The following is a 115,343-nucleotide window of genomic DNA, read 5'->3' as shown; positions in this document are numbered from 1 at the left end:
CCGAGCGCCTCACCCTCGCCCGCCGCGTCGCCGCCACCCAGCCCGCGGCGGTCGCCGGGCCCCTCCGCGGCTTCGCCGAACACGCCGCGCGCACCCCGCCGCAGGACCTCGCCGCCGAGTACGTCGCCACCTTCGACCACCGCCGGCGCTGCTGCCCCTACCTCACCTACTACGCCCACGGCGACACCCGGAAACGGGGGATCGCCCTGCTGCGGCTGAAGCAGACCTACGCCGCCGCCGGCTGGCGCCTGGGCGAGGACGAACTGCCCGACCACCTCGCCGTCGTCCTGGAGTTCGCCGCCGCCGAACCCACCGTCGGCGCGCGCCTGCTCACCGAGCACCGCGCGGGCCTGGAACTGCTCCGCCTGGCCCTGCGCGACGCCGGCTCGCCCTGGGCGCACGTGCTCACCTCCCTCTCCGCGACCCTGCCCGCGCTCGGCGGCGACGAACACGCGGCCATCGGCCGGCTCGCCGCCCAGGGGCCGCCCGAGGAACAGGTCGGCCTCGCTCCCTACACACCCGCCTCGTTCATGCCCGACCCCGCGGGAGGCCCCCGATGAACCCACCCGCGCACTCCCCGGCCCTGGCGGCCGAGCCCGGCACCGGGGGCATCCTGCTGTGGGTCGTCCTGCCGTACGTCAGCCTCGCGGTGTTCGTCCTCGGCCACATCTGGCGCTACCGCTACGACAAGTTCGGCTGGACCACCCGCTCCTCCCAGCTGTACGAGAGGCGGCTGCTGCGCATCGGCAGCCCGCTGTTCCACTTCGGCATCCTGATCGTGCTCCTCGGCCACATCGGGGGCCTGCTCGTCCCGAAGAGCTGGACCGGGGCTCTCGGCATCGGCGAGCACGCATACCACGTCTCCGCGGTCGTCCTCGGCACCGTCGCCGGGGTCACCACCGTGGGCGGCCTCGCGATCCTCGTCTACCGGCGCCGCACCGTCGGCCCCGTCTTCTCCGCCACCACCCGCAACGACAAGGCCATGTACGTCGCGCTGAGCGTCACCATCGCGCTCGGACTGTCCGCCACGGTGGCCGCGAACCTCGTCGGCGGGGGCTACGACTACCGCGAGACCATCTCGCCCTGGTTCCGTTCCCTCTTCTCCTTCACACCCGACCCGGCCCTGATGGCCGGTGCCCCGCTCCTCTTCCGGCTGCACGCCCTCAGCGCCCTGCTCCTCTTCGCCTTCTGGCCCTTCACCCGGCTCGTGCACATGCTCACCGCGCCCCTCGGCTACCTGACCCGCCCGTACATCGTCTACCGCAGCCGGGACACCCGCCTCGGCGCCCGCCCCCCGCGCCGCGGCTGGGAACGCGTGGGCTCCTGACCGCCGCCCGCACCGTGGGCGGCCTCGGCGCCGGCCGGCGCGGCGCGGGTCGGCACCAGGCGAAGGGTGCCGGGCGGCGGGCCGGACATCGCCCCGCGGGAACGTCGCTAGGGTACGGACGCCGCGAACGCGTCCGGCCCGGAGACGGGCGGCCGTCCTCCGCCCGTCTCCGGGCCGGGGCGGGGCAGTTCCGCCCAGATGGTCTTGCCGTCTCCGGCGTAGCGGGTCCCCCAGCGCAGGGCGAACTGGGCCACGAGGAACAGCCCCCGGCCGCCTTCCTCGACGGCCTGGGCCCGGCGCAGGTGGGGAGAGGTGCTGCTGTGGTCGGAGACCGCGCAGATCAGCCGGTTCGGGGTGCGCATCAGGCGGAGCCCGACGGGGCCGCGGGCGTGCCGGATCGCGTTGGTGACCAGTTCGCTGACGATCAGCTCGACGGAGAACGACAGTTCCTGCAGCTCCCACTGCGCGAGGCGGGCGTCGGTCAGCTTGCGGGCCTGTCCCACCGCGGCCGGCTCGAAGGCCAGATCCCAGGAGACGACGTCCTCGCTCGGCAGCGGGCGGGGGCGGGCGACGAGGAAGGCGACGTCGTCCGGGGGGCGGTCCGGCAGCAGGGCCCGCTCCATGATGTCGCAGATCTCCTCCAGGGGACGGTCGGGGTGGGCGAGCGCGAAGGCCAGCCGTTCCAGCCCGGTGTCCGGGTCGCCGTCGGCGGCCGTGACCAGGCCGTCGGTGTAGAGGGCCAGCACGGAGCCCTCCGGGACGTCGAACTCGGCCGACTCGAACGGCAGCCCGCCGATGCCCAGCGGCGGCCCCGCCGGAATCTCGGGGAACTCCACCACCTTGTCCAGGTGGGCGAGCGCGGGCGGGGGATGACCCGCGCGGGCGAAGGTGGCGCGGCAGGTGACGGGATCGTAGATGCCGTACAGGCAGCTGGCACCGACCACGCCCTCGACTTCGCCGGGGTGCGCCGCCTCCGCCTCCTGTGCCAGCCGGCCGACCAGGTCGTCGAGGTGGGAGAGCAACTCGTCGGGGGGCAGATCCAGGTCGGCCAGCGTGTGCACCGCGGTGCGCAGCCGGCCCATCGTCGCCGTGGCGTGGATGCCGTGGCCGACGACGTCGCCGACCACCAGCCCCACCCGGGCGCAGGCCAGGGGCAGCACGTCGAACCAGTCGCCGCCCACTCCCGCCTCGGTGTCGGTGGGCAGGTAGCGGTAGGCGGCCTCCACGGCCACGTGGGCGGGCAGTTCGTGCGGCAGGAGGCTGCGCTGCAGGGTGAGCGCCGACTGGTGCTCGCGGGTGTACCGGCGTGCGTTGTCGATGCACACGGCGGCGCGGGCGGCGAGTTCCTCGACGAGCAGAAGATCCTCGGTGGCGAAGGCCTCCGGGGTGCGCCAGCGCATGAGGGTGGCCACCCCCATGGTGATCCCGCGGGCCCGGAGCGGAACCACCAGGTGGGAATGGATGCCCAGGTCGCGCGTGCGCGCGCTGCGCACGGGGTCCTGCAGCAGCCAGGGGCTGGACAGGTCCAGGACGGCGTTCAGGATGGGATGCCCGTCCGCCAGGCACTGCCACTGCGGGGACCCCTCGGGATAGACGACCGTCCGGCCCGGCGTGACGACGGCCTCGGGCAGGTCCTCGCGGACGGAGCGGTGGACAACCCGGCGCATGGTGTCCGTCCGGCCGGCGGAGCGGACATCGGGCTCCCGGCCGGACAGCACGTCGTCGAGCAGGTCGACGGCGGTGAAGTCGGCGACCCGGGGCACCAGGATCTCGGCCAGTTCCTGGACCGTGCGACCGAGGTCGAGGGTGCTGCCGATCAGCACACTGGCCTCGTTGAGCAGAGCCAGCCGCCGCTGCGCGTGGTGGAGGTCCGTGACGTCCACCGACTCCTCGCACACTCCCAGGGGCCGGCCCTCCGGGTCCTGGAGCCGGTAGTAGGACAGTGACCACACGTGTTCACGGCTGGGATCCGACGGCGGGCGGCCGCGGTACTGGAGGCCCACCACGGTCTGCCCGGAGTCGAGAACCCGGCTCATGAGCTGGGTGACCGTGGACGGGTACTGGGCGGACAGCACCTCGCTGCCCGGGTACAGCTCGTCCTCGGTGCGCCCCAGGTAGTGGGTGAACGGCCCGGGCAGTTCCAGTCGGGCCGCCGCGTTCGCCCACGCCACGCGCAGGTCGGGGCCGTAGATCGTCAGGCCCACGGGGGACTGGGTGGTGATGCCCTGCAGCATGGCCTGCCGCATCTGCCAGTCCCGGAACTCCGCGGCGTCCGCGAGGAGCAGCAGGAGCACCGGGCCCGCGGCCGTGTCGGGCAGCCGGCGGCAGACCGCCGCCACCGGCAGCAGGCGACCGGACCGGTGACGGAACGTGCCGCTGTGGTGGCACTCGGGGAGCTGCGGCTGCTGCCACCACCTCGCGGCGGCGCCCTCCTCCCCCTCCGCCTGGGCCGACAGGGTGTCGATCGAGCGCCCGAGGACCTCCTGCGCCTCGTAGCCGAGCAGTTCTTCGGCCTCCGGACTCCATCCGGTGACCCGTCCACGGCCGTCCAGCATGACGGTGGCGGCCCGTGTGATCCGGAGGGGGTCGCCGTTCTCGGCCGCCTCGAGTCCATTCGACGGTGTGATCATCGCATGTCCGTCCTCGCTCCTTTCTCAAGGATCGGCCCGCCGCAGGGGCAGCACAAACGCCCGGTCCGAGCCTCGTCCGCCCCGTTGTGCCCCGCCGTGCGCGGCCTTCGTTCCGTGGCCCGGCTGCCCTGGACGATCAGGGGCCGGATCTGCTGCCGACGGCGCGCGCGTCCGGTCGGGTGGCCTCGTCCAGCGGGCCGGCCAGTGGGGTGCCGCACGTGCGCGGTGCACTGCGGCGTGCGACCGGTCCCGCCAGCGCGGTCAGCACGGTGTCGTTGGCCTTCCGGTCGCCGACGGTGAGCCGCAGTCCCTCGCCGGGGTAGTGGCGCGTCTGGACACCGGCGTCGGTGAGTGCCGCGGCGCCCTCGTCGATCGGATCGGGCGCGGCGAGCCAGACGCAATTGGCGTGGCCGGGGCGTACGCGCCAGCCCAGGGACACCAGTTCACGCCGGAGCCGTTCGCGTTCGGCGACGACGGTGTCCACGCGGCGGCGCAGCTCGCCCTCGGCCCGCAGCGACGCCTTCACCGCCGCTGTCGCCACCGCGTTGATCCCGAACGGCAGCTGTTGCCGGCGGATCCGCGCCACGAGGTCGCAGGCGCCGAGGCCGTAGCCCACCCGCAGGGCGGCCAGGCCGTAGGCCTTGGAGAAGGTGCGCAGGACGAGCAGGTTGGGGTGTGCGTCCAGGAACGTGAGTGAGTCCGGCAGCTCGACGTCGCGGGCGAACTCCACGTACGCCTCGTCGAGGAGCACGGTGACGTGCCGGGGGACCTGACGCAGGAACGCCGACAGTGCGCCGGTGGTGACGAGGCTTCCGGTGGGGTTGTGCGGATTGCACAGCACCACGACGCGGGTGCGGTGGTCGAGCGCCGCGAGCAGGGCGTCCAGATCCTGGTGCCCGTCCGGCGACAGGGGTACGGGGACAGGCTGAGCGCCGACCATGGAGGCCAGGAGGGGGTAGGCGTCGAACGTGCGCCAGGCGTAGGCCACGGTGTCGCCGGGCCGGACCACTGCCTGGAGCAGCTGCAGGGCCACGCCGACCGAACCGCTGCCGACCGCGACGCGGTCGGGGGTCACCCGGCACCACGCGGCGATCTGCTCGGTGAGGTCGTCGGGGTGGAACTGCGGGTAGCGGTGGGCCTGCGCCACGGCCCGCCGCATCGCCTCGCGTACCGAGGGCAGCGGGGGATACGGGCTCTCGTTCAGGGCGAGTCGGTGCAGCACGGGGATGTCCATGGATCAGCCCCGTCCGCCCCGCCAGCGAACCGCGGCGGCACCGGCGAAGTCGCCCGCGTGGGCGAAACCCCCGAGCACCACCAGGTCCCCGTCCTCCACTTTCCCGGAGCCGATCGCGCGGTCCAAGGTGACCGGGATCGCCGCTCCGAACAGATTCCCGCATTCGTCAAAGGTGTTCAGGTGCCGTTCGGCAGGCAGTCGCAGCGCCTCTCGCCAGTTCCGAAGGAAGGTACGGTTTGGCTGGTTGGTGATGAGGGCGTCGATGCCGGAACTGGTCACGCCGAGCCGCCGGCACAGTTCCGTGACCACCTCGGGGACGAGGCGGTTACCGCGTGCCAGGACCTTGGCGACACTGGCGTCGGTGAACCCGATCCGCAGCTGGGACTCGCCCGGCTCCCAGTACTTGCGGCCGTCGTCGACCGCCACGGTCATGTCACCGGCGTACTCGCCCAGGTGCCGGGTCTCCACGTCGAGGACCGGCGACTGTGCCGAGGTCGTCACGTACCCCACACCGCACCCGTCGCCCGGGATCGCCGCCTGGGCGAGTTTGCGCACCTCGGACTGGGTGAACCATTGCCCCGCGGCGCTCTGCGCGTTGCAGATCAGCGCGGTCTTCGCGTCGGTGGTGGTGAGGATCTGCCGGGCCACCTTCATCATGTACACAAAGGACGCGCAGCCCGCGTTGCCCACGTCGACGAGCCACTCCGGGTTGAGGCCCAGCCGGCGCGCCACCTCGGTCCCCGCGCCCACGAACGGCAGGTCCGGCAACTGGCTGTGCACCAGCAGCACGTCCACGCCCCGGATCTCCGCCGCGCCGTGCCGTTCGATCAGGGGCTGTACGGCGCGCTCCACCATGTCCGCGTTGGTCTCGTCCCTGGCCACGTGGTGCCGTAACGGCGGGACCTTGAACATGGGGTTGTCGCGCAGCTTGTCCTCGGCTCCGGGGAAGTCCGTGTAGAACTCCGCGGGGACCGGCTCGCCGGGCAGGTAGCTCGCGACGTCGGTGAGGCTGACCGGGGTCACCGCGCCACCGTCCTCGCCGGAGCCGAACCGATCGGCAGACCGCTCCGGTGGCGGTGCTCCAGGATGGCCTTGAGGTTGTGCATCTCCACGGTGTGCCCGGCGTAGAAGAGGTCCCAGTAGTCGCCCACCCAGGGCCGGTCCGGGCGGGGGGCCAGATCGGGGTGCGGGTTGTCGTCGTAGTAGGGGTGCCGGCAGTTGGTCCAGGTGATCACCGAGCCCGGCTTGTCGAGTACCAGTCGCGCCGGGACGACACGCATCAGGTAGATCATCCACAGCTTCTCGCCCTGGTCCCAGGAGCAGTGGTAGTCCACGGTCATGGCCTCGGGGTTCGCGAGCACCTCGCAGTAGATCCTGGTGTCGTCCTCCAGGCGGTCGCGTCCCACCCACAGGCCTGGTGTGCCGGTGGGCGCGAAGTCCCGCAGGCTGCAGGTCCACTCCTCCAGGTGGTGTCCCTGGCGCAGGTAGTCGTAGGCCTGCTCCGGGGGGCAGTCGACGTACTCGTGGATGGTGCAGTACTGCCCGTAGACCTGGTGGTGGGGGTAGACCGCGTGGGTGAGCTCCACGCAGTGGGCGGTCAGTTCCGCCCTGCCGGTGTTCTCGATCCGGACCAGGCCGGGGATGTCAGCCAACGTGGACGACTTCGGGCTCATCTGAACCCTCCTTGCTCTTGGTGGCTTCGGTGAAGGACTGGAAGGGAAGGAACGGGGGGATCTCCCGCGGGTCACAGGCCACTGCGACCAGCGCCGGGCCGCTGCCCGCGTTGCCGCGCAGCAGTGCCGTGCGCAGTCGCGCGGCGTCCGTGACCTCCGTGGCCCGCAGGGACGGGAAGGCGGCCGCCACTCCGGCGGCGAGGTCGGTCCGGGCGAACAGGTCGTCGTCGCGGACCCCGCCCTGGAGGAACTCCTCCCGCAGCGCGCACATGGCGTGGGCGTTGTTGTTGAAGATCACGAACGTCACGGGTGCGTCGTACTCCACGGCGGTGTGGACCTCCATCCCGTGCATGAAGAAGGACCCGTCGCCGGCGAGAACGTAGGTGCGTCGCCCGGTGGCGAGCGCGGCACCGATGCCGGCGCCGAAGGTGTAGCCCATGCCGCCCATGCCGGCGGCCACCACGAAGCGGCCGTGGCGCGGTGCCGGAAGGAGATGGATCGCGCTGGCCCCCGCGTTGCCGGCGTCCACGAACACGTGTGCGTCCGGGGGGAGTGCCGCCTGCACCGCGGCGAGCGCCTGGGCGTGGGGGACGGTTCGCTCCCGGGCCTGAACGAGCGGACCCGGCGCGGATGTGGGAAGGGGACCGGCGTGCGGTGGGCAGGGACGTGGGTGGGGCGGCAGCCGTGCGGTGACCGCGCGCAGTGCGTCCCGCAGGTTCCCACCGAGTGCGGTGCCCGCCACGAACGGTGGTTCCGGGCCGAGGCAGACGACGTCGGTGGCGGCCAGGGCCCGCTCGAGGCCGCCGCGTGCCAGGAGCGGCAGTCGGGTGCCGACCAGCAGGCACAGGTCGGCCCGTCGCAGACACTCCTCCACGTTGGCGTGGCCCATCACCCCGGCCACGCCCGCGAACCGGGGATCACGGTTGTCGAAGACGTCCTTGGCGTCCGGGGTGACCGCCACCCATGCCCCCAGGCGCCCGGCCAGTTCGGCCAGGTCCTCACGCGCGTCGTCGGCGGCGACACCCTCACCGGCGACGACGAGGACGCGACCGGCCTCGCGAAGGGCGTCCGACGCGGCGCCGACGGCAGCCGTGTCGAGCCGCGCCACGGATGCCGTAGCGGGGCCGCCCGGGGGCGGGACCGTGCCGCGGGCGGGCACCTGGATCCGCGCCTGCTGCACGTCCTTGGGCAGCAGCAGCACGGCCGGGCCGCGGGGATCGGTCCGTGCCGCCGCGACCGCCCGGGGCAGCAACTCCGTGAGCGAGTCCGCGTCCTCGACCCGGGCGCAGAACCGGGAGACGGGTGCGAAGACCTCCCGTGCGTCGAAGGAGCCCGCCTTGCCGCTGGAGTCCTGGAACGCCCCGTGCCCTTCCTGACCGCTCGGCGGCTGGCCCACCAGGGCCAGCACTGGCACCCGGGAGGCGTGGGCCTCCGCCAGACCCGGTACGAGATTCATCGCCCCACCGCCGGAGGTGGCGGCGACGACGCCGAGGCGCCCGGTGGTGCGTGCGTATCCGTCGGCCATGGTGACGGCGGAGAACTCGTGCTTGGCGACGACGCCGCGGACGGCTCCCCCGCGGTGCACGGCGTCGTACAGGTCCTCGATGTTCGCGCCGCCGACGCCGAAGACGTGGGTGACGCCGGCCCGGGCGAGCTCCCCGGCCAGAAAGTCGACCAGGCGTACCGTTTCCGCCGCGCGTGGTTCCGGGGTCCTGGTGGTCATGCGGGGCTCCCCTCCCTCTCGTGGTGCCTGTCGATGAGGCCGGACGGCGAGACGACCTGGAAGCGGTGCCGGTACTCCCTGGGGGTGAGTCCGAGGGTTCGTCCGAAGGAGCGGAAGAACGTCTCGGTGGCGGGGAAGCCGCAGCGGCCGGCTATCTGGCCGATCGTCAGGTCCGTGGTTTCCAGCAGGTCGCGTGCGCGGGCGATACGCGTCCGTTCGACGTACTGGCCGGGCGTCATGCCCACCTCGCGCCGGAAGACCCGGGCGAAGTTGCGCTGGCTCATGCTGGCCTGCCGCGCGATCTCGGCCACGGGCAGTGGGCCGGCCAGGTTGTCCTGGATCCACTCCTGTGCTGCCCGGATCGGCGGATGGTCGGCCAACTGGGCGTCGAGGACGGCGCTGTACTGTGACTGACCTCCGTGCCGCTTGAGGAACAGCACCAGAAACCGTGCCGTCTCCAGCGCGAGCGCCGCTCCGTGATCGGCCTCCACCAGGGCGAGCGCCATGTCGATGCCCGTCGACACCCCCGCGGAGGTCACGAAGGGCCCGTCCCAGACGAAGATCGGCTCGGCGTCCACCGTCACATCCGGATAGCGGCACGCCATCGCCTCGCTGTAGGCCCAGTGCGTGGTGGCGCGTCTGCCGTCGAGGAGGCCCGCCTCGGCCAGCAGGAAGGAGCCGCCGCATACGGAGGCGACTCTGCGCGACCGGGCCGCCGCCCGGCCGATCCAGGACACGAGCGCCTGGTCCCGGAGCGCCTCCTCGAGACTCCATCCGCCCGGCACGAGGAGCGTGTCGATCGGGCCCTGCCCCGACTCCAGGGGCGAGGCCTCCACCGCCACCCCCGAACTCATGCGCACCAGGGGTGCGTCGGCGGAGACGAAGTCGGTCCGGTAGGGGGTGCCCGAGGGGCCCAGAAGCCGGTTCGCCGTATCGAACACTTCAATCGGTCCGGTGATGTCCAGGGCCATCGCGCCCGCGTACACCACCACAACAACACGTCGCTCCAACACGGTCACAGCCTGTATCGAACGCCGCACTGGCTGCAATGACAGATTACTGACGCATCCGGCCACCGGGCGGCTCCGGACGGGCGCGAAGGGCGCTGGCAAGGCACTTCGTGTGCCGAGCCGGCAGCGCTGGGTGAGGCAGCTCACAGGACACCGGTGCCGTGGGGAACGGCCTGTGGCCGCCCGCCACCGCGCCGCCCGCCGCCACCGTTCCGCGTGGACGACGGTGGCCAGGGCGCCGACGGATGGGCGAGGGCGGGCGTCCCGGCTAGCCGGAGACGGCCTCGGCCCAGCCCCGGGAGACCGTCTCCCTCGCCTTCTCCAGTTGCGCGTCCGTCGGGAACTGGGGTGTTCCCTCGACCGACGGCAGTCGTGCGGCGGCGGCCTTGTCGAGGGTGCCGTCCTGCCTCATGGCGTCCATGAGCACCGGGCGGGCATAGGCGCGCAGCCGGAGGTTCTGGCCCTCCGGACTGAAGAGGTATTCCTGCCAGAGGCGGGCAGCCGCCGGGTGCGGGGCGTTCTTGTTGACCGCCAGCGCGAAGTACTGGGCGAAGCTGCCGTCGAAGGGGATCGCGACCTGCCAGTTCACGCCCTTGTCGCGGAGCCGGTCGGCGTAGTGGAGGTTGATGTAGTCCCAGTTGATGCTGATGGGGGTCCGGCCGTCCGCGACGGTTGCCGAGTTCGAATTGAGGGGGTTGAAGTTGCCGTTCCGCTCGAGCTCGGCGAAGAAGTCGAGCCCGGGCTGGATGTTCCCGAACGACCCGTTGTTCGCCAGCGCGGCCGCGTAGACCCCGGCGAAGGCGGTGGCCGACCGGGGCGGGTCGCCTTCGAGCGCGACCTTGCCCTTGTAACCGGGCTTCAGCAGATCGGTGAAGGTCTCCGGACAGGGCTCGACCCGGTTGGCGTCGCAGCCGATGGAGATGTAGCCCCCGTAGTTGTTGGACCAGCGGGCCTTCGAGTCCTTCTGACTGGCGGGGATCGAATCGTAATCGGCCACCCTGTACGGCGCGAGCAGATTCCGCGCCGCGGCCTTCCGCGCGAACGTGTCGCCCACGTCGATCACGTCGGGTGCCGTCGGACGGTTCCCCCTCTTCGCCAGGGCGTCGATCTCGTCCTCGCTGTGGCCGAGCGGATTCTCGTCCGTGACCTTGATCCCGTACTTCTTCTCGAAGCCGTCGATCAGGGCGCCGTAGTTGGCCCAGTCGGGGGGCAGCGCGATCGTTCTGAGCGCGCCCTCCCGTTTCGCCGCGGCGATCAGAGCGGGCATGCCGCCCATGCTCTCGGCGGACGTGGCCACCGACGGCTTCGCGGGTTTGGGGGGCGGTGCGTTCTCGCAGGCGCCCAGGCCCAGTGCCACGAGAGCGAAGCAGCCGAAGGCCGCCGCTGTTCCGGCACGCGCTGTAGTCAAGACTGCTCCCGGGCGTGGGGGGAACGAGCACCTCGACCGGCTGCCGGCCGCATCCCCGGGGCCGGAGAGGCAGGCCTTCCGCTGCGCCTCCCGGTTTCCTCGGGTCCACCGCGCCGACGAAGTGGTCATCGAGGCCAGGGTACCCGGCTGCCTCGACGGCGGAATGTCGCTCGGGAGCCTGCGATCAGCGTCTTTCCCCGGCTGAACGCGGTTCCCGTACGCCCGCGCACGCCCGTCTCACATCCCCGTGTCGTCCCATTGGCCCAGCAGGATGTCGCCGAGGTCTTCCGGCTCCGGCGTGGCGGCGTGGTGCAGGGACAGTTGGGCCCAGATGACTTTTCCGGTGGGCGTGTAACGGGTCCCCCAGCGTTGGGCGAAGCGGGCGACCATGAAGAGCCCGCGGCCGCCCTCGTCGGTGACCTTCGCCCGGCGCAGCCGCGGCGAGGTGCTGCTGCCGTCGGAGACCTCGAAGATCAGGGTGCCCGCGGCGGGGTCGCGCGGTGTCGTGCGGAGCAGCCGGACGGCGATGGGCTCGGCGCCGTAGCGGACGGCGTTGGTGATCAGCTCGCTGAGGACGACTTCGGCGGTGAAGGCGATCTCCTCCAGCCCCCACTCCGTCAGCCGGCGGGCGCAGGCGGCGCGCGCCGGGGCCACCGCCGCCGGGTCACGGGGCACGTCCCACTCGGCGACCTCCTCGGGGCCGAGCCGGCACGTGCGGGCCACCAGCAGCGCGATGTCGTCCTTGGGACGGTCGGACAGCATGGCCTCCATCACCGTCGAGCAGATGGCCTCCGGCGTGCGGCCGGGAGGCCCCGTCAGTGCGTCGCGCAGTGCCTCCAGACCGGCGTCCAGGTCTCGGGTGCGGTCCTCGATCAGTCCGTCGGTGTAGAGCACCAGCCGGGAATCCTCGGGCACGGTGAACTCGGCGGTCTCGACCGGTAGGCCGGCGCCGAGTCCCAGGGGCGGGGAGACGGGCAGCTGAGGGAAGTCCACGGTCCCGTCGGGCCGGACCACCGCCGGTCCCGGATGCCCGGCGGTCGCGATGGCCAGCCGCCCGGTGATGGGGTCGTAGACGGCGTACTGGCAGGTCGCGCCGCTGATCATCGCCTCGCCGTCCTTCGCGGCGGCGACCTCCTCGGCGTCGATCTGTGCCACCAGCTCGTCCAGCCGGCCCAGCAGCTCCTCCACGGGCAGGTCGAGGCCGGCGAAGTTGCGCACGGCGATGCGCAGCCGGCCCATGGTCGCCGCGGCGTGCAGACCGTGGCCCACGACGTCGCCCACGACCAGTGCCACTCGGGTGCCGGACAGCGGGATGACGTCGAACCAGTCCCCGCCCACCCCGGCCTGGGCCGGCAGGTAGCGGTGGGCCACGTCGAGGGCGGACTGCTCGGGCAGCGCGCGGGGGAGCAGGCTGTGCTGCAGGGTGACGGCCATGGCGTGTTCGCGGGTGTAGCGGCGGGCGTTGTCGACACACACCGCTGCCCGGGCGGCCAGCTCCTCGGCGAAGGACACGTCCTCGTCCTCGAACGGCGGGGAGCCCTTCGCGCGCCAGAACTCGACCACTCCCAGCACCACACCGCGGGCTCGCAGGGGAACCACGAGCAGGGAGTGGATGCCGTGGTCGAGGATCCGCCGGGCACGTTCCGGTTGCTGGGTCTGCCAGACCGGGGAGGCGCTCAGGTCCCCGACCATGACCCCCCGGCCCTCGGCCATCGCCTTGGAGACCGGGTGGGCCGGGACGAACCGGATCAGGTCGCGGACGGGGTGGAAGGGATGGTCCACGTCGAGACCGGAGACGGCGGTGCGGCGCAGCTCCGTGATCCCGGCGGCCGTACCGGAGGACTCCTCACCGCGCAGGACCGGGTCCAGGAGGTCGACGGTGACGATGTCGGCGAACCGGGTCACGGCCACCTCGGCCAGTTCCTCGGCCGTGCGCTTCACATCGAGCGTGGTGCCGATCCGCAGCCCGGCGTCGTAGAGCGACTGCAGCCGTTCGCGTGCCACCTCCGCCCGGCCGGCGAGGGCCCGCAGCTCGGTGGTGTCCCGGAGCGTCACCACGCTGCCGGCGGGTCCGTGCGGCGCGGTGAGCCGCTTGCTGACCGCGAGCAGCCGGTCGGCCGCCAGGTGCACCTCGTCCGTGGCGGGGCGGTCGGAGGCGAGCAGCCCGCGAAGGCCCTCCTCCAGTCCGAGATCGGTGATGTGTCGCCCTTCCGCGTCCGCCGGCAGGTCCAGGAGCCGCCGTGCCTCGTCGTTGGCCAGCAGCAGCCGGCCGTGACCGCCGACGATCAGCACTCCTTCCCGCACTGCGTGCAGCACCGCGTCGTGGTGCTCGTACATCCGGGTCATCTCCGTCGGGCCCAGGCCATGGGTCTGCCGCCGCAACCGCCGGCTCACCAGGCCCGACCCCCCCGCGGCGACCACCAGGGCCGCGGCGGCGCTGCCGAGGAGGACCGGCAGCTGCTGGTTCACCCTGTGCTGCACCGTCTCGACCGTGACGGGCACGGAGACGATGGCGATGACCGAACCGTCGGGCCCCCGGACGGGAACCGCCGAGATCACGGAGGGCCCCAGTGAGCCCTTGAAGGTACTCGTGAACGGCTTGCCGGTCGCCGCCGCGGCGTAAGGCCCGATGACGCGCTTCCCGATCTGCCGCGGGTCGCTGTGGGTGAGGGTGATCCCGTTCAGCCGGTACACGATGACGGCGTCGACGCCCGCCTTCTTCCGGGCCGCCTCGGCGTGCGGCTGGAGCTCCGCGGTCGGGTTCGCGCTGTTCAGTGCCGCCACGATTCCCGGGGAGTTCGCGAACGTCTCCGCCGCGGTGAGTGTCCGGTGGCGGGCGTCCGCCATGATGTCGCGTCGAGCCTGGACCACGAGCGCCACCAGGGCGGCGGCGACGAGCAGCATCACGACCACCAGCTGGAGCAGGAAGACCTGGCCGGCGAGGCTGTGCACACTCAGCAGTGAGCGCGACCGCCTCGCGTCTTCCCCGCGACGAGGCCGACCGGGCCGATGAGTCCGCATGGATGCCTCAGGCACGTCATGCCCGGATCGATCTGAAACTCCGCCCATATCCCCCTTTGTATCGTTCTGGGTGGCCGACCACGAAGCGACCGGACGGACCGGTCCGCTCGGAAGCGGCGACGAGTGCTGTCCGCACGGCGGTATGTCAGAGCCCGCACGACCGAAGGCGGAGACCGGGGGCCGGTTGTGCCAGGGCCGTCACGGGTCGGTACTGGCGCGGTCCACGGGGGACTCGTGCCGAGCGCGCCCGGTGCGGTGCCAGGTGTCGTCGGCGGAGTCGTGCCGGACGAGTCCGAGACGGGCGAAGTCCCGCAACCACCCCTCCATCGGCCAGGTGCCCCAGCGCCTCCGGTAGAGAGCGCCGTTGCGAAGTATGTCGTCCAGGTGCTCGACCGGGGGGCGGCTGACGGGGTGGTGCTGGTGGTAGGCCGGGGCACCACCGACCCACCACAGGTCCACTCCCGAGGCGGCGGCGCTCATGGCGAAGTCGGTGTCCTCACCGCCGTAGCCGGTGTAGTCCTCGCAGAATCCACCGATGCGCTGCCAGGTTCGGGCGGTCAGCGCGAAGGACAGCGACCAGAACAGCCGGTGATCACCGTTCCTGAGTACGACGCCTTCCTCGGGCGTCGGGCGACCAGGGTGCGGCGGTGCCAGCCCGTGCAGCTCGGGCAGGCGGTAGCCGCCCGGAGGTGGCGGGGGGAGGTAGGACACGGTGCCGCACAGGAGGGCGCCGTCGTGGGTGCTCGCGGCCGTCTCGGCGTAGCGGCCCACCAGGGTGCGGCCCGGCACACAGTCCACGTCCAGGAAGACCAGCACGGCTGCGCCTGCCTCCAGGGCCCGCCGAGCACCTGCGTTCCGGGCGGCCGCGAGAGGCAGCCTCCCGGCGGCGCGCTCCACGTTGATCACATCGGCTTCCGGGACTCCGGCCCGGACGACCTCGGCGGCGGACGGGTCGTCGATGCCGACCACGACGTAATGGTCCGGGCGATGCGTCCCTGCCGCCAAACCGTTCTGCTGGAAGGAGAGATGGCGGTGCCGTCCCGCTACGAGCGTGATCACTGCGAGGCGCATGCGATTCCTCCCCCGGCGTGCTGATCCGGCCCTGCCCCCTCGGTGGTGCGGCCCGATCGTGCGGACGGGGTCGGCAGCCGAGCGGCCAGTGTGTCGAGCAGGTGGGCGGCCCGGGCCGCGCCGTCGCCGGGGGCCCACAGGCTCCAGCGCTCGCCTCCGGCCCGCTGTGCCTCCGCCAGCAGGGCGGACCACTCCCGCGGTTCGGGCCAGTGGTCGCGGACGGTGGCGGTGCTGTGGGACCGCCTCGACCTCGGCCGCCGGCGGGTGCTGAGGGGTCGGCCCCTGCGGCTGGGGCCGCTGACCGTGCACAGCACCTCGTTGGCCGGAGGGGTCCTCTTCGTCGTACTGGGGGCGGTGTTCCTTGCTCTTCGACGGCACATCGGCGCTCCCCGCGTTCCTCGACGCCGACACCGAGGCGGCCTGGGAGGACGGTGCCGCCCGGCTGGGCGAGGCCGTGTCCGACCGGGTCGTCCTGCCGGCAGTGGCCCTGCTCGGGGCCGGGACGGCGGTGGCCGCCGTGATCCGGCTCCGTCGGCTCGCGGACGGGACAGGAGCAGAGGACGCCGACTCCTCGGCCTGACCGGACACGGACCGGGCCAGGGCGGCGCCGTCCCGGCCGGACGCCGTGCGCGTGGTCCGGCCGCCGTGTGGCGCGTGCGGCAGCACGGGGGATCGTCCGGGTCCGGGTCCGGGTCCGGTGACGCGGCGGGCGGAGTGCACCCGTCGCCCCGGCCAGGGCGACGGGGATGTGGCCTCCCGCGTCCGTACCGGTTTCGCCGCACTGCGGTGGCGTGTCCCTCTGTGTTCACGCCAGGGACAGGAAGAGCCTCTCCAGCCGGGTGCGGATCTGGTCGGTGTCCTCCCCGGTCCCCTCGTCGGCGTCGATGCCGGTCACGCACTGCTGCAGGCCGGTGGCGATGATGGCGAAGCCGGCGCGGTCCAGGGCGCGGGAGGCGGCGGCGAGCTGCGGTCGGCGGCGCTCTTGTTCCGTGAGCTCACGGGCGCACGGCGGGCACGACCGGGCCGGTCGGATCAGCCGCAGGCGGCCGCGGGCCGGGCCGACCAGGCGGCGTAGCCGCCGAGCAGATCGGAGACGTCCGCACGGCCCTTGTGCCGGAGCAGGCTCGCGGCGATGGAGGAGCGGTGGCCGCCCGCGCAGTGCACGACCAGGGGCCGGCCGGCGGGGATCTCGTCGATGCGGCGGGCGAGTTCGGCCAGCGGGATGTGCAGGGAGCCGTCGATGAAGCCCGCTTCGCGTTCGCCGGCGTTGCGCACGTCCAGGACCAGCGGGGGCTCGTCGCTCTCCAGCAGCCAGCGCAGTTCGTCCGCGGTCAGGCGGCTCGCCGGGAGCATGTCGTCGGCGAGGGTGAGGAAGGCGCCCTCGGGCTCGCGCAGGTAACCCCCCACCCTGTCGAAGCCGATCCGCGCCAGCCGGGTGACGATCTCCTCCTCGCGGTCCTGCGGCGCGACGACCACGACCTCCGCGTCGGGGCCGACGACCATGCCGGCCTGCTCGGCGAAGCGGCCGTCGGCGGGCACGTTGACCGAGCCGCGCAGGTGACCGGCGGCGAACTCCTGCGGGTCGCGGGCGTCGACGACGATCGCATCGGCGGCCCGCCGCTGCCCGAACTCCCCGGCCGACAGGGGCCGTACGGCGACGCCCGCGTCGAACAGGCCGTGTTCCCTGCGGTTGAGCACCGCGTCGTAGGCGAAGTAGGCGGGCGCGGAGGGCTGTCCGGCGGTCACCAGAGCGACGAACTGCTCCTCGCTCATCGGCCGGCAGGCGTAGTTGGTGGCGCGCTGCTCGCCGATGGTGGACTGCCGCTGGGTGGAGAGGTTCTTGCCGCAGGCCGATCCCGCGCCGTGCGCGGGGAAGACCCGTACCTCCTCGGGCAGGGCCATCAGCTTGTGCTGGACGCTGTCGTACAGCATCCGGCCGAGTTCGTCGGCGGTCGTGCCGAACGAGGCCAGCAGGTCGGGGCGTCCCACGTCGCCGATGAACAGCGCGTCGCCGGTGAGCACGCCGTAGGGGACGGTGTCGTCCGTGTGCTCGTACACGAGGACGCTGATCGACTCGGGGGTGTGGCCGGGCGTCTCGAGGATCTGCAAGGTGACCCCGCCCAGGCTGATCCGCTCGCCGTCGCTCAGCTTCCGGATGGGGTACTCGGCCTCGGCGCGACGCCCGTAGCCGATCCAGGCGCCGGTGCGGTTCGCCATCTCCAGGTGGCCGGCCAGGAAGTCGGCGTGGAAGTGGGTGTTGACGACGCCCTGGACGGTGAAACCGTGGGCGTCGGCATCGGCGAGGTACTCGGAGATGTCGCGGCGGGGGTCGACGACGACGGCCCTTCCCGTGGTCTCGTCGGCGATCATGTAGGACGCCTGGGAGAGGCAGTCCAGGTAGTACTGGGCGAAGAACATGGGGTGGGCCTCCAGTCGGGCAGGAAGGGCTGGTGTGTCGCGATGCGGGAGAGGGGCGCCGGCCCGCCGTCCCGTCCACGCGGGTGGGCGGAGGGCCGGCCCGGGTCGGGGGAAGCCCGGGCCGGCCGGTCAGAGGCGGCCGGTGAGCATGCCGTGCCAGTACACCGGCGGCAGCACGTACCGCTTGAACACCCACATGTCGCGGCGTGCCTTGAAGGTGTCGATCAGGGGGAAGGTGGGCGAGGGCTTGAGGTCGTAGTCGAACTCGGCGAGCAGCATCCGGCCCCGGGCGGTCACCAGCGGACAGGAGGTGTAGCCGTCGTACCGGCGCGTCGGTGTCCGGCCGTTCATCACGTCGAGCAGGTTGCCGGCCACGACCGGTGCCTGCTTGCGCACGGCCGCGCCGGTCTTGGAGGTCGGCAGGTTCGCCACGTCGCCCAGCGCGAAGACCTCTGGGTGACGCGGGTGCTGCAGCGTGTGCTTGTCCGCGGCGACGAATCCCAGAGGACCGGCCGGATCGGCGAGGGGGCTCGCCTTGACCCAGTCGGGGGCGCTCTGCGGCGGCACCGCGTGCAGCAGGTCGTAGGGCACGGTCTCCCGTGTGCCGTTCGCGTGGTCGGTGAGAACGACCTCACGGCGCTCGCCGTCCACGGCGGTCATCTCGGACCGCAGCCGCACCTCGATGCCGTACCCGTCGGCGACCCGCTCCAGGGTGCGGTTCCACTCGGGCACCTTGAACAGGGCGGTGTCGGGGATGACGAGAATGATCCGGATCCGGTCGAGGACCTTGTGCCTGCGCCAGTGGTCGGCCGCCAGGTAGGCGATCTTCTGCGGGGCGCCGCCGCACTTGAGAGGCGTGGCCGGGTGCGTGAAGATCGCGGTGCCCGAACGCATGCCCTTGATCAGCTCCCAGGTGCGCGGGGCGTACTCGGGTGCGTAGTTGCTGCTCACCCGGTCGTGTCCCACCGCCTCGGCGAGCCCGGGCACCGCTCCCCAGTCCAGTTGCAGTCCGGGGGCCATCACGAGGTGCTCGTAGACGAGCTCGTCGCCGCCGGAGAGCTGGACGGTACGGGCCTCGGGGTCGACGGCCAGGGCGTGCCGGCGTATCCAGCGCACCCCGTCGGGAATGACGGAGGCCTCGGCGCGGCGGGTGCTGCGCAGGGTGGCCTGACCGCCGCCGACCAGGGTCCACAGCGGCTGGTACCAGTGCGAGTCGGACGGTTCTACGAGGGTGATGTCGGTGACGCCGGCTCGGCGCAGGCGTGCCGAGACGCTGATCCCGGCGCTTCCGCCGCCGATCACGGCGACGCGGTGCCGTCCGGCGATCGTCTCGTTACCGGGTGGGGGGCTGGCGACCATGCTGGAAGTCCTTTCCGTCTGGCCCTGTATCCGGGGGGGGGGCCGGGTTCGGCGACCCGTTCGTTGCCTCCTCAAATACCCCGGGGGGTTTCTTGTGAAGAGAGTACGGCGGCTTCGTTAAGGGGGTCAAATACCCGGAGGGGTATTTGACTGGGAGGTGAAAAGTCTGATTTTGCCGGGCCGGGCGGGCTGAGGGAGCCGGTTCCGGTCGACCCGCGGGGATGTCACGGCGGGCCCGGGCTCCGGCTGGACAGGTGGCGCGACAGCCCGCCCGCCGGGGTGGGGCCGGCAGGTCGACGGCTGCGGACCGCAGGCAAGTGTGCGGGACGTCCAAGATCGATATCGCGAGCGCGTTGCCACGCCTTGTGTTACTGTCATGCGTTTGCGTGGTCGTCGCGGTGGCGATTCTTGCTGTTCGGTTCCGCTCGTGCGTGGGCTGTTCGATCCTGCCGGGCCTTCCTCGGTACGTTTCCCTGCGGAAGGCTGTTGATGAAGCATCCCGATGACTCCGGCATCGTTCACGAAGGTCCCGCCAAGCCCGGGGCCACGACCCGGGCGCTGCCCCCGGCCGTCTCCTTCGCCGGTCTGGATCTGCCGGTGGAGGTGCTGCGGACACTGAGCGGGCTCGGGGTGCGCGAACCCTTTCCGATCCAGGCCGCCACACTGCCCGACGCCCTGGAGGGGCGCGACGTCCTGGGGCGCGGGCGCACCGGATCGGGCAAGACGCTCGCCTTCGGCCTGCCGCTGCTGACACGTACGGCCGGGCGGCGCGCCGAACCGAAGCAGCCCCTCGCTCTGATCCTCGTGCCCACCCGGGAGCTGGCCCAGCAGGTCACCCAGGCGCTGGCGCCGTACGCCGAGGCCCTGCGGCTGCGGGTGGCCACGGTCGTCGGCGGCATGTCGATCGGCCGGCAGGTCGCCGCGCTGCGCCAGGGAGCGGAGGTGGTCGTCGCCACCCCCGGACGCCTGCACGACCTGATCGAGCGCAAGGCCTGCCGCCTGGGGCGGGTCAGGGTCACCGTGCTCGACGAGGCCGACCAGATGTGCGACTTGGGATTCCTGCCGCAGGTTGCCGACGTCCTCGACCAAGTACACCCCGAGGGTCAGCGGATGCTGTTCTCGGCCACTCTGGATCGCGACGTCGATCAGCTGGTCCGCCGCTACCTGCACGACCCGGTCGTCCACTCGGTCGACCCGTCCGCGGGCACGGTCACGACGATGGAGCACCACGTTCTGGTCGTCCACGGCCCTGACCGCTACTCCGTCACCACGGAGATCGCCGCCCGCGACGGCCGCGTACTGCTGTTCCTCGAGACCAGGCACGCCGTCGACCAGCTCACCCGGCATCTGCGGGCCAGCGGGGTGCACGCCGGGGCCCTGCACAGCGGCAAGTCCCAGCCGCAGCGCACACAAACCCTGGCGCAGTTCAAGAACGGCCGGATCACCGTTCTGGTGGCGACCAATGTCGCGGCCCGTGGCCTGCACGTCGACGACCTCGATCTCGTGGTCAACGTCGACCCGCCCACCGACCCCAAGGAATACGTGCACCGGGCGGGCCGCACCGCCCGCGCCGGTGAGTCCGGCAGCGTGGTCACGCTCGTGATGTCGGGCCAGCGCCGCGAGACGAGCCTGATGATGGCCGGGGCCGGCGTCGAGCCGACCGTCACCAAGGTGCGCTCGGGCGAGGCGGAGCTGAGCCGGATCACCGGCGCCAGGGCTCCTTCCGGCATCCCGCTCGACGGCGGGCCCGCCGCCCCCCGGCCCAAGAACACCAACGCTCCCTTCCGCGGCCTCGGCACCAGCAAGGACGCCTCCCGCGGCGCCCGCGGCAAGTCCCGACAGGCCGTGGAGGCCCGCAAGCTCGCCGAGGCCCGCAAGGCCGCCCTCGTGCGTCGCAACGGCTGAGAGGCGTCGCCCCTGGCAGTGAACGTCCTGACCACGGGATCGACGAGCCCGGCCCGAAGCCGCCCCGAGCGCCTCACCTACGAAGCGAACGTCCTTGGCCGGCAGAGGGATTACCCGCCCAAACGGAGCAGGATGATGTCCCGGGCGCCCCGCACGGCGCCCGGCATGACAAGCTGGGGCTGCCCGCCCCCGAACCCAGGAGGTCACCATGACCGCAGAGCCCGTATCCACGGAAGGTTCGGAGCCGACTGACCCCGGGACGTCCCCTCTGGCGCCGGACAGCGACGGCAACTACGACCTCAAGCGCAAGTTCCGCGAAGCCCTGGCGCGCAAGCGCGGTGCGCAGGCGGAGGCCGCCGATGTCGCCGCCAACCCCGACGCCTCGAAGGTGCGTGCGGCGCACGGCCCGGCTGCGAGCCAGCGGTCGTTCAGGCGCAAGAGCGGCGGCTGAGTCGATCAGTCCCGCGGTCCGGCCGTCTCACCGGCACGCTGCGGCCGACGTGGCACGGTGGCCAGGACGCAGGTGTCGGAGCCCGGCGCGGCGTCGGCGGTGGAGGACTGCACGCCGTGGGAGGAGCGGCGGCCAGGTCCGCGGGCGGCGCCGGTCAGCCGCCGAGCGCCCCCGGTGCCGCCTGCTCCGCCCAGATGACCTTGCCGTCCTTGGTGTAGCGCGTGCCCCAGCGCTCGGTGAGCTGGGCCACGAGGAAGAGGCCGCGTCCACCCTCGTCCGTGCTGGCCGCATAGCGCAGATGCGGTGAGGTGCTGCTGCCGTCGAAGACCTCGCAGATGAGCGCACGATCGCGGACCAACCGCGCCCTGATGGGCCCGGTGGCATGGCGCATGGCGTTGGTGATCAGTTCGCTGCAGATCAGCTCCGTGGTGTCCACGAGGTCCTCCAGCTCCCACTCCACGAGCCGGGCGGAGACCGCAGCGCGTACGCGGCGAACGGCGGCAGGGTCGCACTCCACGTCCCACTCGGCGACCTGCCCGGGGCCCAGCACCCGCGTACGGGCGACGAGCAGAGCGATGTCGTCGCTCCGGAGCGCCGGGAGCAGGGCGTCGAGGACGGCGTCACAGGTCTCCTCGGGAGACTGGTCCGCGCGCGCCAGCGTCTCGCGGAGCAGCCGGAGCCCGGTGTCGACGTCCAGGTCGCGGCGCTCGACTAGGCCGTCGGTGAACAGGACGAGTCTGCTCCCCTCGGGCAGACGCAACTCGGCACACTCGAAGGGCAGTCCGCCGATTCCGAGGGGGAGGCAGGACGGCACGTCCAGGAACTCCACCGTCCCGTCGGGGTGTACGAGCGCGGGCGCCGGGTGCCCGGCGCTGGCGATGGCACAGTCGCCCGACACGGAGTCGTAGACCGCGTACAGGCAGGTGGCGCCGGTGACGGTGGTCTTGTCGCCGGCCGCGATCGCGTCCTGGTCGATAAGGGCGACCAACTCGTCGAGGTGGCTGAGGAGTTCGTCGGGCGGCAGGTCCAGGGGGGTGGAGAAGTTGTGCACGGCGGTGCGCAGCTGCCCCATGGTGGCCGCGGCGTGCAGTCCGTGCCCGACGATGTCGCCCATGACCAGCGCCACCCTGGCGCCCGGCAGCGGGATGACGTCGAACCAGTCGCCGCCGACCGCCTTCGCCGGCAGGTAACGGGAAGCGACCTCGACGGCGTTCTGTTCGGGCAGCGCGCGGGGCAGCAGTCTCCGCTGCAGCGCCACGGCCAAGCCGTGCTCGCGGGTGTAGCGGCGTGCGTTGTCGAGGGACACGGCGGCTCGGCTGGCCAGTTCGGCCGCGAGGGAGAGATCGTCCTGATCGAAGGGCTCGGGCCTCTCGGAGCGCCAGAAGTGGACCATGCCCAGCAGCACGCCGCGGGCGGACAGCGGCGCCGTGATGAGCGAATGGATCCCGTAGTCGATGACGCGGGAGCCCCGCGCGGGGTCGAGGTCCACCTCCCGCCATTCCGTGGAGTCACGCAGATGAGGCACCAGGACCGCAAGGCCGCTCTCGACGGCGCGGGCCTGCGGCGACGACGGCGCGAAAGTCATCACGTCGCCGACGGCGAACAGGGGAGCGTCGTCGCGGATGCCGCTGAGGGCCGCGCGCTGCATCCTCCTGCTGCCGCTGCCCGTGCCGTTCATCCCCAGTTCCTCGTCGCGGAGCACCGACTCGGCCAGGTCGACGGAGACGTAGTCGGCGAAGCGCGGGACCGCGACCTGCGTCAGCTCCTCGGCTGTACGGGTCACATCGAGGGTGGTGCCGATGCCGCCGGTCGCCTCGTAGAGCAACTTCAGCCGCCACCGGACCAGCTCCACCCTCTTCGACGCCTCACCGATCATCTCCATCACTTCCTCGGTGCCGACGTCCTCCTCTCCGGCCACCGCGGCGACCGCGAGCCGCGCGGACGCGGCGCCCACCGAGCCGGCGAGCTGGGCTTCCACGTGGTGGACCAGCTTCGGCGGCGCGTCGGCCGCCAGTGAGTCGGGTCTCCTTCCGGGATAGGAGCGCAACGCCCGCCGGGCGCCCTCCTGCCCGAGGAAGCGCTCCAGCAGGGTCTGCAGTTGGCCGACCGTGGCACGGACCTGCCAGCGCCGCTCCCTGACAGGCTCTTCGAGGATCTCGACGAACTGCACCGCCTGCGCCCGCTCGGCAGCGTCCGGCCGGTCCGCGAGGGAGACCGCGACGTACCCGCCGAAGTTCAGCAGTACGCTCCAGAACATCGCATGGCTGATCGGGTCCATCCCCGCCACGCCCAACAGATGCTGTGGCCGGAGCAGCCCGATGCCGAGCGGGCCCTCGCGCAGGAACGAAGCGGACAGCAACCCGGCATCGGCGAAGGTCGGCAGCACCAGGGTGTACGCCCACACGGTGAACCCCGCCACCAGGCCGACCAGCACGCCCCGGCGGGTACCGCCCTTCCAGAACAGGCCGCCCAGGATGGCGGGCGCGAACTGTGCCACGGCCGCGAACGACACCAGGCCGATCGACACCAACGCCGTCTGCTCGCCCGCGAGCCGAAAGTACGCGTACCCGAGCAGCAGGATCAGCACGATGCTCGCCCGCCGAATGCCCAGCACCAGCCCGGCGAGGTTGTCCCGGTGCGCCAGCCGGGACCTGGTGCGCAGCAGCAGCGGCATCACGAGTGAGTTCGACACCATGGTGCTGAGCGCGGTCGTCTCGACGATGACCATGCTGGTGGCCGCGCTGAGGCCGCCGATGAAGACGAGCAGTGCGAGTGCCTCCTGCCCTCCGGCCATCGGCAGGGTCAGCACGTAGGTGTCGGCGTCGACGGCCTTTCCGAACCGCAGAAGCCCGCCGGCCGCGATCGGAAGCACGAAGAAGCTGATTGCGAGCAGATACAGCGGGAACAGCCACATCGCCCGTCTGAGGTGCCTCTCGTCGACGTTCTCGACGACGCTGATCTGCCACTGCCGGGGCAGCAGCACGATCGCCAGCATGGACAGCACCGTGAGCCAGACCCACGTGCCGTAGCCGGTCTGCTCGCGCAGTGTGAACAGCGTGGTGAGACCGGCGCCCGCGGCCCGGGAGAACAGGTCGTGGAGGCCCCCGAACATCCAGAAGGCCACGAAAACCCCGGCCGAGAGGAACGCCACGAGCTTGACCACGGACTCGAACGCGATGGCGGCGACCATGCCCTCGTGGCGTTCGGTGGCGTCCAGATGACGCGTGCCGAAGACGATGGTGAACGCGGCGAGCACCAGGGCTGCATACAAGCCGGTGTCCTGCAGCAGCGGGATGTGGCTCAGCTCCGGGGCGGAGGTGACCTCGGGGTGCCGCCGAATGATCGCGAAGGTGAGGGAGACCGCCTTGAGCTGCAGCGAGATGTAGGGAACGACCCCCACCACAGCGATGATCGTCACCAGGCAACCCAGCGCGGTGCTCTTGCCGTAGCGGGCCGAGACGAAGTCGGCCAGCGAGGTGACCCGGTGCCGGTGGCTTGTGCGGATGATTCGGCGCAGCACCAGCCAGCCCAGGGCGAGCATGAGCGTCGGCCCCAGATAGATCGGCAGGAAGCCCACGCCGGCCCTGGCGGCCCAGCCCACACTGCCGTAGTACGTCCACGAGGTGGCGTACACGCCGAAGGACAGCGCGTAGATCGTGGCATTGTTGATGATGCTCCGACCGGAATCCGCCCGCCGGTCGCCGTAGAAGGCCACAGCGAAGAGCAGGCCGAGGTACCCGGCCGACACGACGACGATGAACCAGGTCTGGAGCACGGCCTACCTCGATCTGCCGCCGATCACGGCGACCAGACCGATCACGATCGCCCAGACGAGAAACAGGTAAGCCGCGAGAACGGGGACGCCGAAGACCTGCCCCATGCGATCGAACCGCGCCAGGAACGGCGGAACGATCAGCACGAACCCCGCTGCCGCCACGGCCGTCAGGCGCAGACTGAGCTGCTCGTCGTCCCGCGACTCCGCCATGAGCCGCCTCCACATCCTCAATGTCGAGCTTTATGCCGTACGCCCGAATTCGACCGATGTCACACGGTGGCGTCGATCGGCGCCGCAGTGACGCACACTCTGCTCAGTTCAACACGGTGCCAAGAGGCCCGCTACCGCGCCGAAGCCGCCACACCCACCACCTGCCGTGCGTGAAGGACAGCGGCCTGCCCCGGCACGCCCATCGAAGATCCGCCCTCTTGAAGTCGCTGGTCAGGGGGCTGGGTACAGAGGGCTGATCGTCCTCTCCTGCTGGTCGCGGGTCAGGGGGCCATGGCCCGGATCATCTCCACCGGCGCACCGGCGCACCGGCGCACCGGCGCACCGGCCCTGGTCGCTGCCGCGCTGGGCGAGCGCGCTGATCGACGAGTACCTTCGGCTCATCCAGGGGTTCGAGATCCCGATCGGGCGCATCGACGGCGTGTGCAAGCTCGGCCAGAACGAGTCCCCGGCCGACATGGCCTCCCAGGCGCGGGCCTTCCGGGACCGCGGCAGGGACAGCATGGACCGGCTGGCCGACTGCATTGAGCGGCACGACAACCTCCCCCGGCAGGAGCCCGGCCATGGCCCGGTGGAACCGGCGGACGCGGCCGACTGATCCGGTGTACGACGGCAGAACGACGACGGTGCCGCCTCCGAAGAGGCGGCGCCGTCGTCGTTGGTGTCACTTCGGTGTCATCTCTTTTCGGCCACCCCCGCCAGGCCCTGGCGCAGCAGGGCGTAGGCGTGGTCGGCGTCGGCCACGGCCTCGGGGTAGACCTCGTCCGCGGACCGGCCGGCCATGATGCGCTGCCAGTTCACCGACGCCAGGATGCGCTCGGTGGCGGTGACCTGGCCGGCCAGCAGGGCGGCCGTGATCTCCCGGTCGGAGTCGAGTGCGTCGATCAGGGCCTGGGCGAGCGCCTCCTCGGCCTGGGCCAGGTACTGGCTGACGCGCGCCACCAGGCTCGGCGTGGAGTACACGAGGTGGTGGAAGGCGAGGACGTCCTCGTCGTCGTTGAGTCCCGTGATGGGGTCCCGGGCCGCCAGCCCGTCCAGGAAGTGCTGGTGCAGGGCGTCGATCGCGGGCACCCCGGGGGGTCGTTCCGCCACGACGGTGCTGCTCACTGTCTGGTGGTCGGCGAAGCGGTGGACGACCAGGTCTTCCTTGGTGGGGAAGTACTTGAAAAGCGTGGGTTTGGAGACCTCGGCGACGGCCGCGATGTCGACGACCGAGACCTGGTCGAACCCGTGCTCGAGGAAGAGCGTGATCGCCGTGTCGGAGATCGTCTCTCGCGTTCGCTGTTTCTTGCGCTCCCGCAAGCCCATCGGCGCATTCACCAGGCCATCCTAACACATCCCTTACCCAGGCAATCAAGTGACTGAGGTTGTGAATTAACTTGGTTAATAAATCCTCTCCAGTGTCCGCCGTCGGAAGACGGACGGACCGGACGGTCTACCGCCCGCGGTGAGGGAAGGTCATCTGGACATGGGCGGGCAGGGGCGGACCTTGACCGCCCGGAGGCGCGGGTGGGCGTCCTCGCAGTACAGCTCGGACCACGGCACCCCGGAGGTGTTCCACGTGCCGTCCGCGAGGTCGGCGTCCGGGTGGTTGACGTACGCGCCGTCGGCGGCGCCCCGGAAGTCACGCTGTACTGTTGCCGTCGGATCCCAATTCACCTGTCATGCAGAGGTTTTGGAGCGCTCCGAGACGCTGCCCGAGCGGAGGCCCGGTGGGTGGCGTCACAACGGCTTGGTCCGCGGAAGTACAGGCAGGCAGCCTGCTCGCCAGAGTGAAGCGATGTTCCTCACAACCATCGACTCCGGCGCGTGCCGGTGTACAGTGAAGAACGCCCTTGACCTGCACAAAGCAGGCAGGGAGCCGTCTTCCAGGAGTCCAAAGTGCTGCGTACTCTGTTCAAGTCCAAGATCTAGCGTTTGGGTGTTTCCGCAGGTCAGGGTCCTGATCGCCGCCTCCAGGTCAGTAAATGGTCAGCATCAGGCCGGACGGTGTCCGCGGCTTGGTGACTTGCATCCAGGGTGGGCCGGCTAGGCGGCTCGCCCACGGGGTTGGGTCGACTCTTCAGGGAGTTGGGGCCGTGCACGGTTCGGTTCAGGGACGCTCTCGCTGAACAATTGCAGCAGAGGGACTGCATGATGACATGCATAGTGGCAATCCCAATCCCTCGAAGCCGGCAGTGACATTCTCGCCTACTGTGACTACGAACGTGTCGCCTCCGTACGGTCACCGCTTGACCAGCTCGCACACCGTCGCCCTGAACCCGATCGTGGACGCGTCTGGCACCCCGAACCGGCAGCAAATCACGCCCCCTACCTTGCCGCCACGTGCCGACCCGCACTCATTGAGATGTCGAAACAGCGATGAGTGGCCATGGAGGCTGATTAGAAATCCGTCCTCCGTACAGGTCGACCGGCAGGCTTCACGGCCCACGAGGGTGCTGCTGCTGCGGGTTGGGCGCCGACGTCGGAGGCGCGCTGATGACGTCTCGCCGCAAGCCAGGTAATGTGAACTCAGTCAACGAGCTACATGAGGAGGGTGCGAAAGCAAGTGCCCTGACGTACCGTTGCCCGGCGATATTGAGACACCCATGAGACGGGAAGGACGCCATGGTCCAGCGCGAAGATCCGGTGACCGTGACGCTGGCCGGCATCGCCCGACTCGCCGGGGTGGGACGCGCCGCAGTCAGCAACTGGCGTCGGCGGTATGACGACTTCCCGCTTCCGGTGGCAGGTACGGACGCCAGCCCACAGTTCTCCCTCGACTCGGTCGAGGAGTGGCTGACCAGGCACGGAAAGGGTGACGCCGTAGTCAGTGGCTGGGAGCGTTTGTGGCCTCGCATCGAGGACCTGGGTGACCGGGATCGCATGGGACTCCTCATTGCGCGTGTGGGTATGCATTTGACCGAGGGCGGCGCGGCGCCGACGGAGTCCGCAGCAACGGACGCGGAGGCCCCGGAACGAGCGCTGGTAGAGGAAGCCCTTCGCCTGGCGCGAAAGGACACTGAGAGCGGGAAGGCCGGATTTCTCTTCCTCCTAGGGCGCTGGCTCGGTACCCACGTTCGGCAGATCGCCACGACTCCGTTTCCTCTCTCCGATCTCATGACGGAGATCGCACAGGCGGCGCGGGCGGGGAAACCAGTACGTTCTGTCGTCGACCCTGCGTGCGGCACTGGAGGGCTGCTCGTTGCAGCGGCTCACAGATGGGCGGATCAGGGCGGTCTTGAGCTGGTCGGACACGACCGTGACCGTGTCCTCGCGAGCGTGGCCGATGCCTCGTTGGCCTTGGAGGCCCCAGAAATCCGACGCGAGGTCCTGACGGCCGACACTCTGCGCGATGATCCTCTGCCTCAGGCTGACGCGGACCTGGTTCTGTGCAACCCTCCCTCCAACGAGCGGGACTGGGGGCACAGCGAACTTGCCACGGACCGCCGCTGGCAGTTCGGGCAGCCGCCCCGTACCGAGCCAGAACTGGCCTGGGTTCAGCACATTCTTTCCTTGCTGGGCCCGGAGGGCCTGGCCGTCGTACTGCTGCCACCGGCTGTCGCTTCGCGTCGCGCTGGCCGCCGCATCCGGGCCGGACTCGCCCGCGCGGGTGTGGTGCGTATGGTGGTGGCGCTGCCGGTCGGCGCGGCCCCGCCCTATGGCGTAGGACTGCATCTCTGGCTGCTCCGTTCACCGTCGGCCGAGCACTCCGCGTCCTCCGTCTCGTTCGTGGATACGGCCGATTGCCGTCACACCTCTGCAACGGGACGCGGTCAAGCCGTGGACTGGGACGCCGTGCGCGAGCGGATCCTGGCCGGACTCAAAGGTGACGCCGCTGAAGGGACGGTCGCCGTCCCCGTGCTGGACCTGCTCGGTGACGAGACCGATCTCACGCCCGCCCGGCACGTGCCTGCCACAGCGACGGCCACCGCTGTGGATCTGCGTCGGTCATGGACGGATTTCGACTCCGCGATGTTGGCGTTGCGTGACAGCAGCCAGGCACTCCGTGTGCTGACCGCAGTGCGTGAGCCGGGTGACCACCTTGATGTGAGCGTCGCTGAACTCGAGCAGACGGGTGCGGTCACGTTGGCCGCCGGAACTTCCTTGCCCGCCGGCCTAGTGCAGCGCGGCCCCCGGCCGGATGGAGCGGTACCGACCCTGACGCCGTTGCTTATGGGGGAGGGGCACGCGGGGCAGCAGTGGATGACACCCGAGGACATGGAACGTCTTCACGGGGAAGGGAAGCTCACGATCACTGCATTCGGTGACGTGGTGGTTGTGGGAGCCGTACAGGGATACGACGCCTGGGTGGAGACCAAGGCGCCGACGGTACTCGGACCCCACCTGCACCGACTTCGAGTAGACCCCGAACGGCTCGACCCGTTCTTCCTGGCGGCGTGCCTGCGGGTGCGTTCGAACGCGCGGCGCGCGGGCACGCACGCGTCGGTGTCCTCCCGCGTCGACGTACGACGTCTGCGAGCACTGCGCTTGTCGCTGGATGAGCAGCGACGCTTTGGCGAAATTCATCGCCAACTCGTCGAGTTCCAGCACGCCGCGGTGGCAATCGGTTCGGTCAGTGCGGCTCTGGGAGATGTTCTCGCCGGGCTTTTGGCGAGCGGCGGGCTGGCCAGCAGATGAGCATTTGAGGAACGACTCGGGGCATCGGTTCGAGGCCGGGTGACTCCCGGTCAGGCGTCGGGCAGCCTCTTGAGCAACGTCTCGACGACCCCCGCGTGCCCCCACTCGGCCAGCTCCTGGCCCACCTCTCGGCAGCGGCGCACGACTCGGTCGGGCACCTCCTGCGAAAGTGCGCTCGCCTCCAGAACGACCCGTTCCCAAGCGAGCAGAGCGCCGTGGGCGTCGTCCTCCTCCGGCACGGCGCACTCGGCCGCTCCTACCCGCGCCTCCAGAACCAGGACGTGCTCCGCCGTTCCCGAGGCGGCTTCCGCCAGTTCACGCGCGACCGCGCGGTAGCGGGTGCCGGCGCCGGGCCAGTCACCCGACAGGCGGGCGGCGTCGGCACAGAGCAGCAGCGCCCGCAGTACCTCCGGGTCATGTCCTCCCCACTGGTTCCGGGCGTCCGGCAGGCATCGCACGAGCCGCTGCGCGTACGTTCCAGGTCCGCGCTCGGTCAGTTCGATCTCCGTCTGCACGATCAGGGACCGCAGACCGGCCCGGGTCGGCCCGTTCGCGGACGGACGGCGCACTGTAGGCCGACGGTGGCCGATGCCGACCGCCTGACGGGCTGGGGTGTCGGCTGTTCCGGTCGTCGCGGTGGTTCCGGCCCTGAACGGTGCGGTGGGGTCCGGCACCAGAACCGGATGAGGTGCCGGGGCACCAGGCCCCGGCAGGAGCGGCTGCAGGGCTGATTGCGCCTCGGCGGCGGTCGGACGTGCGGCGGGGTCCTTGTCCAGCATGCGTGCGACAAGGTCGACGAGGTCGCTCGAGAGTCCGTCGACAAAGGTGTCCAGGCGCGGGGCGGGAGTCTCGCAGTGGTGCCGCTCGATCATGTGGTCGGGACTGCTCATCACGAACACATGCTCCCCTGTGACCAGCCGGAACAGGGTGCAGCCGACGCCGTAGACGTCGGCGGCCGGACCGGGGTTGCGCTCGCCGAGGATGATCTCCGGGGCCTTGTAGCCGATGCTGCCGGGAGTCCGGCCCTCGGTGTGCCGGGTCGCGTCGGGGTCGGTCGGAAGAGCGATGCCGAAGTCGACCAGATGCACGGCGCCGTCGTCGGCCAGGACGATGTTGTGCGGTTTGACGTCGCGGTGGATGACACCAGCGGCGTGCACACGAGTCAGGATGCGGAGTACCTGAACGATGACCGCGACGGAGGCGGTCAGTGTCGGGCGATGGACCACGAGGAAGTCACGGAGATCCTTTCCCTCGATGAACTCCGTGACGAGGTAGGGCCTTCCGCAGGCGAAGTCGTAGTCCACGAGACGGGGAACACCCTGCCCACCCAGCCTTTCGTGCATGGCGCGCTCGCGTTCGAACCGCTTCAAGTCGTTCGCACTGGGCCGTACGCCGCCATGGCCGAACGGATCTTCCCAGACTGCGCGCGCCAGGAACTTCACGGCGACGGTCCGCCCGGTCGTGGGGTCCAGAGCCCGGTACACGCTTCCCATCCCGCCGCTTCGCGGCCCGCCCGAGATCTCGAATCTCCCGGCGAACATCCGCCCGGACTCCATCGTCCTGGTCCTCCCTCTCGGTCAACCACATCCCGACACAACGATAGTGATGACACGTCAGTTCGCATCAAGTCGCTTGACTGTGTTCACAGACTAGGTCACTCTGGCGGGCGTTCTGCTCGCTGAGGCGCAAGGAGGCGCTCTCGTGACTGTTCTGGGGAAACCGCCGGGCGTGGACGGCGACGGCGCCTTGATCCGGATCGGTCCTCCGCTGCTGCGCGACGAGGCCGATGCCTGTCCCGAGGGCCGTGCGCTTCGGGCCCGCCCGCTGCTCGTTCAGCAGCCGGGGCGCTCCCTCCGCAAGCCGGTCGAGGACTTCGTGTTCAAGCCGGTGGACCGCCTGCTCGATGCCGTGGAGCACGAGGGCAGGACCTTCGGTGAGGCGTCCGCGAACCGCTGGTTCATCCGTGGTTGTTCGGCCGCACACGCGGAATGGGCGCTGGAAGCGGTCCGGATCTTCCTCGCCGCGCGCGAAAGGGAGCAGTTGGCGCGCATTGCCTCCGGACACCCGGCCACCCATGCCGTGCGACCGCGCTGGGTGGGCGGAAGGAAACTGAGCACCCTCGACGGGCGTGGCGTCGACCAGTACGAACGCACGGCTTGGGGGAGGCAGTACGAGTCCGGGGACGGAACGGTCCGAGAGCTCTGGATCCCGTCCCTCGGACGGGTGAACGCGGACCGCGCCCTTCCGGAAGTGGTCGCCGCCGCGCACGTTCTTGCCTCCGGAGTTCCGGCACGAACGCCGTACATGCAGCGCTCCGAACCGCTCACGTCTCCGCAGTCGCAACCGTGCAGGGTGCGCGTTCTCGGTGTCGGGCTGGGAGACGGTTCCACCGCCGTGCTCGGCGACTGGGACGTTGAGGAAACCCAGCGATTGTTCGACCTGTACGTGCGTGGCCTGATGTCCAAGGTGACCGATGGCCGGGGCCGGCGTCCCGGCTCGGACTGCGTCCGCTGCGAGGCACTCGTCGGCTGCCGGACCGTCCCTCGTACCCCCGGTCTGCTGGGCGTGCGGACTCCGGCCCGCCCCCGCAAGCGGCGCAGCGTCTCCGTCTCCGACCTGCGGGCGTACCAGGACTGCCCGGCCAGGTACCACCTGACCAGGGTGCTCAAGCTGCGTGACGGCCGGACGGAGAGCGAGGCGATCCGTCGTGGCCGTGCGGTGGATGCCTGGCTCAACGAGTGCCATGGTGCCAGACCGTGGGTGCCCTGCCGGGAGATCCCGTTGCCCGACACCTTGCCGGGTCTCGATGGCACCGAACTGCCCGCTGCGCGCGCCATGATCCGCGCGCACAGAGGCCTGTGCCCCCTGGACGGTCTGCCCAGTACGGAGCGGGTCGAGCCGCAGCGCCGCGTCGCCGTGTACGACGAGCAGGCGGATGCCGTCGTCATCGCCGCGTGCGATGTGGTGTACACGGACGACGGCGCCGTGGTGATCCGTGAGACGAAGACCGCCGCACACCGCTTCACAGAGCGGCGGCACCTCGTGGAGACGTTCCCCCAACTGGCACTGGCAGTACTGCTGCTGGCGTCAGGCGTACTGGGCGGCGACCCCCGCCGCTCTCGCGTCGAGCTGGAAGTGCTGCGCCCGGACGGATCACGTCTTGAGGAACTGGACCCCTTCGACGGCCTCACCCTCGACCAGTCCCGCCAGGTCGTCACCGACCTCGCCGTCGGCTGGGCGGCCGACGAGACCTACGCCGCCGAACCCGCCCCGGACTTCGACTGCTCCGCCTGTGAGGCGGTGCGCTGGTGTTCCGTGGGGCGCTCCCGTCGCGACGCGGACACCACGGGGGAGGCCCCGTGACCACCGACGAACACGGTGCCGTACCGGACGCGGACTGGGCGGCTCACGACGGTGTACCGCTGCTGCGGACGCTCGCCACGGCGTTGCTCGTCCTGGAGGCGCAGACCGGCCTGGAATCCTTCACCCTCCCCTACCCCGCCGAGGCGCAGCGAGCGCTGGACCGTACGGTGCTGGCCTGTCTTCTGCACGGCGCCCGCCCGCCCGCCGGGCTCACGGAACTCGTCGATCGCTGCCGGACGGTACCGCTCGAGGACTGGCCACTGACTCTTCCCGCCGACATGGTGGAACCCGGGGACCGTCTGCTCGACGAGATCTCGGGCAGGCCCACCGAGCTGTGCCACGAGTGGGCCGGCCGAAGCCCCGACTCGGCGGCGGTCCTCCGGGACCGCGAAGTCGTCCTCGCAGCCCTCCGCCTGTGCCGTGAGTACGGGGAGGAGGACGCATACACCGCCTTCCGCGGGCTGCTCGTGCACCGCCCCGTCCTCACCGCTGCCGAGATGTACGAGGCGACCGGCGACATGGTGCTGGAACCCGTGCACGAACTCATCCGGCGCGTCTACAAACCTGTGCCGGAGTCCTACCTGCGGGACGGCGCCTATGTTTCCTGCGGGCGGTGCCTCACCCTGCTCACGCCGCTCGGGGCGAATGAGTGGTGGTGCGAGCGGGACCGCTGCCGCCGTCAGGGGCCGCCACCCCCGGGCCGCCGGATCACCTGCGACAGCACCGGCACGGTCAGCCAACTGGAGCGGCCACTACGGCAGTTCGTCACCGGCCCAGGGCGGGCCGAGGCCGATCTGGAGCGCGAGCTGCTGGCGCTGGGGCTGCAGGTGCGGATGTGGCCCGGCTACGACGCCTACGACCTCCAAGTGGTCTTCCCCGACGGCTGGCGCTGGGCCGTCGATGTGAAGGACTGGGCTCACCCGACGTTCCTCGGCCGCTCGGCCCGCCCCGTACCGCAGGATCCGCCCTACGACGAGGCGTTCTGGTCGGTGCCGGTGCACCGAGTGGCGGCCCGTCCCGGTTATGTCGCGGCCTTCGAGCGGGCCCGGCCCGCGAGCGCCGGTGACCTGCCGTTGCTGACCGATGTCGAACTCGTGACCCGTGCGAAGCGGCGACTGCGCACAGGTAAGGGAGGCCGCCGTGCGTGACCGTGAGAGCTGGCACCGATCGGTGAGCCGCGAGCTGGCCCTGGCGTGGAATGGGCTGCCTGCCGGACTCGACGGCGTGAAACCCGCCCACGTGTGCCAGGTCGAACTGGCACTGCGCCTCCTGCAGCGCCTCGCTCCGCAGGAGTCGGCCGAGGGCGCCTACACATTGCTCGGCGGCTACCCCTTCGCCCGTGCCGCCGGCCTCGCGCGCACCCCCGAGCACGACACGATGCTCACCGCAGCCCGCCATGTGCTGTGGACACTCCGACGCGGACGCGCCTGGCACCAAGCCCTCGACGCCTACCGCCTGGTTCCCCGGCGACTGCGCGCCTACGACGTTCCGGCTCCTCGAGAGCGGAGCGCCCCCCGGCCGCTGTTGCCGACCGTTGCGACCGGTCGCATCGCCGTCTACGACCAGGCCCTGGCCGCAGTGCCCGACTTCGTCCGCAGGCCGCTTCCGCTGGCGCCGGCCGGCCGCAGCAGTTTCCGGGAGATGCGCCGGACGACTTCGGTCACGATCCCCGAGGCGCTCGTCCTGGAGCGCCCTCCTGGACACGACTTGTCCGTCGGGCGGGCAGGTGGTTCCACACCGCTCACCGTCATGCGGCATGAACTCCTCACCACGGCCCGGTGGATGGACCGTGCCGAGCGGGAGGCGGGCGTCGAGCGGCCGGGGAACTGGGAGGCGCGCATGGCGGAGGTGCGGATCGCGCCGCGGGACGAGGACGGGCGCGGCTTCACCGACGGCGACGTGCTACGGCTGGACGGCACGCTGCATCTGGCGGGCATGGTGGGAGCCGGCAAGAGCACGCTGATGACGCTGGTCGCCGTGTGGGCCGCCCGGCAGGAAACCCCTCTGCGCACCACCATCGTCGTGGGGGACGCAGCCGAACAGCTTCGCCTGTGCGAGCTGTTCACCGATCTCGGCCTGTCCGCCGCACCGCTGCTCGGGGCCAGCACACGCGAGACACATGTGCAGCGCCTCCACCGCCGGCTTGCCTCCCGCGGCCTGGACAACCTCCTCGACCACGACGCGCAGGGCTTCGACGAGCTGAGTACGGCGTGCGTCGTGGACGCGCTCCGGGGGACCGAGGCGGCCACGCCGTTGCGCTACGCCGACGCACCGTGCACGACCCTGTATCCGGGACACAAGTCTCCGGAGCTAAGTGGTGGGCAGGCCTCTCGAGAAAACGATCCCCTGCCCGCCGTCTGGCAGCCGGGGACGTCCCGCACCGATGAGAGCACGCCCGCCGACCAGGAACCGAAGGGCTCCGCCCATGGCTGCCCCATCTGGGCCGAGTGCCCGCGCCACCGATCGGCGCGCGCGCAGGTCGACGCTCTGATCTGGGTGGCCAACCCGGCGAGCCTGGTGCAGAGCGCGGTCCCTTCCCATCTCAACGACGAGCGGCTGCGCCAGCTGGAGCTGGCTTGCATCCGCAGCGACATCGTCTTCGTCGACGAGGCCGACTCCGTGCAGATGAGATTCGACGAGCTTTTCGCCCCGTCGGCCACCCTCGTCCAACCAGGTCTCGAGTCCTGGCTCGACCGTCTGCACACGCACAAGATCGAGGAACTTTCCCGTCTGGGGCGACTCCCCCTGACTGTCCGTCAGGTCGAGCAGTGGAACGCCGCGCTGGCAGTGGTCACCATCGCCGCCGACCGGCTGTACCGGCTGCTGATTTCCGACGAACCGCTGAGGGACTGGGTCGACACCGAGTACTTCAGCCCGTGGGCCCTTCAGGAGAAGCTCCTCACCAACTGGTTCGACGAAGTACCGGGACCCGACGCCTTCTGCCCCGCGGACGATCTGGAAGCGGTGGCGGACGAACAGGAGCTGTACGAGGGCTACGACGACACCGCCGGCGAGGAACCCGACAGTGCACCCACCACACCCCGCGACCCGCGCCGGGACGAACTGGCCGCGCTGCTCGACGCCTTCCGCGACGACCCGCTCGGCGGCCGCGGGCGGCGCGGCACGCTCACCGACACCATGGTCGACACCGCCCAGGACCTGTTGTACGGCCTGTCCGCCCCGCGCACCAGGGACCGGGTCCGCGGACTTCTCGGCGAGATGCTGCAACGGACACCGGTCGCGGACGGCGGCCGGGCACAGGACGGGGAGGCGCACGAGAAATGGCTGGACCTGACCTGCCGACGCCTGGAGTTCACCCTGCTCCTGTCCGCGCTGCACCAGCGCCTGGACCGCCTCACCCACCTGTGGCCGCACGTGGAGGCAGCGCTGCGCCTCGGCGCCCAGGGCAAGGAGCTGGCCCGCCGCGCCCCCCTGGACTACGCGCCGTTGATCCCGGAGGCCCCCATGGGCAACGTCCTCGGCTTCCAGTACCTCCCCGACGACCGGGAGCGTGACGAGATCGGGCGTACCAGCGGCACCCTGCGCTTCTTCCGCTGTGCCGGCGTCGGACGCGAACTGCTGCTCTCCCTCACGGAGCTGGGCGCTGACCACGAGGCCGGTCGCCCCGGGCCCCACGTCGTGCTGATGTCGGGCACCAGCTGGGCCGGCGAGTCAACCCGCGCCCATGTCCTCGCCCCGGTGGGAGCAGTTCTGAAACCGTCCGCCCGGTCACTCGAAGCGGTGGCACGCACCCGTTTCGACACCCACTTCCTCTACGACGACGAGGGCAGGCCGATGAGCCTGTCCGGGACCGCCCCCAAGGCCCGCACCACCCAGGCACGCGCGATCGCCGCCAAGTTGGGCCGCCCCGGTCCCGGCGGCTGCGACAGCCCACTCGACCTCGAACTGGCCAAAGTCGTCGACGACCACCGCAAGCGGGCGCTGCTGCTGGTGGGCAGCTACCGGGAGGCCTACGCCGTCGCCGACACCCTGGACGCCGAGGAGCGGTGGCAGGGCCGGGTGCGGGTGCTCGTACCGGACGACGCCGATCTCGACCAGGCCCTGCACGGAACGGGGTTCGCCGAGGGCGGGACCAGTTCGTCCACCCTGCGCCGCGGTGATCTCGCCCTGTTCGCCGAGGACCCGGCCGCGGAAGTGCTGGTCGCTCCACTGCTGGCCGTCGAACGCGGTCACAACATCCTCAACGTCCAGCGCACCGCTGCCTTCGGCACCGCGCTCTTCCTCGCCCGCCCGCATCCCAGGCCCGACGAGCTGTCCCTGTCGGTCTTCGCCGTCAACGACTGGATCAGCCGCTTCGTCCGCGACCGGCCGCGCGCCGACGATCTACCAGGCCCCGCCACCTTCAGCGAACTGGTCACCAAGGCCGCCACCCTGGACCAGGCCGGCCGGGATCTGAGGTTCGCGGGCCGCCAGGAGTGGCGTCGGCTGCTGTCGCGCCGCTACATCTACTCCCGGCTGTCTCCCTGGGAGAAACGCGCGTTCGCCTGGGACCAGCTGGTCACCATGTGGCAGGTCATCGGTCGCCTCGTGCGCGGTGGGGTGCCCGCCAGGGTCGTGTTCGTCGATGCGGCCTTCGCACCCCGGCTCGCGAGGTCCCTCGCCCCGGCGGCTTCGGGCGCGGCCGTCCCGGCGGCCGACGGTCTGCTGCGGGCGCTGCGGGCGGTTCTGTCGCCGTACTTCGCCGCCGACGCCGATCCGGACGCTTTTCCGGACCCGGCCGACCCGGCGCTGGCCCGGCTGCTCTACCAGCCCTTTCACGACGCCCTGCTGACCCTTGGCCATCACCGCGCTGTCCGCTGATGCGGGTTACCGAGGCCCGCCCGTCACGCCGCATCCCTCCGGAGGAAGCTCCACCATGCCCGTGAACTACCGTACTGTCCGCACCGCCGCCTGGGTCCCCGTCAACCCTTCGACCACCGTTACCGGGTGCTACCGTGCCCTGCCCTTTCCTGAACAGTGGCGGGACGCGATCCTCGCCCTGTGCAACGCCGGCCGTGACCCGCAGGCGGAGCCGTACCGGACCGTACCCACCCGCCGCCTGGAACAGGTTCTGCAGGCGTTCGCCCCGGACGTCCTCGCCATGCCCCGCCCGCCCTTCCATGAGCGAGGAGCGGAACCGGAGGGCTGGCTGTACGTCTCGGCGGACGCCCCCGACCCGCTGCCCCCGCACGTCCTTACCCCGCTGCTCAACCGCTGGCTGGGTGATCTGCGACCCGAACCGGAGCACCGGCCCCTGCTCAAGGACGTCCGTGCCCAGCTCGCCGAACACCCGCCCGAGTGGGAACCCGTCGAACGCGAACTGCTGGCCTGCGGCCGTAGCCGGGGCGGCACCGCCGCGCCCGCCTCCCACCAGTTCACGCTCACCACGGACTGGCTGGCCCGCCGTGTCCTGGCGCTGGGACCGTACCCGTACGAGGGCGGCCGACTTCATTTCCGCGCCATGCCGCGCGGCCCCAGGGACCAAGGCGCGGAGCTGGTTTCACAGCCACTGCCGTACGAGCCGTCGCCCGGCAAGGGGACCTGGTGGTTCTCCGTCGTCCTCAACATCACCCTGCACACCGTGCCGTTCGACGCCCTGCCCCGTTTCCACCTTCACTGGTCCGTCCGCCGCTGGGCGACCCGCACGTCGCCCGCGACGGGACGGGTGCGACTGCCCTACGGCAGCCGGACCACGGTGCTGCTGCGTCCCCGGGTGCCGGTACTGCCCGGTGTGCCCCTCAGTGAGCGGTACGCCGTCGCCCAGCTGGAACGCCGTTGGGACAAGGAACGCGGCGAGTTCGCCGACGGCTGGGCCTTCGGCGGCCCGGCCCGGCTGCTGCAGGACGTCTCCTTCGGCGAACCGTTCCCCGACGCCGACGCCATCCTGACGGCCCCGGAGGACTGGCTGCGCCGCGACGCACGGGCCGGGATTGTGTACCGCACCGCGATGGGAAGCCACGAGGTCAAGGCCGGCCTGATGCCGAACCAGTGCTCGGAGCTGATGGCCTGGGCGGAGGAGGCCCTGCCCGCCGAGCTGCGCAGGGCACCGGACCTCACGCACACCGCGTTCGCCGGGGCCAAACCCCTCAACGCCCCGCCCGCCAGTGTCCCCAAGGCGGAGCGGGAAGAGCAGGAGAACCGCCGCAGTGCCGAACGGCGGGCGGCGGTGGCGTTCGCCGTCCGGGAGCTCGGTGCCGCACGGACCGGTGACGGCCGGCCGGTGCTGGAGGCGCGGCTGCTGTGGCAGTCGTCCGCGATGCGGGACGCGGCCCTCGCCGCGCTCGCCACACGGCTCGGCCTCAAGGGCGACGGCGGATCCTTCACCGAGCAGGAGTACGACGCCGGCGACCCGGGCCGCCCGGTGGTGCACGAGTGGCAGGCGCAGGAACTCACCGTCCGCGTGCGGTGCCTGCGGCCCGTCGTGCGCCATGACGACGGCACCGGGCACGCGCTGACCGCGGGCCTCGACCTCCCGGAGGGCGTGCGCCGTACCCGGGACACGGTCACCGCGGCAGTGGCGGAACGCCGAGCCGAGACGGCGCAGTGGCTGGCCGGGGACCGCACCGGGGACGTCCCCGCTCTGGCCCTGGTTGAGATCGACCGTCCCGACGATTTCGCCTCCCGCGACCACGACCCCAAGTTCGCCCTGCGGCTCGGCTGCGCCGACGCCGGCTTCGTCACCCAGTTCGTTGCGCTGCCCAAGAAGACCAAGGGATACAACTCCCTGGGCAACATGGAGCACCGGGCCCTGATGGCCTGGGACGACGGACTGCGGCAGCTGGGCGCCCGGGTCCATCCCGAGCACGGCATCGAGCGCGGTATTCCGCAGGGGATGCGCTACGCCGCGGTCTGGATGGTCCGCAAGAACCACACCGCACGCAACCGCTGGACCGCCGATGCCCCGGTCGCCGTCCTGGTCACCCCGCAGGCACCTGGCAGCGGTCTGGCCCGGGTACAGGGCTGGGACCCGGATGCCGACGACGGCGCCGGGGCGTGGGTTCCGTACCCGGTCATGCTGCTCAGGCTCACCCGTCTCGCCGAGGTGCGGTCGCCTGTGCCGGCTCCGCGCGCGGAGGGCGAGGCGGTGCCCGCCGGGCGCCGCCGCGGCTGGCGAGCCGACCGCGAGGAGCAGCGGCGCGTCGCAGAGGAGTGGTTGCAGAAGGTACGTGCGTCGCTGCGCCGCCGACCCACGATGCTGCTGGTCGACGCGCAGAACGCCCGGTCGCACTGGACCTGGCTCCAGGACGGCCGTACGGAGCCGGATCGCATCCGCGACGGCCACGCCGAGGCTCGGCGGCTCGCTCCTGACCTGCGACTGGTGCGCGTGCGTACGGGCAAGGGCCGGGAGACCGCACAGTGGTGGGGCCTGAACCCCAAGGACGGGCCCAACGGCATCCCAGCACACCTGTGGATCCCGGAAGGGTACGGGACAGGTCGAATCTTCTACAGCACCACCCCCAAACCGGTTCAGTTCAGTACCTCGGCGGTGGAGGCGGACAAACTGGCACCACGTCCGATCCGGATGGGCAGGCGCAAGGGGGAGCCGACCATTGACACGGGGGTGGTGGGCTGGACGCCGGCCCTGGTCGAACTGGCCGTCCTCGGCTGCCATACCGAAGACGGCGACGAGCCGCAGGCCCTTGCCCTCGCCGCCCACCTGCTGCGCCAGCCCCCCGACTACCCCCAGGCGCTCGCTCTGCCGCTGCCCCTGCACCTGGCGGGCCTGGGGCAGCAATACGTCTTGCCCACGCGACCCGAAGAGGGAGCCGACTCGGTGGACGGAGGGGAAGCCCTGGCGGAAGGCGCACAGGTTCCTGCCGTTCCGCCGGAGGAGGAGAGCGCGGATGCCGTGGCGGATCCCGATCCGGCCACGACGGCGTCAGCGGGTCTCGCGCTCGAACCGGAGCTGCCCGACCCCGGCGACGGGGATGAGCAGTTGGTGCTGTTCGGTTTCTGATCGGACGCCGTCGGCTAGAGTGCGCGGTCCGGCCGGCCTTCGCGCACAGTCAGCGTGCCGGCCCGCGCCTTGGTCGGCCGACCGCCCGTGCCCAGGCCCGCACCGGCCGCGCGTCCGGGCCCATCGGGTGGGTGAAGGGCCGCAGCGGGTCCACCTCCGCCCACGGCACCAGCGCTTCTTCGGGCGCGCGACGCGCCGGTAACCACGCGGCGAGGCGCCGCCACACCTCGCCCGCGTGGACGGGCCGTTCGTCGGGTTCCTTGGCCAGCAACTGAAGCACGAGTCCCTCGAGCGCGGTGGGAATCCCGCCGCGCAGCTCCCGGAGCGGCACGGGCGACTTTTCCAGGATCATGCCGGGCAGCATCAGTTCCGACTCGTGGGCGAAGACGGGCTCGCCCGTCAGCATCGCGTAGAGCAGGCAGCCGAGTGCGTACAGGTCCGTACGCGCGTCGACCGGCCGTCCCCTGATCTGCTCCGGCGCCATGCACTCCAGGCTTCCGGGGCGTTCACCGGTGGTGGTGAGAGACGTCGAGTCCGGATCGAGGAAGGCGGCGACACCGAAGTCCAGGACCTTCACCACCCCGTCCGTGCGGATGACAACGTTGCTGCCCTTGAGGTCCCGGTGTACGACGTCGCGGGCATGCACGGAGCCGAGGACGGAGGCGATCTGCACGCCGATCGAGGCGGTCTCCTCGACGGAGAGCAGGCCTTCTTCGGCGATGCGGTCGTCCAGTGCCGGCCCGAGCACGTACTGCATCACGAGGAAACGGGTGCCGTTCTCCTCGCCGAGGTCGTAGACGGTCGCCAACCCGGGGTGGTCGAGCCGGGCGACGGCCTGGGCCTCGCGGAGGAACCGCTCGGCGTCCCGGGCGCGTTGCTCCTCGGTGAGGGCCGAATCGACGTTCATGGTCTTCAGCGCCACGTCGCGGCCGAGGTTCTCGTCATGCGCGAGCCAGACGACGCCCATGCCGCCCCGGCCGATGAGGTTCTTGATCCGGTATCTGCCGGCGATCAGCGATCCCGTGTTCATGCGCGGTGTGGCCCCGTCCCCTCCGTCGCCCTGAGGCCCCCTGCCCCGGGCGGTCGTCAGGGGAAGTGTGGCATGAGAGCGACTGCCCCGCATCGAGCGAGGATGACGTATGCGTTGACTGTGTTCACACTCAACTGATTCAATGGAGTTGAGGGAGGGGCGGGCCTGCTCATGCCTTCACCCGTTACGGTGACGTGTGGATCGCGTCGGGAAAAAGTGAGGAACATGTGGACGTCTTCGGGGTGCACCGCCGACTTATCCAGGACTACAAGGAGTACACGTCCGGGTCGGTAGTGATCGACGATCCGCGCATCGGGGAGAAGGTCTCCAAGTCCCTCGCCGACGGCGATCAGTGGCCCGATCCCTGGCTCTCCCTGAATCCGAGCTTCGAGCGGGGCGGCACCGTCGACCACCTCGCCGACGACCTGGGTCTCCTGCACCCCGAGTGCAAGCGCATCTTCCGCGTCGGCAAGGACAAGCCGGACGCGACCGTCCGCCCCATCACCTTCCACCGCCACCAGTACGACGCCATCGAGGCCGCCGCCTCCCGGCAGTCCTACGTCCTCACCACCGGTACCGGGTCCGGCAAGAGCCTTGGCTACATCGTGCCCATCGTCGACCGCGTCCTGCGCGACAAGGACGCCGGAGCGCCCCCCGGCATCAAGGCGATCATCGTCTATCCGATGAACGCCCTGGCCAACAGTCAGATGGGCGAGCTGAAGAAGTTCCTCACCGCCGGCTACGGCGAACGTGAGGAGCCGGTGACGTACGCCCGCTACACCGGCCAGGAGAAGCAGGCCGACAAGGACGCGGTGCTCGACAACCCGCCGGACATCCTGCTCACCAACTACGTGATGCTGGAACTGATGCTCACCCGGCCCGAGGAGCGCAAGCGCCTCATCGGCCGGGCAAAGGGCCTGCGCTTCCTCGTCCTCGATGAGTTGCACACCTACCGCGGCCGGCAGGGTGCCGATGTCGCCGTGCTGGTGCGGCGCGTGCGTGAGGCGTGCGAGTCGCCCGACCTCCAGTGCGTCGGCACGTCTGCCACCATGGCCACCGACGGCACCCCGGCCGCCCGCCGCCTTGCCGTCGCCGACGTCGCCTCCACGCTGTTCGACACGGAGATCCTCCCGGAGCGAGTGGTGGGGGAGACGCTGGTCCGGGCGACCGGCGACGCCGCTCCCAGCTCCGCCGAACTCGCCGCCCGCGTAAGGGAGAACAACCCGCCACAGGAGTACGCGGCACTCGCCGCCGACCCGCTGGCCTGCTGGATCGAAACCACGTTCGGTCTTACCAAGGTCACCGACGAAGACGGTACGGAACTGCTCGTCCGTGCCGATCCCGTCACCGTGGAACTCGCCGCCCGCGCCCTGCGCGAAAAGGCCTTCCACATCCCGAAGAAGGCGCCCGACGACGAGCCGTACACCGCCTGCATGAACGCCATCCGCGCCACCTTGCAGGCCGGTTCGCAGGCCCATGACCCGGAGACCGACCGGCCCCTGTTCGCCTTCCGGCTGCACCAGTTCCTCTCCAAGGGCGGCTCGGCGTACGTGTCCCTGGAGCCGGCCGAGAGTCGCTACATCACCCGCACCTACCAGCAGCGGGTGCCCGGGCAACCGGAGAAGCTGCTTCTCCCGCTGTCCTTCTGCCGCGAATGCGGCCAGGAATACCTGACCGTGGCCCGGGACCAACGCGACGACGGCACGGTGGCCTTCCGCACACGCGAAGACGAGGACGACGACCAGGGATACCTCTACGTCTCCGCCACCAACCCCTGGCCCGAGCATCTGGGCGACGCCGTCGAGCAGCGCCGCTTCCCCGACAGCTGGCTCACCCTCGACCCGAAGAAGGCAACGACCGTCCTCAACGCGAGCCGCAGAAAGCGCGCGCCCCAGCCGGTGTGGGTGCGGCCCGACGGCGAAACCGTGGACAAGGGCCACAAGGACGGCCTGTACGCGGCCTATCTGCCCGCCCCGTTCCTGTTCTGCCTGGAGTGCGGGGTCAGCTACGAGGAGGTGCGGGAGCGTGACTTCGCCAAGCTGATGACGCTCGACCAGGAGGGCCGCTCCACGGCCACGTCCGTCGTCAGCGCCTCCATCGTGCGTCACCTCAAGGGGCTTCCCGAGAAAGAACTCGGCAAGGATGCGCGCAAGTTGCTCACCTTCGTCGACAACCGGCAGGACGCCAGCCTGCAGTCCGGGCACTTCAATGACTTCGTGATGGTCACCCAGCTGCGTGGTGCGCTGTACCGCGCCATGCAGGAGGCGGGGAAGAAGGGGCTGCGCTGGAAGCGGCTCGGCGAGGAGGTCGTGGAGGCCATGGGACTGGCCCCGCACGAGTACGCCAACAACCCCACCGAGGTGACGGCGCTCGCCGAGGAGACCCGGGACGCGCTGGCCCAGATCGCCGAGTACCGGCTCTTCCTGGACCTGGAGCGCGGCTGGCGGGTCACCATGCCCAACCTGGAGCAGACCGGCCTCCTCGGCCTGGAGTACGCCGGTCTCGACGAAATCGCCGAGGATGAGGAGCGCTGGCAGCGGGCCGCGGGCCCGCTGCGCACCGCCACCCCCGCCACCCGCCTCGACCTCGCCGGGGTCCTCATGGACGAGCTGCGCCGCCAGCGGGCCGTCGACACGCCGTACTTCACCGAGGCCAAGTTCAACGAGCTGCGCAAGGAGTCGGCGAAGCTCAACGACGCCTGGGGAATCGCCGACACCGAGGCCGCTCCCCCCGCTCCGACCATCGCCCTGCCGCGTGCGGGGCGGCCGGGCCGCCGCCGCAGCGAGAAGAACCTCACCGGCCGGGGTGCCTTCGGCCGCTTCGTGCGCAAGCCGGGGACCTTCCCCGACTGGCGGCACGACCTCTCCCTCGCCGACGCCCAGGACGTCATCACCGACCTGCTCGACGTCCTCGCCGACGGCGGTGTCCTCACCCGCGTCACGCAGGGCCGGAACGAGGAGCCCGGTTACCGGATCAACCACACCGTGATCCGCTGGCACGCCCGCGACGACGACCACGGCACGGTGGACCGGCTCCGCCGCACCTACCGCACCGGACGGGGGCCCCGCGTCAACGCCTTCTTCAAGGGCCTCTACAAGGACGTAGCCGGTACCTTCGCCGGCCTGCACGCGGCCGAGCACACCGCCCAGGTCCATCCCGACATCCGCGAGGAGCGGGAACGCCTGTTCAGCAAGGGAGCCCCGCTGCCCGTGCTGTACTGCTCGCCGACGATGGAACTGGGCGTCGACATCGCCAGCCTCAACTCGGTCAACCTGCGCAACGTACCGCCGACCCCCGCCAACTACGCCCAGCGTTCGGGCCGTGCGGGCCGCTCCGGTCAGCCCGCGCTGGTCACCACGTACTGCGCCACCGGCAACTCCCACGACCAGTACTACTTCACCCGCTCCGAGCAGATGGTCGCCGGCACCGTCGCCCCGCCGCGCCTGGACCTGGCCAACGAGGATCTGCTCGCCTCGCACGTGCACGCCATCTGGCTCGCCGAGACCGGCCTGGAACTGGGTCGCTCCATGACGAAGATCATCGCCGCGGACGGAAAGACCCCCTCCCTGGCCCTGCTGCCCGAGGTGCGCGAGCAGATCGCCAACAAGAGGGCGCAAGCACGAGCCCTGGGCCGTGCCCGTACCGTCCTTGCCGGCTGCGCCGACACACTGAGGGACACCTCGTGGTGGCACGAGCGGTGGCTGGAGGACACCGTCAGTGGCGCTCCGGGCGCCTTCGACCGCGCCTGCGGCCGCTGGCGCACCCTGTACCAGAAGGCGCTGGAGGAGCGTGAGCTGCAGCACGACAACATCCGCAACCGTACGGCGACCGGCCGCTCCCAGCAGCAGGCCGTACGCCGCCGCGCCCAGGCGGAGAACCAGATCGCGCTCCTTGAGAACCGCCAGGGCGGCGAGCGCACGGTACTGTCCGACTTCTACCCGTACCGCTACTTCGCCTCCGAGGGCTTCCTGCCCGGCTACTCCTTCCCCAGGCTGCCGCTGGCCGCGTACATCCCCGGCACCGGGCGCACCAGCCGTGGCTACGACGGTGACTACCTCCAGCGGTCCCGTTTCATCGCGATCCGCGAATTCGGCCCCGGCGCACTGATCTACCACGAGGGCAGCCGCTTCAAGGTGAACCGGGTCCAGCTGCCCCCGGACAGCTCCGGCGAGCTGACCACCGACAGCGCCAAGGTGTGCCAGAGCTGTGGCTACCTGTCGCCTGAGGACCAGCGCGAGGACACCTGCCCCGGCTGCCGGGGCACGCTCGGGGACTCCCGCACCGGTCTGCTGCAGCTGCACACCGTCTTCACCCAGCGCCGCGACCGGATCTCCTCCGACGAGGAGGAGCGCCAGCGCACCGGCTACGCCGTGGAGATCTCCTACCGGTTCAAGAAGCACGAGGACGGCCGCGACGGCTCCCTGCGGGCCGAGGCCAAGACCGCGGCCGGCCGGCTCCTCGCCCACCTCGCCTACGGCGACAGCGCCACGGTCCGGCTCACCAACCTCGGCTACCGCCGCTCGGTCGCCAAGGGCGAGATCGGCTTCTGGATCGACCCGGTCACGGGGGAGTGGCTGGCCGGCTCCACCGGCGCCAAGGACACGGGCACAGCCGGCCGGGAGACCCCTGAGGAGCAGGAGGGCCTGGCCGACGCCGACAAGGTGCAGCGCAAGATCCCCGTCATCCCCTACGTCCAGGACACCCGAAACATCCTCGTGCTCCAGCTCGCCGCCCCTGTCGACCGGGACACCGCGATCACCCTCCAGTACGCGCTGGAGCGGGGCATCGAGGCCGAGTTCCAGCTGGAGGACTCCGAGCTGGACACCTGGGAGCTGCCGCCGCAGGACGGCCCCCGCGAGCGGCTGCTGTTCATCGAGAGCGCCGAGGGCGGCGCGGGCGTCCTGCGCCGGCTGCAGGCCGAGCCCGACGCGCTGGCCCGCGCCGCCCGCCGAGCCCTGGAGATCGCGCACTACGACCAGGAGGGCCGCGACCGGGGTGCCGAGAAGTCCAACGGTGACCCCTGCGAGAAGGGCTGCTACCACTGCCTGCTCTCCTTCGGTAACCAGCGCCACCACCGGGCGATCGACCGCCGTCTGGTCCGCGACCTGCTGATGGAACTCAAGGGCGGTTCGGTCGGCGGTGGCCACGTCGGCCGCACCCGCGACGAGCACGCCGACGCGCTCATCAAGGGCGCCGACTCCTCCCTGGAGGAGCGGTTCATCGCCTACCTGCGCACCCACGGCCACCATCTGCCGCAGCACCAGCAGACGAAGGTGAGCACGGCCCTGTCCAAGCCGGACTTCGTCTACGACACCGGCTACGGGCCGGTCGCGGTGTTCGTCGACGGTCCGCACCACGACCACGCAGAGACGACGCTGCGCGACGAGGAAGCCGCCGAGCGGCTGAAGGAGATCGGCTGGGAGGTCATCCGCATCCGGTACGACGACGACTGGGCCAAGGCCGTCGCCGAGTACCCTTCTGTGTTCGGCGAGGCTCGCCGCTGACCTGCGGTGGGGCGGATCCGTACCCGGTCCGCCCCACCGGGGTCCGCGCGGGCCTCACCTGCCGTGCATCAGGGCGGCGCAGCACGCGCCGCCCTGTCCGGCCTCCGCCTGCCCGCCTGCCCGCCTGCCCGCTCCCGTCGAACCGCCCCGCCCGTCACCTCTTCTCCCGCCGTCCGCCGGCCCGACCGCAGCCCGCCCGCCCCGACCCCGGAAGGCACCCATGACCACCGCCGCCCAGCCGACCCCGCAGCAGTACGCGGTCGGCTCCCTTGTCCACGCCCGGGGCCGTGAGTGGGTCGTACTGCCGGACTCCACGCGGGACCTCCTCGTCCTGCGCCCCCTCGGCGGCGCCGACGACGACATCGCGGGTGTCCTGCCCGGCCTGGAGCGGGTGGTCCCCGCCACCTTCGCCCCGCCCACCCCGTCCGACCTGGGCGACCAGCAGGCCGCCGGGCTGCTGCGCACCGCCCTGCGCATCGGTTTCCGCTCCGGCGCGGGCCCCTTCCGCTCGCTCGCCTCGGTCTCCGTGGACCCCCGCCCGTACCAGCTGGTGCCGCTGCTGATGGCGCTGCGCCAGGACACCGTCCGGCTGCTGATCGCCGACGACGTCGGTATCGGCAAGACGGTGGAGGCCGGGCTGGTCGCCGCAGAGCTGCTGGCCCAGGGCGACGCCCGCGGCCTGGTCGTGCTGTGCTCGCCGGCCCTGGCCGAGCAGTGGCGGGCCGAGCTGCACAGCAAGTTCGGCGTGGACGCCCGGCTCGTGCTGCCGTCCACGATCGGCAGGCTGCTGCGCGAGACGCCGTACGGACATTCGGTGTTTCGTCCCGACGGCGCCTACGTCGTCTCCACCGACTTCATCAAGTCGCCCCGCCACCGCGAGGACTTCCTGAACAACTGTCCTGACCTGGTGATCGTCGACGAGGCGCACTCCTGCGTCGCCGACACAGCGATCGGTGCCTCCGCCCGCACCTCCCAGCAGCGGTACTCCCTGCTGCGTGCCCTCGCCGACCGGCCGGACCGCCACCTGCTGCTGGTCACCGCCACCCCGCACAGCGGCAAGGAGGAGCCCTTCCGCCGCCTGCTCGGTCTGCTCGACGAGCGCCTCGCCACGGTGAGCCTGGACACGGAGGCGGGCCGCCGGCTGCTCGCGGAGTTCTTCGTGCAGCGCCGCCGCGCCGACATCCGTGAGGACTTCGGCGACGGCGCGCACTTCCCCTCCTCCCGCGACACCGCCGAGTGCCCGTACACCCTGCACCGCGACTACAAGAAGCTCCTCGACGAGGTGCTGGCGTACGCCCGCGAGACCGTCCGCGCCGCCGACGGAGCCCTCCAGCAGCGTCAGCGCTGGTGGTCCACCCTCGCCCTGCTGCGCACCCTGTCCTCCTCCCCGGCCGCCGCCGTGCAGTCCCTGAACACCCGGGCCGGTGTCGAGGAGGCCGCCTCACCGGAGGAGGCCGACCGTACCGGTGAGCGCACCGTCTCCGACCCGGCCGACAGCGAGGGCGCGGAGTCGGCCGACGCGGTGCCCGGCACCCGGCTGCCCGCCGCGGCGGAGACGGCCGAGGGTTCCGGTCCCGACGATGCCTCCGGCACCACGGAGGGCGACGAGGAGAAGGCCCGTCTGATCACCATGGCCGAGGCGGCCAGGCGTCTTGAGGGCCCCACCCGCGACACCAAGCTCAAGAAGCTGATCGCCACCGTCACCGACCTGCTCGACGAGGGCTACCGGCCCATCGTCTTCTGCCGCTACATCGCGACCGCCGACTACATCGCCAAGCACTTCGCCAAGACTCTCAACAAGAAGGGCGCCGAGCACCCGGTCGCCGTGGCGTCCGTCACCGGTGAACTCTCGCCCGACCAGCGGGTCGCCCGCATTGCCGAGCTGACCGGCGCCGACGAGGACGGCAACCCGCCGGCCGAGCGCCGTGTCCTGGTCGCCACCGACTGCCTGTCCGAGGGCGTGAACCTCCAGGAGTCCTTCGACGCCGTCGTCCACTACGACCTCGCCTGGAACCCCACCCGGCACGAGCAGCGCGAGGGCCGCGTCGACCGCTTCGGCCAGCGCACCGACGTCGTGAAGGCGCTCACCCTGTACGGCGCCGACAACCCGGTCGACGGCATCGTCCTGAACGTCCTGCTGCGCAAGCACGAACGTATCCGCCGCGTCACCGGCATCTCGGTGCCCGTGCCGCAGGAGTCCGAGAGCGCCATGCAGGCCGTCTTCGAGGGTCTGATCCTGCGCGGGGAGAAGCCGGCCTACGAGCAGGAGGGACTGTTCCCGCAGGAGGAGGCGGCCGCCGCCGAGCAGCTGGAGATCGCCTGGCAGTCCTCCGCCGAGCGTGAGAAGCGCAACCGCTCCCGCTACGCGCAGCACCGCATCAGGAAGGACGAGGTGGCGGCCGAGGTTGCCGAGATCCGTGCCGCGCTCGGCACCGGCGAGGAGGTGCGCGACTTCACGCGCCGCGCCCTGGCGGCCCTGCGCGGCATGCCCGCCCCGACGAAGCAGGGCGGCTTCACCGTCCGCACCGACGCCCTCCCGCGCGGTCTGCGCGACGCCATCTCCGCCGCGCTCGGCCCCCGCCACCCCCGCCCGATCGTCTTCCACGACGCCCCGAGCGCCCCGCGAGGCGAGGCCGCCCTCACCCGCACCGACCCGGTGGTCACCGCCACCGCCCGGTTCGTGCTCGACGCGGCCCTCGACGACGCCGACAAGGTTCCGCAGGAGCAGCGTCCGGCCCGCCGCTGCGGTGTCGTCCGCACCAAGGCGGTCGCCCGTCCCACCACCCTCCTGCTGGTCCGCCACCGCTTCCAGCTCAACCTGCCGACGCGCAAGGGCGGGACGGTCGAGCGGCTCGCCGAGGACGCCCGGGTGGTCGCCTTCCAGGGCAGCGCCACCGCCCCCGAATGGCTGCCCGAGGACGAGGCACTGGCCCTCCTGGACGCTCGTGCCGCCGGGAACACCGACCCCAAGTTCGCGGTCGGGCACATCGAGGAGATCCTCGCCGCCCTGCACACCGTCCTGATGCCCGCACTACGGCTGCGGTCGGCCGAACTGGGGAAGCGGCTTGAGGACTCCCACCACCGGGTCCGCACCGCCTCCCAGGCCCGCCGGCAGGGACTGAAGGTCCTTCCGCAGGGCGACCCCGACGTCCTCGGTGTCTACCACTACCGCCCGGTCGCGTCGATCATCCAGGGAGCGGACGCATGAGCCTCGCCAGGACCCTCGTCACCGACACCGTCGCCACCGTCGGCGGCCTGCTTCCGTACGACCTCCTGGTACGGATCAAGGAGGGCAAGGAGCAGACCGGCTCCAAGCCCGCCGACTACCGCCTCTACGCCAAGGGTGACTCGGTTCGGGACGCCGCCGAACGCTCCTGGGGCTACCTGCGCGGCGTGTGGACCGCCTACCAGGACGCCCTGGCCCGCGACGGCGCCGACGCCGACCCCGGCGTCCACGCGGTCGGTCTGACCACCGAACGCTGGCTGCTGCCACTCTTCGAGCAGCTCGGCTTCGGCGCACTCGCCCCCGTGCCCGCCCCCGGCCTGCGCTCCCGCGACGGCGAGAAGGACTTCGACGTCAGCCACCACTGGGCGCACGTGCCCGTGCACCTCACCGGCTGGAACGTCCCCCTCGATCAACGCACCCCGGAACTGGCCAAGCAGATCCCGCAGTCGATGGTCCAGGAGTACCTCAACCGCTCCGCGGACTCCACCCTGTGGGGCGTGCTCTCCAACGGCCGGCAGCTGCGCCTGCTGCGCGAGTCCGCCTCCCTCACCGGCGCCGCGTTCATCGAGTTCGACCTCCAGGCGATCTTCGAGGGCGACCGCTCCGACGACTTCGTGCTGCTGTGGCGGCTGCTGCACCGCACCCGCTTCGAGCCCCGCGCCGAGGGTGAGCCGGCCGCGACCTGCCCGTTGGAGAAGTGGCGCACCGAGGCCATCGACAGCGGCACCCGCGCCCTGAAGGAACTCCGCAAAGGCGTCGAGAAGGCCCTCGTCGCCATCGGCAACGGTCTCATCGCCCACCCCGACAACACAGCCTTGTGCGACGCCTTGCGCACCCGCGAGAAGAACGTCCGCGACCACCTCCACCCGGCGCTGCTCCGCCTCGCGTACCGTCTGCTGTTCCTCTTCGTCACCGAGGACCGCGACCTGCTGCTGCACCCCGAGGCGACGGCCACCGCCCGGGAGACCTACGAGAAGTACTTCTCCACGGCCCGCCTGCGCCGTCTCGCCCGCCGCACCGGCACCCTCCACGGCGACCAGTGGCACGCCCTGAACCTGGTCGTGAAGGGCCTCGGCACCCCCGGGGGCCGTCCCGAACTGGGTCTGCCCGCCCTCGGCGGCCTGTTCGAGCCGACGGAGACGGACGAGATCCTGGAGGGTCTCAGCCTCTCCAACCAGGCCCTGTACGAGGCCGTACGCGCCCTGTCCGTGGTCAACGACGTCAAGCTGGGCCGACCTCGCAAGGTCGACTACCGCCACCTCGGCGCGGACGAACTCGGCTCGGTCTACGAGTCGCTGCTGGAGCTGGAGCCGCGTGTGGACGACGCCGGGAAGTACGTCCTCGCCAAGCTCGACGGCAACGACCGCAAGACCTCTGGCTCCTACTACACCCCGTCCCCGCTCATCGACTGCCTCCTCAACTCCACGCTCGACCCGCTCATCGACCAGGCCGTCCGCTCCGGCACGACGCCGAAGGAGCGCGAGGACGCCCTGCTCGCCCTCACGGTCTGCGACCCCGCCTGCGGTTCGGGGCACTTCCTGGTCGCCGCCGCCCGCCGCATCGCCCGCCGCCTCGCCGAGATCCGCAAGGACGACCCCGAGCCCAGCGCCGAGGACGTACGACACGCCCTGCGCGACGTCGTCTCCCGCTGCGTCTACGGCGTCGACCTCAACCGCATGGCCGTCGAACTGGCCAAGGTCTCCCTGTGGATCGAGGCCATGGAGCCGGGCCGGCCCCTCACCTTCCTCGACGCCCACATCAAGCACGGCAACGGCTTGCTCGGCACGACCCCGAAGCTGCTGGCCGGCGGCCTGCCCGACGACGCGTTCAAGCCGCTGGAGGGCGACGACGGCAAGCATGTCCGCGACCTGAAGAAGCGGAACGCCTCGGAGCGTGCCGCCTGGCAGATGGCGCTGAAGATGGGCGCGAGGCAGGGTGAGCTGTTCTCGAAGGAAGGGCTTGTTCTCGACTCCAACACGGAGTTCGGCCAGAAGCTGTCGGCGATCACCGGCACCGAGTCGCTGGAACTGAAGGACGTCCAGGACCAGGCCCGCGAGTACCGCGCACTGACCACCTCCCGCGACTACATCCGGGCCCTGGAACTGGCGGACGCGTGGTGTGCGGCGTTCGTCTGGAAGAAGACGAAGACGGCGACGCCGCCCGCGCTGACGACCAAGTCCCTCCTCATGCTCCACTCCGAGGACGGCGGCGCGAGCCTCCCGCACGGCACGCTAAAGGAGCTGGCACGGCTGCGGGAGGAGTACCACTTCTTCCACTGGCACCTGGAGTTCCCCGAGGTCTTCCGCGTCCCGGCGGACCCGGACGCGCGGGGTGTGGACGAGCGCACGGGGTGGCAGGGCGGGTTCAGCTGCGTGCTGGGGAATCCGCCGTGGGAGACCCTTGAGTTCAAGACGGAGGAGTACTTCGCCACAAGCGCCCCTGAGATTGCTGATGCTCCGAGCCAGGCGACACGGCAGATCTTGACTGACAAACTCGCGGAGAGCGAAGAGGAGACGGACCGGGAGTTGTACGACAAGTACGTCGCCGACAAGCGGCAATCAGACGGTTACTCCCATCTCGCGCGCTGGTCAGGGCGATTCCCGCTTTCCGCACGCGGTAAACTGAATACGTATCCGCTATTTGCCGAGGCTGCTTCCCAAGGGATCGCGCCGCAAGGGCGGTATGGTTTGGTCCTGCCCACAGGGATTGCGACTGATGGTGCGACTTCTGTGTTTTTCTCCGATGTAGTTCGATCATCAAGACTTGTTTCATTCATGGAATTTGATAACGAAGCGTATCTGCTCAGCAGGGACGTGCATCACGATACTAGATTCTGTCTGATGACTGTGGTGGGGCGGGGCGGGAAGTCAACTCGTGCCGCTTTCGCTTTCCGTGTGCGCAGGATGGAGGACCTGTCTGGGTTGTTGTATGAAATGCCGGCAGATGAGATTTTGGCGGTCAACCCGAATTCTGGGACATTGCCCGTATTCAGATCTCGCCGTGATGCCGAGATCACTCTGGAGGCCTACAGGAGAACTTCGATACTGAAGTTCGGTGAAAAGTGGGAAGGCAATCCCTGGGGGCTGCGATTTCGGCAAGGTCTGTTCAACATTTCGACCGCCTCGGCCATCTTTAAGTCGCGGCAGCAATTGGTAGATGAGGGTTGGTGTGAAAGGGATGGTGTATTTTCGGATGTAGAGGGGAAGAGGTATCTGCCTCTGCGCGTTGCTAAGATGATCCATCAGTTCGATGATCGCTTTGGAACGTATGCTGGCCAGACCGAGGCCCAGGCCAGGATGGGCAACCTTCCGAGTGTCACGGATGAACAGCATGAGGATCCTGACTATGTTCCGCTTCCAGCGGTGTGGGCCCCCGAATTCGATGTCCCGACTGGCGAAGTGGATAATCGGGGAAATCCTGTCAAGGTGGCCGGTGTTAGTGCGCTGCTTCGCGACAAAGACTGGCACAGGGAATGGCTCATGGGGTGGCGAGATGTGACTAATGCGGCGAATGAGCGGACTGTCATCCTCTCGGTTCTGCCGCGTCATGCCGTGGGGCACACTCTCCCGCTGATGTTCCCTCGATCGGCATCAGATGCCGCTGTCCTGCTTGCCTGTCTTAACTCGTTCCCTTTGGACTATTTCGCCCGCCAGAAAATCTCTGGAAAGCATCTAACCTACGGTTACCTGTATCAATTGCCCGTTTTGGCACCGAATGAGGTGCCAAAACTTGGTGCTTGGGTTAGCGATCCAAGAGGCTGGATTGAGCGGCGAGTCGTGGAACTGGCGTACAATAGCCGTTTCTTGGCGCCGTTCGCAAAGGATCTTGGCTTCCAGGGGCGCCCTTTCCGGTGGAATAGGGATAGGCGGGCTGCTGTCCGGGCCGAACTGGACGCTCTTTTCTTTCATTTCTATGGTGTCAGTCGTAGAGATGTGTCCTACGTCATGGACACGTTCAACATCGTAAAAAGGGCAGAAGAGGCTGCCTTCGGTGGCGTCTACCGCACCAAGGAGCTCATCCTCGATATCTACGACCGTATGGCCGATGCCCAGGCCGCCAGCGGCGAGTACCGGACCGTACTGGACCCGCCGCCGGGGGAAGGGCCGCGCCACGAGGCCTGAGTGGCGTGATCTCAGGTGGGTCGGTCAGGTCTGGTCCTGCCCGAGGTCCACGACAAACCTGGTCCATGCACTCCGCGCGAACGCTAGCTGAGGACCGCTGGGTTCCTTGGAGTCCCGTACGTGTATGGCTGTCGTGTCGGCGGCGACTTCGACGCACTCGCCGCCCTCGTCGCCGCTGTAGCTGCTCTTGAACCAGTTGAGCCGTGCAGACTGTTCGGTGTTCATAGGTCTCCCAGCATCTTCTCGATCAGGCGCAGGGACTCGCGCGGGGTGAGCGCCTGTCCTCGGATGCTGCCATGTTTCGCGGCCAGAATGCGCACCTCTTCCTCGTCAGTGATGAGGCGGCTGATGTGCTGGACCTCCATGTAGGCAACCTGCGGCTTGCCTTTCGGAGTGAGCAATGTGAAGGGTCCGCCCATGCCTGCGTGTTCCTCACTCGCGGTCGGCATGACCTGGATCTCCACATGGCGCAAACGTCCCACCCGCAGTAGCTGTTCCAGCTGTCCACGCTGTACGTCCGGCCCGCCGAAGGGGTGTCGCAGGATGCTTTCCTGGATGGTGGCGCTCACGGTCGGTGGCGGCCATCGTGCCATCAGCCCCTGTCGATCCATCCTCGCGGCTACGCGCTGCTCGATAGTCTCCTCGTCGAAGAACGGCTGTCGGCTGGCGAAGACGGCGCTGGCGTAGTCCGGGGTCTGGAACAAGCCTGGCACCGCCTGGTTGGCGAAGTAGCGCAGCTCCACCGCCTCCGCTTCCAACCGCGCGTAGTCCCGGAACCACTCTGGATGCCGCACCCGCCTCCGCGTCTTCGCCCGCTCCACATCCGCCGCCGCCGAAGCCAACAGCCCCCCGCACTCCAGCAACCGGTCCACCGCGACCAGCAACTCAGGCTGAGGCGTCCGTCGTCCCCGCTCGACCGAGGAGATCGTCTCCTCCCCGTATCCGATCCGGTCGCCCAGTTCCTTCTGGCTCAGCCCAGCCCGCTCCCGGGCGACCTTGATCTGCCGGCCGAGGGCCCGGAACAGATCCGCTACCTCGTCCGTGCCGTCCGCCTCGCACGACCCCGCGCGGTGCGCACAGCGCACGCCATGCCGCCGAGCACTGGCTCGCCGCACAACAGGGACGGCCGGAGGCCATCGCCGCCGACGACAACGCGGCCACGGTCTCCCTCCTCATCGCGGAACTGACGGCGAACGTCGCCCGGCACGGCCGGGTACGGGGAAGGGAGGCGCGTCTGACCCTCACACCCGCCACCCTCCGGATCGAGGTCACCGACGCGCGGGGCGACCGTCTGCCCGCACCGCCTCCGGACACCGACATGGGCGGCCAGTCCGGCCGCGGCCTGCTCCTCGTCGCGGCTCTCGCGGATGCGTGGGGCTGCGAGCCCCATCACCCGGGCGGCAAGACGGTCTGGGCGGAGTGCACCCGGCGTGAACCCGCGCTCTAAGGGGGCGCGTGAACTCAACCATGCTTCCACACAAGGAACTTGAGGATTGACGGTGATTGTGAACGGCCTTCACGCTGGAGGGGTCAAACGTGAAGGCCGTTCACGGGGAGGTGTCATGGAGGGCACGCCCGAGGCGGAGGACCAACTCGTCGGACTGTTCGAAGTGGCGGAGATGGCGGGGGTCGGCCGGACGGTCGTAGCGAATTGGCGCGCCCGTGACAAGCGCTTCCCCGCTCCCGTCGCGGACCTGCGGAGCGGTCCGGTCTTCCGGGCGAGTCAAATTCAGCGCTACCTGAGACGGAGGAAGAAACACATGGCTCCCAAGGCTCATGTCATCTCGACCATCAATCTGAAGGGCGGGGTCGGGAAGACCACGACCACGGCCGGCCTCGCGGAGTTCCTCTCCGCGGAGTTCGGCAAGCGGGTCCTGGTCGTCGACCTCGACCCGCAGACCAACCTGACCACGGTCCTGATCGGGGAGAAGAGGTGGGAGGAACTCAACGACGAGGGGCACACCCTGGCGACCCTGTTCACGGATGCGCTCCGGCCCGAAGGTGAACCGGCCCAGTTCTCCTTGGAGAAGACGCTCCAGCGCAACGTCTCGTCGGTGGACGCGGTGACGCAGGTGGACCTTCTGCCTTCGTCCCTGGACCTCATCGACGTCCAGGACCGCCTGGCGTCCATGCCGAGCGGCCGCTTCTACTCCAACAACCCCACCGATCTCCTGCGCAAGGCTATCCGCAAGAGCATTGATGACTACGACTATGTGCTCGTCGACTGCCCTCCCAACCTCGGCATCGTGACGCTAAACGGTCTGCGCATCTCCGAGGGCTACATCATCCCGACCATTCCCGACGTGCTGTCCACCTACGGCATCCCGCAGATCCAGCGGCGGGTGCGGGCCTTCGCGGACAGTTTGGGGGAGAGCATCAACGAGATCGGCATCGTCATCACGAAGTACAAGGCGAATTCGACGGTCCACTGGAACACCGTCAGGGAACTTCAGAAGGACAAGAAGCTTCCTGTCGTGCTGTCGACCTTCATCCCTGAGAAGAACGACATCGCCGGTTCGGCTGAGTTCGTCGGTCGCGGTACCCTGCGGCAGAAGTACGGGTACCAGGGCGGATTCGACGCTTTCCGTGCCATGACGCAGGAGTTCATCGAACTGGTCGAGGAGAACGCGTGACCGAGCAGAGCGACGGCCGGCCCGACGACAGCAGCCCCCTGGAAGCCCAGGTACGGGAGGCCGAGGAAGCCCTGGCGAAGCTCAGCGCATCGGACCCGGACCTCGCGGCGACGCTCACCCGGCTCCTCGCGGTGGTGGCGTCCGAAGCCGCACGCACGTCACGCTTCGCCCGGGCGCTGGGCAAGGCGCTGACGCCTCCCGATCCGCAGACCGCACCCCGTCCGGCCGAACGCCCGAGGCGCAGCCGGCGGGCCCCGGGGGTGATCGACCCCTTCGCGGTGTTCGCCGAGACCGGCGAGACGGGACTCCGCTCGCGCCTGGGTGAGCTCGACCTCGAACAACTGCGGGACATCATCTCCGAACACGGCATGGACCACGACCGGCTCGCGATGAAGTGGAAGGACCCACACCGGGTCATCGACCGCATTGTGGAACGCGTCGAGTCGCGGACCGCCAAGGGAGCCGCCTTCCGGGGACGGCCGGAGCAGCCCGCGCCGCGGCACGAAGAAGCCGCCGGCCGAGCGGTTGACGAGCCGGCGGTGTAACGCGAGACGGCCCCCGGCTCACCGCCTCAGCGCTCGTCCAAGCAGGCGCACCACAGGGCATACGCGCGGTCCATCTCGTCCAGCGCGGCCCGGGTGAACCGGGTGTCGCTGAAGGAGCGGTCGACGATCTCGTCCGCGAGGGAGACGAGGTGCGCGGCGACGCGCTGCACTCGTTGCCGGAGCACCCGGTGACGGACCGGAGACAACTGCTCCTCGCGCTCCCACAGGTCGGCGAGACTGTTGCCCGGCTTCTCCCGGTCGTCGTAGACGGACGGCACCCCGGGCAGCAGATCAGCTGTGAGCACAGGAACGGGGGCGAGGCCGCCCTCGGTTCCGTCGCCGCCGTCGTTACCGAGGATGCGGTTGGCGACCGTGCGCACCGCTTCGGACCGCTCGACGCGCGCCGCCTGGGCACGCAACGCACCGAGCAGCGCCGGAATCTCCTGTCGCGCCCGGCGGTTCAAGCTGTCTTCCAGTCCGCCCACGATGTCCTCGCCGAACTCAGCCGCGTCGTCGAGTACGGTGTTGGCCCTGTCGATCTCCTCGAACGCGCGCTGGGCGGTGCGAGCGGCCATGGTCAGCAGAGCGAGGTCCCCCGCACCCAGTGCCGCTCCCGCGCGAAGCCGGGACAACGCCTCGTCCAGCGGATCGCCGGATGCAGCGAAGAGATCGGCCGACAGTTCCAGAGTCATGCTCAACCCTCATCCTCATGGTGCCCACTTGTCGTGCGGCAGCGCAGGAAGCGATCATGACGGACCTCTGTAAACTCAGTCAACGGCCGTGCCGTAGACCGGCGCCGACGAAGGTGGGGAGCATGCCGCAGATCGCGATCACCAACACGTTCTGGGAGGGCGTCGACCGGCTGGACCGGCCGGCCCGCGCCCGCGTCCACAAGGCGATGGCCAAGTTCCAGCAGCTGACGGTGCCGCAGCTGCACGCGGACAAGGGGCTGCACCTGGAGTCGGTGGTCAGTTCCCGCGACCCCCGGATGCGCACGATACGCGTCGACGACGGACTGCGGATCGTGCTGCTGGCGCCCGACGACGGCAGCGACCTCTTCGTGTTCGTGCACGTCGTCCCGCACGACAAGGCCTATTCCTGGGCCAAGCGGCGGCTCTACACGGTCAACACCGTCACCCGCTGCCTGGAGGTGCGTGACCTGACCGCCATGGAGCAGATCACCCCGCTGTTCGCGCAGGAAGCCGCGGCCGCGCCGCAACTGCTGTTCGCCCCCTGGTCGGACACCGTGTTGCGGCACCTCGGCATCGACGACGTCACCCTGCGCGCCGCCCGTACCGTCACCAGCAAGGCCCAGCTGGAGGCGTTCGGTTCGCTGATGCCGGAGGACCAGTTCGAGGCGCTGTGGCTGCTTGCCGACGGCCTCGACCCGAACGACATCTACCGGGAGCTGGTCGACGTACGGCAGAAGGGACCGGCGACCGCGGACGGCCCCGCCAAGGACGACCTGGCCGCCGTCGTCACCCGCACCAGGAGCCGGATAGCGCTCGTCACCGGAGCCGACGAACTCGCCGACATCCTGGCCAAGCCCTTTGCTGCGTGGCGGATCTTTCTCCACCCCACCCAGCGGCGCATCGCCTACCGGCCCGCCTACGCTGGCCCGGCCCAGATCACCGGCGGACCGGGCACCGGCAAGACGGTCGTCGCCCTGCACCGCGTGAAGCACTTGCTGGGCCAGGCCGCGGACACTCGCGTCCTCCTCACCACCTACACCGGCGCCCTGGCTCGCTCCCTGTACAGCAGCCTCGCGCTGCTCCTCGACCACGACGAGGCAATGCTCGCCCGCGTCGACGTCACCACCGTGGACGCCGTCGCCCACCGCGCCGTACGGCAGCTGCGGGGCAATCCCGGCAGCGCACTCGGCGACAAGGAGGAACGGACTCGCTGGCAGCGTTTGGTCCGCCGTCTCGACCTGACCTGGAATGAGGCATTCCTGTCGCAGGAGTACCGGCATGTCGTCCTCGCTCAGGACGTGCGCAACGAGGAGGAGTACCTCGCGTGCGAGCGGCGCGGACGCGGCAGCGCGCTCGGGCGGGCACAACGGAGGAGGATCTGGCAGGCCGTCACCCTGTTCGAGGAGGAGCTGGCGCGCACCCGGTCGCACACCTGGCTGCAGGTCTGCGCAGAGGCGGCCCGGCTGCTGCGGGACAAGTCCGGCGCGGGGCCGTCGTACGACCACGTCGTCGTCGACGAGGCACAGGACCTGCACCCGGCACAGTGGCGGCTGCTGCGCGCACTGGTCCCGGAGGGCCCCGACGACCTGTTCGTCACCGGCGACCCGCACCAGCGGATCTACGACGCCCGGGTCTCCCTGCGCTCTCTCGGCATCGCCGTCGCGGGCCGCAGCGGACGGCTGCGCGTCAACTACCGCTCGACCGAGGAGATCCTGCGCTGGGCCCGCTCCCTGCTCGACAGCGAACCCGTCGCCGACCTGACCGGCGACGGGTACGACACCCTCACCGGCTACCGCTCTCTTCTGCACGGCGCTCACCCGGTGTGCGAGGGGCACGCGTCGGAGAACGAGGAGGCCGACGCCGTCGTCCGGCAGGTGCGTGGCTGGACGGACGCCGGAGTCGCCCCCTCCGACATCGCGGTCTGTGCCCGCTTCAACACCCTGACGGGCAAGCTCGCCGACCGGCTCACCGCGGCCGGCGTCCCTGTGGTCCGGGTGCGCGACGGCGAACCGGACAGCGCGGTCGGGGTGCGGGTGTCGACCCTGCACAGCATGAAGGGACTGGAGTACCGGTGCGTCGCCGTCGCCGGGGTAACCGCGAGTGCTTTCCCGTTCCCTCCGGCCGTCACCCCACCCGGCGTGGACGCCATCCAGCACGCCACCGACCTCGCAGCCGAACGCTGCCTCCTCTTCGTCGCGTGCACCAGGGCCCGCGAGGCTCTGTACGTGTCGTACAGCGGGCGGGCCAGCGAGTTCCTGCCGGAGTGAAGTGCGCGGTGACTCAGCCGGCGGTGCCGTAAATCGTGCGCGACCCGGGACGGTGCCGCCGGGGAGTGGCCGCGATCGGGCGCCCCTCGAACAGCACCCGGAACCATTCGTCCTCGAGCAGTACGGTGACGGTCGCGCCGCAGTACCGCATACCGACGTCTATGGTCTGTCGGTCCACCATGATCTGCCCGCTTTTGTGGACCTTCCGGGTCACATGGAGCTCGTCGTCGAGCTCCACCGGTGGATCCACGGGGACGGTACGCGGTTCGACGATTGCGGTCGGCGGAGTGGCAACGACTGGAGGGTGGAGGTATTCCCACGTGCGCTCGCGCAGCTTCGTCATGGCCTTGGATTCGACTTGGCGTACGCGCTCCCTCGTGACTCCCAGGACCTGGCCGATGGCATCGAGGGTCAGTGCGGGTCCTCCATCGAGCCCGTGCCTGAGGGTGATCAGCTGGAGTTCCCGTGCGCTGAGGCAGTCGAGGATGCGGTGGACCTCTTCCGGGGACAGGTCCTTGTAGTAGGTGTCAGATTCACGCCAGTGCGGCCCGCGGATGCTCCGGTCGGCCTCCTCGTGCAGCGCGTCGTCACCGATCGCCTCGGCCAAGTCCTCCAGCGGGACCGTCCTGCGCACACGGGACAGCAAGGTCTGCGCCTCGGGCAGGGGGACACCCGCCTGGGCGGCCACTGCCGGAAGGGCGTCCTGCGGGACGGTGTATCCCAGGTTCCGTGCCGCCTTGCTCAACGCGGCCACCGTATCGTGGGCGTGCACCGGCAGCCGAACGGTGCGGCTCTGGTCGGCCACCGCCCGTTGGATCGCCTGGCGGATCCAGGGCACGGCGTAGGTGGAGAACTTGAAGCCCTTGCGGTGGTCGAACTTGTCGATCGCGTGCAGCAGGCCGATGTTGCCCTCCTGGATCAGATCCAAGAGGTCCAGCCCGCGCCCGGTGTACCAGGCGGCGATGTTCACGACCAGCCGCAGGTTCGCCTGGGTGAAGTCGGTGAAGGCCTGCTCCCCGATACGCACCAGTTGCTCGAACTCGCGCCGCAGCTTGGGGGCGATCTTGCGGCCGCTCTCGTCCAGTTTCTCCCGCGCCAGCAGTCCTGCCTCGATGGCCTGGGCCAGTTCCGCCTCCTGCTGCCGGGAGAGCAGCGGGAATCCGCCGATCACCTTGCGGTAGTACTTCAGCGGGTTGAACATGGGCCGGCCGGCGGGGGAGTCCTCGAAAGCCTCGTCAGAGGCACGAGAGGCACGGTCTGCCGGCGGCTTCGGTGCCGGTTCGGACGGCACGGGGTCCGGTCGCAGGGTGCGTATTGTCAGCGCGGTCAGATCGAGTCGGCTGTCCGGACCCAGCTCCACGGTGAACCGCGGCCCCGGGGCCTTCTGTGTCGGTATGGCGGGGAGCCCGGAAACGAGGGGAGCCGCGTCGGGTGTTCGTGCGGGTGCGGAGCTGTCCGACTTGGACGGCACCTGACCGCCGACCGGTATCCCGAACTGGGCTGCCACAACGGGAGGGACCGTGACCCCCTCCCGTATGACCCGGCTCAGCGCCTCGGCGAGCGTGGCCTTGTCCACGCCGACCAGCAGGCGCCGCAGGGCAACCAGCGTGAGGACACGCTCCGGACCGGCCGCCGCCAGAAGTCCGGCGTGCAGCGCGGACGGCGTTCCCGCCTCGACATCCGTGGTCACCGACGTGCCCCCCGTGTGCTGAACAGCAGTGGAACAAGCTCTCTGCCATTGGACCATTCGGCACTGACAGCGCGTGACAGGCGAAGCCGCACTGCGGACCCAGTGTGTCTAAGGCGTGAAGGAATGGTAAAAGTGTAAGCGCCAACTGGTCCGGACTGCAACGAAGTACAGTTCGGCTCGGGGAGGAAACATGCTGGTGGATCCCGCGCGGTTGCTGGACGACTGCGAACGGGCGTGGCGCGAGGCGGGGGAGCCGCCGCCCCTCGGTGGGGCGGACTCCGTCACTCGTCGAACCACTCTCGTCCTGGACGCGCTCGTGGCCTACGTACTGCTCGCGGAGCGGTCCGGTCTGGCGCGTGATGCCGTGTTCACGCGCTGGCCCGCGTGCACGGTCCACGGTGTGACGCTCGGCTCGCAGGGGAACGCCCCCGGCCTCGCGCAGCTGCTGTCCGCGGCGCGGGCACGTGTGGTCACGGCCCGGCCCGAACTCGGCCGCCGCAGCGCCGCCCGGAGCCCGTCGGCGACCCACGCGGACTGGATCACGGCGGCCCAGGAGGCGGCCCGCTCACTGGGCTGGACCTGGACTCCGCCGACCGCCGCGGACCTGGCGAGCACCTCTGCGCCCGAGTCCGCTGCCCAGGGCGCCATGAGCCCTCCGGAACTCCGTCTCGGCCCTGGCGCGGGCAGCGTACTGCTGAGCCTGTCCAGTGCTCCGGACGCAGGCACATGGCAACTGGCCGCCGACGGCGAGTCGTTCACTGCGTCACCGCCGCACTGGGTCCTCCCCGGCCCCGTGCGCCGCGTCGAGGCTACAGACCCGGCCGGCACCACCCACACCTCGGCAGTCGTGGACCCGGACACGGTCCTGCTGGCGTTCGCCGCCGACGGCCACCGGATCCCCCTGGACGAGCCGCTGCCCGCCACCCAAGTCTTCCTGCTGCACGTGGGCACTCTGGAGACGGAGTGCTCTCAGGCCGCGGTAGTCGAACTGCCTACCCCGTACGGCTGGAGCGGCTGGACTCTCAGCGAGGTGTCGCTGGCAGGCGTGACTCGGCTCCGTACCTCCGAAGCCGCCCCGGACAGGTGGCTGGAGGTGGCCGTCGGGCGGTCGTTCGGCTGGGAAGCGGGCGCGACGCTGCCCTGGCTGACCGGCGAGGACGGAGCGCCGGTATGGCACCGACCGCCTGCCCTCCGGCTCCGGCGGAACCCCGGCGAGTCGGAGGCACGACACTGGCAGGTGGAGGTGCGCCGCCCCAATCACCAGGAACCGCTGGCCTGCCTCACCGGTGCACCCGGTGCCCTCCTCGACCCCTGGAAGAACGTCCCCGGCCCGCTGCTCGGGGCGTACGAGATCCTTGTCCACCGCCCTGACCGTCGGTGGGGCCGGCGGCGTCTGACCGTCTTCCTGGCCGAGGGTGTCGACGCCACGCCCTCGGCCGAGTGGCGCCTGCTCGCCCCGCACGGCGGACTGGCGCCGGCGCGACTGAACCTGCGTACCGGCGGACCGGTCACCGCCTCCCAGAACGTGGTTCCGTTCGCTCCGTACGAGATCAGCAAGGAACTCGTGTTGTACGCCGGGGAACGGGCGTTCCCCGTCCAGGCCCTCGTCCCGCACTCCGAGGTCCGCCTTGAGCTCGACGGCAACCCCCTGCCCTGGTCGGTCCGGCCGCTCGACATCGACGCGGCCGACCTGGCCCGGGACAGTGCCCTGACCGTGCGGCTGCCCGAGCAGGCGGTGGCCGTCACGCCCAAACTCGCGCTCGTCGTCGAGGGCACGACCCTGATGAGCCTGCGGCCGGAACGCCGTACCCGGACCCGTAAGGGCGACCTGCGCTACTCCCTGGCCGCCCTGACGGACACCGTCCGCGACTGCGCCAAGGCCGAGCTGCGGCTGCTGGTCGCGGGGCAGGACGTCCACGTCGGCACCGTCCGTACCCAGTCCATCGCCGAGGACGTCGTACCGGACGGCACCGGACTGCTGCTGCGCGGACTACGCCACCCTGGTGAGCTGACCGCCCTGCTCTACAGGGTCCTCGCCCCATGGGAACAGCCGCTGAGCGTGCCGGTCGACGGCAGCGGCCGTATCCCGCTCCCCACCGCCTGGCGGTCGGCCGGTCCGCTCATCATCAGCCTGTGCACCGGGCCGCACACGGCCGAATACGCGCCCTCCTGGCCCCGCCTGCGCGACCGCGACACCCTGGTGCTGCGCCGTTCCCCCTGGACAAACTCGGTCAGCGACCGTACCCCCGCAACCCGAACCACGGAGTACCTGGGCGGACGGGGAACGCTGCCGCGCGGCACCGATGCCATCCCGTACCAGTGGATCGTGGCCGCACGCGGCAGAGACCTGCAGGCCTGCGGGGCGAAGGAGACCGCACCGGCCGAGTGTCTGCAGGCGCTCGGCGACGCCGGACCGGACGCCCTCCTGAGGGCGGTCGACGGCTCCCTGCGCTCCGGCGAACTGGCCACCGTACTGGTGGGCAGCGGCCTGGCCGCCCTGCGCATCCGGGAGGTGACGGATCCCGCCGCCGTACGTCCCGCCTGGCGGCGGGCGCCCCTGTGCGCGCTGCTACTCACGGCGCCGCTGCTGCCGTACCTGTCCGGGAAGCCTGTCTACGACACAGACGAGTTGTATCCGGCGGAAGTGGAACTTCTGGACGAGGTGGATCAGTTCCTGGGCAGTGCTGGCACGGCGATCCTGGCCGGGCACGAGGATCCCAGCCGCACGGTCGGCCGGTTCGACGCCCACGTCCGCGTTCTGGACGAACTCCCCGAAATCCAGCAGCAGGCCATGTGGCGCACGGCTGGTGTCGTGCCGCGCGGACTCCTCGATACCGACACCCGTGCCGCAGCCGCCTGGCAGGCGTTCCGTGACCGGCGCACCCTGCAGTACTACGCCATGCGCGATGAGTGCGAGGACTGGCTGGAGGCCGTGGAGAACTTCCTCGACGACGGACACGACTGTCTGGCACGGGCGTTCCGCGACCGGGCGCCTGGTCCGCTGCGTGGTCCGGGGGAGGCCTGGATGCGGGTGCCACACTTCTCGCTGGGCTGTGCGCTGATCGCCCGGCTTGCCGCGGCGGGAGATCTGCGGGCCGTCAAACTGGAGCGGGGGCTGCGGCCGTTGTGGACGTCTGTGGCCGCCCACGCGCCCGACCTCACGGCCGTCGACCTCGCACTCGCGGAATGCCTGGTCACTTCCGAGACCGTGCGGGCCACCAGCTGAGCACGGCCGGACACGGCCGATCCGTCCCGCCCGGACGAGAGCCTTCCTGGCTTTCGGCCCTCGTTCCCCGCCGAACACCGTCCCGCCCACCGCCGACCCGGAGTCAGCCCGTGCACAGCCTCGACCCGCTCGCCACGTCCACACTGATCAGCGAAACCTACCGCCGCTACCTGCGCTCCCTGCTGCCCCTGCGCGAACCACGCCTGGCCGAGGCCCTTGCCCACGTCATCGACACCAGCCCGCTGCTCACCAAAGGACCTCTGCTGGAGGCCACCCCCGCCTACGCGCCGGGCGCCACCCTCGCCGAGCTCGTCGACGAGGGCGTACTGGATCCCGCGTTCCGGCAGCTGACGGGGCCCGCTCTGCCCGCCGACCGCCCCCTGTACCGGCACCAGGAGCAAGCACTGCGCAAGGCCGTGGCCGGACGCAACCTGGTCGTCGCCACCGGCACGGGTTCCGGCAAGACCGAAAGCTTCCTGCTGCCCATCCTCAACGCGCTCGCCGCCGAACACGCCCGCGGCACTCTCGGCCCCGGTGTCCGGGCCCTGCTGCTGTACCCGATGAACGCGCTGGCCAACGACCAGATGAAGCGCCTGCGCCGACTGCTCGCCAAGACCCCCCACATCACCTTCGGCCGCTACACCGGCGACACCAAGGACGACCCCCGCCGAGCCTCCGACACCTTCGAACAGCTCAACCCCGGTGAGCCGCGCCTGCCCAACGAACTCCTCAGCCGCCGCGAAATGCGCGCCGCGCCGCCCCACATCCTGCTCACCAACTACGCCATGCTGGAGTACCTGCTGCTCCGCCCCCAGGACATGGACCTCTTCGAGGGGGAGCACGCGGGTGGCTGGAAGTTCATCGTCGTCGACGAGGCCCACGTCTACGACGGAGCACGCGGCGCCGAACTGGCCATGCTGCTGCGCCGACTGAAAGACCGGGTGGGCCAGGGCCGCGACGTCCAGGCCATCGCCACCAGCGCCACCGTCGGGGCCGAGGAGAACCCCGCCGCCGTCACCGCCTTTGCCCAAGCCCTCTTCGACGTCCCTTTCCACTGGGACGCCGACGACCCAGCCGCACAGGACCTCGTCACCGCCACCCGGGTGCCCGCGCCCCCCGGCCCTCACTGGGGGCCGCTGCCGGCCACCGAGTACCTGCGCCTCGCCGCCGCGGCCGACCCCGGCCCCGAGATCGTGTCGGCCGCACGCATGCGCGGACTGCCCGCCACCACCACCCCGGCCGCGGCCCTCGCCGCCGAAGCCGGCACCGCCGCCCTGCGCCGAGCCCTCGCTGAAGGGCCCCGGCCCGTGCGCGACATCGCCCGCACCGTCTTCCCCGACGACCCCGTTGGACCCGCCGCAGTCACCGCGCTCATCCAGCTCGCGAGTCACGTGACCGACACCGACGGAGCTCCGGTGCTCTCGGCCCGCTACCACCTCTTCGCACGCGCCACCGAAGGCGCCTTCACCTGCCTCGCCCCGGCAGGGCCCCATCTCGATCTGGCCCGCCACGAGGTCTGCCCGCACTGCGCACGACCCTCCTTCGAGCTGGGCGCCTGCCGCCGCTGCGGTGCCGTCCACCTGCACGGCACCCTCGACGGCCCCGGTGTCAGGTCCCGCCTCGTACACCGCAAGTCCCCCGAGAAACCCCACACCTGGCTGCTCCTGGACGGGGACGACTCCGGTGCCGGCGTCGACGAGGACGACGAGACCCTCGGCGAGAGCGCCACGGGCGGACTCAGCGAACGCACGCTGTGCACCCGCTGCGCCACCGTGCACCCCGCCGGGACCGTCACCTGCACAGCGGACGAATGTCAGGGAACCGAGCTGCGCCGTGTCCATCAGCTCGACACCCGCGAGGGGTCCCCGGCCTCCTGCCTCTCCTGCGGCGCCCGCGGCCACGGCATGATCCGGCTCTTCGAGGCGGGCAACGAGGCCGCCGCCTCCGTCCTGGGCACCACCCTCTACCAGGCGCTGCCCCCGGCGACCGACGGGCCCGCCGCAACACTGCCGGGACGAGGCCGCAAGCTCCTGTTCTTCAGCGACAGCCGCCAAGCCGCCGCCTATTTCGCTCCCTACCTGGAGGACTCCTACAGCCGCATCCAGCACCGGCGCCTGATGACCGAGGCCGCCCAGAAGGGCTGTATCGACCCCGACGAGCCGCTGCACATCGATGACCTCGTCGCCCACACCATCCGCGCCGCCGACCGCGCCGGGGTCTTCCGCCGCAACCACTCGCGCCAGGCCAAGCAGCGCGAGGTCGCACTGTGGGTCATGCAGGAAGTGCTCAGCATCGACGACCGCCAGTCACTCGAAGGCCTCGGGCTGCTCCGGGTCGACCTCGACCGCGAACCGTTCTGGCAGCCGCCCACCGTCCTCAGCGCCCTCGGCCTGACCGACGACGAGACGTGGTGGCTGATGCAGGAGCTCCTGCGCAGCGTACGCAACCAGGGCGCCCTGACCATGCCCGAGGATGTCGACGCCGGCGACGAGGCCTTCGCCCCGCGCCGGGGACCCGTCTGGGTCCGCTCCAAGGGATCCGACGCCAAGCGCAAGGTGATCAGCTGGCTGCCCAGCGCGGCGGGCGTCTCCAACCGGCGCGTCGACTACCTGGAACGCGTGCTCGGCGCCCTCGGGTACCAGGGCGACCGGCGCGGGGCCGCACTGGAGATTCTGGGTCGGCTGTGGACCGACTTGACCACGGGGCCCCTTGCCGACTGGCTGCCGGGGGAGAACCAGTCGGGCATCGGAGCCGTCCGCCGGCTCGACCACGCCTGGCTGCGCCTGCGGCCCGTCACCGAGGACAGCGAGCCGCTCCACGCCTGCGACCGTTGCCGCCGCGTGGTCGCCGTGTCCGTACGGGGTGTCTGCCCGACGCTGCGCTGCACCGGCCGCCTCGAAGAGTACAAGCCTGCCACCGAGACGGACGGCCACCTCCGCCACCTCTACCGCACCTTCGACCCCGTTCCACTGCGCGCCCAGGAACACACAGCACAGTGGACCGGCGAGAAGGCCGCCGAGATCCAGGGTGAGTTCGTCCGTGGACAGGTCAACGCCCTGTCATGCTCAACCACTTTCGAACTCGGCGTCGACGTGGGCGAGCTGCAGGCCGTCGTTCTGCGCAACATGCCGCCTTCCACGGCCAACTACGTCCAGCGGGCCGGCCGCGCCGGCCGTCGCGCGGACGCCGCCGCGCTCGTCCTCACCTACGCCCAGCGACGCCCCCACGACCTCGCACAGTTCGCGGAACCCCAGCGGATGATCGCTGGAGAGGTCCGGGCCCCGATCGTGCCCGTCGACAACGTCCGGATCGACCGTCGCCATGCCCACTCGATCGCCCTCGCCGCGTTCTTCCGCGCCATGAAGGAGGAGCGGGGCCGCATCTGGCGTACGGCGGGGGAGTTCTTCCTCCCGGACGACACCACCGGCGAGACCGCGGCACACCTGGTGCACGACTGGCTCACGCCTGTCCCCGAGAGCGTGGCGGCCTCGATGCGCCGGGTGTTTCCCGCGAGCGTCCAGACGGAGATCGATGTGGAGTCGGGCTCCTGGGTCGGCGAACTGGACAGATTGCTGCGGGCCGCGGCCCAGATCCTCGACCAGGACGTCACCGCGTACAGCGAACGACGTGACCAGGCGGTGAACGCCCGTAAGTACGGGCTGGCGGAGACATACCAGAAGGTCATCCGCAACCTGACGCAGCGGGAGCTTCTCGGAGTCCTGGCCAATCGCAACGTCCTGCCCAAGTACGGCTTCCCGGTGGACACCGTCGAACTGCGCATCCCACAGGACAGCGGCGGCGTGTCAGGCCAGCTCGAACTCACCCGTGACCTCAGCTCCGCCGTCCACGAGTACGCGCCGGGCGCCGAGATCGTGGCGGGCGGCCGACTGTGGGAATCCGCCGGCGTCTACCGCCTGCCCGACCGAGAACTGGTCAGCCGCCATTACACCGTGTGCGGCACCTGCGGCCGCTACCGTGAGGCAACCGAGCCCGTCGACCCCACCTGTACCGCCTGCGGCACGCTCTCCACGTCCGCGCCGCGCCGGTACGTCGAGCCGGTCTACGGCTTCGTCGCCGCACGCAGGCCCCAGCGCCGCCCCGGGCAGACACCGCCGCGCCGCTCCTGGTACGGCGACGTCCACATGTCCACCGACACCGCGGACGTCCACGAAGGGACCACCGTCTTCGACTCCGGTCACACCACGGCCTGGTCGGCGGGAGCGCGTGGCGAAATGGTCGTCGTCTCGGAGGGGCCAGGCGGCGCCGGGTATGAGATCTGCGACTGGTGTGGCTGGGGCCGTCCGCACGCACGAGCAGCGTCCCGACGGGCGGAACACCCTCATCTGCTGAAGGAAGCGCAGTGCACCGGCCCGCTCCGTGTCGTCTCCCTCGCGCACCGGTACCAGACGGACTTCCTCCAGATCCATCTCGACCTGTACACCGCCCTCAACGCCCCACCGCAAAGCCTGCGTTCCGGCCTCTACGCGCTGCTGGAAGGCGCGGCCACCCACCTGGAGATCAGCCGGGACGACATCGACGGCACGGTCCACACGGGAACCGACGGAATGCCGTCGCTGCTCCTCTTCGACACCACACCGGGCGGCGCAGGCAACGTGATTCGTATCGGCGAGCATCTCGAAGCGGTTGTCGAGGCCGCACTCGCACGGGTAGGTGCATGCGAGTGCGGCCCGGAGAGCAGCTGCTACGCATGCCTGCGGACCTTCCGCAACGAGCGCTTCCATGAGCTGTTGAGCCGCAGTGCAGCCGTCGCGCTACTCAATTCCTTGGGCGGCGGAAACACAAGCTGAGGTGAAGCAGACCTTTGCGTCCCGCCACCCACGTGCCGCCTGTGTCCCCGATGTTCCGTACCCTGAAGAGAGAGGGCCACGGCCTCCGGCGCAGTGATGTCAGTGTCCTCTCACCTCACCCTGCATCGATGATCGAAATGAGTCTTTGAGCAAGGGGTCAGGACCTGGCTCCGCGAGGTCCTGGGAGGAGAGCACGAGCGGCACTGCCGGCCGACCGTCTCCGCCCTTCGCACGGCGGTGCGCCGCGGCCTGGCGACGCCGAGGCCGCGGCGCTCGTCGCCTGATGGCGGGAGGCGAGAGGGGAACTTGCCGCGATGCGGGACCGCCGCGAGGTGGCTGTTCGATGGCAGAGCGGTTGCGAGTACGGTATCCGGAGACAGGGTTGATCGACTTCGACTACGAAGCACCCTTCAGCCCGGCCGACGACCAGTGGCTGCCGATCTTCATGGCCGCGCCCACCACGCACAGCGCCGTGGCCCTCGACCTGCTGCGCGTCGTCGGGCCGGAGACGGATACACCGCCGCCACCGATGATCAGGGCCTGAGGACCCGCCCACGGGTCTCACACATGAGGAGCAGGACGATGGCGCGGGCCACGACCGACTCCGAGAGTCAAAGCCCCCAGGGGACGTCCCCGGCCCGCCGCACGAGCCAGGTCTTCGGCAGCGAAGCGGTGTGCCGCCGACGTCGACGTAGGCATCCACAGCGCCAGGCATTCGACATCGACTCGAATGGATGGCGAGCGGAGACCCCGTGGCACGGGGCCGCAAGTGACTGGCGCGCCGTCAGGAAAGTCAGCAACCGGTCAACGTGAGTCTTCGAACACCCGGCGACAGCTGACCACGCATGCGAAACGATGTAGCCTCCGAACATGGCCCTTGACCTGCAAGAGCAGGCAGGGAGCAGATAACGGGAGTTTCCTCATGTTGCGTACCATGTTCAAGTCCAAGATTCACCGCGCCACCGTCACCCAGGCCGACCTGCACTACGTGGGATCGGTGACGATCGACGCCGATCTGCTCGACGCGGCCGATCTGCTGCCCGGTGAGCTGGTCCACATCGTCGACATCACCAACGGGGCCCGCCTGGAGACGTACGTCATCGAGGGCGAGCGCGGGTCCGGGGTCATCGGTATCAACGGCGCGGCCGCGCATCTCGTCCACCCCGGTGACCTGGTGATCCTCATCAGCTACGCCCAGGTGACGGACGCCGAGGCGCGGGCGCTGAAGCCCCGGGTCGTGCACGTGGACGGCGACAACCGGATCGTGGAGCTGGGTGCCGACCCCTCGGCGCCGGTGCCGGGCACCGACCAGGAGCGCAGCCCCCAGGCCGTGCCGGCCGGCTGACGGTGCTCGCCCTGCTGCACACGTCCCCGGCGCACGTCCCCGTCTTCGACGCCCTGCGCGACGAGGCCCATCCGGCTCTGGAACTGCGGCACTTCGTCGACGAGGACCTGCTCGCGAGGGCCCGCCGGGAGGGTCCCGAGGCGGTGGCGGGCGAGGTCCGCGAACTGATCGGCCGCGCCGCCACCGAAGGGGCACGAGCGGTGCTGTGCACCTGCTCGACTCTCGGCGGCGTCGCGGAGGCGGTCCGCGCCGGGTCCGGTGTTCCGGTGCTCCGCGTGGACCGTCCGATGGCGGCCGCGGCGGTGGCGGCGGGCCCGCGGGTCGTGGTCGTCGCCACGGTGGCGAGCACCCTGGCTCCGACCGTCGCGCTGCTCGAGGAGGAGGCCCGCCGCGCCGGGCGTCCCGTCACGGTCCGGACCCGTCTCGCCGAGCACGCCTGGGCCCGCTTCGAGGCGGGCGACGGCGACGGGTACGTCCGTGAGGTGACCGCGGCGGTGGACGCCGTCACGGGCGCGGACGCCGACGTGATCGTCCTCGCCCAGGTCTCCATGGCCGCGGCTCGGCAGGCGGCGACGACGCCGGTCCCGGTCCTCGCCGCACCCGGCCCGGGACTCGCGGCGGCGGCGCGGGCGGCGCACGGCGGAGGGGCCGGTTGCGGCCACCCGGGTCCCGGCGGTCGCGCCGCCGGGTGACTGGCGGCGCGGGTGTCGGGTAGGCGGGGGAGTAGTCCAGAGCCGACGTCGACCGACTGCCGGAGGACGACATGACGAACCCCTACCCCGACCCCGTACCGCCCGGGCCCACTCCGGGTCCCGGGCCGGGGCCCGCCCCCGGCCCGGAGCCGCAACCCCCGCATCCGGTCCCGCCCCCGGAGCCGTCTCCGGTGCCGGAACCCCCTCCCGGTCCGCCCCCGGGCCCCGTACCGACGCCACCTCCGGGTCCCCACCCCGGCCCGCCGCCGGAGCCCTCCCCGTCGCCGATCCCGCCGGGACCGGAACCGGTGCCCAATCCGGAGCCGGGACCGCCCCTCACCTGAGACCACGGGCGTGAGATCCATGGGCGGACAGCCGCACATCCCCGCGGGAGACACGAGCAATCAGGAGCCACGAACAATCAGACGTAGGCACGAAGGAATGTGGGCCCGCGGCCGCCGGGGCACGTGAACCCCCGGGCCGCCCGGACTCCCGCACATCCGGACAGGCAGACGGTGGGCACCCCCTTACGGGCGGGCGCCCACCGTCCCCTCATGCAGCACGAGTGCGACGGGCCCGGCGCGGCGTGCCTCCGCCCGCGGGCCCGCTCGCCGGCTAGGCCGTCACCTCCGTGCGGTCCCCGCCCCACAGCGTGTGGAAGGAGCCGTCGCGGTCGACGCGGCGGTAGGTGTGAGCCCCGAAGAAGTCGCGCTGGCCCTGGGTGAGGGCGGCGGGCAGACGCTCGGCGCGCAGGGCGTCGTAGTAGGCGAGGGCCGCCGCGAAACCGGGGGTGGGCACGCCCTGGCGGGTCGCGGCGATCAGCACCTCGCGCCAGTCGTCCTGAGCGTCGGCGATCTCCCGCGCGAAGGTCTCGTCGGACAGCAGGCTCGGCAGGTCCGGCCGGGCGTCGTAGGCGGCCCGGATCCGGTCCAGGAAGGCGGCGCGGATGATGCAGCCGCCGCGCCAGATCGCGGAGACGGCGCCGAGGTCGATGTCCCAGTCGTACTCCTCGCTGCCCGCGGCGATCTCGTGGAAGCCCTGGGTGTACGACACGATCTTCGAGGCGTACAGCGCCTGCTCCACCCGGTCGGCGAAGGCCCCGGCCTCCGACTCGCTCAGCGCGGACGCCTTCGGTCCGGCCAGCCCGCGCGACGCCTCACGCAGCGCCGCGTGGCCGGAGAGCGAGCGGGCGAAGACCGCCTCCGCGATGCCGGACACCGGGACGCCCAGGTCCAGCGCGATCTGCACGGTCCAGCGGCCGGTGCCCTTCTGCTCGGCCTGGTCCACCACCACGTCCACGAACGGCTTGCCCGTCGCCGCGTCCACGTGCGACAGCACCTCGGCCGTGATCTCGATCAGGTAGGAGTCGAGGCGGCCCCGGTTCCAGGTGCGGAAGATCTCGGCGATCTGCGCGGGCTCGTACCCGGCGACGTCGCGCAGCAACTGGTACGCCTCGCCGATCAGCTGCATGTCGGCGTACTCGATGCCGTTGTGCACCATCTTCACGAAGTGGCCGGCGCCGTCCGGGCCGACGTGCGTGACGCACGGCGCGCCGTCCGCCGCCTTCGCGGAGATCTTCTCCAGCATCGGGCCCAGCGAGTCGTACGACTCCTTCGGGCCGCCCGGCATGATGCTCGGCCCGTGCAGCGCGCCCTCCTCACCGCCGGAGACGCCCATGCCGACGAAGTGGATGCCCTGTTCGCGCAGCGCCTTCTCCCGGCGGCGGGTGTCCGCGAAGTGCGCGTTGCCACCGTCGATGATCATGTCGCCGGGCTCCAGCAGCGGCGCGAACTCCTCGATCACCGCGTCCGTCGGGCCGCCCGCCTTGACCATGATGACCAGGCGGCGCGGCCGCTCCAGCGCCGCCACGAAGTCCTTGGCGGTCTCCGCCGCGACGAAGTCGCCCTCGTGCCCGAACTCCTCCACCAGGGCGTGCGTCCGCGACGACGTCCGGTTGTGCACCGCGACCGTGTAGCCGTTGCGGGCGAAGTTGCGGGCGAGGTTGCGGCCCATGACCGCGAGGCCCGTGACGCCGATCTGGGCTGTAGTGCTCATACCGCCTGCTCCTCAAAGATGCTGTGGATCGCGTGGGTACTGCCGTCGGGGGTGCCGACCGTGCCCGTCAGTATCGCTGTTCCCGGCCCCGCGACCATCCTGACGTGCCGGTACGGCGACCGCACATCCGGCCCCCCGCGGGCTTGAATACGCACGGCGGGTGCCCCGCGGCTCAGTGCGGAGGCGGACGATCCGGCCAATGACGGCCTCATTACCGGCCACTTGGGGTGACGAAGCGGCTGATAGCCGTCTTGTCATGGCCTGTTGGCGGCGTTTACTTTTGCCCCTCCTGACGCATGTCGAGGGGGCTTGAGACATGGCCGCACGCGGCCGGCATCGCCGGTACCAGCCGAACAGGATCAACCGCGCCTCACTCACCGTCACGGCGGGCGGCGTCGGCATGGCGATCCCGCTGATCGGCTCCGGAGCGGCCCAGGCGGCCGACGCCTCCGTCTGGAACAAGGTCGCCGCCTGCGAGTCGAGCGGCGACTGGGGCATCAACACCGGCAACGGCTACTACGGCGGGCTCCAGTTCACCCGGTCCACGTGGGAGGCGTACGGCGGCACCCGCTACGCGCCGCGCGCGGACCTGGCGAGCCGGGACCAGCAGATCGCCGTGGCGGAGCGGGTGCTCGACGGGCAGGGGCCCGGCGCCTGGCCGGTGTGTTCCGCACGGGCCGGCCTTGCCCGGGGCGGCGGCACCCCCGACGTCCACCCGGACGGCACGGCGACCCGCACCACGAAAGCCGCCGAGTCCACCGGGGTCGCCAAGGCCGCCGGGACGGCCAGGGACGCCAAGACCTCCGTGCGCGACGTGCAGCCCCACACCACGCCCCAGTCCCGGGCCGGCACCGCCGAGATGTACACGGTGGTCCGCGGCGACTCCCTCTCCGGCATCGCGGACGAGCGCCAGGTGGCGGGCGGCTGGCGGCAGTTGTACGCGGCCAACCGCACGGTCGTCGGCGACGACCCCGACCTGATCCTGCCGGGCCAGCGGCTCACTCTCCGCCCGGCGTCCGCGCCCCACCACCCCGACGCCGGACCCTCGACCCACAGGACGCCCAAGACCCACCACACCCACACGACGCCCAAGACGCACGAGAAGCCGACGACGCACGAGTCGGGCAGGTCCTCGCAGGCCGCCTCGCACTCCACCTCGCGCTCGGCTCCGCACCCCACCTCCCGTTCCGCCTCGCACACCGTCGTCCCCCCGGTGACCGGTGCCGTCGGCACGCCGTACCACGCGGCCGGCAGCCACTGGTCGAAGGGCTACCACACCGGGGTCGACTTCGTGGTGCCCACCGGCACGTCGGTGCAGGCGGTGGAGGCGGGGCACGTGGTGAGCGCCGGCTGGGGCGGGTCGTACGGCTACCAGGTGGTGATCCGGCACGGCGACGGGCGCTACAGCCAGTACGGGCACCTGTCGGCGATCTCCGTGCACGCCGGGCAGGGCGTCGGAGCCGGACAGCGCATAGGCCGCTCGGGCGCCACCGGCAACGTCACGGGCCCGCATCTGCACTTCGAGATGCGGACGGGGCCCGGCTTCGGTTCGGACATCGACCCGGTCGCCTATCTCCGGGCCCGCGGCGTCAGGATCTGACCCGCGGACGGTACCGGCCGGGGTCCGGTACCGGGACGTACAGGCCCGCGCAGAACGGGCCGAGCACGATCAGTGACCCGGCCTGCGCCGGCACGGCCGGGTCCGGCAGCGCCGGTGGAGCCTGGACGAGGAGGTCCGCCGCCGCTGCTTCCGGCCGACGGCCGGAAACCTCCACCGCGACTGCCGCCGACGGCTGCACGGGCGCGGGGGCGGGGACGGGCACAGACGCGGGCGCGGCGGGCACGGGCGCGACGAGTGGGGGTGCGGCGGGCACGGGCGCGACGACCGGGAACTCGTACGGCTCGGAAGCCGGGACCCGGCCCGTGGCAGGCGCCGTGTGCTCCAGGCGCTCGGTCGTCAGCAGGATCAGACCGCCCGCGGCCACCACACCGCAGCCGAGCGCGAGCGCCGTGCCCGTCGGCCCGTAGCGGAAGGTTTCGCCGAACATGGTGATGCCGACCGCGGCCGCCACCACCGGGTTCGCCACCGTCAGCGTCGCCAGCGGCGCCGCGAGGCCGCCACCCCGGTAGGCCGCCTGCGACAGCAACATGCCGGCCGTGGCCAGCACGCCTATGACGGCGAGGGACGGCAGGTCCGCCGTCGAGACCCCGTCGGTCCAGTCGACCGCGACCGTCTTGGTGAACACCGAGGAGATGCCGAAGGCGAGGCCGGAGCCGGTGGCGAGCAGCACGCTGCGCACCGCCGGATGCCGGTGGGCCGCGCGGCCCGCGGCCGTCAGGGCCACCACCACGCCACCGGTGACCGCGGCCACGGCCGCGCGCTGCGCGGTGTCCAGCGACTGCGCCTGCGAGGAGCCCACCAGGGACAGCAGGCCCGCGAGGCCCACCGTCGCCATGATCGCGCCCCGCCAGGCGGCGGCACCGGCACGGCGTCCGACGAAGAGCGCCGCCATGGGCAGCGCGACCACGATGGTCAGGGCGCCGAGCGGCTGGACGAGGCTGAGCGGGCCGTAGGCCAGGGCCACCACGTGCAGCACCCCGCCGAGACCGTTCAGCGCCACCGCCGCCCACCAGGCCCACCGGCGCAGCGGCGCGTAGTGCTCGCCGGGGGAGGACACCGCGACCTGCTCCTGCACGATCGCTCCGCCCGCGTAGGCGAAGGCGGAGACGAGCGACAGCAGCACGGACAACGCGAGGGCGCTCATGAGCTGCTCCTCTGCGTGAGGCGGGGGCGGTGACCCCGGCGCGACGAACGGTCAGCGGTCATGGGCAACACCCTGCCGTGCCGATCTCTTCCCGTCGTCGTCCCTGAGCACACAATGGGTCCTACTGCCGATGGAGTACGCCCGGGGCACCCTCCTACCCCGGGTGGGCGACGGACGGCGGAGCAGCCCCGACCACACCCCTAGGGGACGCAGGAAAGCACTGCTGGTACTACTGCTCCTCGTGGACCTCGACCCCGAACTCGCCGCGCTGCGCCCGCTCGGCGGCTTCTTCCTCCTGCGCACGGGCGGCGGCACACCCCGCGAGGACCTGCCCACGCTGGCGCACGTCTACGAACGCCCGGCGGCGGACCGCCGCGGGGACGATCCGCTGGCGCTGCGGGTGCGCAGGGTGGCCGACGGCATCCGCGCCCCCGAGGCACGCGTCGCCGCCTCCGTGGCGCAGCAGGGGCTCGCGGCCCGGCTGTGGTCGGTGGCGCTCGGTTCGGCCGCCGTGTACGGGCGGGTCCCCGACCTCGGTCCGCGCCTGCTGCGCTGGGACCCGCGGGCCGGCGCCCCCGACGATCTGTGGCTCACCGAGGTGCGTCCGCGGCCCGCGGACCCCGCGACCCTCGCCGACGCCGTCCTGCACGGCCATCTGGCGCCCCTCGCGGCGGCCCTGCGCGCCCGCCACCGGATCGCTCCGGGCCTGCTGTGGGGCAACGCGGCGTCCGCGCTGGTCGGGACGGCCCGCCAACTGGACCGGTGGGCGCACGTGCACGGCCGTCCGGAGGCGGCGCGGCGTTCCTGGGCCCTGGCCGCGCGCCTCCTCGCGCACCCCCTCCTCGCCGGCACCGGCACGATCACCCCCCTCCCCGGCGCCGACGCCAACACCGGCGCGGGCCCCCTCCCCGGCACAGGCCCCCGCACCGCCGCCCCGGCCGTCTTCCGGCGGCGCAGCTGCTGCCTCTACTACCGTGTGCCGGGCGGCGGTGTGTGCGGTGACTGTTGTTTCACACGAGCCCCGCGCTCTTCCCCACGCGCCGCATCTGGGTGACCATGAAAGCGACCGGCCGCTGAGATCAGGGGGTTGCGGGTGCGAGTGGGACTGCTGACCCGGGAGTACCCCCCGGATGTGTACGGCGGTGCGGGCGTCCATGTCGAGTTCCTGGCGCGGGAGTTGCGGCGGCTCGTCGACCTGGAGGTGCACTGCTGGGGGGAGGGCCGCGCGGACGGCGTGGTGCGGCACCGCTCCTGGCGCAACCTGGACGGCGCCAACGACGCCCTGCGCACCTTCTCCGTCGACCTCGCCATGGCCGCCGCCGCGGAGGGCCGAGAACTGGTCCACTCCCACACCTGGTACGCCAACCTCGCCGGCCACTTCGCCAAGCTCCTGTACGGCGTCCCGCACGTGCTGACCGCCCACTCGCTGGAGCCGCTGCGCCCCTGGAAGGCCGAGCAGCTCGGCGGCGGGTACGCCCTGTCCAGCTGGGCCGAGCGCACCGCGATCGAGTCCGCCGACGCGGTGATCGCGGTGTCCGGCGCGATGCGCGAGGACGTCCTCGGCTGCTACCCGGCGCTGGACCCGGCCCGGGTGCACGTCGTCCACAACGGCATCGACACCACGCTGTACCGGCCCGACCCCGGCACCGAGGCGCTGTCCCGCGTCGGCCTCGACCCGGACCGCCCGTACGTGCTGTTCGTCGGCCGCATCACCCGGCAGAAGGGCGTGCCGCACCTGCTGCGCGCGGTCCGGGACATCGACCCGGCGGCCCAGGTCGTGCTGTGCGCGGGTGCGCCCGACACTCCGGAGATCGAACGCGAGTTCCGGGAGCTGTACCAGGAGCTGAGCCGGATCCGCGAAGGCGTGTTCTGGATCCCGCAGATGCTGCCCCGTCCGGACGTGATCCAGCTCCTCACCCACGCGGCCGTCTTCGTCTGCCCCTCGGTGTACGAGCCGCTCGGCATCGTGAACCTGGAGGCGATGGCCTGCGGCACCGCCGTGGTGGCCTCGCGGGTCGGCGGCATTCCGGAGGTGGTCGAGGACGGCCGCACCGGGGTACTCGTCGCCGTTGACGACGAGGAGGAGTTCGAGGCGGGCCTGGCCCGTGCTCTGGACGGGGTGCTGGGCGACCCGGAGAGCGCCCGGCGGATGGGCGAGGCCGGCCGGGAACGCGCGGTGGAGGAGTTCGGCTGGGACGCGGTCGCCCGGCGCACGGCGCGGCTGTACGAGGAGATCCTCAAACAGGCTTAGTGCTCCCTGCTCAGGGGCAGGAGTGGTGCAACCGGGTGAGGGGAGCGGCCATGCGTCGTGGTGGACCTTCGGTCCTCGGAATCGTCCTGGCGGGCGGGGAGGGCAAGCGCCTGATGCCCCTGACCGCCGACCGCGCCAAACCGGCGGTCACCTTCGGCGGCACCTACCGGCTCGTGGACTTCGTGCTCTCCAACCTCGTCAACGGCGACATTCTGCGCATCTGCGTGCTGACGCAGTACAAGTCGCACTCCCTGGACCGGCACATCACCACCACCTGGCGGATGTCCAGCCTGCTCGGCAACTACGTCACCCCGGTGCCGGCACAGCAGCGGCTCGGCCCCCGCTGGTACCTGGGCAGCGCCGACGCGATCCTCCAGTCCCTCAACCTGGTCCACGACGAGCAGCCCGACTACGTGGCGGTCTTCGGCGCCGACCACGTCTACCGCATGGACCCGCGGCAGATGCTCCGCCAGCACATCGAGAGCGGCGCGGGCGTCACCGTGGCCGGGATCCGGGTGCCGCGCGCGGAGTCCTCCTCGTTCGGGGTGATCACCCCGGGCTCCGACGGCCAGACCGTGGAGCGCTTCCTGGAGAAGCCCGCCGATCCGCCGGGTCTGCCCGACGACCCCGGGTGCGTCTTCGCCTCCATGGGCAACTACATCTTCACCACCAAGGCGCTGATCGAGGCGCTGTACCGGGACGCCGACGACGCGAACTCGGTGCACGACATGGGCGGCTCGATCCTGCCCCAGCTCACCGACCGGGGCGAGGCGCAGCTGTACGACTTCAGCGCCAACCACGTGCCGGGGGAGACCACCCGCGACCAGGGCTACTGGCGCGACGTGGGCACGCTCGACGCGTATTACGACGCCCACATGGACCTGATCGCGGAGCGCCCGGCCTTCAACCTCTACAACCGCAGCTGGCCCGTCTACACGCACTCGTACCAGCTCTCACCGGCCCGCTTCAACGCCGGCGGCATCGCCAGCGAGTCGATCATCAGCGCGGGCTGCCTGATCCGCGGGCAGGTCACCCGGTCCGTGCTCTCCCCGGGGGTCGTCGTGGACCCGGGGGCGGTCGTCCAGGGCTCGGTGCTGCACGACAACGTCCACATAGGCCGCGGCGCCATCGTGCGCGGCGCCGTCCTGGACAAGAACGTCGAGGTGCCGCCGGGCGCGACCATCGGCGTCAACCCGGAGCGCGACGCGGAGCTCTACACCGTCTCCAAGGGCGGTGTGATCGCGCTGGGGAAGGGACAGCGGGTGCCGTAGCCCCGCGTCCTGACCCACCCCCACCGCCCGTACCACACCGCGCCCCACTGCCGTGGGCCCCACAGCCACGCGTTCGATCGCCGTGCGTCCGATCGGCGTGCGTTCGACGCGGGGGCCCGTCCGCGCCGCGTCGAGGCGCCGATCCGCGACGCGTTGCACGCGACACTCGCCGGATGCCCGGCTGACCGCCCGTCAGACGTGATCATGCAGGAATCGATGTCTCCCCGCGGAGGTCTCCTGCATGAGATGGACCCGGCGCCTGCGCCTGTGCGTGGCCGGCGCGGTGGCAGCGTCCGCGCTGTCCGCCGCTCCCGGAGCGGCACGGGCCGCCGCGCCCCGAGACGGCCGGCTCACCGACCTGGTCGACCCGTTCATCGGGACCGAGGACGAGGGCAACGCCTTTCCCGGCGCGGCGGTGCCCTTCGGCATGGTGCAGCTCTCGCCGGACACCGGGCACAGCACCGGCTACGACCACGGCCAGGACCACATTCGGGGCTTCTCCCTGGTCCATCTCTCCGGCGTCGGCTGCCGCCTCGGCGGCGACCTGCCGGTGCTGCCGACCACGGGCGAGGTGACGCGGACCGACAACGCGAAGTACGCGGCGGGCTTCCGCCACGAGCACGAGGCGGCGAGCCCCGGCTACTACCGGGTCGCCCTGGACTCCGGCATCGAGGCCGAACTGACCGCGACCGCTCGCACCGGCGTGCAGCGGTACACCTTCCCGGTCACCGACAAGGCCAACGTGCTGCTCGACGCGGCGCAGGCGCTGCACAAGGGGGTCTCCTCCGAGGTGGAGATCCTCGACGACCGCACCGTGCGCACCGCCGTCACCGGCCGTGGCTTCTGCATGGACACCAAGCCGTACACGGTCTACACGGTCACCCGGTTCGACCGCCCGTTCAGCGCGTACGGCACCTGGGACGGGTCGGCGGTCACCGACGGTTCGAGGACCGGCCGGGACGGGGCCTACGTCCGCTTCGACACGACGAAGGACCGGACCGTGGAGGCGACCACGTCGCTGTCCTACGTCGACGCGCGGGGCGCGGCGGGCAACCTGAGGGCCGAGGGCGGACGGCCGTTCGACGCCGTACGCGACGCGGCCCGGCGGGCCTGGGAGGACCGGCTCGACGACGTCCGCGCGACCGGCGGCACCCCCACGCTCCGCCGCACGTTCTACTCGTCGCTCTACCGGGCGTTCCTCGCGCCCAACATCGGCAGTGACGCCGACGGCCGGTACACCGGCTGGGACCGGAGGATCCACCGGGCGCGGGGCTTCACCTATTACCAGAACTGGTCCCTGTGGGACACCTACCGCACCCAGTCCCAGCTCCTGTCGCTGCTGGCGCCGCGCGAAGCCCGCGACATGGCGATCTCCGTCATCAGGATCGACGAGGAGAGCGGCTGGCTGCCCAAGTGGGGCTACGGCACGGTCGAGACGAACATCATGACCGGCGACCCGGTGACCCCGTTCCTCACCAACGCCTACCAGCAGGGCCTGCTCACGGGCTACGAGGACCGGGCGTACGCGGCGCTGAGGAAGAACGCCGACGGTGTGCCGCCCGCCGATTCCCCCGCGGTGGGCCGGGACGCCAACCCGGACTACCTCACCAAGGGCTTCGCGCCCTACCTCAAGGGTCACTCGCCCACCAAGGCCGGCCACTCCGACTACGCCTTCGGTGCCTCGGCGACCCTGGAGTACGCACTCTCCGACGCGATGCTCGCCCGGATGGCACGCGACCTGGGTCACCGGGAGGACGCCGAGCGCTTCGCCGCTCGGGCACAGAACTACCGCAGGATCTTCGACCCCGCGACGGGCTTCTTCCGCGCCCGCGACGCCTCCGGCGCCTTCACCGGCCCGGCGGACCCGGCCAGGAGCGAGGGCTTCCACGAGGGCACGTCCTGGCAGTACCAGTGGCTGGTGCCGCAGGACCTGCCCGGCATGGTCGAACTGATCGGCGGGAAACGGGCGGCGAACGACCGGCTGGACTCCTTCTTCGCCTACGACCGGCTCGTGCGGGACCCGGCGAGGACCGCCCGCGAGGTGTGGGTGAACGGCCCCTACGACTACTACCACGCGGACAAGTACAACCCGCAGAACGAGCCCGACCTCATCGCCCCGTACACGTACCTCTCGACCGGCGAGCCGTGGAAGACCACCGACGTGGTGCACGCCGCGCTCACCCTCTTCACGGACACCCCCACCGGCATCACCGGCAACGACGACCTCGGCACCATGTCCGCCTGGAACGTGCTGTCGTCCATCGGCCTCTTCCCGGTGCAGCCCGGCTACGACACCTGGGGCCTGTCCACCCCCGTCTTCGAGCGCGTCGACCTCACCCTCGACCGGCGCTACTACCCCCGCGGCGGACTGACGATCAGGGCGCCGGGCACCTCGGACCGCGACCGGTACGTCCAGACGGTCCGCGCCAACGGGGTGACGTACGACCGGACGTATCTGACCACCGGAAAACTGCGCACGCTGGGGACGCTCGACTTCGCGGTCGGGCCGCGCCCGTCCCGGTGGGGCACCGGCCCGGAGGCCGCGCCACCGGCTCTGGAGTGACCCGTCACCGGAGCGGGTGACGCCTCGTACGCCTCTTCCACCCCGTCCGTCCCACCACTTTCTCCCCGGGTGGGACTTAATCTGCTGTTAACTGAGCGTAGCTTGATCGTACTTGACCGTAATCGGTTGGGGGCGATTGACTGCAGACTCACCCACCGCCGATGCGAGGAAAGCCTTGACCTCTGACCTGCTCGCGCCCCTCGACCTGGCGTTCTGGAACATCGAGTCCGCCGACCATCCCATGCACCTCGGCGCCCTCGGGGTGTTCTCGGCCCACTCGCCGACCGCCGGCGCGCACGCCGCCGACCTGCTCGCCGCCCGCGCGGCCGCCGTGCCCGGACTGCGCATGCGCATCCGGGACGTGTGGCGCCCACTGGGCTCGGGGCGTCCGCTGGCGGCCGGCCTCGGGCGGCCCCTGGCCTTCGGCGGCGCGGCCCGCGAGCCCGACCCCGGCTTCGACCCGCTGCACCACGTCCGGCTGCACGCCCCGACCACGGACTTCCAGGCGGTGGCCGGCCGGCTCATGCAGCGGCCGCTCCAGCGCAACCGGCCGCCGTGGGAGGCCCATGTGCTGCCGGGGGAGGACGGTGTCTCCTTCGCCGTGCTGTTCAAGTTCCACCACGCCCTGGCCGACGGGCTGCGCGCCCTCACGCTCGCCGCGGCGATCCTGGACCCGATGGACATGCCCGCACCCCGGCCCCGCCCGGCCGAGCCGCCGCGCGGCCTGCTGCCCGACGTGCGCAAGCTGCCCGCACTGCTGCCCGGACTGCTGCGCGGCGTGCTGTCCGACGTGGGCCGGGCTCTCGACATCGGCGCCGCGGTCGCCCGCTCCACCCTCGCCACCCGCTCCACACCGGCGCTCACCGCCGAGCCCACCGGCACCCGGCGCACCGCCGGGGTGGTCGTCGACATCGACGACGTGCACCTGGTGCGCAAGGCCGTCGGCGGCACCGTCAACGACGTCCTCATCGCCGTCGTCGCGGGCGCCCTGCGCCGCTGGCTGGACGAGCGCGGCGACGGCAGCGAGGGTGTCGCGCCCCGCGCGCTGATCCCGGTCTCCCGGCGTCGGCCCCGCACCGCGCACCCACAGGGCAACCGGCTCTCCGGTTACTTGATAGAGCTTCCCGTCGGCGACCCGGACCCGCTGCGCCGGCTCGGCGCCGTCCGCACCGCCATGGACCGCAACAAGGACGCCGGCCCCAACCGGGGCGCGGGCGCGGTCGCGCTGCTCGCCGACCACGTGCCCGCGCTCGGTCACCGGCTCGGCGGTCCGCTGGTCGGCCAGGCGGCCCGGCTCTGGTTCGACATCCTGGTCACCAGCGTGCCGCTGCCGAGCCTCGGCCTGAAGCTCGGCGGCCACCCGCTCACCGCCGTCTTCCCGTTCGCGCCCCTGGCCCGCGGGCAGTCCCTGGCGATCGCGATCTCCACCTACCGCGGCAGCGTCCACTACGGGCTCGTCGCCGACGCCCAGGCCGTGCCGGACCTGGGTCGGCTCGCCGCGGCCGTGTCCGAGGAGGTGGAGTCCCTGATCGCGGTCTGCGGACGGTGATCATCACGCGTTTGGTGATGCGGCCCGGCGCTGAAGTAAAATTCCGCGTTCGAAAGCGGGCGCGAGTCGGAGCGCCGCGCGGGTGACCCAGGGAACGGCAGCGCGATGACGGTGACACAGGACGGCCCGAAGGCCACCGAGGAGATGGTCTACGGCCCCGGCATCGACCCCGAGCGCCTCGCCGTCTGCCTCAGTGTGCTGGAGGAACTCGACCGGCTGGAGGTCGACCACCCCGACGCCATCGCGGTGCGCCGGGCCACGGCCGGCGTCTACCGCACGGTCAAGCAGCGCCGCCGCCAGGAGCGCCGGGCCGCCAAGACCGCCCACGACAAGGCGGTCACCGAGGCCACCGCGACCGGCTCCGCCCAGCGCATCGACGACGAGACCGAGGGCATCCTCCCGTCGTCGATGACGGAGGAGGGGCGGATCGCGGGGATACTCCAGCGCCCCCGCTCCTGCTACACCTGCAAGGCCCGGTACGTCGAGGTCGACTACTTCTACCACCAGCTCTGTCCGGACTGCGCCCGGACGAACCGGTCCAAGCGGGACGCCCGCGCCGACCTGACCGGCAAGCGCGCCCTGCTCACCGGCGGCCGCGCCAAGATCGGCATGTACATCGCTCTGCGGCTGCTGCGCGACGGCGCGCACACGACCGTCACCACGCGCTTTCCCAAGGACGCCATCCGCCGCTTCAAGGCGATGGACGACTCGGCGGACTGGATGCACCGGCTCGAGGTCGTCGGCATCGACCTGCGCGACCCGGCGCAGGCCGTGGCCCTGGCCGAGCGGGTCGCCGAGGCGGGGCCCCTCGACATCCTGATCAACAACGCGACGCAGACCGTGCGCCGGCTGCCCTCCGCCTACGCCGCCCTGGTCGACGGCGAGAGCGCCCCGCTGCCCGCCGGTGAACTCCCCGCCCACCATGTCATCGGTGCCTTCAACTCCGGCGCGGTCGACGGCATCGCCGCCCTGCCCCTCGGCACCGGCGGCCTGGACGCGCAGAAGGTCGCCGACCTCGCGCTCGTCGCGGGCAACGCCAGCGTCGCCCGGCACCTGGAGGGCACCGCCATCGACGCGGGCGGCCTCGTGCCCGACGTCGTGGAGAGCAACACATGGGTGCAGACCATCGAGCAGATCTCCCCGGTGGAGCTGCTCGAGACGCAGCTGTGCAACTACACGGCGCCGTTCATCCTCATCAGCATGCTGCGTCCGGCCATGGCCGACGCCGCCCGGAAGGCGGACCGCGGACGCTCGTACGTCGTCAACGTCTCGGCGATGGAGGGCGTCTTCGGCCGCGGCTACAAGGGCGCCGGGCACCCGAACACCAACGCCGCGAAGGCGGCCATGAACATGGTGACGCGGACCAGCGCCCAGGAGATGTTCGAGACCGACGGCATCCTCATGACCTCCGTCGACACCGGCTGGATCACCGACGAGCGTCCGCACTACGACAAACTGCGCCTGGCCGAGGCCGGTTTCCACGCCCCCCTCGACCTGGTGGACGGCGCCGCCCGCGTCTACGACCCGATCGTGCGCGGTGAGGCGGGCGAGGATCTGTACGGCGTCTTCCTGAAGGACTACGCGCCGGGCAAGTGGTGAGGGGGCGGGGCCGGTTGCGCCCGTGGGCAGCCGCGCCCCACCCCAACGGCGCCCTTTTCGCGGCCCGTCGGTCCGGCGATCCCGCACCCGTCGCTCGCTTAGCCCGGACGGGTGAATCACGCGTCGTACATGATGTGACAAATCGGCTCGTACATGGCCCAATGAACACACCGGACTTCAGATAGTTACGCGTTGTTTGCAGCCCCATCGAGCAGGGGGCCGCTCATTTGGTTAACCTGAGGTGGACGGACAGCACCAAGGGGTCCCATCCACACCCACGGTCCGTCCCGGGGCAAGCCGTTGCACCACGGCCGGCTCGGACCTCCAGTGCCGGCGCCACCGCGTCCGACCAGCCTACGACCGAAATCCGAGCGGGCGTCAGGTGCCGGACGGCAGACTGGCCACGACGCCCCGAGGGTGACCGACACATAAGGAGTGCGCGGTGACACCGGAGAAGACGAATCGCGATCAGGGCCCCACGGAACGCACGGAGCCCGCGGGCCGGCGGCCCGGAGACCTCGGCAGCCTGGACGTGTGGGCCAGGTCCGCCCCGATCCGCCTCGCGGGGTACGAGGACGACCTCGCCGAGCCGCACATCCTGCCCAGCGTGGACTGACCCGCGTAACCCGTCGCGATCGCCGGCCGCATGGGCGTGCCAGACTCACGCCCATGCTGATCAGACAAGCCGTGGCCGAGGACTGGCCGCGGATCTGGCCCTTCTGGCACCGGATCGTCGCCGCCGCCGAGACCTACGCCTGGGACCCGGACACCTCCGAGGAGGACGCCCGGGCGCTGTGGATGAACCCCGCCAAGAGCGTGTACGTCGCCGAGGACGAGACCGGCGCCGTCGTCGGCTCCGCCTATGTCACCCCCAACTACGGCGGCCCCGCCGCCCGCATCGCCAACGCGGGCTTCATGGTCGACCCCGACCAGGCCGGCCGGGGCATCGGCCGCGCCCTCGCCGAGCACGTCCTGGAGGCCGCCCGGGCCGACGGCTACCGCGGGATGGTCTTCAACGCCGTCGTCGAGACCAACCCGGCCGTCGCGTTGTGGACCTCCCTCGGCTTCCGCGTCCTCGCCACCGTGCCGGAGGCGTACGAACACCCCCGGCACGGACGGGTGGGACTGCACATCATGTACCGGGCCCTGTGACCTCCCGAGCCGTGGGGGCCGCTTTACTCCAGCCCGGCCGTCCGCTCCCACGGGCGCAGCCGCTCCAGTTGCTCCGCCAGGTCCAGCAGCGCCGCCTCCGAACCCGGGCGGCCCACCAGTTGCACCGCGCAGGGCGCGCCGGAGGGCAGCGTGCCGAACGGTACCGCCATCGCGGGCCAGCCGGTCAGGTTCCACGGGGGCGTCATGGGCGAATAGGTGGTGTTGGCCAGTACATTGCGCAACCAGCCCCGTTCGTGCCAGGGCCCGGCCTGCGGGGAGCGGCGGGCCAGAGCCGGAGTGAGCAGCACGTCGTGCTCGGTGAAGAACGGCTCCATCCGCCGGCGCAGTTGCTCGCGCGCCCCGCCCGCGCGCACCCCGTTCACGAAGCGCCGTCCGACGGCGGCGTGGACCCGGGTGCGCCGCGCCAGCAGGCGCGGGTCCAGGCCCGCCGCGTCCACGGCCGTGCCCGCCGTCCAGTACCGCAGGGCGGTGACCCCGAGCGACAGCGGATACGGCGGATCGGCGCGCCGGACCCGGTGCCCCGCCCCCGCCAGCAGCCCGGCCGCCTCCCGCGCGGCCGTGACGTACGGCTTGCTGATGGCGGTCCCGGCGAGGGGGCTGCGCACCGAGACGGCTATGGTCCGAGTTCCGGGCTCCTCCTCGCGGGCGACCTCGGTGTCCGCGAGCACCGACAGCATCAGGCGGACGTCCTCGACCGTCGTGGCCAGCGGCCCGTTCTCCGACATGCCGAACCAGTCGCCGTCGCTGATGCCCGCCGGCACCACCCCGTGGCCCGGCTTGACGGTGACCAGCCCGCAGTTGGCGGCCGGGATGCGCAGCGAGCCCATGCCGTCGTTGCCGAGCGCGATCGGCACCATCCCGGCGGCGACCGCGGCCGCGCTGCCGCCCGACGAGCCGCCCGCCGTGCGCGAGGTGTCCCACGGATTGCGGGCGGTGCCGTACACGCCCTCCGTCGTGCCGAAGACGCACAGTTCAGGCACGTTCGTCAGCCCGACGACCACCGCGCCCGCCGCCCGCAGCCGGGCCACGGTCACGTGGTCGTCGTCGGCGGGTGTGTCCGGGGTCGCCGCGGTGCCCACCCGGGTCGACTCGCCGCGCACCGCCAGGTTGTCCTTGACGGCCACCGGCACGCCGGCGAGGGGCAGTTCGGCCAGGTCCGGCCGGGCGGCCACCTCGTCGGCCTCGGCGAGCGCGGCCTCGGCGCGGACGGTCCGGAACGCGCCGACACGGCCGTCGAGCCGCTCGATCCGGGCGAGGTGCTCGGCCACGACCTCGCGGGGCGTGGCCCGCTTCTCGCGTACGGCGGCGGCGATCTCGGCGGCACTCCGGCCGGCCCAGCTGGTCACGGGCGCTCCTCGGAAAGAGAAAAAGGGGGGACGGGCATGGTCGTACTCGCGAGTACGTAGGGAGAACTGTGCCCGCACTCGGGCCTCACGTCGAGAGGCCCGCCGCGCCGCCGTCCGTGACGGAGTCCGGGGCCGGCGTCGCACCGGGCGGCCGGGCGGTGCGGTTGGAACCGCGCGCGGTGGGGGAGCTGTATACCTCGTCCGCCCCCGTGACCGTCGTCCACCCTGGTATCACCCGCCGACGTACGACCTACGGAGCATCCCTCATGCATGACGACCGCCGCCTGGTCGAGGCACGTCTCCGGCGCGTCCTCGACGAGCGCATCCGCCCCGCCGTGTACCCCGAGTCCGTCCCCCTGGACGTGGCGGTGTGGCACGCACCCGGCGAGCCCGTACCCGTCGCGGAGGGACTGGCCGCCGAGCCGGAGCCGATCGAGGTGGGCGCCCGGTGGGGTGCTCCGTGGGGCACCAGCTGGTTCCGGGTCACCGGCACCGTGCCCGAGGCGTGGGCCGGGAGGACCGTCGAGGCCCTCCTCGACCTCGGGTTCGACGAGAACATGCCCGGCTTCCAGTGCGAGGGCCTGGTCTACCGGCCCGACGGCACCCCGGTGAAGGGCCTCAACCCGCGCAACCAGTGGGTGCGCGTCGGCACCCCCGTGGCGGGCGGCGAGGAGGTGCGGCTGCACGTCGAGGCCGCCTCGAACCCGGTCGTCTTCGGGCACCACCCCTTCCGGCCCACCCCGCTCGGTGACAAGGAGACCGCCGGCAGCGAGCCGCAGTACACCCTCGCCCGCATGGACCTCGCCGTCCTCGACGAGACGGTGTGGGAGCTGGTGCTCGACCTGGAGGTGCTCGGCGAGCTGATGGCCGAACTGCCGGTGGAGTCGCCGAGGCGCTGGGAGATCCTGCGCGCGGTGGACAAGGCGCTCGACGCGGTCGACCTCCAGGACGTGAACTCCACGGCGGCGCGGGCCCGTTCCCTGCTCACCGGGGTGCTCGCCGTGCCCGCCGCCCCCTCGGCGCACCGCATCAGCGCCGTCGGGCACGCGCACATCGACTCGGCGTGGCTGTGGCCGCTGCGCGAGACCGTGCGCAAGGTGGCCCGGACGACGGCCAGTATGACCGAGCTGCTGGAGGACGAACCCGACTTCGTCTTCGCCATGTCCCAGGCGCAGCAGTGGGCGTGGGTCAAGGAACACCGGCCCGAGGTCTGGGCGCGGGTGAAGAAGGCGGTGGCGGACGGGCGGTTCGTGCCGGCCGGCGGCATGTGGGTGGAGTCCGACACCAACATGCCCGGCTCGGAGGCCATGGCCCGGCAGTTCGTGCACGGCAAGCGCTTCTTCCTGGACGAGTTCGGCATCGAGAACGACGAGGCCTGGCTGCCCGACACCTTCGGTTTCGCCGCTGGCCTGCCCCAGATCATCCGGGCGGCGGGCTCGGCCCGGCTGCTCACCCAGAAGATCAGCTGGTCGCGGACGAACAGGTTCCCGCACCACACCTTCCTGTGGGAGGGCATCGACGGCTCCCGGGTGTTCACCCACTTCCCGCCGGTCGACACCTACAACTGCGCCATGCACGGCAGCGAGATCGCGCACGCCGCCCGCAACTTCAGGGACAAGGGCGTGGCCCGGCACTCCCTGGCGCCCACCGGCTGGGGCGACGGAGGCGGCGGGACCACCCGTGAGATGGTCGCCAAGGCGGCCCGGCTGCGCGACCTCGAAGGCTCGGCGACGGTGGTGTGGGAGACGCCGCGGGCCTTCTTCGACCAGGCCGAGGCCGAGTACCCCGAGCCGCCCGTCTGGGTCGGCGAGCTCTACCTCGAACTGCACCGGGCCACCCTCACCAGCCAGGCGAAGACCAAGCAGGGCAACCGGCGCAGCGAGCACCTGCTGCGCGAGGCGGAGCTGTGGGCGGCGACGGCCGCCGTCCGCACCGGATTCGCCTACCCCTACGAGGAGCTGGACCGCATCTGGAAGACGGTGCTGCTGCACCAGTTCCACGACATCCTGCCGGGGTCGTCCATCGCCTGGGTGCACCGCGAGGCGCGCGCGACCTACGAGCGGATCGCGGCGGAGCTGGACGGGATCGTCGACGCCGCCCAGCGCGCCCTGGCCGGCGAGGGCACGATCCCGCTCGCCTTCAACGCGGCCCCGCATCCGCGCTCCGGCGTCCCCGCGGGCGGCGCCGCCACCCCGGCGGACGCGGGCGGCGGCACCGGACTCACGCCCCGCGCGGGCGGCGGACACGTGCTGGACAACGGCCTGCTGCGGGTCGAGATCGACGGGCGGGGCCTCGTGGTGTCCGCGTACGACATCGGGGCCGGCCGCGAGACCGTCGCGCCGGGCCGCGCCGCCAACCTCCTCCAGCTCCACGCCGACCTGCCGAACATGTGGGACGCGTGGGACGTGGACGAGTTCTACCGCAACACGGTCACCGACCTCACGGACGCCGAGTCGGTCACGGCGGGCGAGGACGGCGCGTCGGTGCGCGTGGTCCGGGCCTTCGGCGCGTCCCGTGTCACCCAGGTGCTCTCCCTGCCGCCGGGGGAGCGGCGGCTGGTGGTGGACACGGAGGTCGACTGGCACGAGACGGAGAAGTTCCTCAAGCTCGCCTTCCCGCTCGACGTGCACGCCGAACGGTACGCCTCGGAGACCCAGTTCGGGCACTTCCACCGGCCCACGCACACCAACACCTCCTGGGAGGCGGCCAAGTTCGAGGCGTGCAACCACCGCTTCGTGCATGTGGCCGAGCCCGGCTGGGGCGTCGCCCTCGTCAACGACTCGACGTACGGCCACGACGTGACCCGCACCGTCCGCAGCGGCGGCGACCGCGGTACGACGACCACGGTCCGCGTCTCCCTGCTGCGCGCCCCGCGCTTCCCCGACCCCGAGACCGACCAGGGCGTCCACCGCTTCCGGCACGCCCTGGTGCCGGGCGCGGACATCGGGGACGCGGTGCGGGAGGGCTGGCGGATCAACCTGCCGGAGCGGCACGTCACCGGCGCGGGGGAGGTCGCCCCGCTGGTGACGGTGGACGAGGACGCGGTCGTCGTCACGGCGGTGAAGCTGGCCGACGACGGCAGCGGTGACGTGGTGGTCCGCTTCCACGAGGCCCATGGCGGCCGAGCCCGCGCGACCCTGACGCCGGGATTCGCGGTCGCCGGCGTCACGGTCACGGACCTGCTGGAACGCCCGCTGTCCGACACTCCGGCCCCGGAACGGGAGGGCGAGCGGATCACCGTACGGCTGCGACCGTTCGAGCTGGCGACCCTGCGGCTGCGCCGGGCCTGACGCGACCGGCCGCCGGTGCCCGGCGGGCGGCCCGACGCGGCCGCCCGCCGGTCCGCGTTCACGAGCGCCGGACCGGCTCCGTCAGCCGGGTCGGGGGCAGGAACTCGCGCACGTACGTGCGCTGCCAGCAGGCGCCGGTGGCGCGCAGCTCCCGCCAGGTCGTGTAGCGGTAGCGGAACAGCCGGGCGCGGACGAAACGCGGCGGTTCGCCGGGCGGGAAGGGGGAGCGGCGCAGCAGCCGCAGCGTGTCGCGGTCGTTCTCCAGCAGCCGCTCCACCAGTGCGCCGAACCAGGCGCCGGTGTACGCCGGGGACAGCGCGGCGAACCACATCAGCCAGTCCAGGCGCAGATGGTAGGGCGCGAACTGGCGCGGCCAGCGCCGCGGATCACCGGGCTTGCCCCGGAACTCGTACTCCCGCCAGTCGGCGTCCTCGCGCGGGACGTCGTCGAGCGTGCCCTCGACGATCACCTCGTGGCGGACCCGGCTGACGGTGCCGAACGCCCCGTAGGTGTTCACCAGATGCAGCGGGTCGAAGGAGCGGTTCATGACCTGGCGGCGTGAGACCAGGTTCACCACGGGGTGGTAGCTCAGGCAGAGGATCAGCGCGGCGACGGCGAGGACGACGACCTCGTACCACAGCGGCGCGCCGGGCACGGACGGCGGGCGGGACGGGAACCGCACCGCGGGCAGCGCCAGCACGATCGTGATCCAGTTCAGCCAGGCGAAGTTGCCCGACAGCACCAGCCACAGCTGGGTGAGGATCATCAGCGAGGCGGCGGCCGTGGCGATCGGCTGCGGGGCGAACAGCAGGAAAGGCACCACGAGTTGGGTGAAGTGGTTGGCGGCGACCTCCACCCGGTGCAGCGGGCCGGGCAGATGGTGGAAGAACCAGCTCAGCGGGCCCGGCATCGGCTGGGTCTCGTGGTGGTAGTGCAGACAGGTCAGCTTCCGCCAGCACTCGTCGCCGCGCAGCTTGATCAACCCCGCGCCGAACTCCACCCGGAAGAGGATCCAGCGCAGCAGGAACAGCACGACGACTGGCGGCGCGACCTCGTCGTTGCCGAGGAAGACGGCGAGGAAGCCGGTCTCCAGCAGCAGCGACTCCCAGCCGAACGCGTACCACGTCTGGCCGACGTTGACGACGGACAGGTACAGCGCCCAGGGCACCAGCCACAGCAGCATGGCCCCCCACAGCGGCAGTGCCGCGTCCAGCCCGGCGACCAGCGCGGCGGACACGGCGCAGCCCGCCCACGCGCAGGCCGCGAAGAAGCGGTCCGAGTAGTGCAGGTGGAACAGGCTCGGCGCCCCCCGGAACGGCACCCGTGCCACGAAGCGGGGGATCGGCAGCATGCCGCGCTCACCGAGCAGCGCCCGGAACTGCAGCGCCGCCGTCAGGAACGCGACCAGGTACACCGTGGCCAGGGCCCGCTGGAAGACCAGCCGGCTCAGCCAGTAGTCGGGTGCGGTGAACCAGTCCACGGCCCTGCGCTCCTCTCTCCCCGCCGACGCCGACCCCACGCGTGGTCACTTTGTGTGCACGAATCTTCCGCTTGCGTGATCGGCGTCCGCGAGGCAGACAATGGTGCAGTGGACAACAGGGACGAACCGTCCCGGACGAAGCAGGAGAACGGGGTGCGGACACCCAGCGGAACCTTCGCCACGGCTTGCGCCCTCTCGGTCGTGCTCCTCGTCGCCGGATGCGTCGGCGGCGAGCGGACCACCAGGCTGAACGTGGAGCTCTTCCTGGAAGCGGCCGCGGAGCGGGGGCCCGATCCCTTCACGGACTCCTCGGCCATCTCCCTGGCTACCCCGCCCCCGGCCACCCGAACACCCCAGCCGGCCCAGCCGGCGCCGTCGGTCCCCAGGGTGCCGACGGTGAAACCCCCGTCGGCCCCGCGGGGAGTGCGCTCCCTGGTCGGCAGCACGCCGGGACTGTACGGCGGCACGCCCCGCGTCGCCGCCTGCGACGTACGGCGGCAGATCTCCCACCTGACCGCCGACGGCGCCAAGGCGGGCGCCTTCGCCGAGGTCCTGGGCGTGGCCCCCAAGTCCCTGCCCGGCTATCTGCGCGGCCTGACCCCGGTCCTGCTGCGCGCCGACACCCGCGTCACCGACCACGGCTTCCGCGACGGCCGCGCGACCACCCGGCAGTCCGTGCTGCAGTCCGGCACGGCCGTCCTCGTCGACGACCACGGGGTGCCGCGTCTGCGCTGCGTCTGCGGCAACCCCCTCGAACCCCCGGTGGCGATGGCGGGCGCCACGTTGACCCGGGGGCGCCCGTGGTCCGCGTACCGCTCCTCCGGGGTGGTCGTGGTCTCCCCGGCGCCGCAGGCGCTCACCAGGATCACGATCGTCGACGCCGCCCACGGCACCTGGATCGAGCGGGCGGTCGGCCAGGACGTCCGGCGCGACCGCGTCGTACCGCCGCCGCGCGGGGCGGACGAGCCGACATGGGGGGAGACACACGGCCACGGCGCCCACGACGGCGGCCACTCGGACCGTCCGGACCAGGACGGCACCCGGACGGAGACCGGGCCCCGCGTGCCTCCGGGCGACGGGGTCTCCCTGCCGCCCTCCTCACCGGCCCCGTACGCCGCGGGGCAGGCTCCCCCGGCCCGCTCCGGCCTCTCCGCTCCCTACGGCGCCTCCGGCCCCGCCGGGTCCTCCGCCGCTTCGGACCGGGCCGACGGCCTCGGCCCACCGGCCCTGCCCGACGCCCCCGGCTCCTCCGACGGCGGCGGGCCGATCCCCGGCGAGAGCACATGACCGGCGTCCTCCCCGGCACCCGCTCGGGCGCCGGCACCGGCTGAAAGCCGGCCGCGCGGCCCCCGACCGGGACCGCGCGAGGCGCCCACCCCGGCTCGAAGAATCACACAATCCCTGGCAAGGTGGCCCCATGGCTGAACGGGGAGCGAACGCCCTGTCACTCCCGGACGACTGGCCCGCGCACTCGGATCCGATCCTGGCGCTGAACCGCATGGGCAGCTTCGACTGGGACCTGGACGCGGGTCTGTTCGTCATGGACCCCCTGGCCGAGGAGATCTTCGACGTCCGCCCCGGCGAGTACGACGGCCGGCCCGAGAGCCTGGCCGACCGGATGCCGCGGGCCGAGGGCCACCGCCTCGACGCCCTGGTGGCCAAGGCGCTCAAGGACGGCAGCGACAACTACGGCACCTACTTCCGTATCCGCCGCCGCGACGGCAGCCTGCGCTGGACCCACACCCAGGGCTACATCCGGCGGGACGAGACGGGCCGCCCGCGCCGGATCATCGGCATCGTCCGGGACGCGACCGAGGAGCTCAGCGACAGCGCGGCCCGGCAGGAGCGCGCCGCCCAGGCGGCGGCCCGGCGCGACCAGACCAACGTGGTGGAGGCCGCCACCGCCGCCCTCGCTCATGCCCGCACGGTCCAGGACGTCATCGACGTGGTCAAGGACACCCGCGGCCTCGCCCTGCTCGGCTCCACCAGCCTGGTCCTCGGCCTGGTCGAGGCGGGCCGGATCCGGCTAGTCGCCGAAGGCCCGGCGGGCAGCTTCGTGCCCGGCACCCTGGTCACCCGGATCGACGAGCCCTACCCGATGAGCGAGACGGTACGGACCCTGAGCCCGTGCTTCATCGAGTCCCCGGAGGACTTCGCCGAGCGCTTCCCCGTCCTGTGGCCGCACATCACCGGGCTGAACATCACCTCGGCGGCCTATCTGCCGCTGATCGCCCAGGCCCGCCCGATCGGCTCCATGGGGCTGCTCTACAGCGACCGGCGCGGCTTCTCCCAGGAGGAGCGCAACGTGCTGGTCGCCCTCGGCAGCAGCATCGCGCAGAGCCTGCAGCGGGCCATGCTCTACGAGCAGGAGAAGGACCTGGCGCAGGGCCTGCAGCAGGCGATGCTGCCGCGCACCATCCCCAGCGTGCCCGGCGCCGACGTCGCCGTGCGCTACCGCTCCGGGTACGCCGGCGGCTCCCTGGGCCGCGACATCGGCGGCGACTGGTACGACCTGATCCCGCTGCCGGGCGGGCGGGTCGGCGCCGTCATCGGTGACGTCCAGGGCCACGACACGCACGCCGCCGCCGTCATGGGCCAGTTGCGCATCGTGCTGCGGGCCTACGCCGCCGAGGGCCACACGCCGGCCACGGTGATGGCCCGCGCCTCCGTCTTCCTGCACGAACTGGACACCGACCGCTTCGCCACCTGCCTGTACGCGGAGGCCGACCTGTCCACCGGTGTCGTCCAGGTGGTGCGGGCCGGGCACATCGACCCGCTGGTGCGGGGCGACGACGGCACCTGCCGCCGTATCGCGGTCGACGGCGGTCTGCCGCTCGGGCTGTCCGCCGAGTTCGGCAGCCTGGAGTACCCCGTCGCCGCCCTGGAGCTCGACCCCGGCCAGACCCTGGTGCTGTGCACCGACGGCCTGGTGGAACAGCCCGGGGCCGACCTGGACGACGGCATGAGGGACCTCACCGGGCTGGTCGCCGGCGGCCCGGAGGACGTACGGGACCTCGCCGACCTGCTCATCGACGCCGCCGAGGAGCGCGGCGGCGACGACGACGTGGCCCTGCTGGTGCTGCGCCGCCGGGGCCTGACCGAGCGGCAGCCCGTCAGCCGGCTCCAGCGGCACGTGGTTCCCGGCGACCCGGACGCGCTGAGCGACACCCGGCACGTGATCCGCTCCACGGTCCGTGCCTGGGGCGCCCGGGAACGCTCCGAGGAGATCGAACTCGTGGCCGACGAGCTGATCACCAACGCCCTGATGCACACCGAGGGCGCCGCGATCGTCACCCTGCGGGTGCTCACCGGCACCGACCGGCGGCTGCGGGTCGAGGTCGAGGACTCCTCCAGCGCCCTGCCGCGCCGCCGGGAGCCGGGGGAGGCGGGCGTCTCCGGCCGCGGGCTGCTGCTCGTCGACCGGCTCACCGACGTGTGGGGCGTCGAGGCCCGGGGCGGCGGCAAGTGCATGTGGTGCGAGTTCGTGGTGCCGGAACGCGCCTGACCGGCGCGGGCGGGGGCGTGCACGGAAGGCGCGGAGCGCGGGCCCGGCGCGCGCCCGGGGGCTCCCCGGTAGCGCCCGCGGGGCGTTGTCGGCGCCGGGTGGCACGATGGAGCTATGCCGGAACTGCCCGAGGTCGAAGCGCTCAGGGACTTCCTCACCGACCATCTCGTCGGCCACGAGATGGCCCGGGTGCTGCCCGTCGCCGTCAGCGTCCTCAAGACGTACGACCCGCCCGTGAGCGCCCTCCAGGGGCGGCCGGTCACGGCGGTGGGCCGGTACGGCAAGTTCCTCGCCGTCGCGACGGAGGGCGGCCCGCACCTCGTGACCCACCTCGCCCGCGCGGGCTGGCTGCAGTGGAAGGACCCGCTGCCGCAGGCCCCGCCACGCCCCGGCAAGGGGCCGCTCGCCCTGCGCGTCGCCCTGGAGACCGGGGCGGGCTTCGACCTCACCGAGGCCGGCACCCAGAAGCGGCTCGCGGTGTACGTCGTGGGGGATCCGTGGGACGTGCCGGGGGTGGCCCGGCTCGGTCCGGACCCGCTGGCCGACGACTTCGACGAGGCGCGCCTCGCGGGCCTGCTCGCGGGGGAGCGCCGCCAGATCAAGGGTGCGCTGCGCGACCAGAGCCTGATCGCGGGGGTGGGCAACGCCTACAGCGACGAGATCCTGCACGCGGCGAGGATGTCCCCGTTCAAGCTCGCCGCCTCCCTCACACCGGAGGAGACCGCGCGACTGCACGCGGCGCTGCGCACCACCCTGACGGAGGCCGTCGAGCGCTCCCGGGGCATCGCCGCCGGACGGCTCAAGGCCGAGAAGAAGAGCGGTCTGCGGGTGCACGGCCGCACCGGCGAGCACTGCCCGGTCTGCGGCGACACCATCCGTGAGGTCTCGTTCAGCGACTCGTCCCTGCAGTACTGCCCGACCTGCCAGACGGGCGGCAAGCCGCTGGCGGACCGCAGACTGTCCCGGCTGCTGAAGTAGCTCCCCGACCCGGGGCCGCGGCGCCGGTCAGTGCGAGGCCAGGGTCACCAGGGACCGCCCGTCCGCCGTGCGCACCTCGAAGCGGGCGATCTCACCCGGATGCATCGCGGTACCGCCCGCCATGGTGTTCGGCCGGGCGTCGTGCGAGGGGACCGCCCAGCTGGTCACCGTCTGCTCCGAGCCGTCGCGGCCGACGACGACGAGCCGGCAGGAGCGGGGCCCCGCCCCGTCCTTGATCCTCAGCTCGACCTGGCTGCCCCAGTCCGCGTTCTCCGCGCTGACCTGCGCCCACACACCCGTCCGGGCGTCCGTCGCCGAGACCTGCATCGGCTCCTTTCCGGTCCCGGCCCCGTCCCCGGCCACGAACGCGATCCCGGGTCCCGCCACGGCGAACACCACCGAGGCGGCCACGGCGTACAGCAGGCGACGGCGTCCGGCCCGGCGCCGCCGGGACACCTCGCCGACCAGCCGGTCGAGCAGCCGGGGGCCGGGCTGCGTCATGGGGTGCACGAAGCGCGGCGTGGCCCGCCGGTACAGCATCAGCTGCCGCGCGGTGGGACCGAACTCGGTGACGTGCGCCGCGCAGCGCGGGCACTCCATGAGGTGGTCCTCGAAGCGGAAGGTGTCCGCCTCGTCCAGCACGCCGAGCGCGTACGCGCCGACGTCGCGATGCCGTTCCAGGGACCTCATGCCGAATCCTCGTGCCGATGAGTGCGGGTGGGGTTACTCCTTGCTCCCACCCGTACGCAGCGGACAGCCGAATCACTCAAGCCACGGATCACAGAATGGCAACCAAGACGTTCGGAGCGGTGCGGTCCGCGGATTGGTGCGAATCTAAAAAAGATGGATCGCGAGGTGCCCTAGGGGCAGTCCGAGCCGCCAGGCCGGTGTCCACACCTTCGGCCCCTCGTCCTCCCCGGTCAGTCCCGCGCCGCCCGGGACCGCGTCCAGGTCGGGGGCGAGCAGTTCGGTCTCCTCCAGCCAGCGCCAGGCCGCCTCGGCCAGCGCCAGGTCCGGCGAGGGCACGCCGGAGGCGTGCGCGTCGGCCGCCAGCTCGGCCATCCGCTCGCCCACCCAGTGCTGCCACGGCTGGTCGTACGCCGTCAGCGACATCCAGGTCTCCAGCTGAGAGACCACCTGGATGCCGGAGAGCTCACCATCTGTGTCGGAGAGGAAGACGGTCAGCGCCAGCGCGTCCCGCCCGGCGCGGAACTCGAAGGACGTGGGCGGCATCAGATCGCCGGTGCGCAGCAGCTCGTCGGCGATGTACTCGGCGTACAACCACGCCATGGGGACGGCCAGTTCACCGCCACCGCTGCCGTCCGTGCTCTCGTGACCTCTGTGCAGCATCCCTTCCCTGCCTTCCTCCGGTGCGTGCGCGTCGCCCGGGACCGAACCCTGGGACCCCTGTCCGGAACACGGATGAGGACAGCCGATTACTCAACGAGGGTCCTCAGCAAGGCACTTTACGGAGGTTTGACTCACGGTCCGGTTTCACCGCAGGTCGGCCGCATATCCCGGAAGTACCCGGCGCAGGGCGCGCAGCGCGTAGTACGCGCGGGACTTCACGGTACCGGGCGGAATCCCCAGGGTTTGCGCAGCTTCCGCCACACTGGCCCCCTGGAAATACACCAGCACCAGGACTTCACGGTGTTCCGGAGTGAGTGTCTTCACAGCCTCGCGCACGTCGAGCGTCGCGACAGAGCGCTCGGCGTGGTCGGCGATCACCCGCGCGTTCTCCAGCACCGCGTCCCCGACCTCCGGCGGCCGCGCCTGCCGGGCCCGGCGCGCGTCGATGGCGAGCCGGCGCGCGACGGTCAGCAGCCAGGGCCGTACGGAGTCGAAGGCGTCGGCGCGCAGCGCCTCGGGATGCTGCCAGGCGCGCACGAGGGTCTCCTGCAGGAGGTCCTCGGCGCGCTGGCGGTCGCCGTCGCAGAGCCTGAGCAGCAGTGCGAAGAGCGGCCTGCCGTGCTCGCGCTGGAGTGCGGCGAGCTCGTGCTCGGCGGTCGTCGTCCCGTGCGGGAGCGGGAGGGTCATTCCGGCCGTCATGGCCGTATGGCACCGCGAAGGTCCCGGCGGGGACAGGGCGCGCGCACGGCTCTGCGGCGGACGGTCGATCGCGTCGACGAACGGTTCGACGAACGGTCACCGGATCACGGAAGCACGCCGGACGGGTTAACGGAGGGGGCGATGCCGTTTGCGGCGGCGGCCATTTTCGTACCCATTCATCTGACCGTACGACTTTGTCCGACGCATGATCGCAGTGGGGTGAACCGATGATCGCACGCAGACGGCAGATGGCCCTGGCCGTGACGGCCCTCCTCGCCGCGGCGGCCGCCTGCCAGGCCCACCAACGGGAGCAGCACGCCGCGCCGGGGCATCCGGCACCGCGCGCGGCGTCCGCCGCCGCCCTCCCGGCCGTCATCGGCGGCGAAGTCCGTGCTCCCGATGACTCGTTGCGACGTTGAGCCCTTCAGTCCTCCAGCCCTATCAGCCCTTCAGCCGTGGAGCCGGGCCTGAACCGGGCCCGGGTCGCGCGGCTAGCGTCGCGCCAGGGCCGACCGCTTGTACGAGTAGGCGAAGTAGATCACGCACCCGATCAGGAACCACACGGCGAACCGCACCCAGGTCTGCCACTGCAGGAACGTGATCAGCCAGATCGAGAAGACCACGCCGAGGGCCGGCACGAACGGCATCCACGGGGTGCGGAAGGCGCGCGGCAGCTCCGGCTGCCGGTAGCGCAGCACGATGACCGCCGTGCACACCACCACGAAGGCCAGCAGGATTCCGATGTTGGTCAGCTCGGCCGCCTCGGCGATCGGCAGGAACCCGGCGATGGCCGCCGAGGCCACCCCGACGATCCACGTCACCCGCGTCGGCACGTGCCGCGTGGGATGCGTCTTCGCGAACCACTTGGGCAGCAGCCCGTCCCGGGACATGGCGAACCACACGCGGGTCACGCCCAGCATGAAGGTGAACATCACGGTGAGGATGCCGATGATCGCGCCCACCGCGATCACGTCCGCCAGCCCGCCCAGGCCGACCGACTTGAACGCCGTGGAGAAGCCGCTCTCCTTGTCGATCTCCTTGTAGTTCTGCATACCGGTCAGCACCAGGCAGGCCGCCACGTACAGCACCATCGAGATCGCCAGCGAGTAGACGATCGCCTTGGGCATGTGCCGCTGCGCGTCCCGCGACTCCTCCGCCGCCGTCGACATGGCGTCGTAGCCGAACACCGCGAAGAACACCGTCGCGGCACCGGTGAACGTCCCGCCGATGCCGTACGGGAAGAACGGCCGGTAGTTGGCGGTGGTGATGTGGAAGACGCCGACCCCGATCACCAGCAGCACCACCAGGACCTTCAGCGCCACCACGAACGTCTCGAAGCGGGCCGCGCTGCGCATACCGAGGTTGAGCAGCCACGCGATGAGCAGACACAGCACGGCCGCGAACAGGTCGACCCGGTGCCCGGCACCGGTGCCCGGCGCGCCCAGCATCCAGGACGGCAGCTGCGCGCCCATGTCCTCGATGAGGAAGCCGAAGTAGCCGGAGATGCCGATCGCGACCACCGCCACGATCGCCGTGTACTCGAGCAGCAGGTCCCAGCCGATGAACCAGCCCGCGAACTCGCCGAGCACCGCGTATCCGTAGGTGTAGGCCGAGCCCGCCTTCGGGATCAGACCCGCGAACTCGGCGTACGACAGTGCCGCCGCCGCGCTGGCGAGGCCGGCGATGAGGAAGGACACGACCACCGCCGGGCCCGCCGTGCCGTTGGCCACCGTACCGGCGAGGGTGAAGATGCCCGCGCCGATGATGCCGCCCACCCCGATGGCGGTCAGCTGCCACAGGCCGAGCGAGCGCTCCAGCCGTGGGCCCTCGGCGACCTCCGTCTCTTCGATGTGCTCGATGGGTTTGCGGCGGAGAATGCCCTCGCCCATTCGGAGTCCGGCCATGCGCCTCACCTCTTCGCAGACGGCAAACGGCTGACGGCGGATCATGATGGCCCAGCACCGCCGGTCAGGGAAGACACCACGCACGACCGGGCCGGCGACGGTCGCGCGGTGGGTTACGGCACCACCGTCACCGGCCACCGCCCCGCCTTCACCAGACGCACCGCGACCGAGCCGACGATCCGGTGGCCGGCCTGCTCGGAGGCGCCCACCACCACGGCGTCCGCCTTGAGCTCGTCGGCGGCCGTGACCAGGCCGTTGTACGGGTCGCCCCGGAAGGTGTGGAACTCCCAGCGGACCTCGAATATCCCCTTGACCCGCTCGGCCGCCTCGCGGATCTGCTGGACCAGGTCCTCGGCGATCTCGTCGGTCGTCTCCGCCACCGGCGCCCCGAGCGCGGCGCCCGCCGTCATCACCGGCTGCACGTACACGACGGCCAGCAGGGCGTGCTGCCTGCGGGCCAGACCGCCCGCGTAGGCCGCGGCCCGCATCGACGAGTCGGAGCCGTCCACTCCGACGAGGATCACCTTCGGCCCGTCCGTGCCCCGCTCGAACCGCTGTGCGTGCTGTTCCGTCACGTCGAGAGGCTATCGAAGGCCGCGGGCCGCACCGGAGCACGGGCCACTTCGACGGGCGCGGCGCACGGGGTGTTCCTACAGTCGGAACATGAGCGCCACCCCGAAGCGACCATGACCGCCACCGCCGACGCCGCCCCGGCCGCGGCAGGGGCCGGAAGCCGTCCCGGGCGGCCGCCCCGCGACGGCTTCCTGCACCGGGTGCCCGGAGGCGTCGGTGCCTTCTTCGGCGCCCTCGGCCTGTTCTGCGTCCTGCTGGACCTCGTCGCCCCGCTGCGCGTGCTGCTCCGTCCGGTCGTCCGCGTCCTCGAACTCCTCCTGGTGCCGGTCAGTGCCAACCTCGCCTACGCCGCCTTCCTCTTCCTGCTGGCCGCGGCGACCGCCGCCCGCAAGAAGGTCGCCTGGTGGCTGGTCGTCGTCTACCTGGGCCTCGTGGTCCTCAGCGACGTGCTCGGCCTGGCGGCCGGGGAGTACGCCGAGTCGCTGCCGTCGCTCGTGGTCTGCTCCCTCGCGCTGCTGCTGCTCGTCGCCGCCCGGGACGAGTTCTACGCCGCCTCCCGCCGCGGCGCCCTCTGGCGGGCGCTGGCGGTGCTGGCCGCCGGGATCGCGGCGGCGATCCTGACCGGCTGGGGCCTGGTCGCGCTGTTCCCCGGCACCCTGCCCGAGGGCCAGTACCTGGCCTGGGCCGCCGACCGGGTCTGCGGCGGGCTGGTCGGCGCACGCGCCTTCGACGGCCGCCCGCCGCGCGCCGTCACCTTCCTGCTCGGCCTGTTCGGCGCGCTCGCCCTGCTCAACGCCGCCGCCACGCTGTTCCGCTCGCAGCGCCTGGAGGCGGCCCTGCACGGCGACGAGGAGGACCGTATCCGCGCCCTTCTGGCGGCCTACGGCGAACAGGACTCCCTCGGCTACTTCGCCACCCGCCGCGACAAGGCCGTGGTCTTCTCGCCGAGCGGCAAGGGCGCCGTCACCTACCGCGTCGAGGCCGGGGTCTGCCTGGCCAGCGGTGATCCCGTCGGCGACCGCGAGGCCTGGCCACACGCCATCGCCGCCTGGCTGGACGTCGCCCGCCGCCACGCCTGGGCACCCGCCGTGATGGGCGCCTCCGAGGACGGGGCCAGGGCCTACGCCCGCGCCGGACTCGGCGCCCTGCAACTGGGCGACGAGGCGATCGTGCACGTCGCCGACTTCGACCTCGCGGGCCGGGACATGCGCGTGACCCGGCAGGCCGTGCACCGTGTCCGGCGCACCGGCGCCACCTGCCGCATCCGGCGCCACGCCACCCTCGGCGACGCCGAGATGGAGGAGGTGATCGACAAGGCCGATGCCTGGCGCGACACCGAGACCGAGCGCGGCTTCTCCATGGCCCTGGACCGCCTCGGCGACCCCGCGGACGGCGACTGCCTCCTCGTGGAGGCCCTCAGCGCCGACGGGCGGCTGCTCGCCCTGCTCTCCTTCGTCCCCTGGGGCCGCGACGGCGTCTCCCTGGACCTGATGCGCCGGGACCGCGCCGCCCCCAACGGCGTCATGGAGTTCATGGTCGCCGAACTGTGCGCGGCCGCACCGAAGCGGGGTGTGCACCGTATCTCGCTGAACTTCGCCGTCTTCCGCTCGGCGTTCGAGGAGGGCGCCCGCATCGGCGCCGGACCGGTGCTGCGGCTGTGGCGCCGCCTGCTGCTGTTCCTCTCCCGCTGGTGGCAGCTGGAGGCGCTGTACCGCTCCAACGCCAAGTACCACCCCGAGTGGTACCCCCGCTTCATCTGCTACGGCGACGCCGCCCAGCTCGCCCGCATCGGCCTGGCCTCCGGCATCGCCGAGGGCTTCGTTTCCGTACCCTCGCTGCGCAAGCTCTGGGGCAAGGGCCACACCGGGCACGGATCCGGGCCCGTCACGCCCGGCGCCCCGCCCGCCCCGGCGGCCCGCGGCGCCGGCGAGGAACGGCGGGCCGCACCCGCCGACCCGCTCGCCGGTCTGCCCGAACAGGTCCGGGTCCGCCACCGCACCCTGGACCGGCTGCGCGCCGTCGGCATCGATCCCTACCCGGTCGGCGTCCCGGCCCGCACCCGCGCCCTCGCCGAGGTCCGCGACGGGGAACAGGTCACGGTCGCCGGGCGGATCATGCTGATGCGCGACTTCGGCGGCATCGTCTTCGTCGTCCTGCGCGACTGGTCCGGCGACCGCCAACTCGCCCTCACCCGCTCCGGCTCCGGGCCGGCCCTGGACCGCTTCACCGCCGACGCCGACCTCGGCGACCACATCTCCGCCACCGGCCGGGCGGGCGTCAGCGACCGGGGCGAGCCGACCGTCTTCGTCACCTCCTGGACACTGCTCGGCAAGTGCCTGCACCCGCTGCCCGACAAGCGCCGCGGCCTCACCGACCCCGAGGCGAGGATCCGCCGCCGCTACCTCGACCTGGTGACGAGCCCCGAGGCCCGCGCCGTCGTCCGCACCCGCTCCACCGCCGTCCAGGCCCTGCGCCAGGGCCTGCTGGACCGCGGCTTCCTCGAGGTCGAGACCCCGATGCTGCAACCGGTCCACGGCGGCGCCCACGCCCGCCCCTTCACCACCCACATCAACGCCTACGATCTGGACCTGTACCTGCGCATCGCCCCCGAGCTGTACCTGAAGCGGCTCTGCGTCGGCGGTCTGGAGCGGGTCTTCGAGCTGGGCCGCACCTTCCGCAACGAGGGCGTCTCCTACAAGCACAACCCCGAGTTCACGATGCTGGAGGCCTACCAGGCCTACGCCGACTACGACGTGATGCTCGACCTCACCCGCGAACTGATCCAGGCCGCCGCGACCGCCGCCCACGGCCGCGCGGTCGCCCGCCGGGACGGCACCGAGTACGACATCTCCGGGCCCTGGCCGGTCAAGACCGTGCACGGCGCGATCTCCGAGGCGCTGGGGGAGGAGATCGACGCGGGCACGGGCCTGGCGGTGCTGCACCGGCTCTGCGACCGCGCGGGCGTGCCCTACACCGCGGACGACGGCCCCGGGGACGTGGTCCTGGAGATGTACGAGCGGCTGGTGGAGGAACGGACCGGGCCGCCCACCTTCTACAAGGACTTCCCGACCGAGGTCTCCCCCCTCACCCGGCAGCACCGCACCGACCCGCGCCTCGCCGAGCGCTGGGACCTCGTCGCCTTCGGCACCGAACTCGGCACCGCCTACTCGGAACTGACCGACCCCGTCGAGCAGCGGCGCCGCCTCACCGCCCAGTCGCTGCTCGCCGCCGGCGGCGACCCGGAGGCGATGGAACTCGACGAGGACTTCCTCGACGCCCTCGCCTACGCCATGCCGCCCACCGGCGGGCTCGGTCTCGGCGTCGACCGCCTTGTCATGTTCCTCAGCGGACTGACCATCCGCGAGACGCTGCCCTTCCCGCTGGTGCGCCGCCGCTGAGCGGACCGGACCGGCCCGGCCCGGCACTGGACCAGGCGGGTGTTTTCCCGGCCCCGCTCCCGCGGTGGCGTGGTCCCGCGGTGCTCCACGGGCGACTGATGACTCATGCAGAAGGAACAGTTGCTCACACGGCGGCGGGCCCTGCTCGCCGGGGTCGCCGCTCTGGGGGCGGCGGGAGCGGCCGGCACCGCCGGTCTGCTGTCCTCGGGCTCCTCGGGCTCCTCCGGTCCTCCCGTGCGGGGCGCCGGCCCGGTCGCGGGCTCCCCGGCGCGCGGCGCCCTCGCCCCCTCCGCCTACCGTCTGCGGCCCCTGACGGGCGAGGGCACGCCACGCGCCGTTCCCGGGCCGACCCGGGTGCGCCGCGCGCCGATCCTGCGCATGTCCGGACGCGGCCGCACCATGATGCTGACGTTCGACGACGGTCCCGACCCCCGCTACACCCCGCACATCCTGGACACACTGGCCAGGTACGACGTCCGGGCCACGTTCTTCGTGTGCGGAGGGAGAGCCGACGGGAACCGGGACCTGCTGGCCCGGATGGCCGACGAGGGACACGTCGTCGGCAACCACACCTGGAGCCACCCGCTGCTCACCAAGCTGTCCCGCCGCCGCATCCGCTCCGAGATGGAACGCACCAGCGACATCATCGAACGCGCCTACGGTGAACGCCCCCTGTGGTTCCGCGCCCCCTACGGCGCCTGGAACCGGGCGACCTTCCAGCTCGGCGCCGAGATGGGCATGGAACCGCTGGCCTGGACGCTGGACAGCTTCGACTGGACCGAACCGCCCCCCGTCGCCGACGCGATCGTCGACCAGGTAGTGGGCGGCGCCGCCCCCGGCTTCCTGGTCCTCAACCACGACGCCGGCGGCGACCGTTCGCAGAGCGTCCGCGCGCTGCGCGCCTACCTGCCGGCCCTGCTGGACGAGGGCTACCACCTCACCGTGCCCCGCCGGTCGTACACCTGACCGGGCGTCGGGGCCCGCCACGCCGGCTCCGCTCAGCGGACCTCGGTCAGGCGGGCGAAGACGACGACGTTGCCGTCGTAGCCGATCCCCTGGGAGAAGCCGCCGCCGCAGGTGATCACCCGCAGCTCCGGTGCCCCCTTCGAACCGTAGACGCGCTCCCCGGGGAAGCCGTTCTTGGCGAACACCTCGACGCCGTAGATCCCGAACACGGCCGTCCTGCCGTCCTGCCGCCGGACCTCGATCCTGCTCCCCTTCCGCAGCGCGCCCAGTCCGTAGAACACGGCGGGACCGGTCCTGTTGTCGACATGGCCGACGACGACGGCGGTGCCCTTCTCGCCGGGGGCCACCGCGCCGGTGAACCAGCCCGCCAGATTCGGGTTCTCCGGCGGCGGCGCGCCGACCCAGCCGTCGGCGTCCAGACCGACCGGTGTGATGGGCGCGTCGACCCGGATCGCGGGGATCCTGACCCGCCGCGGAACCGAGTACGGCAGGGGTGCGGGCGCCGCCGAGGACGTACGGCCGCCGTCCGGGGCGACCGCTCTCGCGGGCTGCGGCGGGCCGGTGTCGAACTCACCCGAGCCGCCGCGGACGAGCGCGATCCCGGTGAGCAGGACGAGCGCCGTCACGCCCCACGGGACATGCTTCCGAGGTGCGCGCTCCTCCTCCTCGCCGGGCGCCCCGGACAGCCAGTCCACAGACATCCGCCCTCCTCTCCCGCTCCGGCCGTCGCCCCTGCACGTCCGCACACCAGAACGCTAAGGACCGCACGCGCGGCCGGCGACGGGGCGGGCGCGAACGGGTGGTCCGTCGGCCCTCGCCGCGCCGTCCCGTGGCTTCGGGCCCGATGCCGGGCCGTGGTCAGGTGCCGTTCTCGCCGCAACGGCGGCGCGCGAGGCAGTACGCCGCGCCGAGCGACCCGATGACCAGGGCGGTGCCCATGCCGAGTTCCTTGAGTCCGGGGCCGGAGAGGGTGCCGCCCTCGCCCGCGCGGACGCCGTGCCGGGCGGCGGCCGGGCCGCCGCCGTCCTGGCCGTGGCCGCCGGCGATCGTCAGGTCCGCGGCCCCACTGTGGCCGTCGCAGGTGAACGTCACCTGGTAGACGGCACCCGGCCGGGCGTCCCCGTCGCCCCGCACGGTCTGGGACGAGCGCCCTCGCGGGATGCTGACCGCGTCGAAGACACCGGACGACACGGTCGCGGGGCCCCGGCAGCCGCCCCGGCCGCGATCGATCTCCAGCGTCACCTGCCCGCCCGGCACGACGGTGGACGGCCGCACGCCGACCCGGAACGCGGTGCCGCCGGGGCGGCCGTCGCCGCCGCTCGACACGGCGGCAGGGGCGGCCAGGGCGAGAGCGGCGACGGCCGGCAGCGCGACCGAGGCGGCGCGTACGACGCGCATGACGGATCCTCCCGGTTCCCGAGGAGCGGTCGCGGACCTCCTGCGTCCGTGCCGGAAACGCGCCTCGACGATCGAAACGCTAGGAACGCCCGCGCCCGGCCGCGATCGCAGCCGGGCGAACGGAGCAACCGGGTGCGCCGCCCGGCGACCGCGCTCCCGACGCCCCGTCGGCTGACGGGCCGTCACTGTTCCGCTCAGTGGCCGAGGTGGGGGAACAGGGCCAGGAAGGGGTCCGCCGACGCCGCGATGCCCCGGCTGAAGGGCGCGTCGAAGTCCCAGATCAGGAACAGCAGGAAGGCGATCAGCGCCGAGAACAGCCCGGCGAGGATCAGCTCCCGTGGCGTCCGTCTGATCTGGAGCGCGAACACCATGCCGATGGTGATCACGGCGCCCGCGATCAACCCGAACCACACCACGCCCGGCATGGTCGCCCCCGTGGAGTCGGCCCGAGCGGTGCGGGCCTGGTCGGCCGCGGACACCTGGTCCACGAGCGGCTGGTACGCCTGCGCCTGGAAGTCCGACGTCGGGCGGTAGTCGGTGACGTCCGCGCGGACCCGGTCGAGCAGCCGGCCGCCCTGCGGCGTGACCTCGCCGTGGTCCGCCATCGCCTTCCACTCGGTGGTGACGACGTGTCCGACATAGGCGTTGACATCGGAGCGAATGCGGTCACGGACGTCGGGCGGGTAGACCCGGACCCGTTCGGAGATCTCGTGCAGCGCCTGCGCCTCAGCCTGGACGTGGTCCTGCGCGGCGACGCGGCCCTCCCAGACACCGGCGATGGCCAGGCCCAGGACGATGGCGTACACCACGCCGATCCACATCGTCATGTACTCGATGACGTCCGGGGTCTCACTGGGATCGTCGTCCTCGGCCGCCGTGCGGTGCCGCAGGAAGGTGACGATGACGACCACGGCGCAGGCGGCCAGCATCGCGAGGACGAGAACAAGCCATTCCGACAACAGGTTCCTCCGGGGATCGGTGCGAGGGATCGGTGTGGGGGATTGGGGCGGGGGACGGAGTCGGGGGCCGGGGCGAGGGTGGGGCGGGGGTCAGCGCGGACGGAGCGCGGCGACTGCGGCCAGCGCGGGCACCGCGATGAGCAGGACGTAGGTGACCGGCGCCGGGCCGTGCCGGGGCGTGCGCCGGTGCTGCCGGGGGTGGTACGGCGGGTAGCTCACCGGCGTCACCGACGGGCGGGGGCCCGGCTTGAGGGCCGGCTTGGGAGCCGGTTCCGGAGGCGGGGCGGGCGCCGGCGGGGGAAGCGGGGGCGCCGGACGCGGAGGGGGCGGCGGCGCGGGTCGAGGCGCCGGGCGGGAAGTCGGCTTGGGCGGAGGCGGCGGAGGGGGTGGTGGAGGCGGAGGGGGTGGCGGAGGCGGGGGAGGGGGAGTGGGGGTCGGTGTGGGAGTCGGTGCCGGGGTGGGTCCGCACGGCGGGAACGCCGGCCAGGAGCCGCCGGCCACCGACACCGCCACCATGCCGTCCGGGCCCGTGGAGGCGTACGCGCAGGCGTCGGCCGCGGCCGTTCCGGCCGGCACGCTCACGTACAGCCATGCCAGCGTCACGGGGACCAACACCCGGAGAACAAGGGCGAATCGGGTCGGTTCGGGTCGGTGCACGACGAAGATCATGAGCCGCGACACGCCCCCGCACTCCGCCGGAGGCGTGGATTGCCCCGAAGGAGGGACGGGTGGCGCGAAACATGTCACGGCTCTCGGAAAGAAAATCGCGCCGCCGTTGAACACAACCACCGCTCCCGTGCGTACTCAGTGTCGTGCGGCGGCGCAGCAGGGCGCCACAACACCATTGGGATCATTGGGAGTTGACGATGAAGACCTCCTGGCGGAGCGCCTCGCTCGTGGCCACGGCCGCGGCCGTGCTGGCGCTGACGACGGCGTGCGGTCAGGAAAGCACTCCGCCGGCGGGCAGTCAGAACGTGGGCGCGACGGCCCCGGTCGGCGGCTACGGCAACTCCGGCACGGGCACGGGCAGCGGCGTCGGCGCGGGCACGGGGGTCGGCAACGGCTACGGTGCCGACGGCCAGCAGTCCGCGGGCGGCTCCAAGTCCGCGGGGGAGCTCGCCGTCTCCGCCAACGCGGAACTGGGCAAGGTGCTGACCGACAGCGCCGGGATGACCCTGTACCGCTTCGACCAGGACACGGCCGAACCCCCCAAGGCCTCCTGTGACGGCGACTGTGCCAAGACCTGGCCCCCGGTCCCGGCGGACGACGCCACCGCCGGCGCCGGCATCGACAAGGCGCTGCTGGGCGAGGTCACCCGCTCCGACGGCACCAAGCAGCTGACCGTCGCCGGCTGGCCCGCGTACCGCTACGCGAAGGACGCCAAGGCCGGTCAGACCAGCGGCCAGGGCGTGGGCGGCAAGTGGTTCGCCCTCGCGCCCGACGGCAAGAAGGCCTCGCTGTCGAGCCTGCCCGGCCTGTCGGTGAAGAAGACCGACCTCGGCGACATCGTCGTCGACAAGAACGGCATGACGGTCTACCGCTTCCTGAAGGACGAGGCGTGGCCCAAGCCGGTGTCCGCCTGCACCGGGGCGTGCCTGGAGAAGTGGCCGGCCGTGGCCCCGGTCACCGCCGACGACACCAAGGGCGTCAAGAAGAAGGGCCTGATGGGCTTCACCCGGCCGGACGGGGTCAAGCAGATGACCGTGAACTGCTGGCCGATCTACACCTTCTCCGGGGACAAGGTGCCCGGGGACATCAACGGCCAGGGCGTCGGCGGCACCTGGTACGCCGTCTCCCCGGACGGAAAGCCGGTCGGCGCGCCGGCGAAGTAGGTAACCCACCGACCGGACCGCCCCCTCCGCACCGCACGGAGGGGGCGGTTCGCCGTGTCCGCATGTCCCCGCGACCGCTCCGACGCGGGCGCCGGCAGGGAGAGTGCCGCAGGCAGTGACCGGGAACGGATGGTCAATTTCCGGTTCCGCTCGCTCCTTTGGCGGGCGATCAGTAGCCTCTGCTCGAACACCGGATCGCCTCAGCCTTGGAGAGATCGATGGAGCGTCCCGCCTGGGCCCCCCGGAGCATCGACATCTCGGTGCCGAGCGTCGCTCGCCTCTACGACTACTACCTGGGCGGTTCGCACAACTTCGAGGTCGACCGGGAAGCGGCCCGCAGGGCCATGGAGTTCCTGCCGGGGCTCCCCAAGATCATGCAGGCCAACCGGGCGTTCATGCGCCGGGCCGTGCGCTTCGCCCTCGACGAGGGCGTCACCCAGTTCCTGGACATCGGCTCCGGCATCCCCACCTTCGGAAGCGCCCACGAGGTCGCCCAGGCCGCCCGCCCCGGCGCGCGCGTGGTGTACGTCGACCACGACCCGGTGGCGGTCGCCCACAGCCAGGCGGTCCTCGCGGGCAACGACGACGCGGACGTCGTCGCGGCGGACCTGCGCAAGCCCTCGGACATCCTCAACAGCCCCCAAGTGGAACGGCTGATCGACCTGAATCGGCCAGTGGCGCTGCTCCTCGTTGCCATACTGCACTTCGTGGAAGACGCGGACGACCCTTACTGTGCGGTGGAACAGTTGCGAGACGCACTCGCGCCCGGCAGCCTGCTCGTACTCACGCATGCCTCGTACGAGGGAATCCCCCTGCCGCCGGAACGGAGCGAGGGCGCGGTCGACGTGTACAAGGACATTCGCAATCCGCTGATCATGCGTTCGCGCGACGAGATCGCGCGGTTCTTCGAGGGGTACGACATGGTGGAGCCCGGACTGGTGCCGATGCCTCAGTGGCGGCCGGAGACGGCACCGGAGGACGAGGATCCATATGCGTTCTCCGGTTTCGCCGGCGTGGGGCGTACGGCGTGAGCGCGGAACCGGACGGGCCGGAGGACAGACTGCGCCGGCTGACGACGATCTGGAGCCGGGCGGTCTTCCCGGTCACCGCGACGTCGCTCACCCGGCCGGAGCTCGAGGAACGACTCCTGCCGCTGGCCCGCCGGTTGAGTCGGGCGCTGCGGGCCAGGACGTTCGACGCCGACGAGGGCGAGGCGGTCGGCGCGGCGCTGGTCGGCGCGCACTGCACCGCCCCCGAGGCGCTCAGCCGTTCCCTGGACTGCGTGGACGCCTACCTGGTGCTGTACTGCGGCGGGGACGGCGAGCAGGAGGACCTGCGCGCCCGCTCCTCCCGGCTGCAACACGCGATGGCCGCCGGATTCGCCCGGGCGCTGCGCGATCGCACCCTGGCCGAGCAGGAGGCGATCGCGCAGGCCGCGCTGCGCGCCCAGGGCGTGGTGGCGAAGGCGCTGCACGCGAGCGAGGCCCGGTTCAGAGCGGTGTTCGAGGGCGCGGCCATAGGCATCGGGATCGCCGACCTGGACGGCAACATCCTCCAGGGCAACGGCGCGTTGCTGCGCATGTTCGGCGGGGCCGAGCCGGGGATGCGCGGCCGCAACTTCAAGGAGTGGACGCACGCCGAGGACGCCCCGCAGATCTGGCGGCTGTACGAGGAACTCGTGCGCGGTGAGCGTGAGCACTACCACGTGGAGAAGGCCTTCTCCCGCCCCGACGGAACGGCCCTGTGGACCAATCTGAGCGTCTCCCTGCTGCGGGACGCCGAGGGCAGGCCCCAGTACCAGCTCGCGCTGATGGAGGACATCACCGAGCGGCGGCTGCTGAACCTCCGGCTGCGCTACGAGGCCACCCACGACGCCCTCACCGGCCTGCCCAACCGCACCCTGTTCTTCGAACGCCTGGAGAAGGCGCTGAACGCGGGCGAGGGCCAGCGCTTCGGTCTGTGCTACCTCGACCTGGACGGCTTCAAGACCATCAACGACAGCCTCGGGCACGCCGCCGGCGACCGGCTGCTCGTCGAGGTCGCCGACCGCCTCCAGTCCTGTGCGACGGCGCCCGGCGAGATGGTCGCCCGGCTCGGCGGCGACGAGTTCGTCGCGCTGACCACCGGGCCCGACACCGAGCGCGAGGTGGACGAGCTCGCCGCCCGCATCATGAACGCCCTCGTCGCGCCGGTCAGCGTCGACGGCCGGGAGCTGACCGTGCGCGGCAGCATCGGCATCGTCGAGGGGCCGGTGGGCGAGCGCAGCGCGGCGGAGGTGCTGCGCAGCGCGGACATCACCATGTACCGGGCGAAGTCGGCCGGCGGCAACCGCTTCGAGCTGGCCGACCCGGAGGCGGACGCCCGCGCCATCACCCGGCACGGGCTGACCACGGCCCTGCCGACGGCCCTGGACCGGGGCGAGTTCTTCATCGAGTACCAGCCGCTGGTGCACCTCGGCGACGGCAGTGTGCGGGGCGCCGAGGCGCTGGTGCGCTGGCTGCACCCGCAGCACGGGGTCCTCGGTCCCGACCGGTTCATCCCCCTCGCCGAGCACACGGGGCTGATCGTGCCGCTGGGCCGCTGGGTCATGGAGCAGTCGGTCCGTCAGGCCCGCGAGTGGCGCCGGCACCACGGGGACGGCTCCGCGGGGCCGCTGCGCATCAACGTCAACCTCTCGCCGTGCCAGCTCTCGCACCCCCATCTGGTGCAGGACACCGTCGAGATCCTGGAGCGGGAGGGCGTGGAGCCCGACGCACTGTGCCTGGAGGTCACCGAGTCGGCCCTCATCGGCGCCGAGGACGACCTGCTCAAACCGCTGCGCCGACTGGCCGAGATGGGCGTCGACATCGCCCTGGACGACTTCGGCACCGGCTACTCCAACCTGGCCAACCTGCGCCGGCTGCCCGTGAGCGTGCTGAAGCTGGACCGCTCCTTCACCCGGGGAATGCAGCAGTTCCCCGCGGACCCCGTGGACCTCAAGATCGTCGAGGGGATCGTCTCCCTCGCGCACAGCCTCGACCTCGCGGTCACCGTGGAGGGCGTGGAGACCGGCGCCCAGGCCGAGCAACTGCGCATTCTGGGCTGCGACACCGCCCAGGGCTGGTACTACGCCCGCCCCGGCCCCCCGGAACGCCTCCATGAACTGACCCTGGTGGACGCGACGGGCTGAGGGGGACGGTCGCGTCCGACCGACCCGCGTGCCTCGGCCCGCGCCGGGGTCGCGCGCTTCCGTCCGCGGCGGGCCATGGCGCTTGCGTCCGCGACGCGGCCGCTGCGTTTGTGTCCGCGCCGGGGCGCGTGCTTCGGTCCGTTGCCGGCCGTGGCGCTTGCGTCCGCGGCGAGGCCGCTGCGCTTGTGCCCGCGTCGGGGCGCGTGCTTCGGTCGCCGGGCGGGCCGTGGCGCTTGCGTCCGCGGCGAGGCCGCTGCGTTTGTGTCCGCGTCGGGGCGCGTGCTTCGGTCGCCGGGCGGGCCGTGGCGCTTGCGTCCG

75 protein-coding genes and 2 pseudogenes (1 of these 77 only partly in view) are annotated in these 115,343 nt (G+C 71.6%); 42 read left to right on the top strand and 35 right to left on the bottom strand.

Translation table 11 applies throughout. The annotated features are described in order from the left end of the window. Window positions 1-560, top strand: the 3' portion of a protein-coding gene (narJ, locus tag ACF1A5_RS26385; RefSeq protein WP_392195355.1) for a nitrate reductase molybdenum cofactor assembly chaperone. Its footprint begins 85 nt before the window's first position; only the last 560 of its 645 coding nucleotides appear in the window; its start codon lies beyond the left edge, outside the window; its stop codon occupies window positions 558-560. Continuing rightward, window positions 557-1,327: a respiratory nitrate reductase subunit gamma gene (gene narI, locus ACF1A5_RS26380; RefSeq protein WP_392195354.1), complete on the top strand. Its 771-nt coding sequence runs from the start codon at window positions 557-559 to the stop codon at window positions 1,325-1,327. Before narJ ends, narI begins: the two co-directional genes overlap by 4 nt. Window positions 1,328-1,434: 107 nt before the next feature. Here the strand turns inward: narI and ACF1A5_RS26375 are convergent, their stop codons facing one another. The 9 genes from ACF1A5_RS26375 to ACF1A5_RS26335 all read right to left on the bottom strand — a co-directional run bounded on the left by ACF1A5_RS26375 (window position 1,435) and on the right by ACF1A5_RS26335 (window position 15,097). Beyond that, the gene (locus ACF1A5_RS26375; protein ID WP_392195353.1) at window positions 1,435-3,957 is read right to left on the bottom strand and encodes a SpoIIE family protein phosphatase; all 2,523 of its coding nucleotides are present in this window, start codon (window positions 3,955-3,957) and stop codon (window positions 1,435-1,437) included. A 136-nt stretch (window positions 3,958-4,093) separates the two neighbouring features. Further along, window positions 4,094-5,191 carry a histidinol-phosphate transaminase gene (locus ACF1A5_RS26370; protein WP_392195352.1) on the bottom strand — a complete coding sequence of 366 codons (1,098 nt, stop codon included), beginning with the start codon at window positions 5,189-5,191 and terminating at the stop codon, window positions 4,094-4,096. A gap of 3 nt (window positions 5,192-5,194) precedes the next feature. After that, window positions 5,195-6,214 (bottom strand): 3-oxoacyl-ACP synthase III family protein, encoded by a 1,020-nt coding sequence (locus tag ACF1A5_RS26365; RefSeq protein ID WP_392195351.1) that lies wholly within the window; start codon window positions 6,212-6,214, stop codon window positions 5,195-5,197. Beyond that, on the bottom strand, window positions 6,211-6,864 hold the full coding sequence (locus tag ACF1A5_RS26360; RefSeq protein ID WP_392195350.1) for an SRPBCC family protein: 654 nt from the start codon (window positions 6,862-6,864) through the stop codon (window positions 6,211-6,213). Before ACF1A5_RS26360 ends, ACF1A5_RS26365 begins: the two co-directional genes overlap by 4 nt. Continuing rightward, window positions 6,836-8,587 (bottom strand): thiamine pyrophosphate-binding protein, encoded by a 1,752-nt coding sequence (locus ACF1A5_RS26355; protein ID WP_392195349.1) that lies wholly within the window; start codon window positions 8,585-8,587, stop codon window positions 6,836-6,838. Before ACF1A5_RS26355 ends, ACF1A5_RS26360 begins: the two co-directional genes overlap by 29 nt. Further along, window positions 8,584-9,600, bottom strand: a complete 1,017-nt coding sequence (locus ACF1A5_RS26350) for a GlxA family transcriptional regulator (RefSeq protein ID WP_392195348.1) — start codon at window positions 9,598-9,600, stop codon at window positions 8,584-8,586. Before ACF1A5_RS26350 ends, ACF1A5_RS26355 begins: the two co-directional genes overlap by 4 nt. 265 nt (window positions 9,601-9,865) lie before the next feature. Then, a complete protein-coding gene (locus tag ACF1A5_RS26345) occupies window positions 9,866-11,005 on the bottom strand; it encodes an ABC transporter substrate-binding protein (RefSeq protein ID WP_392195347.1) in 1,140 nt (379 codons plus the stop codon). Between the two features lie 237 nt (window positions 11,006-11,242). Next, complete coding sequence (locus ACF1A5_RS26340; protein ID WP_392195346.1) at window positions 11,243-14,026, bottom strand: SpoIIE family protein phosphatase; 2,784 nt, start codon at window positions 14,024-14,026, stop codon at window positions 11,243-11,245. A 198-nt stretch (window positions 14,027-14,224) separates the two neighbouring features. Further along, a complete protein-coding gene (locus ACF1A5_RS26335; protein ID WP_392195345.1) occupies window positions 14,225-15,097 on the bottom strand; it encodes a glycosyltransferase family 2 protein in 873 nt (290 codons plus the stop codon). 361 nt (window positions 15,098-15,458) lie between these two features. On the opposite strand from ACF1A5_RS26335, the gene ACF1A5_RS26330 reads away from it, so the two are divergent. After that, window positions 15,459-15,677, top strand: coding sequence for a hypothetical protein (locus tag ACF1A5_RS26330; RefSeq protein ID WP_392195344.1), 219 nt, complete (start codon window positions 15,459-15,461; stop codon window positions 15,675-15,677). A gap of 225 nt (window positions 15,678-15,902) precedes the next feature. Here the strand turns inward: ACF1A5_RS26330 and ACF1A5_RS26325 are convergent, their stop codons facing one another. The 3 genes from ACF1A5_RS26325 to ACF1A5_RS26315 all read right to left on the bottom strand — a co-directional run bounded on the left by ACF1A5_RS26325 (window position 15,903) and on the right by ACF1A5_RS26315 (window position 18,874). Next, the gene (locus tag ACF1A5_RS26325) at window positions 15,903-16,163 is read right to left on the bottom strand and encodes a transcriptional regulator (protein WP_392195371.1); all 261 of its coding nucleotides are present in this window, start codon (window positions 16,161-16,163) and stop codon (window positions 15,903-15,905) included. Next, the gene (locus ACF1A5_RS26320) at window positions 16,130-17,515 is read right to left on the bottom strand and encodes a rhodanese-like domain-containing protein (protein WP_392195343.1); all 1,386 of its coding nucleotides are present in this window, start codon (window positions 17,513-17,515) and stop codon (window positions 16,130-16,132) included. Before ACF1A5_RS26320 ends, ACF1A5_RS26325 begins: the two co-directional genes overlap by 34 nt. A gap of 129 nt (window positions 17,516-17,644) precedes the next feature. Further along, window positions 17,645-18,874, bottom strand: a complete 1,230-nt coding sequence (locus ACF1A5_RS26315) for an FAD-dependent oxidoreductase (RefSeq protein ID WP_392195342.1) — start codon at window positions 18,872-18,874, stop codon at window positions 17,645-17,647. Between the two features lie 489 nt (window positions 18,875-19,363). On the opposite strand from ACF1A5_RS26315, the gene ACF1A5_RS26310 reads away from it, so the two are divergent. Both ACF1A5_RS26310 and ACF1A5_RS26305 read left to right on the top strand, forming a co-directional pair. Then, complete coding sequence (locus ACF1A5_RS26310; protein WP_392195341.1) at window positions 19,364-20,779, top strand: DEAD/DEAH box helicase; 1,416 nt, start codon at window positions 19,364-19,366, stop codon at window positions 20,777-20,779. Between the two features lie 208 nt (window positions 20,780-20,987). Continuing rightward, a complete protein-coding gene (locus ACF1A5_RS26305) occupies window positions 20,988-21,230 on the top strand; it encodes a DUF5302 domain-containing protein (RefSeq protein WP_392195340.1) in 243 nt (80 codons plus the stop codon). Window positions 21,231-21,384: 154 nt separating this feature from the next. Here ACF1A5_RS26305 and ACF1A5_RS26300 read toward each other — a convergent pair. After that, a pseudogene (locus tag ACF1A5_RS26300) lies at window positions 21,385-23,091 on the bottom strand (SpoIIE family protein phosphatase); the annotation flags it as partial. 1,917 nt (window positions 23,092-25,008) lie between these two features. Next, a complete protein-coding gene (locus ACF1A5_RS26295) occupies window positions 25,009-25,215 on the bottom strand; it encodes a hypothetical protein (RefSeq protein WP_392195339.1) in 207 nt (68 codons plus the stop codon). Between the two features lie 439 nt (window positions 25,216-25,654). On the opposite strand from ACF1A5_RS26295, the gene ACF1A5_RS26290 reads away from it, so the two are divergent. Beyond that, on the top strand, window positions 25,655-25,831 hold the full coding sequence (locus tag ACF1A5_RS26290; protein WP_392195338.1) for a hypothetical protein: 177 nt from the start codon (window positions 25,655-25,657) through the stop codon (window positions 25,829-25,831). Between the two features lie 77 nt (window positions 25,832-25,908). Here the strand turns inward: ACF1A5_RS26290 and ACF1A5_RS26285 are convergent, their stop codons facing one another. Beyond that, window positions 25,909-26,553 (bottom strand): TetR family transcriptional regulator, encoded by a 645-nt coding sequence (locus ACF1A5_RS26285; RefSeq protein ID WP_392195337.1) that lies wholly within the window; start codon window positions 26,551-26,553, stop codon window positions 25,909-25,911. A gap of 138 nt (window positions 26,554-26,691) precedes the next feature. Beyond that, entirely contained in the window at window positions 26,692-26,892 is a 201-nt protein-coding gene (locus tag ACF1A5_RS26280; protein ID WP_392195336.1) for a hypothetical protein, read from the bottom strand. A 948-nt stretch (window positions 26,893-27,840) separates the two neighbouring features. Between ACF1A5_RS26280 and ACF1A5_RS26275 the strand changes: the two genes are divergently transcribed. Further along, window positions 27,841-29,853 (top strand): N-6 DNA methylase, encoded by a 2,013-nt coding sequence (locus ACF1A5_RS26275; protein ID WP_392195335.1) that lies wholly within the window; start codon window positions 27,841-27,843, stop codon window positions 29,851-29,853. A 50-nt stretch (window positions 29,854-29,903) separates the two neighbouring features. Here ACF1A5_RS26275 and ACF1A5_RS26270 read toward each other — a convergent pair whose 3' ends face one another. Next, window positions 29,904-31,346: a serine/threonine-protein kinase gene (locus ACF1A5_RS26270; RefSeq protein WP_392195370.1), complete on the bottom strand. Its 1,443-nt coding sequence runs from the start codon at window positions 31,344-31,346 to the stop codon at window positions 29,904-29,906. A gap of 208 nt (window positions 31,347-31,554) precedes the next feature. Between ACF1A5_RS26270 and ACF1A5_RS26265 the strand changes: the two genes are divergently transcribed. Genes ACF1A5_RS26265 through ACF1A5_RS26250 form a run of 4 tightly spaced genes read left to right on the top strand, consistent with a single transcriptional unit; the run spans window position 31,555 to window position 41,173 of the window. Further along, window positions 31,555-33,216, top strand: coding sequence for a PD-(D/E)XK nuclease family protein (locus ACF1A5_RS26265; protein ID WP_392195334.1), 1,662 nt, complete (start codon window positions 31,555-31,557; stop codon window positions 33,214-33,216). Beyond that, window positions 33,213-34,364 carry a hypothetical protein gene (locus ACF1A5_RS26260; protein ID WP_392195333.1) on the top strand — a complete coding sequence of 384 codons (1,152 nt, stop codon included), beginning with the start codon at window positions 33,213-33,215 and terminating at the stop codon, window positions 34,362-34,364. Before ACF1A5_RS26265 ends, ACF1A5_RS26260 begins: the two co-directional genes overlap by 4 nt. Further along, on the top strand, window positions 34,357-38,037 hold the full coding sequence (locus ACF1A5_RS26255; protein ID WP_392195332.1) for a hypothetical protein: 3,681 nt from the start codon (window positions 34,357-34,359) through the stop codon (window positions 38,035-38,037). The genes ACF1A5_RS26260 and ACF1A5_RS26255 overlap by 8 nt, the downstream gene beginning before the upstream one ends. A 55-nt stretch (window positions 38,038-38,092) precedes the next feature. Further along, entirely contained in the window at window positions 38,093-41,173 is a 3,081-nt protein-coding gene (locus ACF1A5_RS26250) for a pPIWI_RE module domain-containing protein (RefSeq protein WP_392195331.1), read from the top strand. 49 nt (window positions 41,174-41,222) lie between these two features. On the opposite strand, the gene ACF1A5_RS26245 is transcribed toward ACF1A5_RS26250, so the two are convergent. Further along, window positions 41,223-42,203, bottom strand: a complete 981-nt coding sequence (locus ACF1A5_RS26245; RefSeq protein ID WP_392195330.1) for a serine/threonine-protein kinase — start codon at window positions 42,201-42,203, stop codon at window positions 41,223-41,225. A gap of 227 nt (window positions 42,204-42,430) precedes the next feature. Between ACF1A5_RS26245 and ACF1A5_RS26240 the strand changes: the two genes are divergently transcribed. The 3 genes from ACF1A5_RS26240 (at window position 42,431) to ACF1A5_RS26230 (ending at window position 55,054) form a co-directional block, all read left to right on the top strand. Beyond that, on the top strand, window positions 42,431-47,707 hold the full coding sequence (locus tag ACF1A5_RS26240) for a DEAD/DEAH box helicase (protein ID WP_392195329.1): 5,277 nt from the start codon (window positions 42,431-42,433) through the stop codon (window positions 47,705-47,707). Window positions 47,708-47,927: 220 nt separating this feature from the next. Further along, the gene (locus tag ACF1A5_RS26235; RefSeq protein ID WP_392195328.1) at window positions 47,928-50,915 is read left to right on the top strand and encodes a helicase-related protein; all 2,988 of its coding nucleotides are present in this window, start codon (window positions 47,928-47,930) and stop codon (window positions 50,913-50,915) included. Continuing rightward, on the top strand, window positions 50,912-55,054 hold the full coding sequence (locus tag ACF1A5_RS26230) for an Eco57I restriction-modification methylase domain-containing protein (protein ID WP_392195327.1): 4,143 nt from the start codon (window positions 50,912-50,914) through the stop codon (window positions 55,052-55,054). Before ACF1A5_RS26235 ends, ACF1A5_RS26230 begins: the two co-directional genes overlap by 4 nt. 24 nt (window positions 55,055-55,078) lie before the next feature. Here ACF1A5_RS26230 and ACF1A5_RS26225 read toward each other — a convergent pair whose 3' ends face one another. Continuing rightward, the gene (locus ACF1A5_RS26225) at window positions 55,079-55,279 is read right to left on the bottom strand and encodes a DUF397 domain-containing protein (RefSeq protein WP_392195326.1); all 201 of its coding nucleotides are present in this window, start codon (window positions 55,277-55,279) and stop codon (window positions 55,079-55,081) included. Further along, window positions 55,276-56,139, bottom strand: coding sequence for a Scr1 family TA system antitoxin-like transcriptional regulator (locus ACF1A5_RS26220; protein ID WP_392195325.1), 864 nt, complete (start codon window positions 56,137-56,139; stop codon window positions 55,276-55,278). The genes ACF1A5_RS26225 and ACF1A5_RS26220 overlap by 4 nt, the downstream gene beginning before the upstream one ends. 35 nt (window positions 56,140-56,174) lie before the next feature. Here ACF1A5_RS26220 and ACF1A5_RS26215 point away from each other — a divergent pair. The 3 genes and pseudogenes from ACF1A5_RS26215 to ACF1A5_RS26205 all read left to right on the top strand — a co-directional run. Then, window positions 56,175-56,501: pseudogene (locus tag ACF1A5_RS26215) on the top strand (ATP-binding protein); the annotation flags it as partial. Between the two features lie 115 nt (window positions 56,502-56,616). Then, window positions 56,617-57,687 carry a ParA family protein gene (locus ACF1A5_RS26210; RefSeq protein WP_392195324.1) on the top strand — a complete coding sequence of 357 codons (1,071 nt, stop codon included), beginning with the start codon at window positions 56,617-56,619 and terminating at the stop codon, window positions 57,685-57,687. Beyond that, the gene (locus tag ACF1A5_RS26205; RefSeq protein WP_392195323.1) at window positions 57,684-58,232 is read left to right on the top strand and encodes a hypothetical protein; all 549 of its coding nucleotides are present in this window, start codon (window positions 57,684-57,686) and stop codon (window positions 58,230-58,232) included. The genes ACF1A5_RS26210 and ACF1A5_RS26205 overlap by 4 nt, the downstream gene beginning before the upstream one ends. 26 nt (window positions 58,233-58,258) lie before the next feature. Here the strand turns inward: ACF1A5_RS26205 and ACF1A5_RS26200 are convergent, their stop codons facing one another. After that, the gene (locus tag ACF1A5_RS26200; RefSeq protein WP_392195322.1) at window positions 58,259-58,924 is read right to left on the bottom strand and encodes a hypothetical protein; all 666 of its coding nucleotides are present in this window, start codon (window positions 58,922-58,924) and stop codon (window positions 58,259-58,261) included. 122 nt (window positions 58,925-59,046) lie between these two features. On the opposite strand from ACF1A5_RS26200, the gene ACF1A5_RS26195 reads away from it, so the two are divergent. Further along, window positions 59,047-61,191, top strand: a complete 2,145-nt coding sequence (locus ACF1A5_RS26195; RefSeq protein ID WP_392195321.1) for a UvrD-helicase domain-containing protein — start codon at window positions 59,047-59,049, stop codon at window positions 61,189-61,191. A gap of 13 nt (window positions 61,192-61,204) precedes the next feature. Here ACF1A5_RS26195 and ACF1A5_RS26190 read toward each other — a convergent pair whose 3' ends face one another. Next, window positions 61,205-62,881, bottom strand: coding sequence for an RNA polymerase sigma factor RpoD/SigA (locus tag ACF1A5_RS26190; RefSeq protein ID WP_392195320.1), 1,677 nt, complete (start codon window positions 62,879-62,881; stop codon window positions 61,205-61,207). Window positions 62,882-63,071: 190 nt separating this feature from the next. Here ACF1A5_RS26190 and ACF1A5_RS26185 point away from each other — a divergent pair, with 190 nt between their 5' ends. From ACF1A5_RS26185 to ACF1A5_RS26165, 5 genes are all read left to right on the top strand, one after another. Beyond that, window positions 63,072-66,107, top strand: coding sequence for a hypothetical protein (locus ACF1A5_RS26185; RefSeq protein WP_392195319.1), 3,036 nt, complete (start codon window positions 63,072-63,074; stop codon window positions 66,105-66,107). A 110-nt stretch (window positions 66,108-66,217) separates the two neighbouring features. Next, window positions 66,218-70,915 (top strand): DEAD/DEAH box helicase, encoded by a 4,698-nt coding sequence (locus tag ACF1A5_RS26180; RefSeq protein ID WP_392195318.1) that lies wholly within the window; start codon window positions 66,218-66,220, stop codon window positions 70,913-70,915. Window positions 70,916-71,258: 343 nt separating this feature from the next. Then, a complete protein-coding gene (locus ACF1A5_RS26175) occupies window positions 71,259-71,459 on the top strand; it encodes a hypothetical protein (RefSeq protein ID WP_392195317.1) in 201 nt (66 codons plus the stop codon). A gap of 378 nt (window positions 71,460-71,837) precedes the next feature. Continuing rightward, entirely contained in the window at window positions 71,838-72,260 is a 423-nt protein-coding gene (gene panD / locus ACF1A5_RS26170; RefSeq protein WP_392195316.1) for an aspartate 1-decarboxylase, read from the top strand. A gap of 2 nt (window positions 72,261-72,262) precedes the next feature. Continuing rightward, a complete protein-coding gene (locus ACF1A5_RS26165; RefSeq protein ID WP_392195315.1) occupies window positions 72,263-72,952 on the top strand; it encodes an aspartate/glutamate racemase family protein in 690 nt (229 codons plus the stop codon). A gap of 615 nt (window positions 72,953-73,567) precedes the next feature. Here ACF1A5_RS26165 and gndA read toward each other — a convergent pair. Next, on the bottom strand, window positions 73,568-75,007 hold the full coding sequence (gene gndA, locus ACF1A5_RS26160) for an NADP-dependent phosphogluconate dehydrogenase (protein WP_392195314.1): 1,440 nt from the start codon (window positions 75,005-75,007) through the stop codon (window positions 73,568-73,570). A 316-nt stretch (window positions 75,008-75,323) separates the two neighbouring features. Between gndA and ACF1A5_RS26155 the strand changes: the two genes are divergently transcribed. Further along, window positions 75,324-76,607 carry a transglycosylase family protein gene (locus tag ACF1A5_RS26155; RefSeq protein WP_392195313.1) on the top strand — a complete coding sequence of 428 codons (1,284 nt, stop codon included), beginning with the start codon at window positions 75,324-75,326 and terminating at the stop codon, window positions 76,605-76,607. Here the strand turns inward: ACF1A5_RS26155 and ACF1A5_RS26150 are convergent. Further along, window positions 76,597-77,772, bottom strand: coding sequence for a DMT family transporter (locus ACF1A5_RS26150; RefSeq protein ID WP_392195312.1), 1,176 nt, complete (start codon window positions 77,770-77,772; stop codon window positions 76,597-76,599). The two genes, ACF1A5_RS26155 and ACF1A5_RS26150, sit on opposite strands and share 11 nt — an antisense overlap. A 223-nt stretch (window positions 77,773-77,995) precedes the next feature. Here ACF1A5_RS26150 and ACF1A5_RS26145 point away from each other — a divergent pair, with 223 nt between their 5' ends. The 8 genes from ACF1A5_RS26145 to ACF1A5_RS26110 all read left to right on the top strand — a co-directional run bounded on the left by ACF1A5_RS26145 (window position 77,996) and on the right by ACF1A5_RS26110 (window position 88,157). Then, complete coding sequence (locus ACF1A5_RS26145) at window positions 77,996-78,826, top strand: (2Fe-2S)-binding protein (RefSeq protein ID WP_392195369.1); 831 nt, start codon at window positions 77,996-77,998, stop codon at window positions 78,824-78,826. A 39-nt stretch (window positions 78,827-78,865) separates the two neighbouring features. Then, window positions 78,866-80,023, top strand: a complete 1,158-nt coding sequence (gene glgA, locus ACF1A5_RS26140) for a glycogen synthase (RefSeq protein ID WP_392195311.1) — start codon at window positions 78,866-78,868, stop codon at window positions 80,021-80,023. Between the two features lie 50 nt (window positions 80,024-80,073). Then, complete coding sequence (glgC, locus tag ACF1A5_RS26135) at window positions 80,074-81,294, top strand: glucose-1-phosphate adenylyltransferase (RefSeq protein WP_392195310.1); 1,221 nt, start codon at window positions 80,074-80,076, stop codon at window positions 81,292-81,294. Between the two features lie 241 nt (window positions 81,295-81,535). Beyond that, window positions 81,536-83,857, top strand: a complete 2,322-nt coding sequence (locus ACF1A5_RS26130) for a GH92 family glycosyl hydrolase (protein ID WP_392195309.1) — start codon at window positions 81,536-81,538, stop codon at window positions 83,855-83,857. A gap of 175 nt (window positions 83,858-84,032) precedes the next feature. Further along, entirely contained in the window at window positions 84,033-85,406 is a 1,374-nt protein-coding gene (locus tag ACF1A5_RS26125; RefSeq protein WP_392195308.1) for a wax ester/triacylglycerol synthase family O-acyltransferase, read from the top strand. A 105-nt stretch (window positions 85,407-85,511) separates the two neighbouring features. Further along, entirely contained in the window at window positions 85,512-87,005 is a 1,494-nt protein-coding gene (locus ACF1A5_RS26120; RefSeq protein WP_392195307.1) for an SDR family NAD(P)-dependent oxidoreductase, read from the top strand. 442 nt (window positions 87,006-87,447) lie between these two features. After that, window positions 87,448-87,621 carry a hypothetical protein gene (locus ACF1A5_RS26115; protein ID WP_392195306.1) on the top strand — a complete coding sequence of 58 codons (174 nt, stop codon included), beginning with the start codon at window positions 87,448-87,450 and terminating at the stop codon, window positions 87,619-87,621. Window positions 87,622-87,674: 53 nt separating this feature from the next. Beyond that, the gene (locus tag ACF1A5_RS26110; RefSeq protein WP_392195305.1) at window positions 87,675-88,157 is read left to right on the top strand and encodes a GNAT family N-acetyltransferase; all 483 of its coding nucleotides are present in this window, start codon (window positions 87,675-87,677) and stop codon (window positions 88,155-88,157) included. Window positions 88,158-88,180: 23 nt separating this feature from the next. Here the strand turns inward: ACF1A5_RS26110 and ACF1A5_RS26105 are convergent, their stop codons facing one another. Further along, the gene (locus ACF1A5_RS26105; RefSeq protein ID WP_392195304.1) at window positions 88,181-89,524 is read right to left on the bottom strand and encodes an amidase; all 1,344 of its coding nucleotides are present in this window, start codon (window positions 89,522-89,524) and stop codon (window positions 88,181-88,183) included. Between the two features lie 266 nt (window positions 89,525-89,790). Between ACF1A5_RS26105 and ACF1A5_RS26100 the strand changes: the two genes are divergently transcribed. Further along, the gene (locus ACF1A5_RS26100; RefSeq protein ID WP_392195303.1) at window positions 89,791-92,814 is read left to right on the top strand and encodes an alpha-mannosidase; all 3,024 of its coding nucleotides are present in this window, start codon (window positions 89,791-89,793) and stop codon (window positions 92,812-92,814) included. A 58-nt stretch (window positions 92,815-92,872) separates the two neighbouring features. Here the strand turns inward: ACF1A5_RS26100 and ACF1A5_RS26095 are convergent, their stop codons facing one another. After that, on the bottom strand, window positions 92,873-94,294 hold the full coding sequence (locus ACF1A5_RS26095) for a lipase maturation factor family protein (protein ID WP_392195302.1): 1,422 nt from the start codon (window positions 94,292-94,294) through the stop codon (window positions 92,873-92,875). 108 nt (window positions 94,295-94,402) lie between these two features. Between ACF1A5_RS26095 and ACF1A5_RS26090 the strand changes: the two genes are divergently transcribed. From ACF1A5_RS26090 to ACF1A5_RS26080, 3 genes are all read left to right on the top strand, one after another. Then, the gene (locus tag ACF1A5_RS26090; RefSeq protein ID WP_392195301.1) at window positions 94,403-95,581 is read left to right on the top strand and encodes a DUF6777 domain-containing protein; all 1,179 of its coding nucleotides are present in this window, start codon (window positions 94,403-94,405) and stop codon (window positions 95,579-95,581) included. Window positions 95,582-95,711: 130 nt separating this feature from the next. Beyond that, entirely contained in the window at window positions 95,712-97,799 is a 2,088-nt protein-coding gene (locus tag ACF1A5_RS26085; protein ID WP_392195300.1) for a SpoIIE family protein phosphatase, read from the top strand. A gap of 114 nt (window positions 97,800-97,913) precedes the next feature. After that, window positions 97,914-98,777, top strand: coding sequence for an Fpg/Nei family DNA glycosylase (locus tag ACF1A5_RS26080; protein ID WP_392195299.1), 864 nt, complete (start codon window positions 97,914-97,916; stop codon window positions 98,775-98,777). 27 nt (window positions 98,778-98,804) lie between these two features. Here the strand turns inward: ACF1A5_RS26080 and ACF1A5_RS26075 are convergent, their stop codons facing one another. The 3 genes from ACF1A5_RS26075 to ACF1A5_RS26065 form a co-directional block, all read right to left on the bottom strand. Beyond that, complete coding sequence (locus ACF1A5_RS26075; protein ID WP_392195298.1) at window positions 98,805-99,467, bottom strand: zf-HC2 domain-containing protein; 663 nt, start codon at window positions 99,465-99,467, stop codon at window positions 98,805-98,807. Window positions 99,468-99,611: 144 nt separating this feature from the next. Beyond that, window positions 99,612-100,127 (bottom strand): hypothetical protein, encoded by a 516-nt coding sequence (locus ACF1A5_RS26070; RefSeq protein ID WP_392195297.1) that lies wholly within the window; start codon window positions 100,125-100,127, stop codon window positions 99,612-99,614. 144 nt (window positions 100,128-100,271) lie between these two features. Continuing rightward, window positions 100,272-100,826, bottom strand: coding sequence for a sigma-70 family RNA polymerase sigma factor (locus ACF1A5_RS26065; RefSeq protein WP_392195296.1), 555 nt, complete (start codon window positions 100,824-100,826; stop codon window positions 100,272-100,274). Between the two features lie 227 nt (window positions 100,827-101,053). Between ACF1A5_RS26065 and ACF1A5_RS26060 the strand changes: the two genes are divergently transcribed. Next, window positions 101,054-101,245 (top strand): hypothetical protein, encoded by a 192-nt coding sequence (locus ACF1A5_RS26060; protein WP_392195295.1) that lies wholly within the window; start codon window positions 101,054-101,056, stop codon window positions 101,243-101,245. 72 nt (window positions 101,246-101,317) lie between these two features. On the opposite strand, the gene ACF1A5_RS26055 is transcribed toward ACF1A5_RS26060, so the two are convergent. Beyond that, a complete protein-coding gene (locus tag ACF1A5_RS26055; RefSeq protein ID WP_392195294.1) occupies window positions 101,318-102,730 on the bottom strand; it encodes an amino acid permease in 1,413 nt (470 codons plus the stop codon). 113 nt (window positions 102,731-102,843) lie between these two features. Continuing rightward, a complete protein-coding gene (locus ACF1A5_RS26050) occupies window positions 102,844-103,305 on the bottom strand; it encodes a universal stress protein (protein ID WP_356182730.1) in 462 nt (153 codons plus the stop codon). Between the two features lie 111 nt (window positions 103,306-103,416). Here ACF1A5_RS26050 and lysX point away from each other — a divergent pair, with 111 nt between their 5' ends. Further along, entirely contained in the window at window positions 103,417-106,701 is a 3,285-nt protein-coding gene (lysX, locus tag ACF1A5_RS26045; protein WP_392195293.1) for a bifunctional lysylphosphatidylglycerol synthetase/lysine--tRNA ligase LysX, read from the top strand. Window positions 106,702-106,806: 105 nt separating this feature from the next. Further along, on the top strand, window positions 106,807-107,667 hold the full coding sequence (locus ACF1A5_RS26040; protein ID WP_392195292.1) for a polysaccharide deacetylase family protein: 861 nt from the start codon (window positions 106,807-106,809) through the stop codon (window positions 107,665-107,667). 32 nt (window positions 107,668-107,699) lie between these two features. Here the strand turns inward: ACF1A5_RS26040 and ACF1A5_RS26035 are convergent, their stop codons facing one another. The 4 genes from ACF1A5_RS26035 to ACF1A5_RS26020 all read right to left on the bottom strand — a co-directional run bounded on the left by ACF1A5_RS26035 (window position 107,700) and on the right by ACF1A5_RS26020 (window position 110,243). Continuing rightward, window positions 107,700-108,368: a class F sortase gene (locus ACF1A5_RS26035; protein ID WP_392195291.1), complete on the bottom strand. Its 669-nt coding sequence runs from the start codon at window positions 108,366-108,368 to the stop codon at window positions 107,700-107,702. Window positions 108,369-108,525: 157 nt separating this feature from the next. Then, window positions 108,526-109,065, bottom strand: a complete 540-nt coding sequence (locus ACF1A5_RS26030) for a hypothetical protein (RefSeq protein ID WP_392195290.1) — start codon at window positions 109,063-109,065, stop codon at window positions 108,526-108,528. 194 nt (window positions 109,066-109,259) lie between these two features. Then, window positions 109,260-110,024 (bottom strand): hypothetical protein, encoded by a 765-nt coding sequence (locus ACF1A5_RS26025; protein ID WP_392195289.1) that lies wholly within the window; start codon window positions 110,022-110,024, stop codon window positions 109,260-109,262. 90 nt (window positions 110,025-110,114) lie between these two features. After that, window positions 110,115-110,243 (bottom strand): hypothetical protein, encoded by a 129-nt coding sequence (locus ACF1A5_RS26020; RefSeq protein ID WP_392195288.1) that lies wholly within the window; start codon window positions 110,241-110,243, stop codon window positions 110,115-110,117. A gap of 647 nt (window positions 110,244-110,890) precedes the next feature. Here ACF1A5_RS26020 and ACF1A5_RS26015 point away from each other — a divergent pair. From ACF1A5_RS26015 to ACF1A5_RS26005, 3 genes are all read left to right on the top strand, one after another. Beyond that, a complete protein-coding gene (locus tag ACF1A5_RS26015; protein ID WP_392195368.1) occupies window positions 110,891-111,856 on the top strand; it encodes an SCO0930 family lipoprotein in 966 nt (321 codons plus the stop codon). A gap of 218 nt (window positions 111,857-112,074) precedes the next feature. Beyond that, on the top strand, window positions 112,075-112,887 hold the full coding sequence (locus ACF1A5_RS26010; protein WP_392195287.1) for an SAM-dependent methyltransferase: 813 nt from the start codon (window positions 112,075-112,077) through the stop codon (window positions 112,885-112,887). Beyond that, the gene (locus ACF1A5_RS26005) at window positions 112,884-115,025 is read left to right on the top strand and encodes a putative bifunctional diguanylate cyclase/phosphodiesterase (protein ID WP_392195286.1); all 2,142 of its coding nucleotides are present in this window, start codon (window positions 112,884-112,886) and stop codon (window positions 115,023-115,025) included. The genes ACF1A5_RS26010 and ACF1A5_RS26005 overlap by 4 nt, the downstream gene beginning before the upstream one ends. Window positions 115,026-115,343 lie beyond the last annotated feature (318 nt).

Source organism: Streptomyces sp. NPDC014864 (assembly GCF_043081525.1).
In the GTDB taxonomy this organism is placed as follows: Bacteria; Actinomycetota; Actinomycetes; order Streptomycetales; family Streptomycetaceae; genus Streptomyces.
This window is presented reverse-complemented; position numbering and strand designations above follow the sequence as displayed.

Bases quoted from the DNA above. Each gene is read 5' to 3' on its own strand.
- narI (WP_392195354.1), top strand. From the start codon at position 557: ATGAACCCACCCGCGCACTCCCCGGCCCTGGCGGCCGAGCCCGGCACC.
- ACF1A5_RS26375 (WP_392195353.1), bottom strand. From the start codon at position 3,957: ATGATCACACCGTCGAATGGACTCGAGGCGGCCGAGAACGGCGACCCC.
- ACF1A5_RS26370 (WP_392195352.1), bottom strand. From the start codon at position 5,191: ATGGACATCCCCGTGCTGCACCGACTCGCCCTGAACGAGAGCCCGTAT.
- ACF1A5_RS26360 (WP_392195350.1), bottom strand. From the start codon at position 6,864: ATGAGCCCGAAGTCGTCCACGTTGGCTGACATCCCCGGCCTGGTCCGG.
- ACF1A5_RS26355 (WP_392195349.1), bottom strand. From the start codon at position 8,587: ATGACCACCAGGACCCCGGAACCACGCGCGGCGGAAACGGTACGCCTG.
- ACF1A5_RS26340 (WP_392195346.1), bottom strand. From the start codon at position 14,026: ATGCGGACTCATCGGCCCGGTCGGCCTCGTCGCGGGGAAGACGCGAGG.
- ACF1A5_RS26335 (WP_392195345.1), bottom strand. From the start codon at position 15,097: ATGCGCCTCGCAGTGATCACGCTCGTAGCGGGACGGCACCGCCATCTC.
- ACF1A5_RS26320 (WP_392195343.1), bottom strand. From the start codon at position 17,515: ATGTTCTTCGCCCAGTACTACCTGGACTGCCTCTCCCAGGCGTCCTAC.
- ACF1A5_RS26315 (WP_392195342.1), bottom strand. From the start codon at position 18,874: ATGGTCGCCAGCCCCCCACCCGGTAACGAGACGATCGCCGGACGGCAC.
- ACF1A5_RS26310 (WP_392195341.1), top strand. From the start codon at position 19,364: ATGAAGCATCCCGATGACTCCGGCATCGTTCACGAAGGTCCCGCCAAG.
- ACF1A5_RS26305 (WP_392195340.1), top strand. From the start codon at position 20,988: ATGACCGCAGAGCCCGTATCCACGGAAGGTTCGGAGCCGACTGACCCC.
- ACF1A5_RS26295 (WP_392195339.1), bottom strand. From the start codon at position 25,215: ATGGCGGAGTCGCGGGACGACGAGCAGCTCAGTCTGCGCCTGACGGCC.
- ACF1A5_RS26275 (WP_392195335.1), top strand. From the start codon at position 27,841: ATGGTCCAGCGCGAAGATCCGGTGACCGTGACGCTGGCCGGCATCGCC.
- ACF1A5_RS26270 (WP_392195370.1), bottom strand. From the start codon at position 31,346: ATGGGAAGCGTGTACCGGGCTCTGGACCCCACGACCGGGCGGACCGTC.
- ACF1A5_RS26250 (WP_392195331.1), top strand. From the start codon at position 38,093: ATGCCCGTGAACTACCGTACTGTCCGCACCGCCGCCTGGGTCCCCGTC.
- ACF1A5_RS26245 (WP_392195330.1), bottom strand. From the start codon at position 42,203: ATGAACACGGGATCGCTGATCGCCGGCAGATACCGGATCAAGAACCTC.
- ACF1A5_RS26235 (WP_392195328.1), top strand. From the start codon at position 47,928: ATGACCACCGCCGCCCAGCCGACCCCGCAGCAGTACGCGGTCGGCTCC.
- ACF1A5_RS26230 (WP_392195327.1), top strand. From the start codon at position 50,912: ATGAGCCTCGCCAGGACCCTCGTCACCGACACCGTCGCCACCGTCGGC.
- ACF1A5_RS26225 (WP_392195326.1), bottom strand. From the start codon at position 55,279: ATGAACACCGAACAGTCTGCACGGCTCAACTGGTTCAAGAGCAGCTAC.
- ACF1A5_RS26210 (WP_392195324.1), top strand. From the start codon at position 56,617: ATGGAGGGCACGCCCGAGGCGGAGGACCAACTCGTCGGACTGTTCGAA.
- ACF1A5_RS26200 (WP_392195322.1), bottom strand. From the start codon at position 58,924: ATGACTCTGGAACTGTCGGCCGATCTCTTCGCTGCATCCGGCGATCCG.
- ACF1A5_RS26195 (WP_392195321.1), top strand. From the start codon at position 59,047: ATGCCGCAGATCGCGATCACCAACACGTTCTGGGAGGGCGTCGACCGG.
- ACF1A5_RS26185 (WP_392195319.1), top strand. From the start codon at position 63,072: ATGCTGGTGGATCCCGCGCGGTTGCTGGACGACTGCGAACGGGCGTGG.
- ACF1A5_RS26175 (WP_392195317.1), top strand. From the start codon at position 71,259: ATGGCAGAGCGGTTGCGAGTACGGTATCCGGAGACAGGGTTGATCGAC.
- panD (WP_392195316.1), top strand. From the start codon at position 71,838: ATGTTGCGTACCATGTTCAAGTCCAAGATTCACCGCGCCACCGTCACC.
- gndA (WP_392195314.1), bottom strand. From the start codon at position 75,007: ATGAGCACTACAGCCCAGATCGGCGTCACGGGCCTCGCGGTCATGGGC.
- ACF1A5_RS26155 (WP_392195313.1), top strand. From the start codon at position 75,324: ATGGCCGCACGCGGCCGGCATCGCCGGTACCAGCCGAACAGGATCAAC.
- ACF1A5_RS26150 (WP_392195312.1), bottom strand. From the start codon at position 77,772: ATGAGCGCCCTCGCGTTGTCCGTGCTGCTGTCGCTCGTCTCCGCCTTC.
- glgC (WP_392195310.1), top strand. From the start codon at position 80,074: ATGCGTCGTGGTGGACCTTCGGTCCTCGGAATCGTCCTGGCGGGCGGG.
- ACF1A5_RS26130 (WP_392195309.1), top strand. From the start codon at position 81,536: ATGAGATGGACCCGGCGCCTGCGCCTGTGCGTGGCCGGCGCGGTGGCA.
- ACF1A5_RS26120 (WP_392195307.1), top strand. From the start codon at position 85,512: ATGACGGTGACACAGGACGGCCCGAAGGCCACCGAGGAGATGGTCTAC.
- ACF1A5_RS26110 (WP_392195305.1), top strand. From the start codon at position 87,675: ATGCTGATCAGACAAGCCGTGGCCGAGGACTGGCCGCGGATCTGGCCC.
- ACF1A5_RS26100 (WP_392195303.1), top strand. From the start codon at position 89,791: ATGCATGACGACCGCCGCCTGGTCGAGGCACGTCTCCGGCGCGTCCTC.
- ACF1A5_RS26085 (WP_392195300.1), top strand. From the start codon at position 95,712: ATGGCTGAACGGGGAGCGAACGCCCTGTCACTCCCGGACGACTGGCCC.
- ACF1A5_RS26080 (WP_392195299.1), top strand. From the start codon at position 97,914: ATGCCGGAACTGCCCGAGGTCGAAGCGCTCAGGGACTTCCTCACCGAC.
- ACF1A5_RS26075 (WP_392195298.1), bottom strand. From the start codon at position 99,467: ATGAGGTCCCTGGAACGGCATCGCGACGTCGGCGCGTACGCGCTCGGC.
- ACF1A5_RS26070 (WP_392195297.1), bottom strand. From the start codon at position 100,127: ATGCTGCACAGAGGTCACGAGAGCACGGACGGCAGCGGTGGCGGTGAA.
- ACF1A5_RS26065 (WP_392195296.1), bottom strand. From the start codon at position 100,826: ATGACGGCCGGAATGACCCTCCCGCTCCCGCACGGGACGACGACCGCC.
- ACF1A5_RS26060 (WP_392195295.1), top strand. From the start codon at position 101,054: ATGATCGCACGCAGACGGCAGATGGCCCTGGCCGTGACGGCCCTCCTC.
- ACF1A5_RS26055 (WP_392195294.1), bottom strand. From the start codon at position 102,730: ATGGCCGGACTCCGAATGGGCGAGGGCATTCTCCGCCGCAAACCCATC.
- lysX (WP_392195293.1), top strand. From the start codon at position 103,417: ATGACCGCCACCGCCGACGCCGCCCCGGCCGCGGCAGGGGCCGGAAGC.
- ACF1A5_RS26040 (WP_392195292.1), top strand. From the start codon at position 106,807: ATGCAGAAGGAACAGTTGCTCACACGGCGGCGGGCCCTGCTCGCCGGG.
- ACF1A5_RS26035 (WP_392195291.1), bottom strand. From the start codon at position 108,368: ATGTCTGTGGACTGGCTGTCCGGGGCGCCCGGCGAGGAGGAGGAGCGC.
- ACF1A5_RS26030 (WP_392195290.1), bottom strand. From the start codon at position 109,065: ATGCGCGTCGTACGCGCCGCCTCGGTCGCGCTGCCGGCCGTCGCCGCT.
- ACF1A5_RS26015 (WP_392195368.1), top strand. From the start codon at position 110,891: ATGAAGACCTCCTGGCGGAGCGCCTCGCTCGTGGCCACGGCCGCGGCC.
- ACF1A5_RS26010 (WP_392195287.1), top strand. From the start codon at position 112,075: ATGGAGCGTCCCGCCTGGGCCCCCCGGAGCATCGACATCTCGGTGCCG.